The sequence below is a fragment of the Streptococcus cuniculi genome (assembly GCF_004570575.1).
Classification (GTDB): Bacteria; Bacillota; Bacilli; order Lactobacillales; family Streptococcaceae; genus Streptococcus; species Streptococcus cuniculi_A.
The window spans coordinates 1-115343 of the sequence record NZ_SPPD01000003.1 but is presented as its reverse complement, the minus strand read 5'-3'; the positions used below and the strand labels follow the sequence as shown (position 1 = coordinate 115343).

110 protein-coding genes, 17 pseudogenes and 1 other annotated feature (1 of these 128 running past the window's edge) are annotated in these 115343 nt (G+C 40.0%); of the genes and pseudogenes, 109 read left to right on the top strand and 18 right to left on the bottom strand.

What is annotated here, in order from left to right; all coding sequences use genetic code 11:
* From rpsP to E4T82_RS03265, 28 genes and pseudogenes are all read left to right on the top strand, one after another.
* On the top strand, window positions 1-104 hold the 3' end of the coding sequence (rpsP, locus tag E4T82_RS03395; protein ID WP_075104699.1) for a 30S ribosomal protein S16. Its footprint begins 169 nt before the window's first position; 104 of the gene's 273 nt are visible here — the last part of the coding sequence; the start codon falls outside the window, past its left edge; its stop codon occupies window positions 102-104.
* Between the two features lie 22 nt (window positions 105-126).
* On the top strand, window positions 127-366 hold the full coding sequence (locus E4T82_RS03390; RefSeq protein WP_067089824.1) for a KH domain-containing protein: 240 nt from the start codon (window positions 127-129) through the stop codon (window positions 364-366).
* Window positions 367-455: 89 nt separating this feature from the next.
* Window positions 456-974: a ribosome maturation factor RimM gene (gene rimM / locus E4T82_RS03385; RefSeq protein WP_135181472.1), complete on the top strand. Its 519-nt coding sequence runs from the start codon at window positions 456-458 to the stop codon at window positions 972-974.
* On the top strand, window positions 964-1686 hold the full coding sequence (trmD, locus tag E4T82_RS03380) for a tRNA (guanosine(37)-N1)-methyltransferase TrmD (RefSeq protein WP_135181471.1): 723 nt from the start codon (window positions 964-966) through the stop codon (window positions 1684-1686). The genes rimM and trmD overlap by 11 nt, the downstream gene beginning before the upstream one ends.
* A gap of 498 nt (window positions 1687-2184) precedes the next feature.
* Window positions 2185-3255: a pyridoxal phosphate-dependent aminotransferase gene (locus tag E4T82_RS03375; protein ID WP_135181470.1), complete on the top strand. Its 1071-nt coding sequence runs from the start codon at window positions 2185-2187 to the stop codon at window positions 3253-3255.
* A gap of 129 nt (window positions 3256-3384) precedes the next feature.
* Window positions 3385-4170 (top strand): DeoR/GlpR family DNA-binding transcription regulator, encoded by a 786-nt coding sequence (locus E4T82_RS03370; protein WP_135181469.1) that lies wholly within the window; start codon window positions 3385-3387, stop codon window positions 4168-4170.
* On the top strand, window positions 4167-5078 hold the full coding sequence (gene pfkB / locus E4T82_RS03365; RefSeq protein ID WP_135181468.1) for a 1-phosphofructokinase: 912 nt from the start codon (window positions 4167-4169) through the stop codon (window positions 5076-5078). The genes E4T82_RS03370 and pfkB overlap by 4 nt, the downstream gene beginning before the upstream one ends.
* The gene (locus tag E4T82_RS03360; RefSeq protein WP_135181467.1) at window positions 5075-7033 is read left to right on the top strand and encodes a PTS fructose transporter subunit IIABC; all 1959 of its coding nucleotides are present in this window, start codon (window positions 5075-5077) and stop codon (window positions 7031-7033) included. The genes pfkB and E4T82_RS03360 overlap by 4 nt, the downstream gene beginning before the upstream one ends.
* Window positions 7034-7133: 100 nt before the next feature.
* Window positions 7134-7508: a DUF1149 family protein gene (locus tag E4T82_RS03355; RefSeq protein WP_135181466.1), complete on the top strand. Its 375-nt coding sequence runs from the start codon at window positions 7134-7136 to the stop codon at window positions 7506-7508.
* Window position 7509: 1 nt separating this feature from the next.
* Window positions 7510-8358, top strand: a complete 849-nt coding sequence (locus E4T82_RS03350; RefSeq protein ID WP_135181465.1) for a DegV family protein — start codon at window positions 7510-7512, stop codon at window positions 8356-8358.
* A gap of 9 nt (window positions 8359-8367) precedes the next feature.
* Window positions 8368-9135: a 4-hydroxy-tetrahydrodipicolinate reductase gene (gene dapB, locus E4T82_RS03345; protein WP_135181464.1), complete on the top strand. Its 768-nt coding sequence runs from the start codon at window positions 8368-8370 to the stop codon at window positions 9133-9135.
* Window positions 9132-10343 (top strand): CCA tRNA nucleotidyltransferase, encoded by a 1212-nt coding sequence (locus tag E4T82_RS03340; protein ID WP_135181463.1) that lies wholly within the window; start codon window positions 9132-9134, stop codon window positions 10341-10343. The genes dapB and E4T82_RS03340 overlap by 4 nt, the downstream gene beginning before the upstream one ends.
* Window positions 10336-12207: an ABC-F family ATP-binding cassette domain-containing protein gene (locus E4T82_RS03335; protein ID WP_135181462.1), complete on the top strand. Its 1872-nt coding sequence runs from the start codon at window positions 10336-10338 to the stop codon at window positions 12205-12207. Before E4T82_RS03340 ends, E4T82_RS03335 begins: the two co-directional genes overlap by 8 nt.
* A gap of 21 nt (window positions 12208-12228) precedes the next feature.
* A complete protein-coding gene (locus E4T82_RS03330; RefSeq protein ID WP_135181461.1) occupies window positions 12229-12564 on the top strand; it encodes a hypothetical protein in 336 nt (111 codons plus the stop codon).
* Between the two features lie 65 nt (window positions 12565-12629).
* Window positions 12630-13589, top strand: a complete 960-nt coding sequence (locus E4T82_RS03325) for an ROK family glucokinase (protein WP_135181460.1) — start codon at window positions 12630-12632, stop codon at window positions 13587-13589.
* A 105-nt stretch (window positions 13590-13694) separates the two neighbouring features.
* Window positions 13695-14534, top strand: a complete 840-nt coding sequence (locus tag E4T82_RS03320) for a thymidylate synthase (protein WP_135181459.1) — start codon at window positions 13695-13697, stop codon at window positions 14532-14534.
* A 117-nt stretch (window positions 14535-14651) separates the two neighbouring features.
* Window positions 14652-15164 carry a dihydrofolate reductase gene (locus E4T82_RS03315; protein ID WP_135181458.1) on the top strand — a complete coding sequence of 171 codons (513 nt, stop codon included), beginning with the start codon at window positions 14652-14654 and terminating at the stop codon, window positions 15162-15164.
* A gap of 2 nt (window positions 15165-15166) precedes the next feature.
* Window positions 15167-15337: a hypothetical protein gene (locus E4T82_RS03310; RefSeq protein ID WP_089503441.1), complete on the top strand. Its 171-nt coding sequence runs from the start codon at window positions 15167-15169 to the stop codon at window positions 15335-15337.
* A 22-nt stretch (window positions 15338-15359) separates the two neighbouring features.
* Window positions 15360-16589 (top strand): ATP-dependent Clp protease ATP-binding subunit ClpX, encoded by a 1230-nt coding sequence (gene clpX / locus E4T82_RS03305; protein WP_135181457.1) that lies wholly within the window; start codon window positions 15360-15362, stop codon window positions 16587-16589.
* Window positions 16590-16598: 9 nt separating this feature from the next.
* On the top strand, window positions 16599-17186 hold the full coding sequence (gene yihA / locus E4T82_RS03300; protein ID WP_135181456.1) for a ribosome biogenesis GTP-binding protein YihA/YsxC: 588 nt from the start codon (window positions 16599-16601) through the stop codon (window positions 17184-17186).
* 91 nt (window positions 17187-17277) lie between these two features.
* Window positions 17278-17405, top strand: a sequence feature (ribosomal protein L10 leader region).
* Between the two features lie 37 nt (window positions 17406-17442).
* On the top strand, window positions 17443-17943 hold the full coding sequence (gene rplJ, locus E4T82_RS03295; protein WP_135181455.1) for a 50S ribosomal protein L10: 501 nt from the start codon (window positions 17443-17445) through the stop codon (window positions 17941-17943).
* Between the two features lie 74 nt (window positions 17944-18017).
* Window positions 18018-18386, top strand: a complete 369-nt coding sequence (gene rplL, locus E4T82_RS03290; RefSeq protein WP_061564003.1) for a 50S ribosomal protein L7/L12 — start codon at window positions 18018-18020, stop codon at window positions 18384-18386.
* Window positions 18387-18585: 199 nt separating this feature from the next.
* Complete coding sequence (locus E4T82_RS03285) at window positions 18586-18759, top strand: hypothetical protein (RefSeq protein ID WP_135181454.1); 174 nt, start codon at window positions 18586-18588, stop codon at window positions 18757-18759.
* Window positions 18756-19301, top strand: a pseudogene (locus E4T82_RS12440) (replication initiator protein A); the annotation flags it as partial. The gene E4T82_RS03285 and the pseudogene E4T82_RS12440, both read left to right, overlap by 4 nt.
* Window positions 19299-20180, top strand: a pseudogene (locus E4T82_RS03280) (phage tail tip lysozyme); the annotation flags it as partial. The pseudogenes E4T82_RS12440 and E4T82_RS03280, both read left to right, overlap by 3 nt.
* Window positions 20173-21633, top strand: a pseudogene (locus E4T82_RS03275) (SspB-related isopeptide-forming adhesin); the annotation flags it as partial. The pseudogenes E4T82_RS03280 and E4T82_RS03275, both read left to right, overlap by 8 nt.
* Window positions 21634-21825 carry a calcium-binding protein gene (locus E4T82_RS03270; protein WP_024376811.1) on the top strand — a complete coding sequence of 64 codons (192 nt, stop codon included), beginning with the start codon at window positions 21634-21636 and terminating at the stop codon, window positions 21823-21825. It abuts the pseudogene before it with no gap.
* Window positions 21809-22246: pseudogene (locus E4T82_RS03265) on the top strand (hypothetical protein); the annotation flags it as partial. The gene E4T82_RS03270 and the pseudogene E4T82_RS03265, both read left to right, overlap by 17 nt.
* Here E4T82_RS03265 and E4T82_RS03260 read toward each other — a convergent pair.
* The 6 genes and pseudogenes from E4T82_RS03260 to E4T82_RS03235 all read right to left on the bottom strand — a co-directional run.
* A pseudogene (locus tag E4T82_RS03260) lies at window positions 22221-22352 on the bottom strand (YebC/PmpR family DNA-binding transcriptional regulator); the annotation flags it as partial. The pseudogenes E4T82_RS03265 and E4T82_RS03260 overlap by 26 nt on opposite strands.
* Window positions 22353-22793: 441 nt before the next feature.
* On the bottom strand, window positions 22794-24170 hold the full coding sequence (locus E4T82_RS03255; RefSeq protein WP_135181453.1) for a PTS transporter subunit EIIC: 1377 nt from the start codon (window positions 24168-24170) through the stop codon (window positions 22794-22796).
* 15 nt (window positions 24171-24185) lie between these two features.
* Window positions 24186-25595, bottom strand: a complete 1410-nt coding sequence (locus E4T82_RS03250; protein WP_135181452.1) for a 6-phospho-beta-glucosidase — start codon at window positions 25593-25595, stop codon at window positions 24186-24188.
* A 183-nt stretch (window positions 25596-25778) separates the two neighbouring features.
* On the bottom strand, window positions 25779-26654 hold the full coding sequence (locus E4T82_RS03245) for a MurR/RpiR family transcriptional regulator (RefSeq protein WP_135181451.1): 876 nt from the start codon (window positions 26652-26654) through the stop codon (window positions 25779-25781).
* A 73-nt stretch (window positions 26655-26727) separates the two neighbouring features.
* Complete coding sequence (locus E4T82_RS03240) at window positions 26728-27558, bottom strand: SDR family oxidoreductase (protein ID WP_135181450.1); 831 nt, start codon at window positions 27556-27558, stop codon at window positions 26728-26730.
* A 153-nt stretch (window positions 27559-27711) separates the two neighbouring features.
* The gene (locus E4T82_RS03235; protein ID WP_135181449.1) at window positions 27712-27918 is read right to left on the bottom strand and encodes a hypothetical protein; all 207 of its coding nucleotides are present in this window, start codon (window positions 27916-27918) and stop codon (window positions 27712-27714) included.
* Between the two features lie 127 nt (window positions 27919-28045).
* On the opposite strand from E4T82_RS03235, the pseudogene E4T82_RS03230 reads away from it, so the two are divergent.
* A pseudogene (locus tag E4T82_RS03230) lies at window positions 28046-28315 on the top strand (transposase); the annotation flags it as partial.
* Here E4T82_RS03230 and E4T82_RS12765 read toward each other — a convergent pair.
* Window positions 28308-29107 (bottom strand): annotated as a pseudogene (locus E4T82_RS12765) (IS630 family transposase); the annotation flags it as partial. The pseudogenes E4T82_RS03230 and E4T82_RS12765 sit on opposite strands and share 8 nt — an antisense overlap.
* Window positions 29108-29121: 14 nt before the next feature.
* On the opposite strand from E4T82_RS12765, the pseudogene E4T82_RS03220 reads away from it, so the two are divergent.
* From E4T82_RS03220 to E4T82_RS03210, 3 genes and pseudogenes are all read left to right on the top strand, one after another.
* Window positions 29122-30282: pseudogene (locus tag E4T82_RS03220) on the top strand (helicase-related protein); the annotation flags it as partial.
* Window positions 30283-30352: 70 nt separating this feature from the next.
* Window positions 30353-30652 (top strand): DUF5962 family protein, encoded by a 300-nt coding sequence (locus E4T82_RS03215; RefSeq protein WP_135181447.1) that lies wholly within the window; start codon window positions 30353-30355, stop codon window positions 30650-30652.
* 13 nt (window positions 30653-30665) lie between these two features.
* Window positions 30666-30965, top strand: coding sequence for a DUF5966 family protein (locus tag E4T82_RS03210; RefSeq protein ID WP_135181446.1), 300 nt, complete (start codon window positions 30666-30668; stop codon window positions 30963-30965).
* A 44-nt stretch (window positions 30966-31009) separates the two neighbouring features.
* Here E4T82_RS03210 and E4T82_RS03205 read toward each other — a convergent pair.
* Window positions 31010-31898, bottom strand: a pseudogene (locus E4T82_RS03205) (tyrosine-type recombinase/integrase).
* Window positions 31899-31988: 90 nt separating this feature from the next.
* Between E4T82_RS03205 and E4T82_RS03200 the strand changes: the two are divergent.
* The gene (locus tag E4T82_RS03200) at window positions 31989-32951 is read left to right on the top strand and encodes a polyprenyl synthetase family protein (protein ID WP_024411764.1); all 963 of its coding nucleotides are present in this window, start codon (window positions 31989-31991) and stop codon (window positions 32949-32951) included.
* A gap of 345 nt (window positions 32952-33296) precedes the next feature.
* Here E4T82_RS03200 and E4T82_RS03195 read toward each other — a convergent pair whose 3' ends face one another.
* The gene (locus E4T82_RS03195; RefSeq protein WP_228065044.1) at window positions 33297-34085 is read right to left on the bottom strand and encodes a hypothetical protein; all 789 of its coding nucleotides are present in this window, start codon (window positions 34083-34085) and stop codon (window positions 33297-33299) included.
* A gap of 130 nt (window positions 34086-34215) precedes the next feature.
* Between E4T82_RS03195 and E4T82_RS03190 the strand changes: the two genes are divergently transcribed.
* The 9 genes from E4T82_RS03190 to E4T82_RS03150 all read left to right on the top strand — a co-directional run bounded on the left by E4T82_RS03190 (window position 34216) and on the right by E4T82_RS03150 (window position 42184).
* Window positions 34216-34854, top strand: coding sequence for a peptidylprolyl isomerase (locus E4T82_RS03190; RefSeq protein ID WP_135181445.1), 639 nt, complete (start codon window positions 34216-34218; stop codon window positions 34852-34854).
* 39 nt (window positions 34855-34893) lie between these two features.
* A complete protein-coding gene (locus E4T82_RS03185; protein WP_135181444.1) occupies window positions 34894-35970 on the top strand; it encodes a DUF3991 domain-containing protein in 1077 nt (358 codons plus the stop codon).
* 53 nt (window positions 35971-36023) lie between these two features.
* Complete coding sequence (locus E4T82_RS03180; protein WP_135181443.1) at window positions 36024-36194, top strand: DUF5965 family protein; 171 nt, start codon at window positions 36024-36026, stop codon at window positions 36192-36194.
* Between the two features lie 53 nt (window positions 36195-36247).
* Window positions 36248-36637: a DUF5945 family protein gene (locus E4T82_RS03175; protein ID WP_135181442.1), complete on the top strand. Its 390-nt coding sequence runs from the start codon at window positions 36248-36250 to the stop codon at window positions 36635-36637.
* 49 nt (window positions 36638-36686) lie between these two features.
* A complete protein-coding gene (locus E4T82_RS03170) occupies window positions 36687-36977 on the top strand; it encodes a hypothetical protein (protein ID WP_167753550.1) in 291 nt (96 codons plus the stop codon).
* A 69-nt stretch (window positions 36978-37046) separates the two neighbouring features.
* On the top strand, window positions 37047-37523 hold the full coding sequence (pezA, locus tag E4T82_RS03165; RefSeq protein ID WP_135181440.1) for a type II toxin-antitoxin system antitoxin PezA: 477 nt from the start codon (window positions 37047-37049) through the stop codon (window positions 37521-37523).
* A complete protein-coding gene (gene pezT / locus E4T82_RS03160; protein WP_135181439.1) occupies window positions 37523-38299 on the top strand; it encodes a type II toxin-antitoxin system toxin PezT in 777 nt (258 codons plus the stop codon). Before pezA ends, pezT begins: the two co-directional genes overlap by 1 nt.
* A complete protein-coding gene (locus tag E4T82_RS03155) occupies window positions 38296-40365 on the top strand; it encodes an ATP-dependent nuclease (RefSeq protein ID WP_135181438.1) in 2070 nt (689 codons plus the stop codon). The genes pezT and E4T82_RS03155 overlap by 4 nt, the downstream gene beginning before the upstream one ends.
* Window positions 40352-42184 carry a UvrD-helicase domain-containing protein gene (locus tag E4T82_RS03150; protein WP_135181437.1) on the top strand — a complete coding sequence of 611 codons (1833 nt, stop codon included), beginning with the start codon at window positions 40352-40354 and terminating at the stop codon, window positions 42182-42184. The genes E4T82_RS03155 and E4T82_RS03150 overlap by 14 nt, the downstream gene beginning before the upstream one ends.
* 94 nt (window positions 42185-42278) lie before the next feature.
* Here the strand turns inward: E4T82_RS03150 and E4T82_RS03145 are convergent, their stop codons facing one another.
* Window positions 42279-43442, bottom strand: a complete 1164-nt coding sequence (locus E4T82_RS03145) for an ATP-binding protein (RefSeq protein ID WP_024405538.1) — start codon at window positions 43440-43442, stop codon at window positions 42279-42281.
* A gap of 351 nt (window positions 43443-43793) precedes the next feature.
* Between E4T82_RS03145 and E4T82_RS03140 the strand changes: the two are divergent.
* The 3 genes and pseudogenes from E4T82_RS03140 to E4T82_RS03130 form a co-directional block, all read left to right on the top strand.
* Window positions 43794-44155: pseudogene (locus E4T82_RS03140) on the top strand (SAG1252 family conjugative relaxosome accessory protein).
* 6 nt (window positions 44156-44161) lie between these two features.
* Entirely contained in the window at window positions 44162-44527 is a 366-nt protein-coding gene (mobC, locus tag E4T82_RS03135) for a plasmid mobilization relaxosome protein MobC (RefSeq protein WP_135181436.1), read from the top strand.
* Window positions 44514-46330, top strand: a pseudogene (locus tag E4T82_RS03130) (SAG1250 family conjugative relaxase); the annotation flags it as partial. The gene mobC and the pseudogene E4T82_RS03130, both read left to right, overlap by 14 nt.
* A 123-nt stretch (window positions 46331-46453) precedes the next feature.
* Here E4T82_RS03130 and E4T82_RS03125 read toward each other — a convergent pair.
* The 4 genes from E4T82_RS03125 to E4T82_RS03110 are packed head-to-tail and all read right to left on the bottom strand — an operon-like array spanning window position 46454 to window position 48436.
* Complete coding sequence (locus E4T82_RS03125; protein ID WP_135181435.1) at window positions 46454-47806, bottom strand: IS66-like element short variant transposase; 1353 nt, start codon at window positions 47804-47806, stop codon at window positions 46454-46456.
* The gene (locus E4T82_RS03120; protein WP_135181434.1) at window positions 47760-47948 is read right to left on the bottom strand and encodes a hypothetical protein; all 189 of its coding nucleotides are present in this window, start codon (window positions 47946-47948) and stop codon (window positions 47760-47762) included. The genes E4T82_RS03125 and E4T82_RS03120 overlap by 47 nt, the downstream gene beginning before the upstream one ends.
* Entirely contained in the window at window positions 47920-48270 is a 351-nt protein-coding gene (gene tnpB, locus E4T82_RS03115) for an IS66 family insertion sequence element accessory protein TnpB (RefSeq protein WP_135181433.1), read from the bottom strand. Before tnpB ends, E4T82_RS03120 begins: the two co-directional genes overlap by 29 nt.
* Entirely contained in the window at window positions 48251-48436 is a 186-nt protein-coding gene (locus E4T82_RS03110) for a hypothetical protein (RefSeq protein WP_135181432.1), read from the bottom strand. The genes tnpB and E4T82_RS03110 overlap by 20 nt, the downstream gene beginning before the upstream one ends.
* Window positions 48437-48671: 235 nt before the next feature.
* Here E4T82_RS03110 and E4T82_RS12760 point away from each other — a divergent pair, with 235 nt between their 5' ends.
* The 15 genes and pseudogenes from E4T82_RS12760 (at window position 48672) to E4T82_RS03035 (ending at window position 60119) form a co-directional block, all read left to right on the top strand.
* Window positions 48672-49775 carry an alpha/beta hydrolase gene (locus E4T82_RS12760; protein ID WP_135181431.1) on the top strand — a complete coding sequence of 368 codons (1104 nt, stop codon included), beginning with the start codon at window positions 48672-48674 and terminating at the stop codon, window positions 49773-49775.
* Window positions 49776-49881: 106 nt separating this feature from the next.
* On the top strand, window positions 49882-50331 hold the full coding sequence (locus E4T82_RS03100; RefSeq protein ID WP_228065043.1) for a TMEM175 family protein: 450 nt from the start codon (window positions 49882-49884) through the stop codon (window positions 50329-50331).
* 153 nt (window positions 50332-50484) lie between these two features.
* Window positions 50485-51348: an aldo/keto reductase gene (locus E4T82_RS03095; protein WP_167753549.1), complete on the top strand. Its 864-nt coding sequence runs from the start codon at window positions 50485-50487 to the stop codon at window positions 51346-51348.
* 2 nt (window positions 51349-51350) lie between these two features.
* A pseudogene (locus E4T82_RS03090) lies at window positions 51351-52199 on the top strand (aldo/keto reductase).
* An 80-nt stretch (window positions 52200-52279) separates the two neighbouring features.
* Window positions 52280-52609 (top strand): carboxymuconolactone decarboxylase family protein, encoded by a 330-nt coding sequence (locus tag E4T82_RS03085; RefSeq protein WP_135181430.1) that lies wholly within the window; start codon window positions 52280-52282, stop codon window positions 52607-52609.
* A gap of 3 nt (window positions 52610-52612) precedes the next feature.
* Window positions 52613-53041: pseudogene (locus E4T82_RS03080) on the top strand (cupin domain-containing protein).
* A gap of 165 nt (window positions 53042-53206) precedes the next feature.
* Window positions 53207-53894: pseudogene (locus tag E4T82_RS03075) on the top strand (SDR family NAD(P)-dependent oxidoreductase).
* Window positions 53895-53910: 16 nt separating this feature from the next.
* Window positions 53911-54906, top strand: coding sequence for an alpha/beta hydrolase (locus E4T82_RS03070; protein WP_135181429.1), 996 nt, complete (start codon window positions 53911-53913; stop codon window positions 54904-54906).
* A gap of 127 nt (window positions 54907-55033) precedes the next feature.
* Window positions 55034-55894 carry an aldo/keto reductase gene (locus E4T82_RS03065; protein WP_135181428.1) on the top strand — a complete coding sequence of 287 codons (861 nt, stop codon included), beginning with the start codon at window positions 55034-55036 and terminating at the stop codon, window positions 55892-55894.
* A 33-nt stretch (window positions 55895-55927) separates the two neighbouring features.
* Window positions 55928-56554 carry an NAD(P)H-binding protein gene (locus E4T82_RS03060; RefSeq protein WP_228065042.1) on the top strand — a complete coding sequence of 209 codons (627 nt, stop codon included), beginning with the start codon at window positions 55928-55930 and terminating at the stop codon, window positions 56552-56554.
* A 34-nt stretch (window positions 56555-56588) separates the two neighbouring features.
* Entirely contained in the window at window positions 56589-57461 is an 873-nt protein-coding gene (locus E4T82_RS03055) for an alpha/beta hydrolase (protein WP_135181426.1), read from the top strand.
* Window positions 57462-57510: 49 nt separating this feature from the next.
* Window positions 57511-58365: an aldo/keto reductase gene (locus E4T82_RS03050; RefSeq protein ID WP_135181425.1), complete on the top strand. Its 855-nt coding sequence runs from the start codon at window positions 57511-57513 to the stop codon at window positions 58363-58365.
* Window positions 58366-58400: 35 nt separating this feature from the next.
* Window positions 58401-58814, top strand: coding sequence for a flavodoxin family protein (locus E4T82_RS03045; RefSeq protein ID WP_135181424.1), 414 nt, complete (start codon window positions 58401-58403; stop codon window positions 58812-58814).
* A gap of 15 nt (window positions 58815-58829) precedes the next feature.
* Window positions 58830-59462, top strand: a complete 633-nt coding sequence (locus E4T82_RS03040) for a flavodoxin (RefSeq protein ID WP_228065041.1) — start codon at window positions 58830-58832, stop codon at window positions 59460-59462.
* A 93-nt stretch (window positions 59463-59555) separates the two neighbouring features.
* A complete protein-coding gene (locus E4T82_RS03035; RefSeq protein ID WP_135181547.1) occupies window positions 59556-60119 on the top strand; it encodes a TMEM175 family protein in 564 nt (187 codons plus the stop codon).
* A 60-nt stretch (window positions 60120-60179) separates the two neighbouring features.
* Here E4T82_RS03035 and E4T82_RS03030 read toward each other — a convergent pair whose 3' ends face one another.
* Entirely contained in the window at window positions 60180-61007 is an 828-nt protein-coding gene (locus E4T82_RS03030) for a LysR family transcriptional regulator (protein WP_135181423.1), read from the bottom strand.
* Between the two features lie 108 nt (window positions 61008-61115).
* Here E4T82_RS03030 and E4T82_RS03025 point away from each other — a divergent pair, with 108 nt between their 5' ends.
* The 32 genes and pseudogenes from E4T82_RS03025 (at window position 61116) to E4T82_RS02880 (ending at window position 90736) form a co-directional block, all read left to right on the top strand.
* A complete protein-coding gene (locus tag E4T82_RS03025; protein ID WP_135181422.1) occupies window positions 61116-61976 on the top strand; it encodes an aldo/keto reductase in 861 nt (286 codons plus the stop codon).
* A gap of 130 nt (window positions 61977-62106) precedes the next feature.
* Window positions 62107-62868: an alpha/beta hydrolase gene (locus tag E4T82_RS03020; protein WP_245167473.1), complete on the top strand. Its 762-nt coding sequence runs from the start codon at window positions 62107-62109 to the stop codon at window positions 62866-62868.
* 16 nt (window positions 62869-62884) lie between these two features.
* A complete protein-coding gene (locus tag E4T82_RS03015) occupies window positions 62885-63523 on the top strand; it encodes an NAD(P)H-binding protein (RefSeq protein WP_135181420.1) in 639 nt (212 codons plus the stop codon).
* Between the two features lie 14 nt (window positions 63524-63537).
* On the top strand, window positions 63538-64851 hold the full coding sequence (locus E4T82_RS03010) for an MFS transporter (RefSeq protein WP_135181419.1): 1314 nt from the start codon (window positions 63538-63540) through the stop codon (window positions 64849-64851).
* Between the two features lie 9 nt (window positions 64852-64860).
* The gene (locus E4T82_RS03005) at window positions 64861-65607 is read left to right on the top strand and encodes a flavodoxin family protein (RefSeq protein WP_135181418.1); all 747 of its coding nucleotides are present in this window, start codon (window positions 64861-64863) and stop codon (window positions 65605-65607) included.
* Window positions 65608-65622: 15 nt separating this feature from the next.
* Window positions 65623-66324 (top strand): flavodoxin, encoded by a 702-nt coding sequence (locus E4T82_RS03000; protein ID WP_135181417.1) that lies wholly within the window; start codon window positions 65623-65625, stop codon window positions 66322-66324.
* 231 nt (window positions 66325-66555) lie between these two features.
* The gene (locus E4T82_RS02995; RefSeq protein WP_245167471.1) at window positions 66556-67620 is read left to right on the top strand and encodes an FAD-binding oxidoreductase; all 1065 of its coding nucleotides are present in this window, start codon (window positions 66556-66558) and stop codon (window positions 67618-67620) included.
* A gap of 17 nt (window positions 67621-67637) precedes the next feature.
* Window positions 67638-68405, top strand: a complete 768-nt coding sequence (locus tag E4T82_RS02990) for an alpha/beta hydrolase (protein ID WP_135181416.1) — start codon at window positions 67638-67640, stop codon at window positions 68403-68405.
* Between the two features lie 5 nt (window positions 68406-68410).
* A complete protein-coding gene (locus E4T82_RS12435; protein WP_167753548.1) occupies window positions 68411-68596 on the top strand; it encodes a hypothetical protein in 186 nt (61 codons plus the stop codon).
* A gap of 17 nt (window positions 68597-68613) precedes the next feature.
* On the top strand, window positions 68614-69462 hold the full coding sequence (locus tag E4T82_RS02985) for an alpha/beta hydrolase (RefSeq protein WP_135181415.1): 849 nt from the start codon (window positions 68614-68616) through the stop codon (window positions 69460-69462).
* A 134-nt stretch (window positions 69463-69596) separates the two neighbouring features.
* A complete protein-coding gene (locus tag E4T82_RS02980; protein WP_042751162.1) occupies window positions 69597-69821 on the top strand; it encodes a helix-turn-helix domain-containing protein in 225 nt (74 codons plus the stop codon).
* A gap of 265 nt (window positions 69822-70086) precedes the next feature.
* Window positions 70087-70336: pseudogene (locus E4T82_RS02975) on the top strand (DUF3173 family protein).
* Between the two features lie 2 nt (window positions 70337-70338).
* A complete protein-coding gene (locus E4T82_RS02970; protein ID WP_135181414.1) occupies window positions 70339-71538 on the top strand; it encodes a tyrosine-type recombinase/integrase in 1200 nt (399 codons plus the stop codon).
* 485 nt (window positions 71539-72023) lie between these two features.
* Window positions 72024-73034, top strand: coding sequence for a LacI family DNA-binding transcriptional regulator (locus E4T82_RS02965; protein WP_135181413.1), 1011 nt, complete (start codon window positions 72024-72026; stop codon window positions 73032-73034).
* 119 nt (window positions 73035-73153) lie between these two features.
* Window positions 73154-73924 (top strand): extracellular solute-binding protein, encoded by a 771-nt coding sequence (locus E4T82_RS12755; protein WP_228065039.1) that lies wholly within the window; start codon window positions 73154-73156, stop codon window positions 73922-73924.
* 140 nt (window positions 73925-74064) lie between these two features.
* A complete protein-coding gene (locus E4T82_RS12750) occupies window positions 74065-74772 on the top strand; it encodes a hypothetical protein (protein WP_228065038.1) in 708 nt (235 codons plus the stop codon).
* 213 nt (window positions 74773-74985) lie between these two features.
* On the top strand, window positions 74986-75894 hold the full coding sequence (locus tag E4T82_RS02955; protein ID WP_228065037.1) for an ABC transporter permease: 909 nt from the start codon (window positions 74986-74988) through the stop codon (window positions 75892-75894).
* Between the two features lie 13 nt (window positions 75895-75907).
* Window positions 75908-76801 (top strand): annotated as a pseudogene (locus E4T82_RS02950) (carbohydrate ABC transporter permease).
* A 3-nt stretch (window positions 76802-76804) separates the two neighbouring features.
* The gene (locus E4T82_RS02945) at window positions 76805-77437 is read left to right on the top strand and encodes a DUF624 domain-containing protein (protein ID WP_135181412.1); all 633 of its coding nucleotides are present in this window, start codon (window positions 76805-76807) and stop codon (window positions 77435-77437) included.
* Window positions 77434-79659 carry a glycoside hydrolase family 31 protein gene (locus tag E4T82_RS02940; protein WP_135181411.1) on the top strand — a complete coding sequence of 742 codons (2226 nt, stop codon included), beginning with the start codon at window positions 77434-77436 and terminating at the stop codon, window positions 79657-79659. The genes E4T82_RS02945 and E4T82_RS02940 overlap by 4 nt, the downstream gene beginning before the upstream one ends.
* A 150-nt stretch (window positions 79660-79809) precedes the next feature.
* Complete coding sequence (locus E4T82_RS02935) at window positions 79810-81438, top strand: glycoside hydrolase family 13 protein (RefSeq protein ID WP_135181410.1); 1629 nt, start codon at window positions 79810-79812, stop codon at window positions 81436-81438.
* Window positions 81439-81698: 260 nt separating this feature from the next.
* Window positions 81699-81902 (top strand): hypothetical protein, encoded by a 204-nt coding sequence (locus E4T82_RS02930; protein ID WP_135181409.1) that lies wholly within the window; start codon window positions 81699-81701, stop codon window positions 81900-81902.
* A gap of 100 nt (window positions 81903-82002) precedes the next feature.
* Window positions 82003-82266 (top strand): HAD hydrolase family protein, encoded by a 264-nt coding sequence (locus E4T82_RS02925; RefSeq protein ID WP_416222653.1) that lies wholly within the window; start codon window positions 82003-82005, stop codon window positions 82264-82266.
* Window positions 82267-82552: 286 nt separating this feature from the next.
* On the top strand, window positions 82553-83314 hold the full coding sequence (locus E4T82_RS02920; protein WP_135181408.1) for a DeoR/GlpR family DNA-binding transcription regulator: 762 nt from the start codon (window positions 82553-82555) through the stop codon (window positions 83312-83314).
* Between the two features lie 186 nt (window positions 83315-83500).
* Window positions 83501-83923 (top strand): galactose-6-phosphate isomerase subunit LacA, encoded by a 423-nt coding sequence (gene lacA / locus E4T82_RS02915; RefSeq protein WP_135181407.1) that lies wholly within the window; start codon window positions 83501-83503, stop codon window positions 83921-83923.
* Window positions 83924-83938: 15 nt separating this feature from the next.
* The gene (gene lacB, locus E4T82_RS02910) at window positions 83939-84454 is read left to right on the top strand and encodes a galactose-6-phosphate isomerase subunit LacB (RefSeq protein ID WP_135181406.1); all 516 of its coding nucleotides are present in this window, start codon (window positions 83939-83941) and stop codon (window positions 84452-84454) included.
* A gap of 28 nt (window positions 84455-84482) precedes the next feature.
* Complete coding sequence (gene lacD / locus E4T82_RS02905) at window positions 84483-85478, top strand: tagatose-bisphosphate aldolase (protein ID WP_135181405.1); 996 nt, start codon at window positions 84483-84485, stop codon at window positions 85476-85478.
* 177 nt (window positions 85479-85655) lie between these two features.
* Window positions 85656-86489 carry a PRD domain-containing protein gene (locus E4T82_RS02900; RefSeq protein ID WP_135181404.1) on the top strand — a complete coding sequence of 278 codons (834 nt, stop codon included), beginning with the start codon at window positions 85656-85658 and terminating at the stop codon, window positions 86487-86489.
* 40 nt (window positions 86490-86529) lie between these two features.
* Entirely contained in the window at window positions 86530-86850 is a 321-nt protein-coding gene (locus E4T82_RS02895; protein WP_135181403.1) for a PTS lactose/cellobiose transporter subunit IIA, read from the top strand.
* A complete protein-coding gene (locus E4T82_RS02890; protein ID WP_135181402.1) occupies window positions 86847-88541 on the top strand; it encodes a lactose-specific PTS transporter subunit EIIC in 1695 nt (564 codons plus the stop codon). Before E4T82_RS02895 ends, E4T82_RS02890 begins: the two co-directional genes overlap by 4 nt.
* Before the next feature lie 9 nt (window positions 88542-88550).
* Entirely contained in the window at window positions 88551-89960 is a 1410-nt protein-coding gene (lacG, locus tag E4T82_RS02885) for a 6-phospho-beta-galactosidase (protein ID WP_135181401.1), read from the top strand.
* A 194-nt stretch (window positions 89961-90154) separates the two neighbouring features.
* Window positions 90155-90736 carry a xanthine phosphoribosyltransferase gene (locus E4T82_RS02880; RefSeq protein WP_135181400.1) on the top strand — a complete coding sequence of 194 codons (582 nt, stop codon included), beginning with the start codon at window positions 90155-90157 and terminating at the stop codon, window positions 90734-90736.
* A gap of 852 nt (window positions 90737-91588) precedes the next feature.
* Here E4T82_RS02880 and E4T82_RS02875 read toward each other — a convergent pair.
* Window positions 91589-92542 carry a polysaccharide deacetylase family protein gene (locus E4T82_RS02875; protein ID WP_135181399.1) on the bottom strand — a complete coding sequence of 318 codons (954 nt, stop codon included), beginning with the start codon at window positions 92540-92542 and terminating at the stop codon, window positions 91589-91591.
* Between the two features lie 99 nt (window positions 92543-92641).
* Here E4T82_RS02875 and E4T82_RS02870 point away from each other — a divergent pair, with 99 nt between their 5' ends.
* Together E4T82_RS02870 and thrB are read left to right on the top strand one after the other, a co-directional pair.
* Window positions 92642-93928, top strand: coding sequence for a homoserine dehydrogenase (locus E4T82_RS02870; protein ID WP_135181398.1), 1287 nt, complete (start codon window positions 92642-92644; stop codon window positions 93926-93928).
* A gap of 1 nt (window position 93929) precedes the next feature.
* On the top strand, window positions 93930-94793 hold the full coding sequence (gene thrB, locus E4T82_RS02865; RefSeq protein WP_135181397.1) for a homoserine kinase: 864 nt from the start codon (window positions 93930-93932) through the stop codon (window positions 94791-94793).
* A 233-nt stretch (window positions 94794-95026) separates the two neighbouring features.
* On the opposite strand, the gene E4T82_RS02860 is transcribed toward thrB, so the two are convergent.
* Together E4T82_RS02860 and E4T82_RS02855 are read right to left on the bottom strand one after the other, a co-directional pair.
* Complete coding sequence (locus tag E4T82_RS02860) at window positions 95027-95665, bottom strand: NAD(P)H-binding protein (RefSeq protein ID WP_135181396.1); 639 nt, start codon at window positions 95663-95665, stop codon at window positions 95027-95029.
* Window positions 95666-96102: 437 nt separating this feature from the next.
* Window positions 96103-96453 carry a MarR family winged helix-turn-helix transcriptional regulator gene (locus E4T82_RS02855; protein WP_135181395.1) on the bottom strand — a complete coding sequence of 117 codons (351 nt, stop codon included), beginning with the start codon at window positions 96451-96453 and terminating at the stop codon, window positions 96103-96105.
* A 525-nt stretch (window positions 96454-96978) separates the two neighbouring features.
* On the opposite strand from E4T82_RS02855, the gene murB reads away from it, so the two are divergent.
* The 15 genes and pseudogenes from murB to E4T82_RS02780 all read left to right on the top strand — a co-directional run.
* Window positions 96979-97881 (top strand): UDP-N-acetylmuramate dehydrogenase, encoded by a 903-nt coding sequence (gene murB / locus E4T82_RS02850; protein ID WP_135181394.1) that lies wholly within the window; start codon window positions 96979-96981, stop codon window positions 97879-97881.
* A gap of 400 nt (window positions 97882-98281) precedes the next feature.
* Window positions 98282-99436 (top strand): ABC transporter ATP-binding protein, encoded by a 1155-nt coding sequence (locus tag E4T82_RS02845; RefSeq protein WP_075098232.1) that lies wholly within the window; start codon window positions 98282-98284, stop codon window positions 99434-99436.
* The gene (locus E4T82_RS02840; protein WP_135181393.1) at window positions 99420-100220 is read left to right on the top strand and encodes an ABC transporter permease; all 801 of its coding nucleotides are present in this window, start codon (window positions 99420-99422) and stop codon (window positions 100218-100220) included. The genes E4T82_RS02845 and E4T82_RS02840 overlap by 17 nt, the downstream gene beginning before the upstream one ends.
* Window positions 100220-100993, top strand: coding sequence for an ABC transporter permease (locus tag E4T82_RS02835; protein WP_135181392.1), 774 nt, complete (start codon window positions 100220-100222; stop codon window positions 100991-100993). Before E4T82_RS02840 ends, E4T82_RS02835 begins: the two co-directional genes overlap by 1 nt.
* Entirely contained in the window at window positions 100990-102060 is a 1071-nt protein-coding gene (locus tag E4T82_RS02830) for an ABC transporter substrate-binding protein (RefSeq protein WP_135181391.1), read from the top strand. Before E4T82_RS02835 ends, E4T82_RS02830 begins: the two co-directional genes overlap by 4 nt.
* Before the next feature lie 868 nt (window positions 102061-102928).
* Entirely contained in the window at window positions 102929-103804 is an 876-nt protein-coding gene (locus E4T82_RS02825) for a substrate-binding domain-containing protein (RefSeq protein WP_135181390.1), read from the top strand.
* A 10-nt stretch (window positions 103805-103814) separates the two neighbouring features.
* Window positions 103815-104660: a phosphate ABC transporter permease subunit PstC gene (pstC, locus tag E4T82_RS02820; RefSeq protein WP_135181389.1), complete on the top strand. Its 846-nt coding sequence runs from the start codon at window positions 103815-103817 to the stop codon at window positions 104658-104660.
* Window positions 104661-104665: 5 nt separating this feature from the next.
* Window positions 104666-105508 carry a phosphate ABC transporter permease PstA gene (gene pstA, locus E4T82_RS02815; protein ID WP_135181388.1) on the top strand — a complete coding sequence of 281 codons (843 nt, stop codon included), beginning with the start codon at window positions 104666-104668 and terminating at the stop codon, window positions 105506-105508.
* Window position 105509: 1 nt separating this feature from the next.
* Window positions 105510-106259 carry a phosphate ABC transporter ATP-binding protein PstB gene (gene pstB / locus E4T82_RS02810; RefSeq protein ID WP_135181387.1) on the top strand — a complete coding sequence of 250 codons (750 nt, stop codon included), beginning with the start codon at window positions 105510-105512 and terminating at the stop codon, window positions 106257-106259.
* Window positions 106259-106900 (top strand): phosphate signaling complex protein PhoU, encoded by a 642-nt coding sequence (phoU, locus tag E4T82_RS02805; RefSeq protein ID WP_135181386.1) that lies wholly within the window; start codon window positions 106259-106261, stop codon window positions 106898-106900. Before pstB ends, phoU begins: the two co-directional genes overlap by 1 nt.
* A gap of 5 nt (window positions 106901-106905) precedes the next feature.
* Window positions 106906-107583, top strand: a complete 678-nt coding sequence (locus E4T82_RS02800) for a winged helix-turn-helix domain-containing protein (protein WP_135181385.1) — start codon at window positions 106906-106908, stop codon at window positions 107581-107583.
* Window positions 107576-109228 (top strand): sensor histidine kinase, encoded by a 1653-nt coding sequence (locus tag E4T82_RS02795; RefSeq protein ID WP_135181384.1) that lies wholly within the window; start codon window positions 107576-107578, stop codon window positions 109226-109228. Before E4T82_RS02800 ends, E4T82_RS02795 begins: the two co-directional genes overlap by 8 nt.
* A 246-nt stretch (window positions 109229-109474) precedes the next feature.
* Window positions 109475-110633: pseudogene (locus tag E4T82_RS02790) on the top strand (ISAs1 family transposase).
* 209 nt (window positions 110634-110842) lie between these two features.
* Window positions 110843-112618 (top strand): LPXTG cell wall anchor domain-containing protein, encoded by a 1776-nt coding sequence (locus tag E4T82_RS02785; protein ID WP_167753547.1) that lies wholly within the window; start codon window positions 110843-110845, stop codon window positions 112616-112618.
* Window positions 112619-112628: 10 nt separating this feature from the next.
* On the top strand, window positions 112629-115343 hold a 2715-nt coding region (locus E4T82_RS02780), incomplete at its 3' end, for a Cna B-type domain-containing protein (protein WP_135181382.1).

The window sequence follows — 115343 nt, the reverse complement described above, 5'->3', positions numbered from 1 at the left end:
TTGCATGGTTGGCAAACGGTGCGCAACCATCTGATACAGTTCGCAACATCCTTTCAAAAGCTGGAGTAATGCAAAAATTCCACGATTCAAAATTCTCAAAGTAAAACGAATTAAGAGAGAACACTTATGGACATGATAGAAAATCTGATTATTGCAATTGTGAAACCCTTGATTTCACAGCCAGATAGCTTGACGATAAAAATCGTTGATACACCTGAATTTTTAGAATATCACTTGGACTTAGAGCAGTCTGATATTGGTCGCGTTATCGGCAGAAAAGGACGCACAATTTCTGCGATTCGAACGATTGTTTATTCTGTTCCGACAAGTGATAAAAAAGTTCGTCTTGTCATTGATGAAAAGTAAAAGGAGCGGATTTTCCGCTCTTTTTCTTGTCTTGAGAAAATAAGGCAAACATGGTAAAATGAAACATACTATACAGTTTTGGAGAGCACATGAATTATTTTAAAGTTGGAACAATTGTTAATACCCAAGGTCTGCAGGGAGAAATGCGGGTCTTGTCTGTGACGGATTTTGCAGAAGAACGCTTCAAAAAGGGGAATCAGCTAGCCTTATTTGATCCTAAAAACCAATTTGTCATGAACGTGGAAATTGCCAGTCACCGCAAGGTGAAAAACTTTGATATTATCAAGTTCAAGGGAATGTACCATATCAACGATATTGAGAAATACCGCGATTATACTCTCAAGGTAGCCGAAGAAGATTTGGCAGATTTGGACGAGGGAGAGTTCTACTACCATGAAATCATCGGCCTTGAAGTATATGAAGGTGAGGCGTTGCTTGGAACCATCAAGGAGATTTTGCAGCCAGGGGCCAATGATGTCTGGGTGATCAAACGCAAAGGCAAGCGGGATTTGCTCTTACCTTACATTCCTCCTGTGGTCCTTGAGGTTGATGTAGCAGCTGGTCGGGTCCAAGTAGAGATTCCAGAAGGATTAGACGATGAAGATTGATATTTTGACCCTCTTTCCAGAAATGTTTGCCCCCCTTGAGCATTCGATTGTGGGGAAAGCGCGAGAGAAGGGCTTGTTAGAGATTCAGTACCATAATTTTCGTGAAAATGCAGAGAAATCCCGCCATGTTGATGATGAGCCATACGGAGGCGGTCAAGGGATGCTCTTGCGGGCGCAGCCGATTTTTGATGCCTATGATCAGATTGAAAAGGAGGCACCTCGTGTCATCTTGCTAGATCCTGCTGGTAAGCGGTTTGACCAAGCCTATGCGGAGGAGCTGGCGCAGGAAGACCACTTGATTTTCATCTGTGGTCATTATGAAGGCTATGATGAGCGGATCAAGACCTTGGTGACAGATGAGATTTCGCTCGGTGATTATGTCCTGACAGGTGGGGAGCTGGCTGCCATGACCATGGTAGATGCGACTGTGCGTTTGATTCCAGAGGTGATCGGCAAGGAAGCGAGCCACACGGATGACAGTTTTTCATCTGGCTTGTTGGAATATCCCCAATATACGCGTCCCTATGACTTTCGTGGCATGGTCGTGCCGGATGTCCTCATGAGTGGCCACCATGAAAATATCCGCAAATGGCGCTTGTATGAGAGCTTGAAAAAGACGTTTGAGCGCAGACCAGACTTGCTCGAACACTACGAATTTTCAGCAGAAGAAGCAGAAATGTTGGAAGATATAGCAGGACAGTCCCCTTCGTAATGCTTGTTCAGCTTGAGTGTATGGAATCTGGTGAAATGATGGAGAGAATAAACTAAAAGGCTGGAAAGATGTTTCCAGCTTTTTTGTCTTCTGAAAACGTTAGTGTAGTCTTTTTTAGTTTATCTTTTAGTACTCGCTCCAATAGTCTGGAAGACTGTTGGAGGTTGGAAATAAAACGAGTGTAAGTCGTGTCAACGAGCTTTTGTATCATGCGGAATTGTGTTCGAGCTAAAAGTCACTATGAAAAAGATAGGCAGATGTTTCGGCTTTAGCCGATTACAGCTGAGAATCCCTTTAGTGGATAGGCAGATGTTTCGGCTTTAGCCGATTACAGCTGTGGCTACCTTTAGGTAGAAACGAAATGACGATATTGAGCAAATGATGCTAAAGTTTTTTGCTAGGGGATTGATTTTCTGTAAATTTATGCTACAATAATGGATAATTATTCATTTTATATCAAAATAAAGTGAATTTATACAAAGTGAAGGAACAGGGAGAATGGTAGAGTTTAGACAAGAATTAAAGAGCTGGGAACCGTATAAGCTAGAGCGTATTGCAGACCATGATTTGGCCAATAATGAGAATCGTTTTATTGATTGGCGTCCTTTGTTGAACCAGTTACCACAGACTATTGGGCTAGATGATTTACTCTATTACGGTGACAATTGTTATCATGAAGTGATTGAAAAGTACGCTGCCTACGCAGGTGTGGACGCGAAACAGGTCACGGCAGGAGTGGGGTCAGATTTTCTCATCCACATGATTGTGACCACCTTTTTGAAAAAAGGGGAGGTTTTTTTGACCGTAGACCCTGACTTTTTCATGTACCAAGTCTACAATCAACTCCATGATTCCCAGTTTGAAGCCAGTCCTTTGGAGTGGAGAGATGGAAGTTTGCACTTATCAGCAGACAGGCTCCTCGCCTATGCAGAACAGGTAAATGCCAAGGTCATCATGCTGTCCAATCCCAACAATCCCTCATCTGTAGCTTTTGATGAGCAAGAAATCGAGAAGGTCTTACAAGGCTTTGACGGTTTGGTGGTTCTTGACGAGGCCTATATTGAGTTTTCAGACAGTCAAAGTCTTGTCTATTTGGTTGGACAATACGATCATCTCGTAGTCTTGCGGACTCTCTCAAAAGCCTTTGGCTTAGCAGGGTTGCGCTTGGGCTTTGCGATTGCCTGTGAACGCTTGATTTATGAGTTGGATAAGGCTATTCCTCCTTTCAGTGTCTCAAATGTAGTGGCAAAAATCGGATCAGCAAGCCTTGATTATCAAGAAGAAGTGACGACAGTCATTGAGCAAATCAAGGCAACAAGACAAGATTTTTATCGCTTTTTGACAGAGCTAGAGGGCTGTCATGTTCTTCCTAGTCAGACCAACTTTGTCACCTTTACTTTTCAGCAGGCAGAGCGATTTTACCATGAGGCGTTTGCCAATCAGTTTGATTTTAAGTACTATTCTGACGGCGTCTTAGCAGGCTATATCCGCATGACAATTGGTCGACCTGAGGAAATGGAAGTGCTCAAAGTGTTAATCATCAACAGCATCAATACCGATGAAGGATAAGAGGGTGCTTTCCAAATGAGTCATAAAAGAGTGAAATTCGTCGGAACGGTGGTTTTCTGACGGACTTTTACTCCCTTTTTATTTTTTTGAAAGATTTTGGCTGAAAATGATTGACATTGGAAGAAAAACGTGTATAATGATTCTTGTAAACGATTGCAGGAGGTAGAAATCATTCTCAAATCAGAACGTAAACAAGTCATTTTAGACACGATAAAAGAACAGCAATTTGTCCGCTTAGAAGACCTGGTCGACTTGCTCCATTCTTCTGAATCAACGGTCAGACGTGATTTGGATGAATTGGAACTAGCAGGGAAACTCCGTCGTGTGCATGGTGGGGCTGAAAGTCTTCCAAATTTACAGGAAGAAGAGTCAATAGTTCAAAAATCTGTCAAAAACGTTCAAGAAAAACGGCAGATCGCTCAAAAAGCTGCCAGTTTTGTAGAGGACGGCGATGTGATCTTTCTCGATGCGGGAACGACGACGGAACTACTGATTGATTATTTATCAGCAAAGGGCTTGACGATTGTCACCAATTCGGTTCACCATGCTGTTAAGCTGGTAGATAAAGGGTTTTATACCATTATCGTAGGTGGTAAGGTCAAGGGCTCAACGGATGCTTCTATTGGGGCAGTTGCCTTGGAGCAGATTCGTCAGTTGCATTTCACGAAAGCCTTTCTTGGCATGAATGGGGTCGATACCAATGACTATACGACGCCAGATGTGGAAGAGGCAGCCATTAAGCGGACGGTGTTGCACAATGCGAGTCAGGTGTATGTACTGGTTGATCCGTCCAAACTGGGTCACATTTCTTTTACAAAAGTAGCAGAAATTAGGCAGGCAGATTTGATTTGTCTCGCTACCGATAGCAATCTAATGACAACTATAAAGAAAAAAACGAGGGTAATTGAAGTATGATTTATACAGTCACCTTAAACCCTGCGATTGACTATATTGTACGTCTCACGCATATTGAGTCATCCGCGGTCAATCGTATGGACAGTAGCGATACTTTTGCTGGTGGTAAGGGAATTAATGTCAGCCGGATTTTACAACGGCTTGGTTATGCCAGTACAGCGACTGGCTTTGTCGGTGGATTTACGGGAGAATTTATCAAAAATGGTCTAGTAGCAGAAGCGATTGGGACAAAGTTTGTCCAAGTGGACCAAGATACCCGTATCAATGTCAAAATCAAGGCGGACCAAGAAACGGAAATCAACGGTCTAGGTCCAGTCGTGACCGACGAGCAGTTGGCAGAGTTAGAAGATATTTTGTCACATGTGACAGCAGACGATACTGTAGTCTTTGCGGGTTCAGCCCCTGCTAGCCTGGGCAATCAAGTTTACAATCGCTTGATTCCGCAAGCGAAAAAAGCAGGTGCAGAAGTGATCTGCGATTTTGAGGGTCAAACCTTGCTCGATTCCTTGACACACGAGCCTCTCTTGGTCAAACCTAACAATCATGAACTCGAAGCGATTTTCGGTGTAACGTTTGATTCGCGAGAGGACATCGTGCGCTACGCCAAAGAAATTCTTGCCAAGGGAGCTAAAAATGTCATCGTATCCATGGCAGGTGACGGAGCACTCCTTGTGACAGGAGATGCGACCTATTTTGCTAAACCGATTAAGGGAACGGTAAAAAATTCAGTTGGAGCAGGGGATTCGATGGTTGCGGGCTTTGCAGGCGAATACACCAAGTCGCACAATCCGATTGGAGCACTGAAATGGGGAGTGGCTTGCGGGACCGCAACAGCTTTCTCAGATGATTTAGCAAGTATTGATTTTATTCGGGAAATGTATGAAAAAGTGGAGGTAGAAACCCTATGAAAATTCAAGATGTCTTGAAACAGGACGCGATGTTGCTGGATTTACAAGCAACAACAAAAGAAGCTGTCATTGATGAAATGATTACTAGCCTTGCTGAGCACGGCGTAGTCAGTGATGCTGCAGCTTTTAAGACAGGTATTATGAACCGTGAGGCTCAGACCACAACAGGGCTCGGTGACGGGATTGCCATGCCTCATAGTAAAAATGCAGCGGTTAAGGAAGCAACCGTTCTCTTTGCCAAATCAAACAAAGGTGTGGACTACGAGAGTTTGGACGGTCAGCCAACGGACTTGTTCTTTATGATTGCAGCGCCAGAAGGGGCTAACGATACTCACTTGGCTGCTCTGGCAGAATTGTCTAAATACTTGATGAAGCCAGGATTTGCAGATAAACTCCGTCAGGTTTCATCTCCAGCGGATGTGGTTGCCGTCTTTGATGAGGCTGAAGCAGCTGATAAAGCAGAAAGTGAAGTGGTGGCAGAGCAAACCAGTACAGTAGCTGAAAAAGCCTTCATCGTAGCCGTGACAGCTTGTACGACAGGGATTGCCCATACCTACATGGCAGAAGAAGCTCTCAAAAAACAAGCTGCTGAAATGGGCGTAGACATCAAGGTGGAAACCAATGGTGCATCTGGTATTGGTAATAAATTGACAACAGACGATATCAAGCGTGCTAAGGGTGTTATCATTGCAGCAGATAAGGCGGTTGAAATGGCACGTTTCAATGGTAAACCACTCGTATCTCGTCCAGTAGCAGACGGTATCAAAAAGACAGAAGAATTGCTTAACATCGTCCTAAAAGGCGAAGCAAACACCTATCAAGCCAAAGAAGAGGCTAGTGTAGAAGAGGCTGCTGAGAAATTGAGTCTTGGAAAAGCCTTTTACAAGCACTTGATGAGTGGTGTGTCACAAATGTTACCATTCGTTATCGGTGGCGGTATCTTGATTGCACTTGCCTTTCTCATCGATAATGTCATGGGTGTGCCCCAAGACAGTCTTTCTAGCCTTGGTTCTTACAATGAATTAGCATCGATGTTCATGCAGATTGGTAGTGCGGCCTTTGGTTTCATGTTGCCACTTCTTGCAGGTTACATTGCTTACTCAATTGCTGAAAAACCAGGTCTGATTGCAGGTTTCGTAGCTGGTGCTATTGCGAAAGATGGTCTTGCCTATGGAAAAATTCCATTTGGTGCAGCGACAGGTGACATTCCAGCAGCTGTATCATCTGGTTTCCTAGGTGCGCTTGTCGGTGGTTTTTTGGCTGGTGCCGTCATTCTTGGCTTGCGAAAAGCCTTGGAACATTTACCAAAATCTCTCGAAGGAATCAAATCAATCCTCCTCTTGCCACTTCTTGGTGCGATGATTACGGGATTTGTGATGTTCTTTGTCAATATCCCAATGGCCACTATCAATACAGGCATGAATGATTTCCTAAGCGGACTAGAAGGAAGCTCCGCAATTATCCTCGGGCTTGTCCTTGGGGGCATGATGGCCGTAGATATGGGTGGTCCGGTTAATAAAGCAGCCTACGTTTTTGGTACAGGAACTCTTGCAGCAACCGTTGCAAATGGTGGCTCTGTTGCTATGGCAGCGGTTATGGCAGGTGGTATGGTACCTCCTCTTGCGGTCTTTGTTGCGACCCTCTTGTTCAAGGATAAATTCACCAAAGAAGAACGAAACTCAGGCTTGACCAACATTGTCATGGGCTTGTCATTCATTACCGAAGGTGCGATTCCGTTTGGTGCAGCTGACCCAGCACGTGCCATCCCAAGTTTTGTCGCAGGTTCAGCCCTTACAGGAGCTTTAGTCGGCTTGTCTGGTATCAAGTTAATGGCACCACACGGTGGAATCTTCGTCATTGCGCTCACTAGCAATCCGCTTCTTTACCTTGTCTTTGTCCTTATCGGAGCAATTGTATCAGGTGTCCTATTTGGTGCTTTGCGTAAGGCGAAATAGATAAACAATAGTAAACCTTATCGTTGAATCGATAAGGTTTTTTCTCAGTTTCACAAAAAATATGGTATAATATTCGTATTACCATTTTGAGGAGAATACTATGAACGTAATTCGTGAAAAGGCACTAGTCAATCAGTATCATTTTGATGCCCGTAATCTAGAATGGGAAGAAAAAAATGGCGTTCCAACGACTCGATTAACAGTCGATTTTCAATTGGTTGAACACAATGCCCAAGAGAATAAAACCTCAATCGTGGTCATCTTGCGGTTTATGATCGTCTTGGATCACTTTGTGATTTCAGGAGCTATGAGCCAAGGTGTGTATATTTTGGAACAGTTGGTTCGAGAAGTGGATGAATTTAGTGAAGAGGACAAACGATTCTTAGTCAATCCGCTCTTGGATATCTTGCAACGTTTAACCTATGAAGTAACAGAAATCGCCCTGGATGCCCCGGGTGTGAATTTGGAGATTTAGAATGAAATTAGCAGTCATTACAGACTCATCAGCTGTGCTACAGGATGCCGCACAAAATGAGCATTTGTTTGTATTAACGATTCCTGTCACAATTGGCAATAAGACCTATATCGAGGGAAAAGATTTAAGTGTTGAAGAATTTTACCAGAAAATGGCAGCAGAAGCAGAGTTGCCAAAGACCAGTCAGCCAAGCCTCTCAGAGCTAGAAGAAACCCTAGATCGTTTACAAAAAGAAGGCTATACGCATGTGATTGGACTTTTCTTGTCATCTGGTATTTCTGGCTTTTATCAAAATATCCAGTATCTCAAGGATGAATTTGACGGGATGACCATTGCCTTTCCGGACAGCAAGATTACCTCAGCGCCGCTTGGTATGATGGTGGAGACAATCTTTAAACGTTGTGAAGCTGGTGTGCCGTTTGAGGAAATCTTGGATAAGCTAGAGCAAGAGATTGCAGGGACTAAAGCCTTTATCATGGTTGATGATCTGGATCATTTGGTCAAGGGTGGGCGTCTTTCAAATGGAGCTGCGCTATTAGGGAACTTGCTCAGTATCAAGCCGATTTTGTACTTTACAGATGAAGGTAAGATTGAGGTCTATGAGAAGGTTCGTACCGAGAAAAAAGCAGTCAAACGTTTATTAGAAATCTTGCAAGAAGAGACCAAGAATGGCTCTTATCAGATTGCTGTGATTCATGCCAATGCACCGCAAAAAGCAGAAGAATTTAAAGAATTATTACAAGAAAATGGTATCGAATGGCATTTGCCGATTGTATCTTTTGGCTCGGTCATTGGTACGCACTTGGGTGAAGGGGCGATTGCCTTTGGTATTTCACCGATTATTGACTAGGAGTAGTGGATGACAATTCAAGTAATTATCGCAGGTTTTAAGGGGAGAATGGGCTCGACTGCCCTCAACATGATTAACGAGGATAAGGACTTGGCACTTGCTGCCTTGGTTGATCCGTGTGCGACAGAAACAGAGATTGACGGTGTACCTGTTTTTACCTCAAAAGAAGCTTTGATTGGTTTTTCAGCGGATGTTTGGGTCGATTTTACATCGCCAGCCTTCGCTTATGAAAATAGCAAGTTCGCTTTGGAAAATGGCTTTGCACCTGTTGTGGGAACAACGGGCTTTACCCCAGAAGAAATCGAAGAGTTGATTGCCTTGTCTGCTGAGAAGAAGATTGGAGGTTTGATTGCCCCAAACTTTGCCATTGGAGCCATTTTACTCATGCAATTTGCAGCACAGGCAGCTAAGTATTTCCCAAATCTAGAAATTATTGAGCTTCATCATGACAAGAAAAAAGATGCGCCGAGCGGAACAGCGATTAAGACAGCAGAGTTGATTTCACAGGTTCGAGCGCGTCAGCAGCAGGGTCTAGCAGATGAAGAAGAACTTATGGCAGGCGCACGAGGTGCAGCGTTTGACGGCATGAGGATTCACTCGGTTCGTTTGCCGGGCTTAGTTGCGCATCAAGAAGTCATTTTCGGGGCGCAGGGTGAGGGTTTGACCATTCGCCATGATTCGTATGATCGTAGCTCCTTTATGAGCGGTGTGAATTTAGGAATAAAAGAAGTAGTCAGACGAGAACAACTCGTTTATGGTTTGGAACAGTTATTATGAGATTACACAATCTGCCTTCTGAATTTCAGGAGGCTTTGCCGATTTTAGAGAAAATAAAACAAGCGGGCTTTGAGGCGTATTTTGTCGGAGGTTCGGTGCGAGATGCGATTTTAGGACGGCCCATTCACGATGTAGACATTGCCTCATCGAGCTATCCAGAAGAGACAAAGGCTATTTTTCCACGCACGATTGACGTGGGAATTGAGCATGGGACAGTATTGGTTTTAGAAGACCATGGTGAGTATGAAATCACGACTTTTCGGACAGAGGATGTCTATGTTGACTACCGTCGTCCAAGTCAGGTGGCTTTTGTGCGCTCTTTGGAAGAGGATCTGAAACGCCGTGATTTTACGGTCAATGCCTTTGCCTTGGATGAAGAAGCGAGAATTATTGATAAGTTTGATGGCTTACAGGATTTAGAACAGAAGACCTTGCGGGCAGTCGGCACTGCGACCGAGCGTTTTAACGAAGATGCTTTGCGGATTATGCGTGGTTTCCGATTTGCGGCAAGCCTTGAGTTTAGCATCGAAGAAGCGACTTTTGAGGCCATGAAAGAAACAGCGCCTCTCTTAGAGAAGATATCGGTTGAACGCATTTTCGTCGAATTTGATAAACTTTTACTAGCAAAAGGCTGGCGCAGGGGAATGGAAGCTTTGGTTGCTTCAAAAGCTTATGATTACCTGCCTGATATGAAAGGGAAGGAGAAGCACTTAACAGCCTTTCTTGCCTCCTTTGCAGAAGACTTTATCTTTCAGACATCAGAACAGGCTTGGGCAGTGTTGATCGTTTATCTGGAAATTAAAGATGCCAAATCCTTCCTCAAGCACTGGAAAACCAGCAATGATTTTCAGCGGACAGTGATAAAGCTAGTAGAGATTTACCACTTGCGCAAGCAAGATTCTGTGACCAAGCAGACCTGCTATCGGTACGGGAAGGAGTTGCTCTATCTGGTAGAAGAGGTTAGACAGGCCCAAGAGCTGGCTGTTGATTACAAACTAATTGATACGATGGATGAGTCTTTGACTATTCATGATAAGCATGAGATTGTGGTCAAGGGTGGCGATGTGATGACGACCTTACAGATTAAACAGGGACCGCTTCTTGGTCGCTTACTAAATGAGGTAGAGCATGCGATTGTCGAGGGAGACTTGGCCAATGAGGTTGCGCCAATCATGGCCTTTCTAAAGGAGAAGATAGAGAATGAGTGATTTTATCGTTGAAAAATTATCCAAGTCGATGGGAGACAAGACCGTTTTTTCAGATATCTCCTTTATCATTCATTCCTACGACCGTATCGGAATTATCGGGGTCAATGGAACAGGGAAAACAACGCTACTGGATGTCTTGTTTGGTAAGCTGGGCTTTGATGGCGATGTCTCTCCTTTTCGGACAAAAAATGACTATACGATTGCCTATTTGACCCAAGAGCCTGAGTTTGAGGATGACAAGACGATTTTAGATACAGTTTTGTCATCAGATTTACGGGAAATCCAGCTCATTCGTCAGTATGAGCACCTCGTTACAGATTATAGCGAGGAAAACCAAGCAAGATTAGAGAAGACCATGGCAGAAATGGATGCGCTGAATGCTTGGGACATTGAGCATCAGATTAAGACTGTTTTGTCAAAACTTGGCTTGAACGATACCAACCAACGTGTGGGAGACTTGTCAGGTGGTCTGCGCCGCCGGGTGCAGTTGGCACAAGTCCTATTAGGAGATGATGATTTGTTGCTTCTTGATGAGCCGACCAATCATCTCGATATTGAGACGATCGAGTGGCTGACGACTTTCTTGAAACAGGCTAAAAAGACAGTCCTTTTCATTACCCATGACCGTTATTTTTTGGATAATGTGGCAACCCGAATTTTTGAACTAGACCGTGCTAGTCTAACCGAGTATCAAGGGAATTATCAAGATTATGTCCGCTTGAAAGCAGAGCAGGACGAGCGTGATGCAGCGCTGCGCCATAAAAAAGAACAGCTGTACAAGCAGGAATTGGACTGGATGCGCAGACAGCCTCAGGCACGAGCAACCAAGCAACAAGCGCGGATCAATCGCTTTCATGATTTGAAATCGGACTTGGCTTACAAGAATGAAGACAGCAATCTGGAAATCAATTTTGAAACCAGCCGTATCGGAAAAAAAGTCATCGAGTTCAAGCAGGTGGATTTTGCCTATCCGGCTAAGACGATTTTAAGCCACTTTGATTTGCTGGTTCAAAACAAAGATCGAATTGGAATTGTCGGTGATAACGGAAGAGGCAAGTCTACGCTACTCAATCTGATTGCAGGTCAAATACAGCCTACAGGCGGTCAATTGATTGTAGGAGAGACCATCCGTGTCGGCTATTTCTCCCAGCAGATTCAGGGATTGGATGAAAATAAGCGGGTCATCAATTTTCTTCAAGAGGTGGCAGAAGAAGCCGAAACCACCTCAGGTATGGTCTCGATTGCAGAACTTTTGGAGCAATTTCTCTTTCCACGCAACACCCACGGAACACTGATTCAAAAGCTGTCGGGCGGTGAGAAAAAAAGGCTCTATCTCTTGAAAATCTTGTTAGAACGCCCGAATGTCTTACTACTTGATGAGCCGACCAATGACCTTGACATTGAGACCTTGACTGTATTGGAGCATTTTCTCTTAGGCTTTGCAGGTCCCGTCATTACGGTCAGCCACGATCGTTATTTCCTAGATAAGGTCGCAACTAAAATCTTAGCCTTTGAAGAGGTGGGTGTTCGGACCTTCTTTGGAAATTATACGGATTATCTGGATGAAAAGGCCTTTCTAGCATCTGTAGCAGCAACTGCAGCGACTCCTGTCAAAGAAAAGCAGGAAAAGGTATGTGGCAAACAAAAACGTATGTCCTACTTTGAAAAGCAGGAATGGGCGACCATTGAAGAGGATATTGCAACTTTAGAAGAAAGCATAGCAGAAATCGAAGCTGCCATGCAGACCTGTGGTAGTGATTTTACACGGCTATCAGACTTGCAAAAGGAATTAGAGGCGCAAAATGAAGTTCTGCTTGAAAAATACGAACGCTATGAGTACCTCAGCGAATTGAGTGAAGGCTAGTGTGACAGGAGAGAAGTTGATATGAAAATCATCATGATAGCCTATATGGGGATTTATCTGATTGTGACTTTACTAGCTGCCACATACAGCTATTTCAAGACCAAGCGGATGAACCGCCTCTGCCTTTTTCTGACTCTAGGAGCTTGTTTGCTTTTGCTTGTGATTCTGATTTCCTACTGTCAAGGCTACGATCCCTTGCAAATGGTAGGCTTTGCTCTAGGATTTACCCTGATTTCCAGCCTCTTTCTTTATAATGGGACGAGAGAAGGGGCTCAGTTTGTCTACACCTTCTTGTTTAGCGCAGGTCGTTTCCTACTTCACTTACAATTTTTGATTTTACTATATATTTTTCGGTAAAATGTAGTGCAAACCTTTGCAATGTGATATAATGAGGCGAAGAATTATTTTATAAGGAGTATCTTATGGCAAAGAAAATTATTGGTATTGACCTTGGTGGCACCTCTGTGAAATTTGCGATTTTGACAGTTCAAGGCGACATTCAAGAAAAATGGTCGATTAAGACCAATATTTTAGACGAAGGTAGCCATATCGTGCCAGATATCATCGACAGTATTAAGTATCATTTTGAAACACACCAGTTGACAAAAGATGATTTCCTAGGGATCGGTATGGGTTCCCCAGGTGTAGTCGATAGCAATGCAGGAACGGTTATCGGAGCTTACAACCTCAACTGGAAAACCTTACAGCCAATTAAAGAACAGATTGAAACAGCAATTGGCTTACCATTTTTCATCGATAATGATGCCAACGTAGCTGCTCTAGGTGAGCAGTGGGTTGGTGCAGGAAGCAATAATCCTGACGTTGTCTTTATGACCCTTGGAACAGGTGTCGGTGGCGGTGTCATCGCAGACGGCAACCTCATTCACGGATTTGGTGGTGCTGGAGGTGAACTTGGTCACATCACCGTTGATTTTGAAGCCCCAATTGCCTGTACCTGTGGTAAAAAAGGATGTTTGGAAACTGTTGCCTCAGCAACTGGTATCGTGAACCTAACTCGCCGTTATGCAGATACTTACGCAGGCGATGCAGAATTGAAAAAACGCATTGACGATGGTCAAGAGGTGACTGCAAAAGATGTCTTTGACCTTGCTAAAGAAGGAGATGACCTTGCTCTTATCGTCTACCGCAATTTCTGCCGTTACTTGGGGACAGCGTGTGCCAATATCGCAGCAGTCTTGAATCCAGCCTACATCGTCCTTGGTGGTGGTGTTTCAGCAGCAGGTGACTTCTTGCTAGAAGGGGTGAACGAAGTCTACCTTCAAAATTCCTTCCCTCAGATTGCTCAAACGACCAAACTTGCCCTAGCAAATTTAGGAAATGATGCAGGTGTTCTTGGTGCCGCATCGCTTGTCTTGAAATAGGGATTAAAAAACGAACAGGAGGTTGGGATTTGTCCCTGCTTCTTTTTCTATCCACCGAGACATTAGAAAAAGGACAAAATACTAGAGAAGTGATATACTAGATTCATGACAAAAGCAGATATCATTTTTAAAGAAAATATCCAAAAAATCATGAACGAAGGTGTCTTTTCAGAAAATGCTCGCCCTCGTTATAAGGATGGCAATGTCGCCAATTCCAAGTACATTACAGGCTCTTTTGCTGAGTATGACTTATCAAAGGGAGAGTTTCCCATTACCACCCTGCGTCCGATTCCCATCAAGTCAGCTATTAAGGAAGTCTGCTGGATTTACCAAGACCAGACCAATAGTCTTTCTGTTCTAAATGACAAGTATGGCGTGACCTACTGGAATGACTGGGAAGTGGGAGAAACAGGCACTATCGGTGAGCGCTACGGGGCTGTTGTCAAGAAGCATCAGATTATGGATAAGATTCTCAAACAGCTGGCAGACAATCCTTGGAACCGTCGCAATATCATTTCTCTCTGGGATTATGAGGCTTTTGAGGAGACAGAGGGGCTATTGCCTTGTGCCTTTCAGACCATGTTTGATGTCAGACGCGTGGACGGTGAGATGTATCTGGATGCGACCCTTACCCAGCGCAGTAATGATATGCTGGTTGCTCACCATATCAATGCCATGCAGTACGTGGCTCTTCAGATGATGATTGCCAAACACTTCGGTTGGAAGGTTGGGAAATTCTTCTATTTTATTAACAACCTGCACATCTATGACAACCAATTTGAACAGGCAAACGAATTACTCAACCGCACTCCGAGTGATTGCCGGCCACGTTTGATTTTGAATGTACCATACGGGACTAATTTCTATGACATCAAGCCAGAAGATTTTGAGCTGGTCGATTATAATCCAGTGAAACCACAACTGAAGTTTGATTTAGCGATTTAATGGGTGAATACCAACAATAGAATAGTAAATCAGGGTGCTAGGCCATGCCTAGTCTCTGCATTTTTTGTCGAATTTTGATAGAATATAGTCAAGTTAAACTAAAAAAAGGAAGAGACAATGACAAAGAAGATTTCAGCCATTTGGGCACAGGATGAACAAGGTTTGATTGGTAAAGAAGGAAGTCTCCCTTGGTCATTGAAAGCTGATTTAGAGCATTTCAAGCAGACAACGACCGGTCACGCAATGGTTATGGGACGGGTCACCTTTGACGGTATGGGCAAGCGTGTGCTTCCCAATCGTATCTCGATTATCCTGACGCACGATACGGATTACCAAGTGGAGCATGAACGTGTCCTCGTGATGCATAGTGTTGAAGAGGTGTTGGACTGGTATGAGAAGCAGGATAAAAATCTTTACGTGATTGGCGGAGGACAGATATTCACAGCTTTTGAAGCCTATACAGATGAGCTTGTAAAGACGGATATTCATGCTAGCTTTGAAGGAGACACTTATTTTCCAACGACCTTTGATTGGTCTGTATTTGAGGAAGTCGGCGTGACACGATACGAGCGAGATGCAGAAAATCCAGTTGACTTCACCGTGAGAATATTTGAAAGAAAAGAGAACTAATCATGCAGAAAAGTTTATTTGGTTTATTTACTGCGATTTTATGCGGTATCTGTGTGCTTTGCTCCATTCAGGCTTTCCAAAAAAAGCGGTACGGGCTAGCCACCCTCTTTCTCTTAAATGCAGTGACCAATTTAGTGAACAGTATTCATGCCTTTTATGGCGTATTATTTTAGATAGGGATAGGATAGAAAAAGAATGCCAAAACATCATCACCAAGTAGAGCTTATTCATTGCTCATTTTGTGGAAAAAATCAAGAAGAAGTAAAGAAAATCATCGCAGGAAATAATGTCTTTATCTGCAATGAATGTGTGGAGTTAGCCCAAGAGATTATTCGTGAAGAATTAGCAGAAGAAGTCTTGACAGACCTGGCTGACACACCAAAACCGCAAGAGTTGCTTACGATTTTAAACCACTATGTCATCGGACAAGACCGTGCCAAACGTGCCTTGGCAGTAGCGGTTTACAACCATTACAAACGGATTAATTTCCAAGATAGCCGCGAAGAAAATGATGTGGATTTACAAAAATCAAACATCCTCATGATTGGCCCGACTGGTTCTGGTAAGACCTTTCTGGCTCAGACCTTGGCCAAGAGTTTAAATGTTCCCTTTGCCATTGCGGACGCGACAGCTTTGACGGAAGCAGGTTATGTGGGAGAAGATGTTGAAAATATCCTCCTAAAACTACTCCAGGCAGCTGATTTTAATATTGACCGTGCAGAGCGCGGCATCATCTACGTCGATGAAATTGATAAAATCGCAAAAAAAGGCGAAAATGTCTCCATTACGCGTGATGTTTCGGGAGAAGGGGTGCAGCAGGCTCTACTGAAAATCATTGAGGGAACGGTAGCTAGTGTACCACCACAGGGAGGTCGCAAGCATCCGCAACAGGAAATGATTCAACTCGATACGAAAAATATCCTCTTTATCGTAGGAGGAGCCTTTGACGGGATTGAAGAAATTGTCAAACAGCGGATGGGAGAAAAAATCATCGGTTTTGGTCACAATAACCGTTCCATTGATGAGAAAGAATCTTATATGCAGCACATCATTGCAGACGATATCCAAAAATTTGGCATTATTCCTGAGTTAATCGGTCGCCTGCCTGTCTTTGCAGCCCTTGACCAGTTGACAACAGAAGATTTGATTCGCATTTTGACAGAACCGAAAAATGCCCTTGTCAAGCAGTATCAAACCCTGCTTTCTTATGACGGCGTAGAATTGGATTTTGATCAGGAAGCGCTTGAAGAAATCGCCAAACGGGCAATTGAACGTAAGACAGGGGCACGCGGATTGCGCTCCATCATTGAAGAAACCATGCTCGATGTCATGTTTGAAGTACCGAGCCAAGACGAAGTGAAGCGCGTGCGGATTACCAAAGAAGCAGTAGGTGGTAAGGCACAACCAATCTTAGAGACGGCATAAGGAGAGCAGATGGAAATCAATACAAACAATGCAGCAATCCTTTTAAGTGCAGTTTCAAAGGCTCAGTATCCTCAAGATGATATGCCAGAAATTGCTCTGGCTGGACGCTCCAATGTTGGAAAATCTTCTTTTATCAACACTCTACTTGGACGGAAAAACCTTGCGCGGACTTCTAGCAAGCCCGGTAAGACCCAGCAATTAAATTTCTATAATATTGACGATAAGATTCGCTTTGTCGATGTGCCTGGGTATGGCTATGCCAAGGTCTCAAAGACGGAGCGGGCCAAATGGGGCAAGATGATTGAAGAATACCTAACCAGCCGTGACAATCTTCGGGTGGTTGTGAGTTTGGTCGATATGCGCCATGAACCGTCTGCTGATGATGTTCAAATGTACGAGTTCTTGAAATACTATGAGATTCCCGTTATCGTTGTGGCGACAAAGGCAGACAAGATTCCACGAGGCAAGTGGAACAAGCATGAATCCATGATTAAGAAAAAACTCGATTTTGATGCGAACGACCAATTTATCGTCTTTTCATCGGAGACCAAATATGGATTTGATCAGGCTTGGGACAGTATTTTGAGTGAAATTTAGCAAAATGTAGCGAAATACTACATTTGCTAAATTTTTTATTATTTTTGAGTAAAAACTCTTGCAAATCAACAGAAAGTATGATAGTATAGATGAGGTTTGGAAAAACTGACCTAAGACAGTAGGGGAGTTCAACTCATAAACATCCTACCGAGGCACAAAACGGATAGAAACGTATTTGTACTTTCGTGTCTAGGTTTGGCGCGTTTTTTTATTGAAACAAGCTCGAACCCAAAATAATAACGGAGGTAAAACACTAATGAGTGAAGCTATTATTGCTAAAAAAGCAGAATTGGTTGATCAAGTTGCTGAGAAGATGAAAGCTGCTGCATCTATCGTAGTGGTGGACGCACGCGGTTTGACTGTTGAGCAAGATACTGTTCTTCGTCGTAATCTTCGTGGAAGCGAGGTTGAGTACAAAGTGATTAAAAACTCAATCTTGCGTCGTGCAGCTGAAAAAGCTGGTTTGGAAGAACTGGCATCCATTTTTGTCGGTCCATCTGCGATTGCATTTTCAAACGAAGATGTTATTGCACCAGCAAAAATCATGAACGACTTTGCTAAAACTGCTGAAGCACTTGAAATCAAGGGTGGTGCAATTGAAGGTAAAGTTTCTTCAAAAGAAGAAATTCAAGCTCTTGCGGCATTGCCAAACAGAGAAGGCATGCTTTCTATGCTCTTATCTGTACTTCAAGCGCCAGTTCGCAACGTTGCATACGCAGTCAAAGCTGTTGCAGAAAGCAAAGAAGAAGCTGCTTAAGGCAACAACAAGTAGCCTAGTGCTACAACCATCTATTATTTATTAAAAAACAAAATTATTTGGAGGAAATTACAATGGCATTGAACATTGAAAACATTATTGCTGAAATTAAAGAAGCTTCAATCCTTGAGCTTAACGATCTTGTAAAAGCGATCGAAGAAGAATTTGGTGTAACTGCGGCTGCTCCTGTAGCGGTTGCTGCAGCTGGTGCTGCTGACGCTGGTGCTGCTAAAGATTCATTCGATGTTGAATTGACATCTGCTGGCGACAAAAAAGTTGGCGTTATCAAAGTTGTACGTGAAATCACAGGTCTTGGTCTTAAAGAAGCGAAAGAACTTGTTGACGGTGCACCTGCAGTCGTTAAAGAAGGCGTTGCAACTGCAGAAGCTGAAGAAATCAAAGCGAAATTGGAAGAAGCTGGAGCTTCAGTTACTCTTAAATAAGAGTCACATCATAATTAGATTGCGGAATCCCTATTTACCAGTCTTTGAGAGCGATAAGCGATTGATAGAAACTGATAAATTGATTTGGTTTCCTGCCAAAAATCCTGCCAAAAATTCTTTGGCAGGATTTTTGTTTTAATAAATTTTCGGGGGTAGACATTAAATTATCTACCCCTTTTTTTGCGTTTTGGAGGAAATTATGCAAAAGGAAGAACAGTCATCACGTCAATTCGTGAAGTGCCATCTCATGACTATCATGGGAGTTGATAGTGAGAAAGCAACTCTGCTAGTTGATGAAATGGAACAAATAGGTCTAATCCAATTTGATGATTTTGGAAATGTTGGACTTTTAGTCTTGGAGGGACAATCATGAAACGTATTACCGCTAGTCAGTATCAGACATCTGAGCGTTATTATAAGCTCCCCAAACTCTTGTTTGAGAGTGAACGGTATAAGAATATGAAACTGGAGGTTAAGGTAGCCTGCGTGGTTTTAAAAGACCGCTTGGAATTATCTCTGAGTAGGGGATGGATTGATGAGGATGGGGCGATTTATCTAATCTATTCCAATTCAAATCTGATGGCTCTTTTAGGCTGTTCAAAGTCAAAATTACTCTCTATCAAGAAAAGCTTACGTGGATATGGCTTAATTGATGAAGTCCAACAGTCCTCTAGCGAAAAAGGCTAAATGGCAAATAAAATTTACTTGGGGGAATTAGAACATGAACCTAACCCAGTCTTACATTCAGACGGGGCTAGTGTTAAAAAACACTAGGGAGTCTCAAAGAAAGACGGGGCCGGTCTTAAATTCAGTCCCTAGTGAGACTGAAGGAAGTGAGACTAAATATAGTGTGAAGGGAGTGATTCCCTTATTGAGGACGAGGAGGAGAGGCAGTTAGTAGATGAAAAACAAGAAGGAACGGGTCTAAAAGTCACCTATCAAAAGGTTGATGACACGGACAAGCTAGTCTATGTCAATCCTGCCTTTTACTTTCCAAAGGTAATCCAAGTACAGACCACCATTCTTCCAACTATCGGTCAGGTTGGGGGCGATGAGTTTGAGAGAGCCAAGGCTATATATGACTACCTCAAAAGTAAAGGTGCGACCAATCAAGCCATCGCAGCTATTCTAGGTAACTGGTCGGTAGAATCCTCCATCAACTCGAAACGGGCTGAAGGCGACTATCTATCTCCACCTGTTGGTGCGTCAGATGGCTCTTGGGATGATGAGGGCTGGCTCTCGCTCAATGGTCCAACTATTTACAATGGACGTTACCCCAATATTCTAAAACGTGGCTTGGGCTTGGGACAGTGGACGGATACAGCAGATGGGTCACGCAGACATACCTTGTTGCTGGAATATGCCAAAGGAAAACATCAAAAATGGTATGACTTGGGTTTGCAACTGAATTTCATGTTGCATGGGGACAGTCCTTATTACACCAATTGGTTAAAAGAATTTTTCAAAAATTCAGGCAGTCCAGCTAGTCTTGCCCAACTCTTTCTCATTTATTGGGAGGGGAATTCAGGAGATAAACTACTTGAACGTCAGACACGAGCAAGTGAGTGGTATTACCAAATTGAAAAAGGTTTTAGCCAGCCAAATGGAGGAACGGCACAAAGCGATCCAAAAACTCTTGAAGCAGTCAGAGGGGATCTCTTTGAAAACTCAATTCCAGGAGGTGGTGACGGTATGGGATATGCTTACGGCCAGTGTACGTGGGGAGTCGCATCCCGTATCAACCAGCTGGGTCTAAAACTCAAAGGTAAAAATGGTGAGAAAATTTCAATTATCAGAAGCTCCTAAAACGCTACAAGCAGCCCTTTCCAAACAAAAAATTCAGCCTAAAGGAGCTTTTCAAGTTTTCATGCCTGAAGACCCACAAGCCTTTTATGAATCTTATGTGACCAAGGGGGAGAATATTACCATTGTCACTCCGATGACGGTTTTGGAAACCATGCTTAATTCAGGGAACTCTTATGAAAACGTGGCTTATCAGGTGGACTTTGGTCAGGCTTATGAAACCAACACGGTGACCAATTTTGTCCCTAAAGTAACTCCACATAAGTCTAATACCAATCAAGAAGGTATTTCAATTGATGGAAAGACTGTTCTTCCGAATACGGTCAATTATTACAAAATTGTCTTGGATTACAGTCAATACAAGGACATGGTCGTGACGGATGATGTTCTTGCCAAGGGATTTTACCTGGTAGACGATTACCCAGAAGAAGCCCTTACCCTAAATCCTGATGGCATTCAAGTTTTGGATAAGGATGGCAATCGTGTATCTGGTATCTCTGTCAGCACCTACGCTAGTTTGTCAGAAGCTCCGAAAGTCGTCCAAGATGCCATGGCTAAACGTCAGTTTACACCTAAAGGAGCCATTCAGGTCCTTAGTAGCGATGATCCCAAAAACTTTTATGAGACCTATGTGAAGACTGGTCAAACCTTAGTTGTCACGCTTCCGATGACGGTTAAAAATGAGTTGACCAAAACAGGTGGTCAGTATGAAAATACAGCCTATCAGATTGATTTTGGCTTGGCCTATGTCACGGAAACAGTGGTCAATAATGTTCCCAAACTAGACCCACAAAAAGATGTGGTGATTGACTTGTCTCATAAGGATGACAGCCTTGATGGTAAAGAAGTGGCCTTGCATCAACCCTTTAACTATCGTTTGGTTGGAGCTTTGATTCCAAGCAATCGTGCGACTGATTTATTTGAATATGGTTTTGAAGATAACTATGATGAAAAACATGATGAGTATAATGGTGTTTATCGCAGCTATCTGATGACGGATGTCATCCTTAAAGACGGTTCTGTCTTAAAAGAAGGAACGGAAGTTACGAAATATACCTTGCAACAAGTGGATACAGAAAATGGCCTAGTGTCAATTTCATTTGATAAATCCTTCTTAGAGACTATCTCTGATGATTCAGCGTTTCAGGCAGATGTTTACCTGCAGATGAAACGGATTGCGACTGGTCAGGTGGAGAATACCTATCTCCATACAGTGAATGGCTATGTCATCAGCTCAAATACAGTTGTAACACATACACCTCGACCTGAAGAACCAAGTCCAAATCAACCCACACCACCTCAACCACCAATTGAGACTATAGAACCGCCTGTTCCAGCAAGCATTTTGCCAAATACAGGGGAACAGGAATCCCTTTTGGGCTTGATTGGAGCTGGTATTCTACTTGGTACGGCTTATGGACTGAAGAAAAAGGAGGAGAAGTAGATGAATCCAAAAACTATTTATGAAAAGGATTCAGACCAAGATGGTTTGACAGATGCTCAGGAACTGGCTTTCGGAACCAATCCGCAGTCTGTTGACACAGATGGTGATGGTCAAGCTGATTTAGAAGAGCTACAATCTGGACATTCACCACTAGTCCCACAAAAGGAGTTGTGTGATGGCTTGGAACTTTGACACCATGAAAGAGGCTTTGTCTGAAATGGAGAAGGTCGATTACCAAGAGTTTATCAAAGCCTTTCTCTCTTTGGAATTAAGTATTTCTGATAGAACAATCCTCAATCAGGTTTATCAAGATTATATGGATGAGGATGACCTATCCTTGATTAGTGATGAGCTACGAGTTAAAGTTGATAGTTATCAGGATGAAGTACAGGCAGATATGACTGACATTTTGGAAAAGTTGTACCGAACAGGTGAAGGCTCTAGTTTTATTATGGATTTAATGTCCTCAAATAGTCTCTCAGACACCTTGGAACAGTATGAGGTTTTGGATAGTGACGATTATTCACCACTTAGCCTTGAAACCTTACAGGCCATGATTCAACAGGACTTGGCTATTTCCAGTCGGGATTATTTTGGAGATCTGGTTCACCTTTTTTAGCAGCAACATAGATTTCAACACCAAATTTCGCATAAACTTTAGAGTTAGCACCATCTTTGGCAGTTTTTTTTGGCAACAATATTGGCCACTTACGTCCCATGGGTAGTCTCCTTTGTAAAGATTATTTTTATTTTAGCATGATTAATTGATTTGGACACCCTAAAGCCTCAAATCATTGAACTACTGAACTAGCAAAGCTAAATTCGTAATCCTTAATATTATAGCACTTTGACGGTACTGTGTAAAATGGGGACTTTAACATTGCACGCCGTACGCATGAAGAAAATGCATGCAACTATTTTCTAGTTACATGCATTTTTTCAAAATATTTCCATAAAACTTACACTTTAACAGGGGTAATCCCTCATTTTCACAGCTATTATATCACTTTTTCAATAAAAAACTGATGTTAATATTGAAAATATGATTTCCGAAAACAAAATTTTCTTCATGCGTTTGGCGTGTTAACATTGAGATAAACTGCTTATATCAATTTTTCAAATTTAATATTCCAAAGGTGGTAAAAATGATAATATAGGTTTTAATTCTCATTAGGTACTTCTATTGAATCTTCAAAACCAATTTTCCATAAGATTACAAAAGTAACCACAAAGGCAATAGCAGCTGAAATAATAGCATTAATTAAGTTCATCGGATCATCTCCAACATAAAGCCCCAACGCGGCCAAACCTGCACCACCCCCGCCAAAACGCATGATGCCGGTTAGTCCAGCATAAAGTCCTCCCAAACCACCACCGATTGTTGTAGCAATCAGAGGTTTTCTCAGTTTTAGATTTACTCCAAAAAGAGCTGGTTCTGTTACACCAAGTAAAGCAGTAATACCACTAGACACCGCAAGTTGTTTAAATTTTTTATTTTTCGTTTTTAATGCTACACATAAGGCGGCTGCCCCCTGTGCAATATTAGAGGGAAGATTGCCTGGACCGATAATCGTTTCGTAACCAAGACTTGATAAAGAGCTGACATAAGCAGGAAGCAGACTGTAATGCATCCCAGTCATTACAAGAAATGGCATAAAAGCACCAATAACAGTTGACATAATCCAAGGCGCAATCTTTTCAATAGCCAGCAATCCATTTACAAGCCCATCACCAACCAAACTGCCCAGTGGTCCAAGAGCAACAAAGGCCAAGGGGGTCATAATAAGGATTGTTAATATTGGACGGGCAATAAATTTAATAGTAGCCGGAGTAATTTTATCAACCCATTTTTCAACATAAGATAGAACAAAAACGATCAGAATAATCGGGATGACTGATGAGGAATACGTAACAATTTTTACAGGTAATCCCAAAACACTAACATAGTTCCCTGTTTCTGACAAAGCCGAAAAATTTGGATGTAGCAAAATGGCCCCCACCAGCATTGCCATATAATTGTTTGTATGAAACTTTTTAGCGGCAGAGTTAGCCAAAAAAATGGGAAGAAAATAATAAGAGGCATCTGCAATAAACTTCAAAAAATAATAAGTATTGCCTTCAATATCGATCCAGTTAAAGAGGGTTAAGATAGACAAAAGTGCTTTAAGCATACCAGCACCGGCAATAATTGGCATGATTGGGGTAAAGATACCAGCCAATATATCCAAAAGTCTACTCCACCATGTTTCTTTCTTTTCGTCTGCTTTAGGAGTTGATTCCGACTTTTTGAACTCCCCTGTCAGTTTTATAAAGGCATTATAGACATTATTAACTTCCTGCCCAATAATCACTTGATATTGAGCATCTCCGTCAACCACTCCCAAGACACCTTCAATGCCTTTGATTTTATTTGTATCAGCCTTTGTGCGATCTTTCAATGTTAGACGCAGGCGAGTGACACAATGTGTTGCAAAAATGACATTCTCTTTGCCTCCAACATATTGTAAAATACCTTTTGCTACTTTTCCATAGTCCATTAGAAATCCTCCAATCTATTCATTGATGCTGGTGTCATTCCCATTGCTGGCAATAACTTTCTTATACCAATTAAATGATGCTTTTTTTATCCGTCTTAAGCTTCCTTTTCCAGTGTCATCTTTATCTACATATATAAAGCCATAACGTTTACGCATCTCCCCAGTTCCGACAGATATAATATCAATTGGTCCCCAACAAGTATAGCCGATAACATCCACAAAATCTTCTGAGATAGCTTTTTTTAACTCATTAATGTGGTTACCAAGATAAGTCATACGGTAAGTATCAATAATCTCACCATCAGCATTGAATTGGTCAATAGCACCAAGACCATTTTCAACAACAAAGAGTGGTTTTTGGTAACGGTCGTACAACTCATTTAAAGCAATTCGAAGCCCAATTGGATCAATAGGCCAATCCCAGTCATTGCGCTCAAGATAAGGATTCGATCGTTCTACTAATAACTGCCCGTTTTCATCCAAGGATGCAACTGACGAAAAATAATAGCTAAGTGCAATGTAATCAACCTTACCGGCTTTGAGTAGCTTCCTATCACTTTCTGAAATATTAAAAGAAACCCCGAGACGTTTCAGCTGTGCCTGACAAAGATTAGTATATTCTCCTTTTGACATCACATCGCTATAATAAAAATTTGGCATCATATGATAACGCTGAGCCAAAACATCTTCAGGTTTGCAATGTTTTGGATAGGTTGTTGGGTACTGAATCATACAGCCAATTTTAAAGTTAGGATTAATTTCGTGGCCAACCAAGACTGCCCGTGCACTGGCTAGAAACATGTGATGGCTGGCTAGGACTTTTGTCAAATTCCTATTTTCCCCTTCTTCAAAAAGAATACCTGCTTGATGATAAGGCTCGTCTTGATTCATAATTTCATTGATTTCATTAAAGGTCATCCAATAGGTTACTTTATCTTTATAACGCTCAAAAACAACTCGGCAAAAGCGTTCAAAAAAGGTAATTAACTCACGATTTCGCCATGAACCATAGGTCTTAACAAGATGCAGAGGAGTCTCATAATGAGATAACGTTACAATTGGCTGGATACCGTAAGATAATAGCTCATCAAAAACTTTATCATAAAAGGCTAAACCTGCCTCATTCGGCTCTAACTCATCACCCTGTGGGAAAATACGAGTCCAGTTGATTGACATTCTAAAACAAGTGAAGCCCATTTCAGCAAAAAGAGCAATATCCTCTTTGTAACGATGATAAAAATCAATAGCTTCGTGGCTGGGATAATAAAAACCTTCCTTAATATCGGAATGAACTTCTCGAGGAACCCCATGTTTTGAACCCATTTCGATATCAGCGATGCTTAGTCCCTTTCCGTCAAGATTAAAAGCACCCTCATACTGGTTAGCAGCAGTTGCACCACCCCATAATATTCTTTTGTCCATCATAAAAGACCTCCTTCTCTATCCTTATTATAGATAGAACAAGGAGGCTTCACAATATAATAACAAAAGCTTGTTACAGCGTTTCAGAAAACGCTTTCTATGCAATAACAAATTTGAAACACTGTTTCCTTAATCACAACATCCTACCTAGATAGAAGCTTAACTAAAGAACATCAGAACACTTTATTACTGAATCATCCGGTTGCTACTTGAGCGGATATGCTCTAATTTTTTTGCCTTTTTAATTTTTGTATCGTAATGCTGGTCAAAATCTTTGAGAAAATAAGCAGAATATAAGGCGTCAAGCAGAAACATCACGGATAAGTGAGTACTAAAATCTCCAATATTCTGAACTAAACTTTCTTTAGAGGAAATTGTTAGCTTACAATTACTGTAAGATGATAAAGAATTTTCTCCTAAAGAACTCAACAGAATCATCGGAACATTAGCCTGTTGACACAGTTCTGCAATTTGCAGCATTTTTTCAGTTTCTCCTGAATAAGAAATTAAAATAGCCACATCCCCTTTTTCTAAGCAACTAGCCTCATAAATCTGATAATTGAGATTATTGGTAATCTGGACATTTCTACCTATTTTTAACATTTTTTCTCTAAAAGATTCAGCAATGTTTAAACTTGTACCGTACGAAAATACATGAATCGTTTTTGACATGCGCAATATGGTCACCGCGCGGTTCAACATTCGCTGAACCAAAATAAATAAGGTATCATTCACCGTATCTTCATAAAGCTTTACAAGCTTATTACTAATTTGACTCAGATTCTCACCCTTCTGAAAAGGAAAATTAATATCAAGCTTCCCAGTTTGGGTATTAAGATAGTTGATCTCCTGACAATATTTTTCTTTAAATTCTTCAAAACCCGAGAACCCTAACTTCTTACAAAGACGAACAACTGTTGCTGCAGAAGTATAAGTTGCCTCGGCAATCGTTCTGGTAGACATCTCTTGACTATCCAGTCCAATACTGTACAAATATTGGGCTACGCCCTTTTCACTACTCGTGAATTCCGACTGATTAATTAAACGTTCAATAATAAGCATTGTTTTCCCTCCATAATATGCTATTCCAATCAACTGTTTCTGGATATGCTCCATTTACATTTATCTCTGACATTTAAGCAAGGTATTCTTTCAACCCTTTGGGTCTTCTCCCTAGCACACACTCAATATCATCTGATAAGCCTGCTTGTTCCCCTTTAGCGATTGCGGTATAAGTTGACACCCAAGAATCGTATTCCCATTGCTCGGCTTGCCAAATTTTGCGAGAGTCGTAAGCTTCCTCAACAGTTTCTTCAACGTACGTCACCGTTTTTCCAAGAGAATGACTGATTTGCTCTGCCATTTCCGATAATGTCAATTCTTCTGGCCCTGTAATATTTAAGGTTTGATTTACCCACTTTTCAGGATTTTTAAGAATTTCTACCGCTACATCGGCAACATCTGAACGCACAACAGCAGAAACTTTTCCATTACCTGCAGGACCTTTGATTTCACCATATTGGCATGCCATATCAACAAAAAAATCAATATAAAAATTATCACGTAAAAAAGTGTAACTTAATCCCTTTTCCTTAATATATTGCTCCGTTGCCGCATGATCACGCGCCAAAGTAAATGTTGAATTTGGACTAGCATTGTAAAATGAAGTGTAAACAATATGCTTAACACCAGCCGCTTTAGCTGCATCAATAAAAGCCAGATGCTGTTGCAAACGTTCTGGATTCTCCTTGGCTGAAATCATAAAAAGTACATCAATTCCCGATAGAGCAGCGATAGCTTCATCAGAATACTCATAACTGCACTTTTTCACAGTTACGCCTGCCAGTATAGGAGCACGTTCTGGCGAGCGTGCCAAGTGACATGCCGCAACACCCGCTTCTGATAATTCCTTAGCAACAAAACCACCCAAATGCCCTGTAACTCCTGTGATTGCTATTTTTGTCATGTTGTTTCTCCTTTTTGAGTATTATCTTTTGAAAGCATCAGAACAGACAAAGCCACTCTATCAACTGTCTCCATTATAACACGATAATAAATTTGGTATCAGCCAGCTCGTATCTAATAATTTAGTTAGAGTTATCGAGGAAAGCGAAGGAGATTAGTAAGCAATGCTGATAAATTTAAATATCTCAACTAATCCATTTTTCTCAGTTCTTTTTATTTTCTCTGCAATAACTTCAAGTCGCTTACAGGTATTTCCTTTATCACCACGAACCAATTTGTTACCTGATTTGTCATATTTTATTCCTCTATTTATTGATTGAAATCCAAGATGCATTACCTGTATAGTTTGCTTAGGTTTCAATTTTCCCTTAATCTTATTAATTACTTTATTGTAAGTCTAACTTAATTTTACAAATTGGGGTCTAAAAATAAAATCTTTGTACAAGGAAAAATCAAGTAAGTGATTTCTTGAACAAAATTCCTATAACCAAACCCGTCTTATGTATCAAGATGAGGCAGGGTTTGGTCGGATTAGTAAACTGGGGGCTTGTTGGAGTCCTAAAAACTACCGCCCGAATATCTCAAGCCATCACATTCGCGAATTTCGTTACTGCTATGGTGTGGTAGATGCCCATACGGGGGAATCTTTCTTCATAATAGCTGGTGGTTGTAATACCGCTTGGATGAATGAATTTTTACGACAATTATCAGCAGCTTATCCCAATGACTACATCATATTAGTCATGGACAATGCCATACTGTATTATCCATAACCAATAAAAGGTAATTGTTGGTATAAGCTAAGGATAGCTGGCGAAGAAACTCATTCATCCACTCAGTATTACAGCCCTGCTATCAGAAAGAATGATTCTCCTGTACGAGCATCTACTGCGCCATAACAATATCGGAATTCACGGATATGATGACTCGGAACAGACGGTCTAGTCCCCTTTGGTGTCTAACACTTCCCTTGCTTGCTAATTCTGCCGAAACTAGCTTCATCTTGGAACATCAATCGTACGTTATTAAAGCGACGACTGTGTTTAAAGCGCTTTCTTATCTTCTTGAATATAGATTTTATTTTTAGACGCTAAAATCGTATTTACGTCTGCTTTCTTAGGATGTTCAGGGCGAGGAGTAACCTTGCGCCAGCCATGGCGAGCCAAAAGAGAGTAAAACCCTACGCGAGTAGTAGTTTGTCCAACCAGTTTCTGATAAGCCTGATAGAGAGTTGCGATCGTGACATATTCACCAGTCAGCGCTCTTTCTAGTTGATTTTTCAGGAATGCAGCTTCCTCTTCAAATGACAGATAAGCATGATGTCTGCTACTTCGTTTTTCTTGGAGGAGTACATCGAGACCATGTTCTTTAAACTTCGCTAGAGTTCGTTGAATCGTACTGATGTTACAGTCTAGCAATTCAGAAATCTCTTTATAGGTCATTCCTTTTGAACGGAATAAGATAATTTGAAGCCGTTTATGGAATTTAGAAACCGAAGAATCTTTTAAAAATTTTTTGAGTTGTTGTTCGTCTTTATTGGATAATTTCATAATACTAGTATGCTATGCTTTTTGATCGAGGGATTCCAAAAGAAGAAATTGCCTTTGTGCATGATACCAATACCGATGAGAAGAAAAACTCTCTCTCACGAAAGGTCAATAGTGGGGAAGTACGGATTCTCATGACTTCTACGAAAAAAGGTGGAACGGGTCTAAACGTACAATCACGCATGAAAGCTGTTCACCACTTAGATGTTCCTTGGAGGCCCTCAGACATTGTTCAGCGAAATGGTAGGCTCATCCGACAAGGTAATATGCACCAGGAGGTGGATATTTATCACTATATCACCAAAGGGAGCTTTGACAATTACCTCTGGCAGACGCAGGAGAATAAGCTCAAGTATATCACCCAGATAATGACCTCAAAAGATCCTGTGAGATCAGCTGAAGACATTGATGAACAAACCATGACCGCCTCAGACTTTAAGGCCTTGGCAACTGGAAACCCTTATCTCAAACTCAAAATGGAGTTGGAAAATGAACTGACAGTTTTAGAGAATCAAAAACGAGCCTTTAATCGCTCCAAAGACGAGTATCGCCATACCATTTCCTATAGCGAGAAGCACCTCCCTATCATGGAAAAACGGTTGAGTCAATATGATAAGGATATTGCCCAATCTTTGACAACAAAGTCGCAAGATTTTGTCATGCGATTTGACAATCAATCAATGGATAGTCGTGCTGAAGCTGGGGACTATCTGCGAAAACTCATTACCTATAACCGCTCAGAAACTAAGGAAGTTCGGACTCTGGCCAACTTTAGAGGATTTGATTTGAAAATGACAACACGAGCTCCTAGTGAGCCCATGCCAGAGACTGTCTCTTTAATGATTGTAGGAGATAATCAGTATACTGTCGCCCTTGATTTGAAATCAGACGTGGGAACCATTCAACGGATTAGTAATGCCATTGACCATATTATAGATGACCAAGAAAAGACGCAAGAGCTGGTAAAGGATTTAAAAGATAAGCTACGAGTAGCCAAAGTAGAAGTTGAAAAAGTCTTTCCAAAGGAAGAGGACTATCAGCTTGTAAAGGCTAAGTATGATGTTTTGGCTCCCTTGGTTGAAAAAGAAGCAGAGATTGAAGAGATAGATGCAGCTTTGGCCAAGTTTAGTGAAGATACAACACCCCAAAAGAAGCAACAAATAGCACTCGAGATATAAGAAAAAAGGCTGACAAATATTTTTGAACGCGGTAAAATGAAGTCAAGAAATCACATAAGGAGAATAGAACATGGCCCAAACACTAGAAGAAATGCGTTATCAACTCGAAGAATGGTTGGCACAAGGTTTCACAAGTCCAGAGGATAGAGCCAACTACCTAGCTTTAAAGGCACAGTATGAAGATGAAACTCTTGATTATAGCTTTTCAAAGCGTGAAATCACTGGACAGCTAGAACTCATCATCACAATTCGTGAGAATGATTTTCCAAACTTAGATGAGGTGACGAAGGCAGAATACCTTGATTTGGTTGCCCAACTAGATGAATTTGACCAGGAACAAGCCAATTATTACCGTAAGTACTTGTCCTAGAAAGAGGTGTAAGATGTTGGAGCAAATTCTACAAAGTCTTTTGATTATCGCAGCAATAGGACTAATGTTACTTGTACTTTATCAGATTGTGAAAGTTTCAGGTGCTTTGTTTTTTATCGGACTCATCAGTGGATTAGTCTTTATTGAAATCTATGGAATTTACCTCTTCTTTACTGAGAGATATCTCTATTCAGAAGATTTAGCAATTAATGGAGTTTGGAGTTTTACAGGATTTTTTATTTTTTTTAATATTCTGCTAGTGCTAGGACTTATGACCAACCTCGTGAAAAGTAGAATTACGGAATACAAATAGGGCTACCTGATTTTAGGTAGTCTTTTATTTTTGTATACTTTTAATCAAGTGTAGATAGATGAAATTGGATTACAGGAACTTAGTATCTCTTTTTGTCTTGATTGTGATACGTGGGTATATATCTGAGTAATCGAAATAGAACTGTGTCCAAGTATCTGTTGGATGTACCGAATATCGACATCATTATCTAATAACATCGTAGCAAAGCTGTGGCGAAACATATGAGGTGTAATAGTTGTAGTGAGTCTGGTTTGTATTTTGGCTGTTTTTAGAAGCAAACGAACACTTTGTTCTGTCAGTGGTTTTTTTTAGGGATTTTCCGGGAAATAAATAATCGTCTGTATGATTGCAATAACAAGTGATATAAGCTTTTAATAACTGAAAAGTTCGTTCATCCCCAATAAAAATCATACGCTCTTTTTTACCTTTTCCTAGAATTTGGAGTGTTTGTTCCGTTAGATTAATATCTTTGATTTGAATATGACACAGTTCAGAAATCCGAATGCCAGTAGAAAGTAATAGGGAGACAATTAACAAATTTCTTTCAGCTTTCTGTTTTTGATAAATAGTTTTGGCTGAGATCATCTTCTTTTGTAGATAGGTATATAGGATTTTTAAACTATCGTGAGGGATTGTCTTCGGCAATGTTTTTTCTGCTCGAAATTGAAACCGTAATTGATTAAAGGGATTGTCGGTAATAACATTTTTCAATTGAAGATAGCCATAGAACACTTTTAAACTTGCGATTTTTCGCCGTAAAGTACTAGTTTTTAAGTTTGAATGTGTCAAACCTTCAATATAACTTATCACACATTCGTAATTGGAATTGTAAAATTGCATTAAATCGTTTTTATAAGCCCGCAAGGTGTGTGTACTCAAGCGTTTATGAGCTTTACAATAATCCAAGTAGTTAGAAATAATAGTATAATCCATGATAGTCTCCTTTAACGATAATGACGCTATTATAGACTGATTTTGGTGCTTTGTATAGTGATAATAAATAGTTATCGGTAGAGGAGAACTATGAAAAATTTGCCGGAAATTGAATTAAATAATGATGAAAAACTCTTTTTATTTGAAATTGATTCTAGGATAAAAGCATTATTACTAGAGTTGCCTGAATCATATCATAACAGCCTACAAATTGTAAGAGGAAGTCGTTTTCGCCCCCTATTAACATATTATGGGTATACGCTATATTCTGATGAGTTAAATGAAACTATTTATCAATCAGCCACAGCAATCGAATTAATTCATAAGGCTTCTATTATTATTGACGATATTATTGATCAAGATAAAAAAAGGCATGGTATGCCAACTGTTCATCAACAATATTCTCTAAATGAAGCTTTGATAATATCAGTATTTTTACTAGGAAAGTGTATAGAAATGCTGTCAGATATTGATGATTCTACTGTTAGATTATTTAGTCAGATGATTATTAAGATGTGCCAAGGAACATTGAGTGAATTAAATATTAACAATGAGACAGCTATTGCAGATATTAGAAAAATTTTGGACAATCAAACTTCTCAAGTAATACAGAATAGTTTATTGATTGGCATGAAATCCTATAATGAATCTATCAATAATCAATATTTGGAAATAGTAGGTTATAAATTAGGGTATTTGTTTCAATTGTTGAATGATTGTGAAGTATATTTTAATCCCGAATTTTCGATAAAATATAAAGGAAATATGAATTTTGATATTAACAAGCAGCGAAAAAATTTATGTTATTCATATTTAGAACAGTCTCTTAACTATAAAGAAAAATCCGAACTTGATCGCGGAAAGTACTCTATTCTGGATAATTTGTTGAATAAATATAACATATTGGATTTAATAAAAAAAGAAATTTATTGTATTGAATTAGATATACAGAATAATTTAAATATTTTAGGAGAAACTATGAATGTGCAACGCTTATCATTCTTTATTGATTATGCTATAAATTTAGCTAAAACAAGGGCAAGTATCAAATAAAAAGAGGCTGGGCAAAAAGTCTTAAAAATAGAAAACAGCTTAGAATCACATTGCCAGAAACGGTGATTCTAAGCTGTTTTTGATTGATAAAATTTTTATAGGAGGGGGAATTTTTTAGTTTTGCCCAGTCTCTTTTGTTCAGTTATTATTGTGATAGAAAAGGGATTATTACGTTATACAGGTTGATTATCACTGGAATATAACCAAGAGGATTTACGTATTGCCCGTTGAATAATTCAGGGAAATTAGGTGTGTCTCTATATAAATTAAAGAGATCGATAAAGTCTTTATTTAATTGTGATTGTTGATTCGAGATATTGTCATATTCTAAAAGTCTATTTCTCTTTATTTTTTTATAATTATCTTGATATAATTTTTCCATAGATAATCAAACAATATATAACCCAAACCAATTAATATAGCGATAATTCCCCATGTTATTATGAATACAATATCATTAGACGTATTTATATTTAGTTTATTATTTGAAAATGATATAGCAGATAAAGGAGTTGTTAAATAAAATAATAAAGTATAAGCAATCCCAAGGACACCAAAGTAATTACCAAAAGTGCTCATTGTGTCTGTGAATTTAACAATCCAAGTAGCCTCAGATGGATTATGAAGAGAAATTGGAGTAAATGTAGTAAATTCTAGATTTGCAATTTTTCTTAAAGTAAGAATGTAAAATATGTACTTTAAGTATAGTTGTATTGCAATAAAAACTGTAAAGATTAAAGTAATACTACCGTATACTGTAATAACTTGGTTCCACATTAATACTTTTAGCAAAATCAATGAAATGATATAGATAATTCCAATTGCTATAGAAATAATGATACTGTACCATTTTTGTAGATAAGTTCCAAATCTGTTACATATCGAAAATAGCGAATATCCATCAATAGTAATGCCTGAAATAGACAATGAAAGTAGATCCTCTTTCCTCATTAGGCAATGATACGTTACAATCTGTGCAAATAGCAAAAGATTTACACCGAGTACGTATATATAGTTATTCTTCAGCGAAGAGTCAAAAATTGATAGAATTATTCCAAAAAAAATCCAGCATGTAAAAATAACACCCCATAGATATTTTTTTGAAAGAATTTTATCAACAATCCATATATTCATAGCATTCTCCTACCGATAACTATTTATTATCACTAGTATACCATATTTTGTAGTTAATCATATTTTCTTGTGATAAAATCTCAAAGCTAATCTTGATATGATGAAGCTATCACTAATAAAGGAGTAAGCCATGTTAAATAAAGTGAAAGCTCGATTTCTGATTGGAGTAGGAGGTTTAATCGCAGTCAGTTTTATGGTCATGATTGGCTACACGATTGGCTCACAAACCATTTCAAAGCAAAGAGAGAACCAAATACGAGCAGAAGCCAATAAACTTGTATCAAAGAAAAAGCAGGAGGAAAGAGCGACAGTCCTATCAGATGAGCTTGTCAAAGAATTTCTCACTCAATATTTCACCAAGGTTCAGATGGGCGAAAATAACACTCGTATCAAACCCTATATGACGGACTCAGCATTTTCAGAAGAGGAAGCAAGTCAGAATAAAGCGATCAATCAAGTTTATAAAGACTATATGCTTGACTACCGATTTGAATCAGCCAGTATCTATGTCAATACAGAAAGCCATGTTGCACTTGCGGAAGTTTCCTATCAAGTGACTTATGTTTCTGATTTGAGTGAGCAACAACAGCGAACAACTCAGACAGAAACCAAGACGATTATGTTATCCTACTCCAAAGTTTCCGATAAGCTCCTAGTTAATCAGTTGACCATTTGGAATGGGAAACTGGAGGACATGAAAGAAGCAACAGATGGAGCCAATTCCAGCATACCAACGATCCAAGGAACTACAACAAGTGAGAACAACTAGCAGGAGACATTCTTCTGCTTTTTTTGATAGGGAGATAAGATGACACGAATTAAAGCAGTAAAACAAAAGGCCATTTTAGATGTGGCTGAAAGTCTGGGTTATTCCTTCAGACGTTTATCAGGACAAATTTATGAACACCCAGACCATGATTCCTTTCGGATTTTTGCGGATACTAATACTTTCAAATGGTTTTCAAGAGATATACAAGGGGATGTGATAGACTTTGTTCAATTAGTAGCAGGCGTTACTTTCAAAGAGGCTGTATCCTATCTTGAAACTGGAGATTTTGAACAGACCAAAGTAATAGAAGAGGTTTATCAACCGTTTCACTATTATTTGCATGAAGAACCTTTTCAGCAAGCACGTATTTACTTAAAAGACATCCGTGGCCTAAGTGATCAGACTATCAATTCCTTTGGCAGACAAGGATTGCTTGCTCAAGCTACTTATCATTCGGAGTCGGTTTTAGTGTTTAAAAGTTATGACCATAATGGTGTCTTACAGGCTGCAAGCCTTCAAGGTCTCGTCAAAAATGAAGAAAAACACGATCGCGGTTATCTCAAAAAAATCATGAAAGGATCTCATGGCCATGTCGGTATTAGTTTTGATATTGGAAATCCCAAGCGACTCATTTTTTGTGAATCCGCTATCGATATGATGAGCTATTATCAACTTCATCAAAAGCAGTTATCCGATGTTCGCCTGATTTCAATGGAAGGCTTAAAACTTTCTGTGATTGCTTATCAGACTTTGCGTCTAGCAGCAGAGGAACAGGGGAAATTGGCATTTCTAGATACAGTAAAACCAAGCAGACTTAGCCATTATCTTCAGGCAATACAAGAGACGACAATCTTTTTTCAAACTCATTCAAACGTCATAACAATGGCAGTTGATAACGATGAAGCAGGAAGAGAATTTTGTCAGAAACTGTCAGATAAAGGACTTCCGATTTCCCATGATTTACCACCATTACAAGGACTTGAAACAAAGTCAGATTGGAATGATATTGTGAAACAACAGAAGGAAATATCCTTAAGTGATATTATCCAAACAGCCCAAGAACAAGTCAATAAGAATCATCCTCCACCTAAATGGGAACATGCATTGGAATTGTGATAACAAAATCAAGTCCGCTATCATAATCTAGAAAGTGACAAGGAGGACACCCTATGAGTGTGATTGAACGTCTGGCTGAAAAAGTAGCTAGGCAAGAAGAAAAGGTCTCACGTGAGACGGAGAAATTGGAAAACTATCGTGACCAACTACAAACAGCTATGTACAGTACATTTATCAAACGGCAACAATCTAGTCAGTTGTCATTTCATGAAGCACTAGAGTAAGCCTTTGGTGAATAAACCACACTACACCCGGATTACAGAAATGAGGATACAGAATGAGTAAAACATGGAATTTTGATCAGCCACTAGACGATGTGAAACCAACATCGTCCCATGAAGAACGAGCTAAAATCGCAGCACTTTTTCATAAACAGGATGAAAAACCAATTGAAGAAGTAGATTATGTGGCTGCTTTTGAACAGCAACAAAAGGAGTCAGAATCTAAATATGTACAAACGCTCGCATCAACTGTTAAACAAAGTCAACCTAAGAAAGTAAATATCACAAGTGACTACAAACAGCACTTGGCAGATACCATTGCACAAAACAACAAGGATATTTCCGCCTGTCAGAAGCAAATTGAAGAACTTTATCAATTGATTGATGAAAAGAAAATCCAAAATAAAAAGTTACAGGCTATTTCAGTAGCCATTGATGATTTATAAGTCAGGTAGTCCTATGTGGGCTACCTTTTTACAATTTAAGGAGAAGATAATGAAATTTTTTCAAAAGAAAAAACAGAACCAGGATCAATTTAAACGACTGATTCATCGACTATCAGAGATGTCAGATAGTGAACTAACCAAAGTAGAACAACTCCTAGATGTGGTTTTTGATACAAGTTTTAAGCCTGATAGGAGCGTTGAATTATCTCAAAGCGTTATAACCGATGAGGGACAAAGTCTTGATAAGTCGATACAGGAAGCGAAAAATAAACTGAATACTGAGCAGTTGGAGAAGCGAATAGAGCAGTTTAAACAATCGAAGAAACCTAAAAACGGGTAACGCACCATATTTGGTGCATTATCCGTTTTTTATGGTATAATGAAAACAAATACGAGGAGGTCTATATCTATGATTGGAGACAATATCAAATTACTACGCCGAACACACGATTTAACACAGCCAGAATTTGCGAAAATGGTTGGGATTTCACGCAATAGCCTAAGTCGTTATGAAAATGGAACTAGTACAGTTTCAACAGAACTCATCGACCGTATTTGTCAAAAATTTAATGTTTCTTATGTCGATATTGTAGGGGAGGACAAGATGTTAACACCTGTCGAAGATTACCATCTGACTTTAAAAGTAGAAGTGATAAAAGAACGTGGAGCAGCCATTTTATCAAAGCTTTATAGATACCAGTATAGTCAAGATATTGCTTTTGATGATGAATCTAATCCTTGGATTTTGATGAGTGATGACTTGGCCGAATTGATCAATACGAAAATTTACCTTGTCGATACTTTCGATGAAATAGAGCGTTACAATGGCTATTTAGATGGTATTGAGCGGATGTTAGACATGGTGCATCATCGGGTGGTGGCTTAATGAGGTTGGAAGAATTTAGTGAAACTGAGTTTCAGATGGCTTTACAGCGAACCATTCGTGCTTTAACCCGAGGAAAGACGATTCCAGATCGACCGAAAGCTATCTTGCTTGGAGGACAAAGCGGGGCAGGTAAGACGACTATTCATCGTATCAAGCAAAAGGAATTTCAAGGCAATATCATTATCATTGATGGTGATAGCTATCGTTCCCAACATCCAAATTTCCTAGCCCTGCAAGAAAAGTTTGGCAAGGACAGCGTGGACTATACCAAGGGATTTGCAGGAAAAATGGTAGAGCATCTGGTTGACGAACTCAGCACGCAGGGTTATCACTTGCTGATTGAGGGAACCTTGCGTACCACTCAAGTTCCTCGTCAGACTGCTCAATTATTAGCTTCTAAAGGTTACCAAGTTTCTTTAGCTGTAATTGGTACCAAACCAGAGCTTTCTTATCTCAGCACCTTGATTCGTTACGAAGAACTTTATGCCATCGATCCCAATCAGGCCAGAGCAACACCAAAAGAACACCACGATGGGATTGTAGAGAACTTGGTTGATAACTTGAGGGAGTTAGAAAGCGAAAATCTCTTTGACCTGATTCAAATTTATCAAAGAGATAGAACTTGTACCTATGATTCTGAAACTGCTGAAGGTTCCACAGCAGAAGTGTTACAAGAATGCCTCTTTGGAAAATGGAGTAAAGTCGAGGAGGAGATGATGAAGGCAGGACAGGAACGGTTGTGTGAATTAGTTTCAGGTAATGGAGATAAGAAATGAAGTTAACAAAAGTAATTATTAATAATTTTAGATCATTCGGTGAAATTCAAATTATTGAATTAAACAATCAAACGGTACTGATTGGGAATAATAGTTCGGGAAAAACAACTGTATTACAAGCATTGAGTAAGCTGTTTTCGGACAAACAAAATGATAGAATAATTAAAAAAAGTGATTTTCACCTTCCAAAAGGTTCAAGGCCCGGAGAAAATACTAGAAACCTCTTTATAGAAACTATTTTTGAGTTTGATGAATTGGATGGAACTGCTTACAGTCCAGCCATTCCATCATTTTTCGAACACTTTACAGTTTCTCAAGGTGATGCAAAACCTTTTCTACGAATCAGATTAGAATCTTCCTGGGAAGATGATGGAACAGTTGAAGGAAGTATTGATACTCAAATCTATTATATTTCATCTGCCGAAGATATTATTAAAGATGAAGATAAGCACCGTGCTCCTAGAAAGGATTTGGATAAAATTAGGGTACTTTATGTACCCGCTTCAAGAACGCCTGAGAAGGAGTTGGGAAATGCTTCAGGTAGTATGTTAAGTAGGCTAGTAAATAGTATAAATTGGACCGAAGATGAGATAAAACAAATTACAAACAAAATTGATGAGTTGAATAATACCTTTTTATCTGAAAGTGGTGCATTAACCCAAATCAACCAAGAAATCCAGAAATCGTGGAAACTATATCATGAAGACAACCGTTTTTCTCAGGCAGAGTTGACTATTAATTCTTCTGAGATGGCGGGAGCCCTTAGACAAATTGCTTTAAAATTTTCACCGACAACCACAGAAGGAGCGTTTACAGTTTCAGATTTAGGAGATGGGCTGAGATCTATTTTTTATTTTTCACTTGTTGATTCGATACTCGATATTGAGTTAAAAATTATTAAAGACCGTGAAGAAAATCCTGATAATCCAAGATTTAAATTGATACCACCAATACTAACCATCTTAGCAATAGAAGAGCCGGAAAATCATATTGCACCACATCACATTGGTAAACTGGTGAAACGGTTTAAACAGTTGAGTAATAATGACAACTCTCAAGTAGTTTTAACTTCACACTCTCCAGCTATTGTAAAAAGAATTGAACCAGAAGATTTGAGATATTTAAGAATTGAAAATAATGACAGAGTGCTTCAAACTATTGTTTCTGGTATACAGCTACCTCAAGCCATTGATGAATCTTATAAATACATTAAGGGAGCAATTCAAGCTTATCCGGAACTTTATTTTGCGAAGTTAGTAGTTCTAGGTGAGGGTGATAGTGAGGAATTGTTACTACCAAAGTTTTTTGATTTACTTGGACGGGAAATTGATAGTTCTCAGATTTCAGTAGTTCCTTTAGGAGGTAGGCATGTTAATTATTTTTGGAAATTATTGAACGCTCTTAGGATTCCTCATGTTACCTTATTAGATTTCGATAATGATAGATATGGAGGTGGCTGGGGAAGAATAAAATATATTTCTCAACATCTGTATGAGCTGAACACAGAGTTTCAAGAATGGTTCAATACTCAGGGACTTGATTTTAATGAAATTGGGGCACGAGAGTGTGAATCGATGGAAGATAAACGTCTGATTAATTGGTTTAATAAGCTCGAAGAATTTAATGTCTATTTTTCGTCGCCTCTTGATATTGATTTCTTGATGCTACAACATTATAAGGAACATTATCTGGATATGTTATCTTCGAAAGAAGGACCAGTCGTTTCATATGCTGATTCAGGTGGGAATAGTAAAAAAGTAAAATTAACTGATTTGGATTGTATTGATAAATTGCAGTTAGAAGGTCTCGAAAAACGTATAGAAGAAGCAAAGATAGCTACTTTAAAGGATAAGAGTGGACCGGGGGATAGTTTTACTAGTGAAGAGAAAGAATTACTGATTTGGTATCAATATTTCTTTTTAGGTAGAGGAAAGCCAACAACTCATATGCAATTTTTATCATCTATTAGTGATGATGAATTAACAAGAAATCTACCCCCTGTATTTGAAAAAATAGTTAACCGTGCTGAAGAATTACTTGGAGATATTGAACATGGTAAAGAGTGAGGAGTGGGTTTCTAAAGGAGATATCATTTTAGAAGAGATTGCATTAGGAGCCGTCAAAGATGTGACTAACTGTTTAGTCATTGCTGGACCAGGTGCGGGGAAAACTGAATTACTAGCTCAAAAGTTAGACTATCTATTCTCTACAAATAAATGCGTTTCTCCGAAAAAAATTCTAGCATTAAGTTTCAAAACGGATGCTGCGGCAAATTTGAAAGATAGAGTTAAAAAACGTTACGGTGATGAATATGCTTCTCGCTTTACCTCTTTAACCTATTCAGCATTTGAAAAGAGGATTTTAGACCAATTTAGAAATGTTCTTCCTGAGGAGATAAGACCATCGAAGGACTATTTGATTGAAGAAATGGAAGTCATAAAAGAGGTTCTTGATAGAAACGGATTAAATACTACTGGAATGAGGATGAATAGAATTAAGGAAATTGCAGAAAGTATTACCTTGAAAGAAAGTATTGCCTTGAATGAGAGAGATTCAACTATAAAAAATGATCTGTTAAAGGGTACTCAGAGTAATAAACCAGTTCTTTTTTACAGACAAATAACAAAGTTGGCTACTCAAATAATAGCTACCAACGAATACGTCTGTAAAGCACTTCAAATGACATACGAATTTGTATTTTTAGATGAATTTCAGGATACGACATCTGCCCAGTATAGTTTATTAAAAACGTGTTTTTTAGATTCTTCTTGTAAATTGACTGCAGTAGGTGATAATAAGCAAGCCATTATGAGGTGGGCAGGTGCAAATCCTAATATTTTTCCAGACTATATTCGAGACTTTAATTCAAATGAATATCAATTGTCGATGAATTACCGCTCTGTACCTAAACTTGTAAAATTTCAAAAAGAGGTTGATTCAATCTTAAATAATGGTATGAACATTGTTTATACAAATGATTATCCAGAATCTCAAGAGGGTGAAATAACATTATTTGAATTTGAAAATGAAAGTCTAGAAGCTGAGTCAATTGCAGATGATATTAAATCAAAAATTCAAGGAGGTATACGACCATCAGAAATTTGTATCCTAGCAAAACAGAAGATTGATGATTATAGTTCAAAATTGATATCTATATTAAGTAGCAAAGGAATTAAAGCAAGAATTGAAAATGAATATCAAGAGCTTTTAAAAGACCCTACTTGTAACCTATTGTTAGATTTAATATCATGTAGTCAAGGAAAACGGGATCCTTTAATTTGGGAAAATATTAGTCATTTCTATGGAAATATCAATGGAATCGATGAGTTTACTGATGAATTATCTTTGGCAAAATCATATAAGGAGATTGATAATGTGATTAGTGATATCGCTTCCCTAATTTCAAATTTTATTCCCGATAAAGACAGCATGCTAAACTTAATTGAGTATATTATTGAAAAAATAGGTGATGAAAGAATTATTTCAAACTTTTCAATATACAATGGGAAAAGTGACCTAACTACCATTGTCAAGAACTTTTCAAAATTATTATATATAGAGTACTCCCAGTCACTTGGTTTATGGATACAAATAGTATCTAATTTCAAGGGGGAGAACTCAATTCCAATCATGACTATTCATAAGAGTAAAGGATTAGAATATGAGGCAGTTTACTTTCTAGGCTTGGAGGATTCTGCGTTCTGGAATTTCAATAATCAACCAGAAGAAGATAAAAGTGCGTTCTTCGTTGCACTTTCACGAGCAAAAAGTCACCTAATCTTCACATACTGTAAATTGAGAAATAATAGGGCACAAAACAATAGAAATATTAATGAGATATATTCATTGCTAACCCAGTCTAACCTAGTAAAGGTTGTTAATTAATAATGATTAAGGTATAGGAATTTGTTTTTTAAATAATCTAATTCCTATGCCTTATATTGCATGTTTGAGTAGTTGAAAATGTGATAGCAGATTATCAAGATATACTTTTTTGAAAACTTTTTAATAACTTAATTAAGTTTAGTTCAGTTAAGTTTTTTTCATTTTCTTGACTATTATAGTTAGGATTTTTTTGTTTCGCCTTTTTAAAGTACAAATTCAAATCTTTTTTTGAAACTGCTAGTTGCTTCATTATCTCTTCTGTTGAAAATTTACTTTTTATTAAGTTGTGAGTCTTTTCCAATTCCATTTTATCATCATAAATTACTATATTATTTTTAAATCTTTCTAAAGGATATTTTTCGAGACCAGATATTGAAGAAAAAACTTTCAGCAATTGGTATTTTAAAGTATTTTTGTATAAGCAGTGGTAATAAATAGTGTCAGAATAACCACATTCAAAACTTTCTAAATCAGGGGAGGGCACTAGACAATTTCCCTGATCTAAATATAAAGCCATAAAGTCGATAATTGTAAGGTGTCGATAACGGAGTTGTACTAATTGCCAATCAACATTGGTTTGGTATTGATTTAAACTATAAGGCATAGTTTCGAAACGATTTGCATCATCGTCGGTAAGATTAATATAAAAATCGGGATTAGGATTATAAATAAAAAATCTTCCGTCTTCATTTTCAATGAAGAACCAATTTTTATAGTCTTTTAAAACATGAAAATACTGCTCTTTGATATTTAAGTCGGTATGATTAAACTTTTGAAACAACTTATTTATTAACTCAAAAGGAGCAGAGGAGTCTTTAGGAGTATTTATAGAGCCATTTCTAGCATATATTAATCCTTTTGGTAATGCAGTATCTTTCTTAGGCTTATAATCTTTTGTTAAAAATACAGGAACTCTATCTGTATCATGAATAATTAAGATGTCAATTTCTTTGTTGTCTATAGTTTCAGTTTGTATGCTAATTTTAATTTGATTATTTGTTGATATAAAGAGTTTATGTAGTAAATCTGTCAGATCTTCTTCATTTCTTCTATTATCATCATTGTTTACACCGATTATATCTAAAGTGATATTATCAATTCCAAAAATGATATAACAATCTTCGTGATGTGATGTATTAACAAAATTCAAGATGTCACGAACTAATTCAGACTTTGAATGATGCCATTTTTGTTTGAAATCATGAAACTCATCTTCAGGAGTATTAAGTAGTAAATCTATTTGTTCTATATTCAGCATGCCTATTTCTCCAAATATTCAGTTTACAGGAATTGTATCATAGAATTTAAGAAAGTCAATTATAACTGTATTAGTTGTGATACCTTTTCCAAATCACCTCTATTATCATAATATCATTCCTAAGAAAATCAACCCTTGATTTTTTCTTGGGGGTTTGGGGGCGGAGCCACCAAGTTATCTTATCGTTGGCTGTCAAAACTGGAAGGTTTTGGTCGGCTGGCGATATGATTTTTGGGATATTGTGGACACAATATCTGAGCTCGCAAAGACCTGAAAGGAAGATATTATGCAGTGCCGTGTCTAATACGAGTGCGGGGATATACCGATATTAAAGAATGAGGAGGATACAGGATGGGAAATTTAGTTAGAGAGATACGTAAGGAAGTCAATTTCTCAATAGAGAGTATCAACAGATACAAAATTTGATGGAACAGGAGGGATATGAACAATTTCCCCCTTTTGCTAGAGGTAAATTATTGAAAATAAACCACCAATCATCTCAGCAGCTTGAAGAATGGATAAAATATTTACAGCACCAAAAAGTAGAACAGATTTATCGAGATGTATATGAAATACTTATTTTGGCAAAGTTGTCTCAATCCGTTACAATGGAACATCTTGAAATCATTTTGACTTGTGTCAAAGACTTGATGAGGGAAATTGAGAAAAGTATTCCATTAAGCCATTCATTCAAAGACAAGTACATGGGGTAAGTTATTATGGAAAATCGCTATCGGACCGATTTAAAAAAGGTGTATTTGAGTGATCAAGAATTAATTATCCTCAACAAAAATCTTGCTCAGAGTCAGTGTCCAAACTTTTCTCATTATGCCAGAAAAACCTTACTCGATCCTAGTATGAATTTTATCACTATCGATACAAGGGGATTTCAAGACCTGATTTTTGAAATTCGTAGGATTGGAAATAATATAAACCAGATTGCACGTGCGGTAAATCAAAGCCACCTTATAAGTCTTCAACAAGTAAAAGAATTGCAGCTCGGTATAGCAGAGTTAGAAAAACAGTTGCAACAAGATTTTGACATAAAGTGTCAGCGATTGAGAGAATTTTATGGTCATCACTAAGGACTATGCTATTCATGGGAAAAAATACCGACGTCAATTAATCAAGTATATTCTTGAGCCTAAGAAAACTAGGGATTTATCTTTGGTTTCAGATTTTGGGATGAGTAATTATCTTGACTTTCCTGACTATATGGAACTGGTAAAGATGTATCAAAATAATTTCCTATCAAATGACCAACTATACGATTCACGGTTTGATAGACAAGAGAAAAAGCAACAGAAAATACATGCTCATCATATCATTCAGTCTTTCTCACCTGAGGATAAATTAAGTCCAGAGGAAATCAATCGCATTGGCTATGAAACGATAAAAGAGTTAACAGGTGGTCAATATAAATTCATTGTTGCCACTCATGTTGATCAGGACCATTGTCACAATCACATTATTATTAACTCAATCGACTGCCAATCTCAAAAAAAGTTGAAGTGGGACTACGCTCTTGAAAGAAATTTGCAAATGATTTCGGATAGGATTTTTAAAGTAGCTGGGGCCAAAATCATTCCACCCAAAAGATATTCTCATAGGGATTATGAAGTTTACCGCCGTTCTAATCATAAATACGAACTGAAGCAACGATTATTCTTTTTAATGGAACATTCAATTGATTTCAATGATTTTATGCGAAAAGCAGAGCAACTGAATGTCAAAATAGATTTCTCAAGGAAACATAGTCGATTTTTTGTGACAGACAGAGATATGAAGCAAGTCATCCGAGGAGATAAGCTGAATAAGCGTGAACTTTATACATATGATTTTTTTCAAGAATATTTTGCCAAGAAAAAGATTGAACAGATTTTAGAATTTTTGTTACCAAGATCTAACTCATTTGATGATTTAGTTGAACAAGCTCGTTTACTAGGATTGGAACTGAAGAGTAAAATAAAAACGATAGATTTTGTTCTTTCTGATGGAGAGAGCTGCATTTCCATACCAAATAAGTCATTGAGTAAGAAAAATCTTTATGACATTGGCTATTTTGATGATTTCTTCAAGGAGCATAATGTAGATGCAACACTTCGTATCAGTGAAGTAAAATTAGAATTTGATGAGTTTATGAAAAAGCAGCATACGGATGTACTGACGGCAGAAAAAATACCCGAAGCTTTTGATACCTACAAAACTAAGAGAAATGCCGTGCATGAATTTGAAATTGAGATTACGGAGGAGCAAATTGAAAAAATTGTGCCAGATGGTCTATTTGTTAAAGTTTGGATGGGTATTGGACAAGAAGGACTAATCTTTATTCCGAATCATCAGTTAAATATCTTAGAGAAGGAAAATAAGAAACAGTATCAATTGTTTATTCGAGAAACAGCTTCTTATTTCATTTATCATAAGGAACATTCAGAAAAAAATCGATTTATGAAAGGAAGGGACTTGATTCGTCAACTGACATTTGACAATAAGTCTCTGCCTTATATGAGACGAACAAGTCTGTCTAGTCTTCAACAAAAAATAGAAGAAATCAATTTATTGATGATCTTGCACACTCAAAATAAATCCTTTCTTGAATTAAAAGATGAATTGGTTGAAGAAATTGCACAGCTAGACATTGATTTAACAAACTTACAAGAAAAAAATGCCCCCTAAACAAGATGGCCGAAGTCGTTGTTAACTTACAAAGTGAGAATCAAGACACTAAGCGACTAGCTAAGTATGAGCGCTCAAAACTAAACTTATCGCAGGAGCTAACGATTGAGCAGGTAGAATCTGAGATTGAAGGTATTCAAAATCAGTTAAATAGTAAAATCAATGAATATGAAAATGCGGTGAGGAGGCTTGAAAATATTTTTAACATTCTCAGGAACAGAATAAATAGTAAGCGCCCAATAACGAGGTATATTGAAAACAGGCTTGGCTGTAATCGCCCAATAATCGAGTATATAGAAAAAGTTTCCAGAGTCAATTTGACTTTGGAAACTTTTCTATTTGCAGTTGTTCTGAATTGGTTCAGCCCATGGTAAATAAGCCTCTAGCACCTCTTTTTTTGCGAGCGTCTCCTCGTTAGGTAAGTGTTCTAGAAGATAGGTCATATATTTTTCTGAATCAAGACCGTGTCGTTTAGCAGTTTCCAAAAGGCTCAGAATGACAGCTGTCGACTTAGCTCCCTCAAAGCTTTGAGAGAACAACCAATTTTTACGGCCCATAACCAAGGTCTTCATTGCCCTTTCAGCCATGTTGTTAGACAAGACTAAGTTACCGTCCGAGAGAACGGTTCGGAAAGTGGCTTCGTAGTTGAGGCTATACTCCAAAGCAGTGCTCAATTTGGAACCTGGCAAGACGGCCTGATTGCGACACCAGTCAAAGAATTCGTCCATCAAGGGAGCCAACTCTGTCTCACGTTTATGCAGTCGTTCCTCGCTAGACAAATCTGCCCAGTCATTCTCTAAGGCAAATAGGCGGTCGCAATAGGCTAATCCCTTAGCTCCTAAAGAAGTCTTGTCGGTCTTCTTAGGAGTCGCCTCAAAAAACTTTCGTCTGACGTGAGCCCAACAACCAACCAGCTGAGCCTTGTTTAATTGACGATAAGCACTCCACATGTCACAATGTACGTAGCCTGCATAATCCCCAAGAAATTTCTCCACAACTAAGCCACTCCGACGTTTGTCATGATGATAGAGGGTGATTCCCTTTTTCTCATGCTTCCCAGACAAGAAAGTCCAGTAGAAGGTCAACTGGCTATCATTTTCCAAGACCTTGTAGGAGGTTTCATCCGCATGAAGAATAGGCTGCTCTAACAATTTCTCGTGCAACAGGTCATAAATCGGTTCGAAATAATACTGACTAGACTTGATGTCCCAGTTGGCTATTTCCTTCCGACTGATGGGCAGACCGAGCTTATGCCAGTCCTCTTCCTGACGGTAATTCGGTACCTTAAGATTGAACTTCTGGTGAATAGTGTGGGCTATGATAGATGCCGAACCCAAGCTGTGTGCCAAAGGTGCCTTAGGAACGGGAGCCTTGATAATCTTATCGCTTAGATTCTTCTGACTACATGCCTGACACTTGTAGGCATGTTGAACATGGTCAATCCGCTTTAATTGTGCAGGAATAAAGACCAACTCTTGTCGTTGAACAGCTGAGCCAATCTCCTTCAACTGACCATGACAGTCTGGACAAGTGCAGTCTTCGCCCTGCAATTCGTGATGAACTATCTCTGGAGTGAACTGACTAAAAATAGCCTGACGAACTCCTTTAGTTTTCTTGCGTTTATAAGTAATCGTTTCTGTTTCAACTGGGTAAGTCAGCTTCTTCTTCAGGGAGGCTTTCCTCCCCAAACAAGCTCAGCTGACCGGGTTGATGCACAACTTTCTCTGATGATTTTCCGTAGAGTTTCTGTCTCAGATACTCAACCTGTTCACGAAGGAGGGTCAACTCGTTGGCCATGATTTCAATAGAAATCACGACTTTTTGAAACATTTATTTTTGGACTGATAGAAAATCCTTTCATGAGCCAGTCCACCTGCTCGGAATTGAGGGATTTAACTTCCTCTTCATTGTTTGGCCAAGTAAGTTTCCCATTCTCGAAACGCTTGTAGAGCAACCAGAAACATTGACCATCCCAGTAGAGTGCCTTAAAGCGATCTTTACGCCCTCCACAAAAGAGAAAGACTTGACCTGAGAAGGGGTCTAGTTCAAATTGGCTTTTAACTAAATAGGCTAGCGAATCAATCCCCTGACGCATGTCTGTTTTTCCGCAGACCAGATAGACCTGACCTAAATCATTGAGTTGAAGGGGCATAGAGCAATACCTTATCTAAAATAGTTTCTAGTCTTTCTTGATGAAGAGATGGGAACAAGCTTAGTTCAAGTTTCCCAATCCGCATTTTCAACACCTTCTCGTTTTTGTTTTTCTTATCAAAACGATGAGATGGGGGAACTTTCAAAGGAACGATAGGTTGTGTCATCAAAATAACCTCCTGTTTTATTTTCTAATAACAGTATACTGGAGGAATGAGTGATTGGATAGATACCTTATTATGGGGCGGTTACAATAAATATAGTTGACGGAGAAGAGTTAAATCCATTCTAGTATTCACATTCTGAATACTATTATCAAAAATCGCTATTTTACCCATGAGTTTTTATCGTTTATACTAAATCATGTCCAAAGGACAAGAAAAAAGATTTAGAGGTATAGAAATGAACTCAAGAAAAATAAAATTGTTTACAACAACAGCGATTGCAACCATTTTGCTAGCTGCTTGCTCAGCAAATTCGACTAGCAATTCGACTGCAAGCTCAGCGAATACTGATAGTACTGTACTTCGTATTGCGGATCAAGGAATTTTCTCAGCTGGTGGGACAGTGACAACTTCTGAAGGAACATTTGATCCAGCTAATCAATGGGAGGAAACCGGTGCCGGTCAGACTTCTCACGTTGACCATGCCAACGTTCTCTATCAAGTTCCAGAGGATGAAACAGAGGCACCAATGATTTTCCTACACGGGTATGGTCAATCTCGTATGGGTTGGCAAACAACTCCAGATGGTCGTGACGGTTGGTCAGATTATTTCTTAAAAGAAGGACACAGTGTTTATCTCGTTGACCAACCACGTCGTGGTGAAGCAGGTCAAACCTCTGTTGCAGGAAATATCTCCACAAAAACGCTTGATCAACGTTGGTATACCCAATTCCGTATTGGTCGTTGGGAAAACGACCAGTCTGAAGTATATGATAACTCACAATTTCCAAATGATGAGGAATCATTGAATCAATTCTTCCGCCAAATGACACCAGATACAGGTATGAAGTCAGATATGGGAGCAGATTATGATAATGAAGTAGTCTCTCGTGCTTTGGCAGAAACCATTGATGAAGTCTATGAAAGAACAGGTAAAAAAGCGATTGTTGTGACTCACTCACAAGGTGGTGCAGCAGGATGGACAGCCGCTCGTTATACAGGTAATATTGGTGCTATTGTAGCCATTGAACCAGGTGGAGCACCAAGTACCGATAGCGAAGAGTTAAAAGCCATTGTCGAGAAAAATATTCCAGTAACCTTCTATTATGGTGACTACATTGATAATGGTGATGCGGACATTCAAGCAACAGGTATGTGGCAAGCAATGCGTCAAACAGCCTATGACTTTGCGGATGCTATTGAGAAAGAAGGTGGCAATGCAAGTGTCGTTGACTTACCAAAAGAAGGTATTGAAGGAAATACTCACTTCATGTTCCAAGATAAGAATAGCGATGAGATTGCAGCTCATATTGAAGATTGGTTGAAAGAAAACGTAGAGTAATCGATGATCGGAGAAGTGATTGGTGCTATCGCTTCACCTTTTTTATAGAAAGGGGAGAAGATATAGCAATGAATAAGGAAGAATATCTGCATTTGTAGATGTCGTATTGGCTATTATCATGACGATTTTAGTCTTGGAGTTGGAACGACCTGACTCATTAACCGTAGAGGGATTTTGGGCATTACGGAACAACTTTTTTGCCTACACTATTTCATTTTTCTGGCTCTATGTTCAAAAAATTTCCAGTAAAACAGTCTGGTGGGTGATGATTCTTCTCTTTGCCTCCTCACTATTTTCCTATGTAACGGCTATTGTTTCGACTCATTTTACCGATTCGTTAGCACAAGTTGTCTATGGCTTGGTTGTCTTATTCATTACCGTTTCAAACAGAGGACTTTATCGTTCGCTTTATCAAGATGATCCAAACAATCTTCCTTTAAAAGAACGAATTGAAGACATGAAGAAATGGATTTTCTTTGATACGGTTGGAAAGGTTGTCGGTCTCATCTTGTCAGCCGCCATTTTCCGCCAGCCATGCTTCTTTCCGTTCTTTTGACTCTGGTAGTTCTTGTGATTCCAAGGCAATTGAAGGAGGATTAGTTTTAGTATAGATAGCAGTATTAAAAAAATGAATACTGCAATTTTTCTTTGCTATTGTACAGGTAAACAAAATAGGACTATAATAAGGTTAGAAAGTGAGATGAATCCTATGAAACACGTTAGTTTGAACAATGGAGTGAAGATGCCAATTCTTGGCTTTGGTGTTTTCCAAATTCCTGCCAGTGAAACCAAGCAGGCCGTACTTGATGCTATTAAGGTTGGTTATCGCCATTTTGATACGGCTCAGTCTTATGCCAATGAAAAAGAAGTTGGTGAAGCTATCGCAGAATCAGGTTTGCCAAGGGAAGAATTTTTTATTACTAGCAAAGTCTGGCTAGAGCATTACGGTTATGAGAAAACGAGAAAAGCTGTTCTACATTCATTGGAGGTCATGCGCTTAGATTATCTAGACTTGATGCTCCTTCATCAGCCCTTTTCAGATTACTATGGTTCTTATCATGCCTTGGAGGACTTGTATAAGGAAGGGAAACTGCGTGCCATTGGTGTCAGCAATTTCTATCCCGATCGTCTGAGTGATCTGGTGGCTTTTAATGAAATCACACCACAGGTCAATCAAGTTGAAACCCATCCGTTTAATCAACAGATTTTCGCACAAGAGAATATGATCAAAAACAATGTTCAGATGGAGTCATGGGCTACTTTTGCAGAAGGTAGAAATGGCATCTTTTCTCATCCGACACTAGTGGCGATTGCGGAAAAATATGGTAAGTCCACAGCTCAAATTATGGTTCGTTGGCAGGTGGAGCGTGGTATCGTCTGCTTGACAAAATCAGTAAAACCAGAGCGTATAGCTGAGAATATTGATGTTTTTGATTTTAACTTAACGGATGAAGATATGACAGCCATTGCAGAACTTGATACAAAAGAAAGTCTGTTTTTCAATCACCAAGATGCTTCAACAGTTGACATGTTCTTGCGTTTGATTGAACAGAGAAAAAATGGAGGAAACTAAAGATGAAAACAATTGCATTAAATGATGGCCACAGTATCCCAGCTGTTGGATTTGGTGTCTTTCAAGTTCCAAATGATGGTCCGACTTACCAGGCGGTTGCTGAGGCTTTAAAGGCTGGCTACCGTCATATTGACACAGCAGCATACATGAATGAGTAAGATGTGGGCAAGGCTGTGCGAGATAGTGGCACTGCGCGCGAGGAAATCTTTGTGACCAGTAAGCTTTGGTTGCAAGACTACGGCTACGAGGCAGCCAAAAAAGCGATTCAAACCTCTTTAGATTATCTAGGTTTGGACTACATTGATTTGTACCTCTTGCACCAACCTTATGGGGATGTCCTTGGTGCCTGGCAAGCGCTTGAAGAAGCTAAGGAAAATGGCCTGATCAAATCCATCGGTGTCAGCAATATGACGCCAAAATACTACACAGAATTTGTCTCTCAATTTAAAACCAAACCAGCTGTGAATCAGGTGGAAGCTAATCCCTTCTTCCAGCAAAAAGAACTCCGTCAAGTCATGGCAAAAGATGGTGTTGTTCTGGAAGCTTATTTCCCACTTGGTCATGGAAATCCAACCCTTTTGACCAACCCAACGATTCTTGCCTTGGCTGAAAAGTATGGAAAAAATGCAGGTCAGATTATTCTACGATTTGAGAATCAAGAAGGTTTTGTCGTTTTGCCAAAATCGACCAATCCTGAACGCATTGCAGGCAATATTGACATTTTTGATTTTAAATTAACAGAAAATGAAATGGCAGTGTTACGGACACTTGATACAGGAAAAGGAAGTCATGACCCTGAAACACCTGGATTGGGTGAACGTCTTTTGACAGCCTACAAAATCCATGATTAGATACTACTGAAAAGATGGGGAAGATGGCGTGACCTCTCCATACTTTTGAGTGGTACTTTTTGGAAGAAAGGAAGAGACAAATGACCATAAAACAAACTGCTGGGCGTGATATTCTAGGGGACTTTGCGCCAGAATTTGCTCATTTTAATGATGATATTCTGTTTGGAGAAAACTGGAACAACCCAGCTATTGATTTAAAGACACGTAGTATGATTACAGTTGTGGCCTTGATGGCTCAGGGAATTACAGACAGTTCACTAGAGCATCATCTTCAAATGCCCAAAAATAATGGTGTTACAAAAGAAGAGATTGTGGCTGTCGTTACTCATGTCGCATTTTATGTGGGTTGGCCTAAGGCTTGGGCAGTCTTTCGTCTGGCAAAAGACATTTGGACAGAAGAGGAGAAATAAAATATGTCAGATAAAGTAAGCTTTGATGAAGAAAATATCTTTGGACAAGGGCAAGCAAACGTAGCTTATGCACAGTATTTTGATGGGCAGTCTTTCCTCAATCCGCTTGTTGATGAACAGTCACCGCTCTTTCTTGCCAATGTTACCTTTGAGCTAGGCTGTCACAATCATTGGCATATTCACCGAGCAGATAAGGGTGGTGGGCAAATCTTGATTTGTACTGCTGGCCAAGGTTGGTATCAGGAAGAGGGAAAGGAAGCAGTCAGTCTTGAACATGGAAAGGTTGTTGTTATTCCAGCCAATGTCAAACATTGGCATGGTGCTAAAAGTGACTCATAGTTTTCACATATTGCGGTCGAAGTACCAGATGACAATACCAAAACAGAGTGGTTGGAGCCTGTGTCAGAAGAGGATTACTTAGCACTAAGTTAATAACTTTATATTCTCAGAGTCAGTTAGACAAGGGTCAACTGACTTTTTTGATGACTTAATTTGAAATTTGACTATTCATTTTTGAATACTGGCATAGAATTTTGGTATTTTCCAAATCGTAATATTAGGAATATACTTACCATCAAAAAGAAAGAGAGAACAAATATGACTCAATTATTTAAAAACAAAGTTGCCTTGGTTACAGGAGGTGGATCAGGAATCGGTCGTGCGATTGCTGAAAGCTACGCTAAAGAAGGAGCTAAAGTGATTATCGCTGGACGTCGTGAAGAAGTTCTGAGAGAAGTTTCTGAGGCCAATGAAACAATTAGTTATGTAGTAGCAGATATTACGAATTCAGCAGATGTGACAAAAATCGCTGAAGCGATTCAATCAGACTTTAATGGTCATTTGGATATTTTAGTTAATAATGCTGGTTGGGCACCTGTTACACCACTTAAAGAATTGACAATTGCAGATTACGATCGTGCCTTTGCTCTTGATGTGCGTGCTTTATTGGATGTCACTATTCAAACCTTGCCATTTATTCTTCAATCAAAAGCGAATATCATCAACCTATCAACGGTTGGCGCTCAGCACCGTGGTCCAAATATGTCTATGTATCTTGGTGCCAAGGCAGCTGTCGAAAACTTTACACGTGTCTGGGCCATGGAGTTGGCAAATGATGGTGTCCGCGTCAATGCTATTGCACCAGGCGATTTCTCAATTGATCCCTATGCACCGATTTGGTCGTTCTGAAGAGGTTGCAAATTTGGCAGTCTTTCTAGGTTCTGAACAAGCCTCATTTGTGACAGGTGCTATTTACGGTGTAGATGGTGGACAGGGGGCAAGCTAAGAAATGTAGAAATGGAATGAAACATAAAAAAATTATAGTGCTTCTTAGTCTATTATTCCTTCTATTAGCGGGAGCTAGTTGGATTTATTTACAAGCGAGACAAGATACAATGCAGACACCTGCCAATAATTCAAGTAATCGAATGCAAGAAACGCAAGATGTGCCTCCGTCCTATTTGGAGGAGATGGAAAATGGCGGAACAATTGAAGAGGTTACTTATAATAGCAAAGATTATGCAGATGCTAACCAAGATATTGAAAAAGTAGCCTATGTTTATCTTCCTCCAGGGTATGATGTGGACGATGAATCGGCTTCCTACAATATTCTGTATCTGATGCATGGTTGGAGGATGACTGCTGGAGATTTTTTCCAATATTCTGATTTGAAAAATATTTTAGACCATATGATTGAAAATGGTGATATAGAGCCTTTGATTGTGGTGACACCGACCTTTGATGCAGAAAATGTCCCTCAAGATTTCAGTCGTTCGGAAGCAGAAATTCGGAATTTCTATCATGATTTTCGGAATGATTTAGCCCCTTATATTGAAGAGCGTTACCATACCTATGCAAGGAGTGGTGATTTATCTGACTTACAAGCTAGTCGTAATCATCGAGCTTTTGCAGGGTTTTCGGGAGGCTCTGTGACGACCTGGTCACAATTCCTGCACAATTTGGACTTAATAAAATACTTTGGACCAATGAGTGGTGATAGTTGGGAAGTTGAGGTTTATGGTGGACGAGATAATAGTCAAGCTACGGTCGATTTATTTGAACAAGTAGTGACAGAAGGTGGCTACGATATATCTGATTATCAGATTTACGCAGCAACTGGTACAGAAGACTTCGCTCAGGATTTAATCGTGACACAGGTGGAAGAAATGTGGACTCGACAGTCATTTTCTCAAGATAATCTGTCACTTCATATTAGTACAGGTTCAAGTCATGACCTTCTTGCTGTCCAAGAATATCTGTACAATATGCTCCCAACGTTTTTTGACAAAACGAACTAAAAAAGCTGACACAGATGAATAGTCTATCAGTATTTGTAAAATGAATACTGCAATAAACAATAAGTATTGTACTATTCACTCTTTTAAAAATATAATAGATTCATAAATAAGAAAGAGGAAAAAACATATGACACAACAAATCACATTAAACGATGGAAACAAGATTCCTGCAATTGGCTTTGGAGTATTCCAAATTCCAGCGGATGGTTCAACTTATACAGCAGTGAAAGAAGCTTTGGAAGTTGGCTACCGTCATATCGATACGGCTCAAGCCTATTTCAATGAGAAAGAAGTTGGGCAGGCTATCAAGGATTCAGGTATTCCACGTGAAGAAATCTTTGTAACCAGTAAACTCTGGATTCAGGATTTTGCCTATGAGACTGCTAAGTCAACGATTGATGCGACTCTAGAGAAAATGGGACTTGACTATCTTGACCTCTATCTACTTCATCAACCTTACGGGGAAGTGGAGCAGGCTTGGAAAGCTCTTGAAGAAGCCAAAGCTGCTGGTAAAATTAAATCCATCGGTGTTTCAAACTTCACACCAAACTTTTGGAAACAATTTATTCCAAATTTTGCAACTATCCCAGCTGTCAACCAAGTTGAGTTCAACCCATACTTCCAACAAAAAGAATTACGGAACCTACTTGCTAAAGATAATGTTACTATTGAAGCATGGGCACCACTTGGTCAAGGTAATAAAGATTTATTTGAAGAGCCAGCTATCACAAAACTTGCAAGTAAGTATGGCAAAGACGTAGGTCAAATCATTTTACGCTTTGCAAACCAAGAGGGCATCGTTGTCTTGCCAAAGTCAACCAAAAAAATCCGTATGAATTCTAATAAAGATATTTTTGATTTTGAATTTACCGATGAGGAATTGGTTGCTCTTCGCGCACTTGATAAGGGGAAAGGATCTCATGATCCAGATGCACCAGGTGTAGGAGAATACCTTTTGACTGCTTATGATATTCATGCAAATGACTAAGTGAAAAAGTGAGGTAGCCGGAATGAAAAAGTATTGATCTTAGGGGCTGCTGGCCAAATTGGACGAATGGTTACAGATTACTTGCTAGAACAAACAGATTTTCAGTTGGTTCTATATGCGAGAAATGCTCATACTAAGCTTTCTGATTTAGCATCTGATCAAGTTCAGCTGATAGATGGTGAGTTTAGTGATAAGCACCAATTAGTGCAGTCACTAGATGGTATTGACGCCGTCTATCTTAATTATGTTTCAGGGTTAGATATTTTACAGACTGCCCTAGACACGATCATAGAATCCGGTGCCAATCGTTTGATTGCTGTAAGTGTTCCTGATATTTATCAAGAGATTACTGGTCCTTTTCAAAAATGGTATCGGCAAAACACTGGTATCATGTGGACCTCACCTGTCCGAGACTTTGCTGATAGGATAGAAGCAAGTAGCTTGGATTATGTTATTCTTCGTATTACTTGGCTTTATAATAAAGGGTTAGTTCCTTTAGAAATAACTCGAAAAGGTGAACCCTTTACTTCCGCTCAAGTATCAAGACAATCGGTAGCGCAATTTGTGGTTGATTTGCTAACAGGTAAAGAAGATTACCATCGTGAAAGTTTGGGATTAGGTGAAGTAGGAACTGCCTTTACTAAGCCTAGCTTTTACTAAGCAACTACCCCATTAAAGAAAGAGAGAACTGATAATGCAAACACAAAATGTTGTTTTTTTGAACAAGGAATTAAACCTCCGCCTCGCAGGTATCCTTCGCTTGCCTGCAAACTTCGATTTGAATACCAATTACCCAGCAATTGTTGTAACAGGTCCAATGCTTTCCGTAAAAGAACAAGCTCAAGCCGTTTATGCCGATGCACTTACAGAAGCGGGTTACGTTACCTTGGTATTTGATGGCGCTTATTTTGGCGAAAGTCAAGGTTTTCCACGCCAGCAAGAGCTTCCTGATGTCAAACAATCAGATATCGAAGGGGCTATTGACTTCCTTGAGAGCCTTCCTTACGTTGATAATAGCCGTATTGGTGGTTTAGGCATGTGTGGGTCAGGTTCTTATATGTCTGTTGCTGGTGTCAAAGATAGCCGTTTAAAAGCTATTACCGCAGTCGTGCCAGCTATTTCTGATATTTCAACTTCGCCAATGACATCATTCTTCTTGCCAGAAGAGGAAGTAAGGATAGCTAAAGAAGCTTATGAAAACGGAACAGGTGACCTAATTACACTTAATTTCCAACCTCGTGCCTTTGAAGAGGGGGCACAATATTACTATTCTGCTCGTGGAAACCGTTCTCGATGGAGCAATCAAGTTGTGGCTTGGAGTCAATTAGAGCTGATCAATTACAATGTGACCAATATCATGAAAGATATGACCAAACCGTACTTGGTTGTTACTGCTGAAAATGCCTGGAGCCAACCAGCATCTCATGAAATCTTTGATGCAGCTAAGAGTGATGTAAAAGAATGGGTAGTTGTCCCTGAAGCAAGCCACTTTGACATGTACGACCTCCATCCTTTTATAGATGTCGCCTTTGAGGCAATCATACCTTTTTTTGAAAAAAATATTTAATCCTAACTATCCATTTGAATAATGAAAATAGATAAAAACGAGGTAAACAATGCAATACACAATACTTAATAACGGAATCAAAATGCCTATGGTTGGATTTGGAGTTTTCCAAATCCATGATGCCAAAACAACGCAGACAGTTGTAGAAGAAGCGATTAAAACGGGCTATCGTTTGATTGACACCGCCCAAGCTTATGGTAATGAAGAAGCGGTCGGAAAAGCTATCAAGGCCTCAGGTGTTCCCCGTGAGGAGCTCTTTATCACAACCAAACTTTGGATTTCTGACTTTAGCTATGAAGCTGCTAAAGACGCTTTTAATGAATCCTTACGTAAATTAGATTTGGACTACGTTGATCTCTATCTCTTACATCAACCATTTGGGGATATTTTCGGAGCTTGGCGTGCCTTAGAAGAACTTTATAAAGAAGGAAAAATCAAAGCGATTGGAGTTTCAAACTTTAAACCAGATCAATTAGCTAACCTTGCTGCCTTTAATGAAGTTACTCCAGCTGTCAATCAGATTGAACTCCACGTTTTCAACCAAAAAGAAGATGAGCAAGCCTATATGCTCTCAAAAGGGGTGCAAACAGAGAGTTGGGGCGCTTTTGCTGAAGGGCAATTTGATGTTTTTAATAATCCAGTTTTAAAAGAAATTGCAGAAAAATACAGTAAAACAACAGCACAAGTTATGCTTCGTTGGCAGTTGCAACGTGGCATTGTCTCCCTTTCAAAATCAGCCAATCCAGAACGTGTCCGTCAAAACTTTGACATCTTTGATTTTGAATTATCAGCAGAAGATATGGACAAAATTGCGACTCTTAACACGAACACAACTGTCTTCTCGGATCATTACGAAGCTAAAATAGTTGAACTTTTGGCAAGCTTTGTTGGAAAATCATTTTAATAGGTATAAAGTGCGGTAGATAAGGAGAAAGTGGGATGACAACATTATTTATAAACGGTAGTCCCAATAAAAATGGCAATACCGTCGCTTTAGCCAAAAAATTATTAGGAGATCAATCTTTTGAAACGCTTCATCTAGCAGATTATAAAATTTATGATTACGGACAAGATTTCTCAGATGATCAATTTGAAGAGGTGCTAGCAAAGCTATTTGAAGCAGATACAATTGTGATTGGCTCACCAGTCTATTGGCATAGCATCAATGGTTTGGTACGGAATTTCCTGGATCGACAGTATAATCGTGTCGAAGATCAGCTCATCGGAAAAGTGTTGTATTTCATCTTTCAAGGCTCAGCTCCGACGCAGGAAGTTCTTGATATGAGAAACTACACCATGAGCCGTTATGCCGGCTTGTATGGAATGAACTACAAGTGTATGATAACTAGGTAAGGAAGGGAGAGGTTCATGAAGAAACTAAGTTTATTTTTTCTAGGATTTTTGACAGTTTTTGTCCTTGTTGCATGTAGCAGTGGTAAGCAGAGTACGCAAACAAGTGAGACAGCTAGCAGTCAAACGGCAGAATCCAGTCAAGAAGCCAGTTCGGCAGATGATAGTCAAAAAATTCTTGTTGCTTATTTTTCCGCCTCTGGAAATACAGCCACGATTGCCCAAGATATCGCTTTTGAAACAGGTGGAAATCTATTTGAAATCAAACCACAGAATCCATATAGCGAGGCTGATTTGAATTGGACAGAAGAAAGTAGTCGTGTCGTCCAAGAGTATCTCAATGAGTCCCAACGGGAAACGCCTTTGGAAGTAGTGACTCCTGAAAACTGGGCAGATTATGATGTTATTTTTATTGGCTATCCTATTTGGTGGCAAGAAGCTGCCTGGGCTATCAATGATTTCGTTGAAGAAAATGACTTTTCAGGAAAAACAGTCATTCCATTTGCGACATCTACTAGCTCTGATTTAGGGGAAAGTGGAAATTTACTAGCAGAGATGGCAGGAACAGGCAACTGGGAAGAAGGGCAACGGTTTAGTTCATCAGCTACAAGCTCAGAAGTAGCTGAATGGCTTACTGAGATAGGATATTAAGATTTCTATGGAAAGAGAGAACAACTCTTTATTCTCACAAGAAATAAATTTTGGTATAATACTCTTTATTAAGGAGGAGTGAACATGTATTTAATGTCAAAAGAGCGTTTAATCGCTTTTACAGATGCCGTCTTGGCGATTATCATGACGATTTTAGTTTTGGAATTAGAACGGCCGGATCAGATTAGCTGGCAGGCTCTATGGGATTTGCGGACCAATTTTTTCGCCTACACCATTTCTTTCTTCTGGTTGGGAACCATGTGGGTTAATCTGCATCGTAGTTGGGATGTGGTTGATAAAATCAACACCAATTTGGTTTGGAGTTCGATTGTCTTACTCTTCTTTTCATCCTTTTTCCCCTACACCACAGCCTTGGTTTCGGCTGATTTTAACAATTCAGTTGCTCAAACCTTCTATGGGGTCATTGTTCTTCTGGTAACAGCTTGTAACGTCTGGATGTATCACGAATTGCATAAACTAAATCCTGATGCTGTTGGAGCAAGCCGTTTTAACATTTTAGATAAGGCAGGTCTAGTTGATATTGCACTAAAGCTAATAGGTTTAGTCTTGACCTTGACGGTCTTCCCTTCTGCCATGATGTGGGCGGTGCTGTTTACGGCCTTGGTCATCGTTTTACCTAGAGCAATTAGGCAGTAATCCTTATCAAATAAAGAAAAGTATGGTTCTTTCGAGGGAACCATACTTTTTTCTGTACTATCAAGTGAATTGCATTAATACACTTTTATTCTTTTTCAAAGTTGAGATGTAAAAGGTTTTTGTGGCTTCCTTATCTACGATTGGGACATGCACACGTTGGGTTGGATTGTCTGAGGCGGCCTGAGTGATATTGGTTGAAAAGCTTGGCAAAGCAGAAGCAGAGATCAGTTCGTCAAAGGCTTCCCAATCTGTCTGGACAATAAATTTGGTTTGTGTTAGCTGATCCACAAGTGATTGCCAAATCCCCAAATCGGACCGCAAGAGCATGGTTAGGTTTGCCAAATCTTCCAATGCAATTTCCTCACGCATGGCATAGGGATGGGCAGGTGGAACGGAAATATAAAGTTGTTCTTTGAAGAATCCAGTTGTCAGCACATCGTCATGCTCAATTGGAAAGTCTGTCACGATAAACTGGAATTTCTGACTAAGTAGGGCTTCTAGTAGGGAGTCATTATCGTGTAACTCGACATGGACTTCTTGTTCTACGTCCTGCTCTGCCAAACGATTCCTCACTTCCCATTCTACACCAGGAGCTGAGATGCCGCCAAATAAAGTCGTGGCTTGGAGAGAAAAACGTTGGATATTTTTCAAAAATTGCTGCTCATGGTTGAGCAAAGCTTCTGCTTGTTGAACAGTATATTTACCAGTTTCCGTTAAGGAAAGTTTGTTTTTGCTTCGTTGGAAAAGCTGGACGCCTAAGTCGTCTTCTAACTGACGCATATTACGGGTCAAAGACGGCTGTGAAATCAACAAAACTTCAGCTGCGCGTGATAGTGTCCCTTCTTTAGCGACCGTAATCAATTGTTCTAGGTGCTGTAAATTAATCATATCTTCTCCTTTGTGACTATTCACTTTATGAATAGCAGTCTAACTAATTGCTATTGTACTATTTTTTAAAGCACTTGTAAAATAGAGACATCAAGTGGAGGTGGCTGTATGAATAAGATTAGATTAAATAATGGAATAGAAATGCCACAGGTTGGGATGGGGCTGTTTCAGCTGAAAGGTGATGAGACTCAAACCTACATCAAACAGGCGATTGAGGCTGGGTATCGCTTATTTGATACGGCTAGTATCTATGGTAATGAAGCAGATTTAGGGCAGGCCATTAAGGATTCAGGAATTGCTCGAGAGAATTTTTTTATTTCCAGCAAGGTCTGGATTCATTCTGATGGCTATGAGGCAACGATGAAGGAGTTTGAAACAAGCCTAAATCGCTTGGGAACAGATTACATTGACCTGTATTTGATTCATCAACCGATGGGGGATGTTTATGGATCTTGGCGTGCCTTAGAGGAGCTTTATACTCAAGGGAAAATTAAGGCTATTGGCGTATCGAATTTCTCTGAAGATCGCTTGCTTGATTTTATTTTAAATACAAAAATTGTTCCAGCAGTAAATCAAATCGAGCTTCATCCTTTCTTTCATCAAGCATCCCTAAGGAAACTGATGAAGGATTACGGGATTCAGGTTCAGGCTTGGGGCCCGCTTTGTGAAGGGATGAAAAATATCTTTCAGCATCCAGTATTAGAAAATATCGCGAAAAAACATCAGAAATCCATTGCTCAAATCGCTTTAAAGTGGAGTGTGCAGATGGGCAATAGCGTCATCCCCAAATCAACAAATCCCGTACATTTGGAAGAAAATGTAGCCCTTTGGGATTTTGAATTGGACCAAGAAGACTTAGACCAAATCAAACAGCTGGACATTGGTTACAGTGAGATTATTGACCATAAAAATTTAGCCGTTGTAAAAGGGTTGAACCTGTGTTTGGGGAGTAAGAAGACCCCTGTCTAAAGGAGGAATTACGGTATTTACAAAAGATACAAAAATTAGAGAAATTACCCAACATCCTAGTTTTAGAGGATTTGGACACTTATTATTCCCGCTTCAGCTGGTCTTTCATCCTGAGGAGACTGTCCAAGATGTGACTGATTCAAATCATTTTATCTGGTACTCAAACCTGAAAACCGAGACTAGTTTAGAGGTTTTGAATAACTTACTCGAGCATGCTCAGAAAAATGATCAAGCCTTTTTCCACATTTATGATGAGGACGAAATGGTGAAGGATCCAAGTAAGAGAGAGACAGGGCTATTCTTCTTCAAAGGAAATGAGAATGAGAAATTTGCTCTTGTCAATGCTGGTGGAGGCTTTCATTATGTTGCGGCCTTGCATGATAGCTTCCCCCAAGCTTTAGCTCTAAGTCAAAGAGGTTACAATGCCTTTGCTCTGATCTATCGGTCTAAGAAAGCCTATGAAGATATAGCACAAGCTTTGGATTACCTATATAGTCATGCCGGTGAGTTAAAGATTGCACCAAACCAGTATTCACTCTGGGGTGGTTCTGCTGGAGCTAGGATGGCCATTCGTTTAGGTAACAAAAGAGAATTACAACGTTTAACAAGGACATCCATAGAGCCAGCCAGCATGGTTGTTAGTCAATATACAGGTTACTCATCTGTTTCTAGAGATGATGCACCGACTTATGCCAATTGTGGTACTAATGACTGGATTGCCAATTGGCAGGTGATGGAAAATCGACTGAAGAACTTGAAAAGAATCGGAATTGACAGCCGGTTTCAAGTCTATAAAGGTTTGAGGCATGGCTTTGGTATTGGAAAAGAAACGGTAGCAGAGGGGTGGATTGATGACGCCATTTCCTTCTGGGAAAAACAAATCAACAAATAGAAATTGGAGAAAAAATATGAGATTAACAATTATTGGTGCAGCAGGACAAATTCCGGGATTTCTTATCCCACGGGTATTAGAAGAAACCGATTTTAAATTGACACTAGCGGGACGAAAGGTCAGTCAACGTTTGTCTTATCAGGATGACCGAATTCGCTATGTGGATGGGGATATGTCCCGTCTTGATAATGTCCGACAGGCTTTAGAGGATGCAGATGTTGTCTTTGTCAATGAAGCATCGCCAGCCTTGTTAGAGCCAACCATTGCCGTCATGAAGGAAAAGGGTATCAGACGCCTCATTGTAGCTGGAGTTCTCGGTGTCTATGATGAGGTCGTCGGAGACTTTGGTCGATGGAATGAAGCCATGATTGGTGCTTATTCTCTAACAAATAATCGGGTCATCGGTGCTAAGTTAGTGGATGAGTCAGATTTGGATTATACCTACCTTCGTATGACTTGGCTCTATAATCAGGAAGGCAATCGCTCCTACAAGTTGATTCCGCAAGGAGAACCCTATAAAGGTGCTCAAGTCACCCGCCAAGCAGTTGCCCAATATGTCATGGACTTATTGCAAGCTCCAAGTCGTGACTTGGGTGTGAGCGTTGGAATCGTGGAGCCAGGAAGTGAAGCTCTAGCGAAACCAGTTTTTTACTAAGAAAGTGTGAATCTATGAAAAAAGAATCATTTGGGATCATCTTACCCATTACCCTATTAGCTTATTTTTTGATCTTAATGGATAATTCCATTATCTTTACCAGCTCTGTTCAGATTGGTGAGAGTCTAAATCTAACAGATACGAGCCTGGCTTGGGTATCGAATGCCTATACGATTACCTTCGGTGGCTTTTTGCTCCTATCTGGTCGCTTGTCTGATTTGTTGGGTCGTAAGCGAATTTTTCAAATTGGTCTAGCTATATTTGGACTGAGTTCCTTGGTGATTGGCCTTGCCCAAAATGCATCTATGATGATTTTGGCACGTGCTATTCAAGGAATTGGAAGTTCTATTATCGCGCCAACAACCCTTGCCTTAATGATGGATACTTATACGGGTGAGATGCGAACAAAAGCTATTTCCTACTATGGTGCGACGGCTGGAATTGGATCAAGTGTTGGTCTCTTGATTGGTGGTGGCCTAACCAGTTTTGTATCCTGGCGAGCAGGCTTTCTAATCAATGTCCCTTTGACCTTGCTCTTGATGTATCTGACTCATCGCCATGTAGTTGCTAAGGCTGGACACCAAGAGAAAATAGATTACTTGGGGAGTTTATTGTCAGTTGCAGGTTTAGCGAGTCTGATCTATGGTTTGGACGGTGAGATTTACCCCCTTGCCTTTGTTATCGCTGGTTTTCTTATTTTGATTGGCTTTTATTTCTATGAAAAAGGACAAAAACTACCTATTATGCCACTAGACTTATTCAAAAATAAAGTTCGTTTTGGTGCCTATCTTGTCAGAGCTCTATTCATGATGGCTATGTTGCCCTATTGGTTCCTATTGCCACAGGTATTACAGGCTGAGTACGGTTTTTCTGCCTTGGGGTCTGGTTTTGCCTTTCTGCCCTTGACCATCACAACCTTCCTTACTGCTCTTCAGCTCCCCAAACTGACTAAGCGATTTGGTAATAATCGTATTTTACTCATTGGAGAGATCGCTTTGTCACTTGGTCTTCTCTGGGCTAGTTTCTCACCTTTATCCTTTGGTTATGTGCAGACAGTTGCCTTGCCAATGCTGGTGATTGGTGTTGGGCAAGCAATGGTCGTTGCACCTGTAACGGCAGCGGGCATCTATCAAGCACCTGATGACTTGGCAGGTTCAGCTAGTGGTTTGACAAATGCTATGCACCAAATTGGAGGACCGATTGGCTTATCTGTTATTATGGCTATGACATCGAATTTCTATGTCAGTCTTGGTTGGATGGCAGGTTTTAGCCTAGTCGCTTTGCTTTTTGTCCTTATCTTTATTTATCAATTTGGAAAAAATCCCTAGGAGGTGTCTATGAGAAAAAGCTTTATTTTATTGGTAAGTGTCCTAGTCTTAGCTGCTTGCTCCGTTCAAAATAACAATACTACAAGTAGTAGTGTATCAACCTCATCTTCATCTGTTCTTCCAAGCGGGAAAATGGACCAAAGTCAGATTGCAACACCGCAAGTTGGTCTCTCAGATGAAGAGTGGAATAATAGTCGTGGGACAGTCTCGGATGGAGAAGATACCAATTCTGACCAAGAACCAACTCGAATTTTGTCAGATGAGGCCGATAGTCTGATTGTCTATTTTTCACGGTCAGGCTCTACTGAGTTACTGGCTAGCAAGATTCAGGCACTTTCTGGTGCAGATGTGATTGAATTGATTGCCAAAGAAACGTATAGTTCTGATTATGGTGAAACGGTACAACGGGCCAATCAGGAACGAAATGTCGAAAACACTCCTGAATTGGAAGTAGAGATGCCAGATTTATCTCAATATCAATCCATCTATATCGGATATCCCATTTGGGGCATGACCATGGCAGAGCCCGTTGCAACCTTTATCGAAACCTACGCCAAAGAACTTGATGGAAAAACGATTATTCCATTTTCGACAAATGGAGGCTATGGACTAGGATCAAGTATCGATTATATCGAAACTATTTTGGATGAAAACCAGGTTACCGCTCGTATTGAGCCTGCTTTTGCAGTCGAAGGAAATAAGGTCAATCAGGCTGATTCAGACTTGATGACGTGGTATAACAATTTAAACAAATAGAAAGAGGAAACTGTTATGAAAAGACGACAGATGATTTTTGGAATTGGTGTGGTAGCAATACTTGTCGCCCTATTTACATGGAACTTCTCAAGAGGACGACAATCAACATCGACAAGTCAGAGTCAATCAACGACAAGTTCTCAAACGACAACAGCATCAACCAGCCTACAAACCGACAGCGATTTATCAGGTGATAATGATGTGCTGGTTGTTTATTTCTCAAGAACGGAAGGTGTTTGGAATGGACCACTGGAAATCGGTCATACAAAAGTCATTGCGGATTACATTACCAATGCAACTAATGCAGACCAGTACGAAATTATCCCAGCAGTTGCTTATCCTGAGGAGTATGAGGCACCCGCTGATCAGGCGCGTGAAGAACAAGAGGCAGATGCACGACCAGCCATTGCCAATGAGCTTCCAGACATTTCAGGTTACGAAACCATTTTTATTGGAGCGCCAGTTTGGTGGAGCGAGTACCCAATGATTGTACGGACCTTCTTGGATGCTGAAGCAGAGAGACTAGCAGATAAAACTCTTGTCCCATTCACGACCCATCTTGGTTCTGGTTTGGGCAATACCCAACGTCAATTGGAGAGTCAGTTCCCAAATGCAACCGTTCTAGACGGCTTTACAGTTCGCGGAGAAGATAAAACTGTGCAGAATGCAGAAGGTGACATTACCGCTTGGTTGAATGAAATTGGAGTCACAAAATAATGCTAAAACAACAACCAAAAGCACTCTATTTGACTTGGACGGCAATATTGGTCGCCCTACCTCTGCCACTGATCATTTTGCTCAATACTAGTTTGCTTGACACAAATTTAAATCTCTTTTTATATGATTTAGGCTTGATCGCTTATGTCTGGTGGCTGGCCATTGTTTATCTGTCAACTCGACCGCAGTGGTTGGATCGCTTGATTGGACTTCCAGCTATGTACTTTGTTCATGGGATGCTGGGGTGTCTTAGCTCTTCTAGCAATCTTTTTTCACCAACAATTTTTATTTTCCATGCATACAGAAATTCGTCTGACAGGCGAATGGGCTTGGTATTTAGCTGTTTTTGGAATTGCCTATGCCAGCTTTTTCATGTCAGGTTGGTTGGTTGATCGGATGCCTGTGGCGAAACGCTTGAAAGATCGTTTGCAAATCTTTTTCAAACACGAGCTTTCAGTTTGGATTCACCGCTTGCATTTTGTCATGATTGGCTTAGTCTGGCTACATGTTCACTTCATCAATCGTATTGCCATTTTGACGCCATTTATGATCCTGTTTGATCTTTACACGGTTTACTTTTTGGCTTGCTATGTTTGGCAAAAGTATATTGTGGATTTTGGTAGTCTAGTCCAAGGTGAACTCATTGCAAGCACCAGCTTGTCACCAACGGTACAAGAATTACAAATCAAAGTTCCCAAAGACCATCATTATCAAGCAGGGGATTTTTACTTTATGCGCTTTAAAGATATAAGAATCAGCAATGAGAAACACCCTTTTTCCGTTGCCTCTGCTCCTAGTAAAGACGGTAATATCTTAACATTTATCATTCAAGGACTGGGAGAGTTTACGAAGAAAGTGACGAATTTACCAATTGGCACACAGGTTGAGCTGGAAGGTCCCTTTGGTCGATTCGGTTCCATTGTCGAAGAAAGCTCTGTGAAACGGCCTATTATTCTTTACGGACTAGGCACAGGTATTGCCCCTTTAAAAAGTATAGCCGACGAATACAGTGGTAAACGCTCGGTCCATATCATTTGGAGCGGGAAAAATGAGCAAGAGATGTATTATCAAGAATACTTCGAAACCTTAACCCAAGAAAATCAGTTGACCAGTTATCACGGAAAAGCTCATCGCTTTACCAAGGAAGAATTAGGAGAAATTCTATCTGCCAAGGAAATGAGACAGGGATTATTCTTTATTGTTGGTGGTGCACAAACACTCTTAAAAGTTGAAAAAACGCTCATTACCTTAGGTATTTCTAAAAATAGAATTCATGATGAGCGCTTAACTATGTAGGATGTAAAGGAGGAACGATGAAAAGAACTCTTATTGTTTCATTAACAGGCTTGCTATTAGTCGTTCTAGGGACGATTCTTTATCTAAACTTTGAAAGCAATGAAGCCAACAATTCAACAGAGTTGATAAGCCAAAATGTGTCAAGTTCTTCTCGCACTAACTCGCTTTCTAAGGAACAGGGAAGTAGAATTGACGGTATGACCTATACAACGACTTATGATGGCAAAGAGTATAACAAGGAAGCACTTGTCTATGTGCCTAATTCGTATGAGACAGGCAAACCAATGAATATCCTTTATCTCATGTACGGATCAGGCATGTCTGCTGAGCAAGTAGCGGCAGACGTCAAACCACTGCTAGATAACTGGATTGCAAATGGAGATATTGAGCCACTGCTGGTTGTATTTCCGACTTATTATCCAGATCGAAGTTTTGTTGTGTCGAATTATTCAGCCGATTATCCTTTAAATCATTACTTTGCAGAGACTGAAGTTTTAGAGGTTTTGAAGACGGTTGAAAGTCAATACACGACCTTTGCTGAGACAGCCGATGAAACTGGTTTTACAGCAAGTCGTTCTCGTAGAGCTTTCGGTGGCTATTCTATGGGCGGTATCACGACATGGGATGTACTGGTTGAACAGAGTGATAAATTTTTCTACTACATGCCGATGGCAGGCGATAGCTGGATTGGACAAGTTACTGGTAGAAACAGCGATGAAGCTATTGCTGAAACCTTGGTCGGTGGTCTACAAGAAAATAACTACGGCAGAATGATTTCCAAATAATAGCGATGGTAGGTGGAAGTGATGGAACAAAATACAACATGATTCCACAGATTGAAGCCCTCCGTAGCAATCATAGCGATCTGATAACAGACGATAACCTCATTTATTGGGAAAATAGCGGTGGCGGACATAATCAGGGATCATTTGAATTAGAAATTCAACATGGGCTGACTTACCTTTTTCAAGAATAAGAGAAAGTGAGGAACAAATGACATTTCCAGATTTGAAAACCATTCCTAAACACTATTTCAAACCTAGCGATAGACCAGGTACCTTAGAAATCCTTAAATATCCAACTTTTGAATCTTTTTCTTACACGACAAACGCCCCAATTCCAATTGAAAAAGAAGCCGTCATTTATCTTCCTTATGGCTATTCAGTCCTGCAAAAATATCCAGTGGTTTATCTTAGTCATGGTGGTTGGTCCAATGAACGCACAACCATGGGAAGCCCACATTCTCCCAATGCCTTCAAACACATTGTGGATCACGCGATTGCAAATGGAGAAATTGCTCCAGTCATCATTGTTAATCTCACATACAACAATACCAGTCCACAAGATTCTAGCGATTTTGATTTAGCCATTCAGCTAACAAGTCGCTATTATCGAGAACTGACCAATGATTTGATACCCACTGTTGAGAGTAAGTACAGTACCTACGCAGCATCAACCAGCCCAGCAGATTTGATAGCCTCGCGTCAATTTCGTGCCTTCAGCGGTTTTTCAATGGGTTCTGTCAATACCTGGCGAACCTTTGAAAATGCCTTAGATTACTTTTATTATTTCAATCCTATGAGTGGAAATGTTGGAACACCAGCTAAAGAATTCGCAAATATAGTTAAAGAGAAACAAAAAGACTTCTTCATTTATGCTGCTAGTGGCACAGATGATTTTGCCTACACCGCCTTTAAAGAGCAAGTCCTCTCTCTTGCCAGGAAAGTCCCATCTATCTTTAAGATGGAAGAAAATGTCATTTTCCGTGAAAGACAGGGAGGGAGGCATGATTACCAAGCGGTCTGTGATTATACCTACAATGCATTAGTTAATATTTTTTAGGAAAGATAGAAATTAGTATTTGAAGTTATATAATTAGATTAGAATGTAATCGTTATATCTATTGATATTGTCACATTATGACAATATATAAAAATCCTAAAGAAAGTACACTATCCTTTTCATAGGAGTAGGTAATGTACAGACGATTGAGAAATTTAAGAGAGGATCATGATTACACTCAAAGATATGTTGCAGAAATTCTTTCGTTCTCTCATACAAACTATGCAAAAATAGAGCGTGGTGAAGTAACATTGACAGCAGAAATACTTATTGAGCTCTCAAATTTATACAACGTCAGTACAGATTACTTGCTAGGGCTTACAGACTTTCCTCAGCGAATAAAACATAATATAAAATAGTCCCTCCTGATTTGTTCATTGACAATTGAATAATACAAGGTGGGACTTTATTTATTTGTTGAGCAATAGAATAAAATGCGCCAAGATATGAGCGAAAATCATTTATTCAAAAATAGGACGGTAACCTATCTGCTAAGACGCAAATAAGGACAATGATACTTCTGAACGTTCAGGCTGCCAGCGAAAAAGGACAGCGGGTGAAATGCCCATGAATGATCTAACCAATCATACCCACGGAGGAAAAATTAATGACAGGAGTTGAGGTATGGAGACAGTAACATACAAAAATTTAATGAAAATTGGCTTTCCTGAACATACAGCAAGAAACATCATCAGGGAAGCGAAAAAAAATAGCAGTAAAAAAGTTTGAAGAAGCTCGCAAAGTTGACCATAATGCGGTACAATTAAGTAAATCGCCCTTTGACAATAGAAGACTTGGTATTGCTCCTAAAGATATTGTAGAAGAGTTAATCGGAATTTCACTCTCTGAAGAAAGTTTAGAAAGTGAGAATTAAAGATGGCTACAAAAAATCAAAAAAAGTACAAAGGTGTTTATTGTGATAAGAATGGTAAGATATTTTATCAAGCTGATCTTGGTGCTGATCCAGTAACGGGCAAACGAGTTCAAAAGAAAGCTAGAAAGAATCAGCATGGTAAGCCATTTAGTACAATGAAAGAAGCATACGATGAATTGGTACGAATTAGGTATGAGTTTAATAATAACCTTAGTGTTGAAAATTACAATATAACATTTGAAAGTTACATGAATACCATTTATCTAAAAGCTTATAAGCAAAAGGTTCAGTCTGTAACTTATAAAACCGCTTTACCACTTCATAAGTTATTTATCCAGTATTTTGGTTCTAAACCATTAAAAGGGATAACAGCAAGAGATTGTGAATCTTTTAGATTACATATCATTGAACATTACTCTGAAAATTATGCGAAGAATTTATGGTCACGATTTAAGGCTTGTATGGGTTATGCTGAGAGATTAGGATATATTTCATCAATGCCATGCAAGGCGTTAGATAATCCTAGAGGCAAGCACCCTGATACACCATTTTGGACTTATATTGAGTTTCAAAACTTTATTAAATCATTTGATTTGCAAGATTACGAAGAGTTACAAGGATTCACAACTATTTGGTTATATTATATAACAGGTGTTCGTGTGAGTGAAGGTTTGTCGTTATGTTGGGAAGATGTCGATTTTGAATATAAATTCTTGAAAGTTCATACAACCTTGGAAAAGGATGAAAATGGAAATTGGTATCGAAAAGACCAAACCAAAACACCTGCTGGAGAACGCCTCATTGAATTAGATGATGTGACAATATCAGTATTGGAAAATTGGCGAAAAAATCAGGTTGCCAATCAAGATACAGATTTCATCATTTCACGATTTGGTGAACCGTTTTGTAAATCAACTATCTGTCGAATTATCAAGAGAAAAGCTCAAGAAGTTGGAGTACCAGTGATAACAGGAAAAGGTTTACGACACAGTCATGCTTCCTATCTCATAAATGTTTTGCAGAAAGATATTTTATATGTAGCAAGACGAATGGGACATGCTGATAAATCTATAACCTTGAATACATATAGTCACTGGTTTAATGCATTAGATAAAACAGTATCAGATGAAATCACCCAAAATATGATTAGTGCAGGACTAGATTCAATTTTATGCCAAAATTCCTGCCAAAATCAGAATTAAGGCTAAAAAGCCTATTATACTGCCCACAGAGCAACGCATGCTATTGTTACTCTTAAATAATCGAGTATCCAATTTACTGGCGGAAGCCCAGTTGCCCAGCCTTCTCGTACCCAAAATATTTTGAAGGAATAGAGAAACAGGTTGGTTTCCAGCACATCCTGTGGCGGGATTTTTGCAGCATACCTATCAAAGGTAGACCTTCCGCGTCTACCTTTTTTGCGTGTGGTAGCTGATGAGTTGGGAGGGAGAATATGAGTATGCTCTTTTTAAGAGAAAAGATATAGTGAATGGAATAGAGGTTAGGATCTCGTTCAGTCGCTTTGATGAACGCCAGTTCTATCTGCAACTCCTTTCCTTCTCCTATTCCTTTCTCAATCCACTATATTATACAAGATATGAAAACGATTACAAAAAAGTTGAAAGGATTCTGAAATGTGATAGAGTAATTACGTAAACGTTTAACTAATAGAATCGAAAGGAGAAAAATGAGTGTTACAATAAAGGATATTGCCAAGCAAGCAGGTGTATCAATCGCTACTGTATCAAGGGTTTTGAATCACTTAGGAGGCTATAGTAGTGAAGTTGAACAAAAAATTTTAGAGATAGCAAATGAGCTAGGGTATCGCCGAAACGCAAATGCCATGAGTTTAGTGAGTAAGTCTACTAGAACAATTGGTATCATTATGCCGACTGTTGCAACTTCATATTATGGAAATATTGTAAGTGGTATTGAGGATGTCGCTCATCAAAATGGATATAGCGTAATTCTAAGTCATGCAGGTGTCTCGGGGAATCGATTGCACAATAGTCTCAATGTATTGTCAGAACGAAGGGTTGACGGAGTTCTGATATTTTCCCTCCCTTTTGATCAAGAGGATATCGATCGCATAAAAGCATTGGGGATACCTGTCATGTTGATATCAACAGAAGTTGAAGAAGGACAAATGCCCTATATAAAGGTTGATGATTACAAGGCTTCATACACGGCAGTTGAGTATTTCATTGGTTTAGGACATCGGAATATTGCAATTGTTGGTGCAAGTTCGACAGATCCAATTGCGGGTTTGCCTCGCATTAGAGGCTATCTTGATGCAATGAAAAATCATTCTTTGGAAGTACAGGATGACTGGATTTGTTACGGTGATTTTACATTTGAGGCTGGGCAAATGGGAATGAGGCAGTTGCTTCAAGCGCAAGAACAGGTTACTGCGATTTTTTGTGTGAGTGATGAAGTAGCACTAGGTGTTAATTCTATTTGTTATGAACATCATCTAGCGATTCCGGACGATGTGTCGATTATTGGTTATGATAATACTGTAGCTAGAATGGGAATCCCACCAATTACGACGATTGCCCAGCCATTTTATGAGATGGGGCAGCTGGGATGTAAAAGTTTAATACAATCTATTCAAACAAGCAGTAATATGGAATCGCAACTTATCCCTTTTAAATTGATTGAAAGGGCATCTGTTAAGGACAATCATCTGGGGAGGTAGTCCAAAACTCCCCAGAGATCTTACTTATATTTTTTTACGTATTTACGTAAACGTCTAACCAAGGAGGAACTTATCATGAAAATTGGTATAAAAAAGTAGCTGTTAGTTTACTAACCTTTATGACACCCTGTATTCTAGTCGGTTGTGGTAGTGCAAATGAAGCCCTAGCGACCAATGATAATGGAGATACGATCATTACGGTCGGTCAACAAACGCAACCAAATTCGAAATTACCTAAAGGAGATACTTATGAAAATAATGCGTATCGGAGATTGGTAAATGAAAAGTTAGGTGTAGAACTACAAAGTGCATTTGAGGCCACCGGCGATGACTATTCTCGACAAGTATCACTTGCCATTGCTTCAGGAGATATTCCAGATGTGATGACAGTCAGCCGGGATGAATTGGAAGAATTAGCAGAAAATGATTTGATAGCTGATTTATCTGAAGTCTATGAGAAATACGCTAGTAAAAATATAAAGTCGATCTATTCGTCATTTGATAATATTCAACTGGAAGCTGCTACGATTGATGGAAAACTAATGGCCTTGCCGGGAACAGCGAATGATTTTGGTCCCAATCTTGTTTGGATTCGTCAAGATTGGCTCGATAGACTTGGAATTGTTCTAGATAAAGACGGAAATCAAGCTATCACTCTAGAGGAACTAAAGTCAACGGCTAAAGCATTTAAAGAAAAAGATGCTGGCGGAACTGGTAAAACACAAGGTCTAGCCTTTGCTAGCTGGCTTTCATCGGATAGTCATGGAGGTTCTGCCTATACTGCATCTCCAATTTTTAATGCGTTTGACTCCTATCCGAAAATGTATTTTAAAAATGCATCTGGAACGATTGAGTATGGATCTACACAAATCAGACAAAAGATTCTTTAGCTTACCTTCAAAAATGTTTTAGTGAGGGCATACTCGACCCACAGTTTGGTACACGGACGTATGATGATATAAATGCCCTTACTTTAAATGGAGAGCTTGGGATTGTAACTGGTCCGTGGCATTTTCCAGATTGGAGTCTCGTGCAAGTCAGAACGGCCAATCCCAAAGCGATGTTTACTCCTTTTGCCATAGAAGATAGCAAGGGGAAAGTCAATAGCGTACAAAAAGCAGGAGTAGGAGGTTTTGTAGTCGTCCGAAAAGGTTTCCAAAAGCCAGAACTTATCGTGAAGATGTTAAACTTGATTTTTGATGAAGTGCCAAATTCATCCAATATGGAAGAAGAGTATCCTGAAATTTATGAATACGCAAAAGCAGCAGTTGATGGTTCAGTCCGCCCAATCAATATTGAAATGTTTCAGAATCTGAGCGAGATAGATGATGCAATGATTGCGTCAGATGCTGCGCAAGGTAATAGTGATATTTCTTCCGTTAGCAATTTTACGATTAAAAATAATGCAATGAAAATGAAGAACTTTATTGACAATGCATCAGCTTCTGATCCAACAGACTGGGCGGTTTATTCATCGCGCTTACTCGCAATCAATCATGTGATGAATGGCGTTCGGAACAATGGAAGTTATCGTGAAGTAAATCCTATCGCAATTTTTCAAAAAATAGATGCAACGGAGAGGAACGGTCCTCAAGTGACTAAACTGGAAGAAGAAACATTTATTAAATTTGTGACTGGTGAAAAATCCTTATATGAATTTGATACCTATGTAAAAGAATGGAATGAGCAAGGTGGACATGCAATTGTGAAAGAGATGGCAAGACTAGTGGGGAATTAGTGATAACCTCCAATACTCTTCAAAATCAACTTATGATGTCATGACCTGATTGTAGGTTAATGGAAACTTATTGGTGTGGTAGCTAGATTATTCACGGGACTAATCTAGCTATCCTAGTGAAAGGCTGGCAATAAAGCAGAGCGCTTCTGTTCGTTACTTATTTTGTTTAGGAGGTTTTGAAATCTTATATCTTGAATGATGAGGAGGAAATGTATGAAAAAAGCTCTATTTAATAGGTTCTCCAAGAACCAAATGTTTTATCTTGCTATGGTTATTCCGGGAATTGTATTCATTTTGATATTCTCCTATTTACCGATGTTTGGAATCGTAATGGCTTTTCAAGATTTTGTACCTGCCAAAGGATTTTTGAAATCAGAATTTGTGGGATTCGAGAATTTTACCTACCTATTTTCCTTACCAGACATTTGGAAAGTTACTGCTAATACTGTCTACATTGCAGTTGGGAAGATTCTTTTGAATACGATTATACCGATTGTTTTTGCCATATTGTTAAACGAAGTTAGATTGAAGTGGATGAAAAAAACGATGCAAACAATAATGTATCTTCCCTACTTTTTATCTTGGGTTATTTTGGCCTCAGTAGTTGTGAATCTGTTTAGCTTGGACGGAACTGTAAATCAGTTGCTACAGGCGATTGGTCTACAACCAGTTAATTTTTTAGGAAGTAACACAGTATTTCCTCAGTTACTCATTTGGACTGATGTTTGGAAGGGGTTTGGCTACAACTCAATCATCTTTTTAGCTTCGATTACTTCAATTGATCCCGGTCTATATGAATCGGCCACGATAGGTGGTGCTAGTTGGTTTCAAAAAGTTTGGCATGTTACCCTACCAGGAATGCTACCCTTTATCATTCTGATGACGATTTTAGCATTACCAAGTATCCTAAGTGCAGGCTTCGATCAAGTATATAATTTATACTCTCCTTCGGTTTATGAGAGTAGTGATGTCTTAGATACCTATATTTATCGAATTGGATTAGTTGGACGAGATTACAGCCTCGGTGCAGCTGTGGGATTGATTCGCTCAATTGTCGGCTTGTTTTTGATTGTGACGTCAAATAAGGTTGCTGAAAAAATGACCAATAGAGTTATGTTTTAGAAGGGAAATTGTTATGCGAGAAAGATGTAGTGCTCGTCAGTTCATCATTTATACCGTTTTGAGTTTTGATTATACTGACCTTATCCTGTTTGATTCCATTACTGAATGTCATCTCCTTATCCTTTAGTAGCTCCCAAGCAACAACTGCAAATCAAGTAGGTATTTTGCCAGTTGATGTCACGTTTGCTGCTTATGAAAAAATCATGAGTGATAGTCAGTTCTGGCGTTCTTTTGCAATATCTGTTTTTAGGGTAGTGGTGGCCCTTTTACTGAATTTATTCATGATTGTGACCCTTGCTTACCCCTTATCAAAGTCAACGAAAGTTTTTCATTCACGCAAATTTTTTATGAATATTCTTGTTTTTGCAATGCTATTTAGTGGAGGTATGATCCCAACTTATCTTGTTGTTAAGAGTTTGGGACTAGTAAATAGTATTTGGGCACTTATATTGCCGGGTGCCGTCCCAATAGGAAGTGTTATTTTAGTGATGAATTTCTTTAGAGGTGTTCCAAAATCGTTGGAGGAGTCGGCACTTTTGGATGGTGCCAATCCATTGCAGATTCTGGTTAAAATCTACATTCCTATTTCCCTGCCTTCGTTAGCAACGGTATCGTTGTTTAGTATCGTTGGTAGCTGGAATGATTTTTTCGGTGGATTAGTGTATATGACTAAAGTTGAGAAATATCCCTTAATGACCTATATTCAATCCCTAACGATTAACCTTTCGGAAACCTTACAAAATGCGAGTGGTCTATCTACAGAACAATTACAAGCATTGCTATCTGTATCAATCGAAATTTAAATGCAGCGAAGATTGTTGTGGCGATTATCCCACTGTTGTTTATTTATCCATTTTTACAAAGATACTTTGTTCAAGGTATCATAGTTGGTGCGGTTAAGGAGTAGAGAATGGAAGAGTTATTTCGTCTTGAAGGAACAGTGTATCAGATATTATCCAAAGTTCAAGCGTTGCTAGTGCTCAATTTTTGGTTAGTAGTGACGAGCATTCCCATTATTACACTTGGTGCTTCACAGGCTGCTGGTTTTTACGTATTGACCAAGATAATGGAGAGGAATGACTATCGGGTAAGCTCCAATTTTTGGCGAGCATTTGTCAAAAACGGACGACAATGTACGTACATTAGCTTTTTATTGCTTATTCTAGCAGGGTGTCTATTTGTAAATACTTATTACTTAACTTTTGTGAATCCGTCCATTATTATTTTAGCGAGTAGTTTTGTGCTACTGTTTTGCTGGCTTCACCTCTTTCAATTCGTTTTTTATTTTGTGCAAAGATATGAAGGAAGCGTAATAGAGCATATAAGGAATTCATTTAAAGTATATCTACAATTTCCGAAAGATGTTCTTTTCATCCATTTGAGTTATCTCATCATTTTATGTTTGTGGTTTGTTTCCCCCTACTGGAGTTTGTTTATCACGTTCTTTGGGTTATTTATTGGAAGCAGTGTTCATAGTTTTATTAGGTATTTAGTGATGAGGAAAATTAGTTCTAAAATTGAAGTAAGGAAGGAATGGTTATGACGACAGTTATTGTAGGTGAAAAGTATCGTATTTCTGTTTTAACTCCTAAGTTACTACGGTTAGAATACTCGGAAGATGCAACATTTGAGGATAGACGAACCCAGCTTGTTCAAAATAGACAGTTTGAAGACGTAGACTGTCATATTATTGACGAAGATAATCGATTGGAAATCCTTACTCCGTATGTACATTTGCGCTATAATAAGCAACGATTTGCTCCTGAAAACCTAACAATTGATGTCAAAAATCACTATACAGCATATGGTAACCGTTGGTGTTTTGGTGATAGAGTTGAGAATCTTAAGGGAACGTGTCGAACCTTGGATAATATTGATGGCTCTACCCAGCTTGACGACGGTATCCTTAGTAAAAATGGTTATGCAGTATTAGATGATTCAACTTCTTTTCTTTTTGATGAAAATGGAGAGATTGTTCCACGGTCAGGACAGAACCTTGATTACTATTTTTTTGGATACGGGAGAGACTACTATGAAGCATTGCATGATTATTATGTACTGACTGGTTTCACACCAAAACTCCCCCGCTATGCTCTAGGGAATTGGTGGAGTCGTTACTGGCCTTACTCGGAGGAGTCTTATCTGAATTTAATGGATCGATTTGCTGCGGAGAGAGTTCCTCTTTCTGTTAGCGTTCTTGATATGGACTGGCATATAGTTGATATACCAAAGCGTTTTGGAAGTGGTTGGACGGGATATTCTTGGAATCGCGAGTTGTTCCCTAACCCTAAGCGGTTCCTGACTAATTTACATAGTAGAGGGCTTGTAACTACCTTAAATGTGCATCAAGCAGATGGCATTCGAGCATATGAAGATTGTTATCCTAAAGTAGCCCAAAGACTGGGTCTGGATCAATTAGTGGAAGAGCCAGCGGTCTTTGACTTAACGGATTCCAAATTTAGAAACAGTTATTTTGAAGATGTTCATCACCCACTGGAAGAGGACGGTGTCAACTTTTGGTGGATTGATTGGCAGCAAGGAAGCCATGGATTCGTTGATCCATTGTGGTTATTGAATTATTACCATTTTTTAGATAGTAACAATGGTGCTTCCCCCTCCATTATTCTTTCAAGATATGCTGGACCTGGAAGTCATAGATACCCAGTCGGATTTTCAGGAGACACGATTATATCATGGGATTCTCTGAAGTTTCAACCGTACTTTACTAGCACATCTAGTAACATTGGTTATACTTGGTGGAGTCATGATATTGGCGGACATATGGCGGGGGTACATGATGAAGAGCTTGCACTTAGGTGGCTGCAATTTGGGATTTTTAGCCCTATCAACCGACTTCATAGCTCGAATAGTCTTTTTAATAGTAAAGAGCCTTGGGGGTATTCAGAAACTATAAAAAATTGTATGGTTAAATTTCTTCAATTACGCCATGCGCTTATTCCTTACCTAGATACAATGAATAGCAGGACCCATGAAAAAGGAATCCCCCTCATCTGTCCCCTGTATTACGAATATCCTAATATTGAAGAAAGCTATCACGCGCCAAATCAGTATTTTTTTGGGAGTCAGCTAATGATCTCTCCTATTACTGAGAAAGTAAGTCCCGTCTATAAAACCGCTGGAGTGAGTGTATGGTTTCCCGAGGGAGAATGGCATGATTGGTTTACTGGGAAACGATACGAGGGGAATCAAACCATTACTATTTTTAGGAAGGTAGAAGAAATTCCAGTCTTTGTCAGAGAAGGAGGAATTATTCCTCTGGATCATGAGAAAACAAGATTCGGTGTTTCTTATCCCAAACAGGTTGACTGGCACCTATTTCCTGGAGGACAAAACTCTTTTGTTTTAATAGAAGATGAAGAAGAGTATGGAAGGTTAGAAACAAAATTAACAGTTGATTGGGAAAAGCAAACCTATACTCTAACAATGACAGGAGACTGCGCACTGGTGCCTAGAGATAGGCAACATTGCCTCATTTTCTATCCTAGCAAACATAGTATAATGCTAGAGAATCAATCACAATCAGGCTTATTTAGTCAGCAAGAGGGATTGAAACCAAGCAGAGAAGAAGGCCAGCAGGAGTTATTTCAATTATTAAAAAGAGCAGAAATCAGCTATGATAAAAAAACGGAATTGTATCATAAGCTGTTGCACTGTTCCGATGTAAGAAGAGCGATGTTAGTCATTCAAGATGAAGAGAGGGCTCTACGATTGAGATTGGTAGAATGGATTGTAGTTTATTTGTAATGATGATAGGCGATAGATCGTATTTTCTTCAAAGGTATGATATGATTACTTTTGAAAACAAAATGAAACTGAGGAGATAGTGGAGAACGATAGAAGCGTTGAGCTGTGGAGGCAGTTTCTTAAAGAAAGGATACATAATTGGTGAATCGAATGAACAAACATTGGTGGCAAGAGGTGGTAGTGTATCAAATCTATCCGAGAAGTTTCAACGATAGCAATGGTGATGGCATTGGAGATTTGCGAGGAATCATTGAAAAGTTAGATTATTTAAAATTGCTAGGTATTGGTGCAATTTGGCTATCACCTGTATACAAATCTCCTAATGATGATAATGGCTATGATATTTCGGATTACGAGAATATCATGGAAGAATTTGGAACAATGGAAGATATGGAGTTTTTGTTGGCTGAGGCGAATAAAAGAGAGATAAAAATTGTAATGGATTTAGTGGTGAATCATACCTCAGACGAACATCCATGGTTTATAGAAGGGAAAGATGATCCCAATAGTCCATATCGAGATTACTATATTTGGGCGAATCCTAAGCCTGATGGGTCAGCACCAAATGAACTAACATCAGCATTTTCAGGCTCTGCTTGGGAATTTGATGCGACTACCAATCAATATTACTTGCATCAATTCAGTAAAAAACAACCAGATTTGAATTGGGAAAATGAAGAAGTACGGAAAAGTATCTATTCCATGATGAATTTCTGGATCGATAAAGGCATCGGTGGTTTTAGAATGGACGTGATTGATCTAATCGGTAAACGACCGTTAGAGGGGATATTGGGAAATGGTCCACAACTTCACGAATATTTGCAGGAAATGAATCGGGAGACATTTGGTCAACATGATCTATTAACTGTTGGTGAGACCTGGGGAGCAACTCCTGCTATTGCAAAGCTCTATTCTAATCCAGAGCGCAAAGAATTGAGTATGGTTTTCCAATTTGAGCACATCGGACTCGATCAGCAAGAAGGCAAGGAAAAATGGGATCTTAAGCCTCTATCTATTAAAGATTTGAAAACTGCACTGGTCAAATGGCAAATTGAACTGGGGAATGAAGGTTGGAACTCGCTTTTTTGGAACAATCACGATTTACCAAGGATCGTTTCAAGGTGGGGGAATGATACCGACTATCATTATGAGAGTGCCACTTTATTGGCTATATTGCTTCATATGATGAAAGGGACACCTTATATTTATCAAGGTGAAGAGATTGGCATGACGAATACCCCTATCCAATCAATTGATGAGGCTCAGGATATTGAAACCCTCAATATGTATCAGGAAAGAATAGGGGCGGGCTATCAAGTGAGTGAAGTGCTGGAATCGATCAATGCCAAAGGAAGAGACAATGCTAGACGTCCAATGGCTTGGTCAGCACAGAAGCATGGTGGCTTTACAACAGGAGAACCGTGGCTTGCTTTGAATCCTAATTATTCCACCATAAATGTTGAGGCAGCATTAGAAAATCCACAATCCATTTTCTATACTTATCAGCAACTTATTCAGTTACGTAAGGATCATCCGATTATAATTTGGGGGAGTTTTGAACTCATCCCAACCGTAGAGCATATTTTTGCTTATTATCGTCGATATGAAGGAAAAACGTGGTTAATTGTGACAAACTTCTCTGACGAAGAACAGGTGTTTCACTGTCAGGATAAGGTTCAAAAAATCATTATTCAAAATACTACCTCAACCATTGCTGATTTACAAGATGTCACCTTGACACCTTGGCAAGCCTTTGTGGTAGAAGTAGAGGAGCAGTAGCGGTATCTATCCCTCAAGAATCACATTTAACTGAACAATCAGACAGAAAAAATCGCTTAAATCAACGGATTGAAAACCGAGATTTAAGCGATTTTGTATTGTAAAGGGTGTTTAACGAACATCTTTAGATGCCACTGTAGATAACAGATTACAGCCACTGTGTACTCCCTCATTTTTAAAAGACAATAATATGGTCAATTAAAAACTTAAAACACGTGACATATTATTGTGATTTGACATACTTATAGCGAGGTAATTAAATGAAACAAGTAGATAACATAACAACAGTGATTTCTAATATACCAGAGAAAACATTGATATGTGCAAATGAAATCTTTCAAGAACTTCTGTTAGATAATCAATTATCAGAGGGAAATTTTTATAAGGTATTAGAGCGCTTAGTAGCTAAAAAACAGCTGTTTAGAATGTCAAAAGGGATTTATACACGTCCCCAAAAAATCTAGATTTGGTTTTTAAGTACTACTGGAGCGTGATATAGACAATATATAAAGCCCCATTTGTCACACCGCGGATTTACCTGTATGCTAGAGATAAGAAAAAACAATCCATTTCACACAAGGATTACCACACACAAATGGAGGCTTCTATGACATATTATACCACTTTTTACATCGGAATGGACGCTCTCAAGCAGATACCATTGCCTTTGGAGATGCTAAAATTGATATTCCAATGTTGGAGTATTGTGCCATCGGTGTAGCAATGGGAAATGGAGGTCCTGAAATTTTAGCCGTGGCTGATATGGTGACTGACGATGTCGAACATGACGGGCTCTATCATGCTTTTGAAAGATTGGGTTTGATTTAAGAAGCTGTATTCACAGATCGGCAACTCTATTCAGTGCTTATGTTCGCTCCTCATCGTTGTGTATTTTCGAAATACAGTCAGTATTCCTTCAAAAAACGCCTTGCTTATCATCATAAAATAAGCTCCCGATTAGGATTGCTTCACTTATGAATACAGGTTCTAAGTTATAACCATCCGTTTTCCAGATCTTGTTGTTTTTCCAAATCAAACACTCCATGTTGTTTTTTTCAACATTTTCATCAAAATTTGGTATAATATAGTTAGAAAAATGAAAGAGGGGTAAGAGATGAACAAACAGGAACGGTTGGAAGAAATTACACGAATGGTTCATAAAAGAGGAACCATCCGCATTTCAGAGATTGTGGATATGCTGCATGTGACAGATATGACGGTAAGGCGCGATCTGATTGAATTAGAGGAGCAGGGAGTGTTAACCAAGATTCATGGTGGTGCGAGAAGCAACAAAGCTTTTCAGTTGAGGGAGTTTTCTCATTCAGAAAAGCATGTTCAAAATATTGAAACCAAGCGAGCTATTGCTGCAATAGCAGCCAGTCTGATCGAAGATGGTGATACGATTTTCTTGGGACCAGGTACAACTGTTGCTTGTCTTGCTGAGGCAATTAGCAATTCAAAACTAACAGTGATTACCAATTGTCTCCCTATTTTTACCATCTTATCTCAGAAGAAATCAGAGGATTTTCAAGTTTTTCTTCTCGGTGGTGAATGGCGCCAAGTAACCGAATCCTTTGTTGGAGAGATGACCAATACAATCCTAGAAAAGATGCACTTTAGCAAGATGTTTTTTAGTAGCAATGCTGTTAAAGGAAATGATGTCATGACCTCTACTCTGACAGAAGCTTACACTCAGCAGCTCGCTTTAAAGCATTCCTTGGAAAAATATTTGCTGATTGATGCTAGTAAAATCGGTAAAGAAGATTTTACTACGTTTTGCCAGTTGAAAGATGTCACTGCAGTGATTAGTGATCACTTGACAGATGAAGAGCAGTACCGCTATTTGGCAGCCTATACAGAAGTGATTAGTGAATAATGTTTGAAAAGCAGCAGATTTTAAAAAAACTGCTGTTTTTGTCGCGTTTTTCAACAAAAATCAAACAAAAATGTTGACTTTGTGTTAAGTTTTGTGTATAATACAAACATAAAAGCGAACCGCTTTTAACTGTTTTGCAAAACATTTTTTTCCGGAAAACGAAACAAGACACATAAGGAGAAAACAATGACAATTATTATCGGTGCTGATCCAGCAGGAGAAAAATTCAAAAACATTCTTCATCATTTTCTTGTTGAACTGGGCTATTCAGTGATTGATGTGAGTAGTGGAAAGGACTTTGTCGATACCACTTTAGCGATTGCACAAGAAGTGAATAGCCAAGAGGGCAATCTCGGTATTGCAATTGATGCCTATGGTGTTGGTTCGTTTATGACAGCAACAAAAATCAAAGGCATGATTGCAGCAGAAGTCTCAGATGAGCGCTCTGCCTATATGACACGTGGTCACAATAATTCTCGTATCATTACCCTCGGTAGCGAGATTGTTGGAGAAGGTTTAGCAAAAAATATCGTGAAAGGATTTGTAGAAGGCGTCTATGACGGTGGTCGCCACCAAATCCGTGTCGATATGCTGAATAAAATGTGTTAGAAAGAGGAGAAAAAGATGAAAATTGCAGTTGGATGCGATCATATTGTAACCTACGAAAAAATCGCAGTGGTCAATTATTTAAAAAATCAAGGTTATGAAGTCCTAGATTGTGGGACTTATGACACTGTCAGAACCCACTACCCTATCTTTGGTAAAAAGGTTGGAGAAGCTGTAGTTAGCGGTGAAGCGGATTTGGGAATCTGTATCTGTGGAACAGGTGTTGGTATCAACAACGCTGTAAACAAGGTACTAGGTGTCCGTTCTGCACTTGTCAGAGATATGACATCAGCGCTCTACGCTAAAACAGAGTTAAATGCCAATGTCATTGGTTTTGGTGCTAAAGTGACAGGTGAGTTGTTGATGTGCGACATCATTGATGCCTTTATCCAAGCAGAGTATCAACCAACGGCTGAAAATCAACGCTTGATTGAGAAATTAGCTAAAATTGAAACGATCAATCAAGAGCAAACAGATAGCACCTTCTTTGACGAATTCATTGAAAAATGGAATCGTGGTGAGTACCACGATTAGTCTTAGAAGTAGATAGGTGGAATATACGATGACAGTAGAAAATCAAAAACATACACTAATGGAAAAGGTCAGTAACCAAGAGGGAATTATCTCTGCTCTTGCCTTTGACCAGCGCGGTGCTCTGAAAAAAATGATGGCCAAGTATCAGGATACAGAGCCTACAGCTGAAGAGATTGAACTATTAAAAAGTATTGTCTCTGAAGAATTAACCCCCTATTCTTCGTCTATCTTGCTCGATCCAGAATACGGTCTTCCAGCTTCTCATATTCGTGATAGCCAGTCAGGGCTACTTTTGGCTTATGAAAAGACTGGCTACGATGTGACTAGTACGAGTCGCTTACCAGACTGCCTAGTTGAATGGTCAGTAAAACGTCTCAAAAAAGAGGGAGCAGATGCAATCAAATTCCTCTTGTACTATGATGTGGATGGCGATCCTTACGTCAACTTGCAAAAACATGCCTATATTGAACGCTTGGGTTCAGAATGTGCCGCAGAAGGCTTGCCTTTCTTTCTAGAGATTTTGAGCTACGATGAGCAGATTCAAGACACGACCAGTCCAGAATTTGCCAAAATAAAACCAAGAAAAGTTATCGAAGCCATGAAAGTGTTCTCAGATAAGGCCTTCGGAGTCGATGTTTTAAAAGTAGAAGTACCGGTCAATATGGCCTATGTGGAGGGATTTGCGCAAGGAAATGACGTGGTGTATACAAAAGAAGAAGCAGCGGCTTATTTCAAGCAACAAGATGCTGCAAGTCCTCTACCTTATATCTATTTGAGTGCGGGTGTATCTGCCAGTCTTTTCCAAGAAACCTTGAAATTCGCACATGAATCTGGTGCAGCCTTCAATGGTGTCTTATGTGGTCGTGCTACTTGGGCTGATTCCGTTCAAATTTATATGGAAGAAGGGGAAGAAGTAGCTAGAGAGTGGTTGAGAACTACAGGACGCCAGAATATTGAATCCTTGAATGAGGTATTAGCTACTACTGCTACCTCTTGGAAGAAACGGGTCGGTTTGCATTCGTAACTGCGTCATGTAAAGGTTTACAAGAATAGGATTTCGTGATATAATTGTTTCAGTAGTTTGTATAGAGTGGATTGTAACTAAGAACATTAGGCAAGACCGCAGATGAATAAGGAGGGAAACATCCTTAGGTCATTTGTGGTCTTTTGTATTTTTAGGATAAAGGAGATTATTTTGTAGATGTATCGTATTGTGCAATCTTTAAATAATAATGCAGCTTTAGTTAAAAATGAACAGGGAGAGCAGTCGGTGGTCATGGGAATGGGGGTTGCTTTTCAGAAGAAAAAAGGAGATATCGTTACTGCCCACAAAATCGAAAAGGTTTTCTCGATCAAAACGTCTGAATCGAAAGACCATTTCTTGATGCTACTGAAAGATGTTCCCTTGGACTTTATTACAGTGACCTATCAGGTGATTGATCAGCTGTCACAGCAATATGATTATCCTGTCCAAGATTATATCTATGTGACCTTAACAACTCATATTTATTGTGCCTATAAGGCTGTTTTGGACCAAACCTATCAAGAAAGCAAGCTCCCCAGTATGCTACAAGACTATCCGATTGAACATCAGATGGCGACAGATGCCTTAGCTATTTTTCGCCCAAAACTGCTACAGGACTTCCCAGATGATGAAGTCGGACGAATTGCTCTACATTTTATCAATGCTAAGGGGGAAAAAGTAGAAGAACAGGGCTTGAAAGTTGAGACGCTTCAGCTGGTTCTATCCTTGGTTGAAAAAGAATTAGCGGCAAATGGGATTTTGAGGACGAAGGAGAATAGCAAGTTCTACGATCGTTTGATGGTTCATTTGACCTACTTTATCCGCTATTCAGACAAGGAGCATAGTGGAACTTCATCTTTAGATCAGATGGCCGCAACCTTGAAACTTGCCTATCCCAAAGCCTATGAATTGGGATTGCGTATCCATGATACAATCGCCACTGAATTAGGGAACAGTCCAAACGAGGGCGAAAAAATGTATATCGTCCTTCATGTTCAGCGTTTAGTATAGCACACTCTCTCATCAAATATAGCAAAAAGGAGAAAACAAAATGAATAGAGAAGAAATTACCTTACTTGGTTTTGAAATCGTTGCATTCGCAGGGGATGCGCGTTCCAAACTATTGGAGGCCTTGACTGCTGCTCAACAAGGGGATTTTGAGCGTGCCGAACAGTTGATTGCGGCAGCCAATGAATGTATTGTCGAAGCTCATCATACGCAAACTTCCCTTCTCCAAAAAGAAGCGGCAGGAGATGATTTGGCCTTTAGTGTGACCTTGATGCATGGTCAGGATCATTTGATGACGACCTTGCTGCTCAAAGACATGATGTCGCACATGATTGAATTGTATAAAAGGGGGAATAACTCATGAACAAATTGATTGAACAGATTGAGCGTGGGAAACCTCTCTTTGAGAAGATTTCACGCAATATTTACTTGCGTGCCATTCGCGATGGCTTTATCGCTGGGATGCCAGTGATTCTTTTCTCAAGTATCTTTATTCTGATTGCCTATGTTCCAAATGCCTGGGGATTCAAATGGAGTGCAGATATTGAGACTTTTCTGATGACGCCTTATCATTACTCAATGGGTATTTTGGGGCTATTTGTAGCTGGGACAACTGCAAAAGCCTTGACCGACTCTATGAACCGCTCACTACCTAGCACCAATCAAATAAACTTTATTTCGACAATGCTTGCAGCAATTGTTGGTTTCCTGCTAATGGCTGCTAATCCAGCAGAAGGTGGTGGTTTCTTAACAGGCTTTATGGGGACTAAGGGCCTGCTAACAGCTTTCATTGCAGCCTTTATTACGGTGAATGTTTACAAGGTTTGCGTGAAAAACAATGTGACCAGTCGGATGCCGGAAGAAGTTCCCCCGAATATTTCACAAGTATTTAAAGACTTGATTCCTTTCACCGTTTCAGTGATATTGCTGTACGCGATCGAACTTCTTGTCCATAATGCTCTAGGTGTAAATGTTGCTGAATCTATTGGTAAACTATTAGCTCCATTGTTCCAAGCTGCAGATGGTTATGTTGGAATTACTATTATCTTTGGTGCCTTTGCCTTCTTCTGGTTTGTTGGAATCCATGGTCCTTCTATTGTAGAACCAGCTATTGCTGCTATTACGTATGCGAATGCAGAGGCGAACTTACAATTGCTTCAGGCAGGAGAACACGCGGATAAGATTTTAACATCAGGTACTCAAATGTTTATCGTTACGATGGGTGGTACTGGCGCGACACTGGTGGTTCCGTTTATGTTTATGTGGTTGACCAAATCAAAACGTAATAAAGCCATTGGACGTGCCTCAGTTGTTCCTACCTTCTTTGGTGTGAATGAACCTATCTTGTTTGGTGCACCACTTGTCTTGAACCCCATCTTCTTCATTCCGTTTATTTTAACGCCAATTGTCAATGTTTGGATTTTCAAATTCTTTATTGAGACATTGGGAATGAATAGTTTTACTGCAAATCTTCCTTGGGTAACCCCCGCTCCCCTAGGTCTTATTCTAGGAACTAACTTCCAAGTATTATCATTTATCTTGGCTGTAGTTTTGATTGCTGTTGATGTTGTCATTTACTATCCATTCTTAAAAGTGTATGATGAACAAATGCTAGAAGAAGAGCGTACTGGCAAATCTTCAGATGAATTGAAAGAAAAAGTGGCAGTAAACTTCAATACCGCAAAAGCAGATGCTATTCTTGAAAAAGCAGGTGCTACTGAAGCGAAAGAAATCACAGAACAAACCAATGTTTTGGTTCTCTGTGCAGGCGGGGGAACGAGTGGTTTATTGGCCAACGCCCTTACAAAAGCTGCAAAAGAATATGGGGCTCCCGTCACTGCTGCAGCAGGAAGTTATGGTGGACATCGTGAAATCTTACCTCAGTATCAATTGGTTATTCTAGCTCCTCAAGTAGCTTCAAATTATGAAGACTTGAAAGTTGAAACGGATAAACTGGGCATCAAGCTAGCTAAAACTGAAGGTGCACAGTACATCAAGTTGACACGAGATGGCCAAGGAGCCTTGGCATTTGTCAAACAACAATTAGAAGACTAGAGGTGAAAAATGGTCAAACAATTACCGAAAGATTTTATTTTTGGTGGGGCAACCGCAGCTTATCAAGCAGAAGGAGCAACTCAAATAGATGGCAAGGGAGCCGTTGCTTGGGACAAGTACCTAGAAGACAACTATTGGTACAGAGCAGATCCTGCTAGTGATTTTTATCATCGCTACCCCGTTGACTTGGAGTTGGCAGAGAGATTTGGGGTCAATGGCATTCGGATTTCCATTGCCTGGTCCCGCATCTTTCCCACAGGATATGGTGAGGTCAATCCCAAAGGTGTTGCTTTTTATCATCGCTTGTTTGCAGAATGTCACAAGCGACATGTAGAGCCCTTTGTGACCCTGCATCATTTTGATACACCAGAAGTCTTGCATTCTCAGGGAGATTTTCTCAACCGTGATACGATTGACCATTTTGTGGACTATGCTGCCTTTTGCTTTGAAGAATTTTCTGAAGTGAATTTCTGGACAACCTTTAATGAAATTGGTCCGATTGGTGACGGTCAGTATTTGGTTGGAAAATTTCCACCGGGTATCCAATACAATCTGGAAAAGGTCTTTCAGTCTCATCACAATATGATGGTGGCGCATGCGCGAGCAGTCAAGCACTTCAAAGACAAGGGCTATACAGGTGAGATTGGAGTTGTCCACGCCTTGCCGACCAAGTATCCCTATAATCCCGAAAATCCCGCAGATGTTCGGGCAGCAGAGTTAGAAGATATTATCCATAATCGTTTTATTTTGGATGCGACCTATCTTGGCGAATACTCCGATGAAACCATGCAAGGAGTTCATCATATCTTGGCGGTAAATGGTGGAGAGCTTGACTTGCGCAAGGAAGACTTTGAGCATTTACAGGCAGCCAAAGACTTGAATGATTTCCTAGGCATCAATTACTACATGAGTGATTGGATGCGGGGAGACGCTGTAGAAGCGACAGAAATTACCCATAACGGAAAAGGAGAAAAAGGCGGGTCTAAGTATCAGATTAAAGGTGTTGGTCGCAGAGAATTTGATGTGGATGTACCACGGACAGATTGGGATTGGATGATTTATCCGCAGGGCTTGTACGACCAGATTATGCGGGTGAAGGCCGATTACCCAAATTATAAAAAAATCTACATTACCGAAAATGGCTTGGGATACAAGGACGAATTTGTGGACGGTACAGTCTATGACGACGCTCGGATTGACTATGTGAAACAGCACCTTAGTGTAGTTGCGGATGCGATTGCAGACGGAGCCAATGTCAAGGGCTATTTCCTATGGTCCTTAATGGACGTCTTTTCTTGGTCAAATGGCTATGAAAAACGCTACGGGCTGTTCTATGTTGATTTTGACACCCAAGAGCGCTATCCTAAGAAAAGTGCCTATTGGTACAAGCAGGTTGCAGAAAGCAAGATGATCGAATAGCCAGTGGCTCACTCTTGAGCTGTTGCCGAGCTTTTAGCTACCGAGGCAGTTGACACAATACGCTTTTAATGTTTGAAGAGTATCAGAACGAAAATAAGAGACTGACTTTATTATGACAGTCTCTTATTTTGCATTGAAAAAGATTATAAAAAAAGCTAGAATAGAAAGAAATAACTTGAAGAAAAGGAGAGGAAATGAAAAGTTTAGAAGCCAAGCTTCAGACTGCGGGGGAGGTTTTAGGGGAATCCATTTTAAAAGTAGATTCTTTTCTGACCCATCAGGTAGACATAGCATTGATGAAAGAGATTGCTCAGGTCTTAGCTGAACGATTTGCGCAGGAGGGCATTACCAAAGTAGTGACCATTGAAGCGTCTGGTATCGCCCCTGCCCTCTATACGGCAGACGCCTTGCAGGTGCCAATGATTTTTGCGAAAAAATCAAAGAATATTACAATGACCGAGGGGATTTTAACGACAGAAGTCTATTCGTTTACCAAGCAAGTAACAAGTACGGTCTCCATTGCCCAACGTTTTCTTAGCCCTAAGGATCGCGTGCTAATCGTTGATGACTTTCTAGCAAATGGCGAAGCTGCCAAGGGCTTGATTGACATCATAGAGCAGGCAGGTGCAGAGGTAGTAGCTGTTAGTATCGTCATTGAAAAATCTTTCCAACAAGGCCGTAAGAATTTAGAAGATGCAGGCTATCCCGTCGTTTCTCTTGCACGATTGGATCGCTTTGAAAACGGTCAAGTTGTATTTAAAGAAGCAGATGTTTAAATAAGATACGAGGACGTCAAAAAAGCGACTGAAAATTAGGAAACATGACGAAGAAGCATAGCTTCTAGGAATGTTTATCTATTTTCCGAGCTTTTAGTCCGAGTTCAGTTAATAAGATGCGAGGACGTCAAAAAGCGACTGAAAATTAGGAAGTCTATACCTAAAGGTAGCCACAGCTGTAACTAGCTAACGCTAGAACACATGTGTCTCTATTTTCCGAGCTTTTAGTCCGAGTTCAGTTAACAAGATACGAGGACGTCAAAAAAGCGACTGAAAATTAGGAAGTCTATACCTAAAGGTAGCCACAGTTGTAACTAGCTAAAGCTAGAACACATGTGTCTCTATTTTCCGAGCTTTTAGCTCGAGTTCAATTTCAAGATACAAAGCCCTATCAAAACTCAAAGCGCATTCATAAAGGACAGGTCAGATTATAGAAAAACGAACAAAAATTGGCAATAAACTCCAAACTTTTGTTCGTTTTTATAGTCTATGGCTAATATCCAAGAAAAATCAAAAGTAGACGAGAGAGTGAAAGAGACGGTAGAACTGGTGTTCATACTCATCAAAAATCAAACTCTGATGTCGTTAACTCACCTTGCTGAGTAAAAAGCTCCAGTGGAGGTTTTTAGCCTGTTCCCTTAAAACAAGAAAGAACAGAGTTCTACCTGCTTCAACAGTCTAGGAATAGAGTGTTGAAGGTTGGAAATAGAACGAGTGCAACTCGTGTCAAGTATGCCTCTCTTTGGGACATACCTGTTTCAGCTTTAGCCAGTTCCAGATTTTGATTTTTATAGAGTATCAGCGATTTCCTTGCCTTCTTGGGTTTTGATAGTAATAGCTTAGAGCTAGCTTTTACTCTTCGATCGTTTGTCGTAAGGCTTGTGCGGTAGTGACAGGAAGGATACGGACGCGGTTGAGGGTGAGCAGTCCATTAGCGGCAGAAGCAAGCCCCTCGTTAGTGGTTACTCCGAGTTTATAGTGGGCATCTTCGACTGTTTTTATAGTCTGTTCAGAATAGCGACCTGCAGGATAGGCAACAGCAATGGTATCTTGATGAAGATTGTGATCCAGATACTCCTTAGAGTTCTTTAGTTCAGACTGTTGTATTTCTGGTGTACTATATTCCAAATCGGGGTGGTTGACTGTATGGCTTTGGAAGGACATGCCATTTTCCTGCATTTCCTTGATTTGATCCAAAGTTAGGTGGTCTGGCTGCGTATCAGTAGCGCCTGTGATGACATTATTGGTTGCTTTCATCTTGTATTGTTTGAGTAGCGGATACGCGATACTGTAAAAATCCCAGAGGCTGTCATCAAAAGTGAGCCAGACGACTTTTTTGTCTTTCGGCAGGACATTTTCTGTTAGGATTTTGTAGGCTTCTTCAGGTGTAAGAGTATAGTAGCCTGCTTCTTGGAATGCCTTGAGATGACTTTCAAACGTAGTCGGATCAACGATCAGATTGGCATTGGCAGCTTCTTCAGGAGCCATTACGTGAATAGCATGATACATGAGAATCGGAATCTTGACAGGATCTGCTTGTTTTTCCCAGATGATGTCCTCGCTACTTGTCTGATCAACTTGGCTCATATCAGTGCTGACTTCTTGTGTGGTTGATGTCGAAGTGGTGGTGACTGTCTTGTCCTGTGGTGGGCTAGGATTTACAAGTTCTAGAATAGCATTACGATTGAGATAGATGATGGTAGCTACTAGGATGATCAGCAAGCTAGCCACCACGCTCCATAGGTGCTTGGTATGTTTTCGGTGTTTTCGATTGATTCGCTTAGAACGACTTCTTTGTCCGGGCATAAGAACCTCCTTTTTCTCTGTATCTATTATAGCAAAATTTTTGCCAACTGCTTCGATTATCTGCTATAATAATAAAAATAGTTTTTTTAAGGAGTAGGTATGACAGTGAAAATTGGTCTATTAGGATTTGGTACAGTAGCGAGCGGCATTCCGTTCTTATTGAAAGAAAATACAGAGAAGATTCAGCAAGCTGCTCAGGAAGAGATTGAAATCGCCAAGGTCTTGGTGCGTGATGATGCGGAAAAAGAGCGCCTAGAAGCAGCAGGACATGCTTATCATTTTGTGACAAATGTTGATGAGATTTTAGCAGATGATGAGATTCAGATTGTTGTCGAGCTAATGGGACGGATTGAGCCAGCAAAGACCTTCATTAGTCGTGCCCTGGAAGCTGGTAAACATGTTGTAACAGCCAACAAAGATTTATTGGCGGTGCATGGTAGTGAGTTGCGGGGACTTGCGACAAAGCATGGGGTAGCTCTTTATTATGAAGCAGCGGTTGCGGGTGGCATTCCCATCTTACGAACCCTGTCCAACTCATTTGTATCTGACAAGGTAACCCGTGTCCTTGGGGTCTTGAATGGGACTTCTAACTTCATGATGACCAAGATGGTAGATGAGGGCTGGACCTATGAAGAAGCCTTAAAAACAGCTCAAGAATTGGGCTATGCCGAATCTGATCCGACCAATGACGTAGAGGGGATTGATGCGGCTTATAAGGCTGTTATTCTTAGCCAATTTGCGTTCGGTATGACTATTGACTTTGACAATGTTGAACACAAGGGGATTTCCAAGATTTCACCAGACGATGTAGCGGTGGCGCAGGAATTGGGCTATGTGATTAAATTAGTCGGAGATATTCGTGAGACAGCTTCTGGCTTGTCAGCGGAAGTGTCACCAACCTTCTTGCCGAAAGCTCATCCCTTAGCCAGCGTCAATGGTGTGATGAACGCTGTCTTTATGGAGTCAATCGGTATTGGTCAATCAATGTATTATGGCCCAGGAGCTGGACAAAAACCGACCGCAGCTAGTGTGACGGCAGATATTATCCGCATTGTCCGCCGTTTGCAAGATCAGACTGTCGGCAAGGCCTTTAACGAATTTTCTCGTCCACTTCAATTGGCGGCGCCGGATGATGTGCGTAGTGAATATTATTTCTCTATCGTGGCACCTGATAAAACTGGAACCTTGTTGCAGTTGGCTGAAATGTTCAATGCTGAGGAAATTTCCTTTAAGCAAATCCTTCAGCAGGCTTCTGATGGCAAGCAAGCACGTCTAGTCATTGTGACGCATAGTATGAGCAAGACCCAGTTAGAAAATGTGACGGCTAAGTTAGCAGCAGCTGGAGATTTCACGCTTCAAAACACCTTCAAAGTATTGGGGGAGTAAGATGAAAATAATTGTCCCAGCAACGAGTGCTAATATTGGACCGGGATTTGATTCTCTTGGGGTCGCCCTGTCCAAATACTTAACCATTGAAGTCGTACAGGCGCAGGATAAGTGGTTTGTCGAACATGATTTAGAGTTTGTCCCATCAGACGAGTACAATCTTCTGATTAAGACGGCTCTAAAGGTCTGTCCAGATTTACAACCACATCATGTCCGCATGATCAGTGATATTCCCCTAGCGCGCGGTCTTGGCTCATCAAGTTCTGTTATTGTAGCAGGGATTGAACTGGCTAACCAATTGGCTGATTTACAGTTAAGTGCTGATGAAAAATTATGTTTGGCAACGGAAATCGAAGGACATCCTGACAATGTTGCACCAGCGATTTTTGGCAACTTGGTCATCTCAAGCTATATCAACAAAAAAGTAGCCAAGATTGTGACGGAGTTTCCAGAGGCTAGCTTTATCGCCTTTATTCCCAATTATCCTTTGCGGACCAGTGAGAGCCGCGGGGTATTACCGACGCAATTCTCATCCAAAAAGGCTGTTGCGGCAAGTGCCATTGCCAACGTAGCTATCGCAGCCTTGCTGACAGGAGATCTAGTGGAAGCTGGTAAAGCGATTGAAGCAGACTTGTTCCACGAGCCTTTCCGTCAAAAATTAGTACAGGAATTTTATCCGATTCGTCATTTAGGACAGGAGTTAGGAGCATACGCAACCTATCTATCAGGAGCAGGACCTACAGTCATGGTCTTGGTAGAGAAAGCTAAGGAAGCCATTGTAAAAGAAGCAATCGATGCTTTGCAATTCGAAGGGGAGAGCTGTGTCTTAACTGTAGACAGACAGGGAGTGCGCGTAGAAGTGTAGAACCTTATAGACAGTTGATAAATCTTGATGAATAAAACGAAGAAACTCTAGCTCAAATGTGAGTACTAGAGTTTCTTCGTTTTATGAGAAGCAACAATTTGAAGTCATTTTTATAGCCGTTTTGAAATGTTTTCCCTTACCTTCTGTTCTTTTATAAATGCAATTTGTGGTAGTCTATTTTTCTTTTGCGATTGAGGTATCCTGGCAATCTTAAAGTGGGCTTATAGTGTTTTTCAAATCGTTGCTATAGCTTGAGCAATAGGGGTATCACCGTCACTCATTTGAATAATTTGCCTATATGTATTTTCCTTATCCAAAATAGTTGAAAGAACTTCAGCAACGTTTGGAATAGTATTGGGTTGGGATTTTCTTACATTAAGCTCAATTTTACCACTTCCTGTTTCTGATGCAATAAGATTTCCTGGTTGAACAATGGTATAATCAAGATTTGTGTTTTGAATCAACCATTGGTCAGCAAAATATTTAGCGATATTGTAATCGGTAATGTGTCTTAGATTTGGGTCGGACCATTTTTCAGGTTCCGTTGCAAAAATTGATGATAAGAGTATGAAACGTTTAATTCCACTTGCTTCAGCTGCCTGCATTAATTTTGTTGCTCCAAAGGCATCTGTCTGTAGCAAGTCTTTTCCCCTTGAGCCTGCCAAAAAATAGATAGCATCATGATTTTTTACGATTTCCGACAATTCATTTATGCTGGCATGTAAGTCTAGTTTAACTGCTGTAACACGTTCTAAGGGATTGACCCGTTCTGGTTGACGTGCACCAGCAGTCACTTGGTGACCTAGTTGTATTAAATGTTTAATTGTTACCTCTGCTACACGGCCAGTGGCGCCGGCAATAAAAACTTTCATAGTGATTTCCTTTCTTAATTAGTTGTTCGCGCAACAATTTGTTGAAAAATGATAGGGAATGAAGTCCCTAGACAATTCCCCAAGATGCGATGGTGTGAAAAAAGCGAATGAAAAATAGAAATTTGACGCAGTATTTGATAAACAAAAAGCAATCTCTCCTCAAAGGATTCTCAGCTGTCGTCAGCTAAAGCCGAAGTAGCTATCTATCTTTTTTCTGAGTGTGTATCCCATGTTCAACTGTAAAGTGGAAAGCTTGTCAAAAACTCAAAGTGAAAATAGGTGGTTGAATAGAAATGTTAGCTTCGTCGTGCTTTCTTAAAAGGCAACTAGAGTGGTGCGCCATAGCTGTAATCAGATGCCTACTGTGCGTTGCTCAATCTTTTGGAATAAGTTTTGACAGCGAGTAGTAGATTGAGTTTCATTTATTTACCTGAATATTAGATGCATTGTTTAAGTAGGCTCTCAACGTCTTTTTGGATAGTACTGATAAGTTCACTTCCTTCGGTTGTCAAGACGGCATAGAGTCCCCGATCATCTTTTTCGCAGGTTTCTCTAACTAGATAGTTTGTCTGTTTTTCCATTTTAACCACTAGACGAGAAGTTGCACTTTTACTAAGTCCAAGCTTTTTACTTAGTTCAACAATTCTTAACTCATTTAATTCTTGTAAGCTTAATAAGTATAGGACAGTATATGAACTTAAAGTTAGCTGGTATTTCATTAGAAGTAACTCTAGTTTATTTTTTATTGTTTCATGCTTAGCATGAAAGATTAACCATTGATTAAACATTAGTTCCTCATTTTTAAAAATTAGTTGCGCGTGCAACTTCAATTATATCATGCCTGTTTTCTATGTCAACTGATTTATTTGGCTATCTATTGTTATAATGTATTTTAAAAGGAGCATCTTTTAGCAAGATATGGTGACTAGCGTGGTACCGTAGGAGAGGAGCAACTTGTTTATGAATCTGCCATACTCTTTTAAAGCAGCTTCCAACATCACTTAAGATGTGAGGAGATTAAGAAGTTGGAATCAACAATAGGGAAATTGGAGAAGATTGCTAAGCTAATCCATACAATTCATCTTTTTCTAACCTGTTTAGTCCGAGTTCAATTTGTTTGAGTGTTATTGAGTATTATTTTGAAAATCGTAGTTTGTACATGGAGAGTGAATGGGGAATGATTTACCACCCCAATTATAGGTGGATAGTCCCACCTTAATGCCTAGAGAACAATTCGGTTTGTTTCTTTTTTTATCGTTTTTTACTAAGATTTTTGGTATAATGAACTGAATGTATGTTGGGAGTAAGAAAATATGAAAGAGAAAATTAAACAAACCTTAGCAGAAGTTGATATTCGTTTTGATGAGCCTTTAAAAAATTATACCTATACAAAGGTTGGTGGTAGAGTAGATTATTTGGCCTTTCCGAGGAATCGCTACGAATTGGTACGGATTGTGGAATTTGCAAATCGGGAAAATGTTCCCTGGATGGTGCTTGGTAATTCTAGTAATATTATCGTGCGTGATGGTGGGATCCGCGGTTTTGTCATTCGTATGGATAAGCTAAATAGCATTACTGTATCAGGATATACGATTGAGGCAGAAGCAGGTGCTAATCTGATCCAAACCACTCAGGTTGCTGCCCATCACTCTCTGTCGGGCTTTGAATTTGCCTGCGGTATTCCCGGAAGTATCGGTGGTGCAGTCTTTATGAATGCGGGTGCCTACGGTGGTGAGATTTCCCATATTCTGGTTTCAGCCCAGATTTTAACACCAAAAGGCTATGTAGAAACGCTGGACGCTCGTGAGTTGACCTTTGGCTATCGTTCGTCTATCTTACAAGAGAATGGCGCTATTGTTTTATCAGCAAAGTTTGCTTTAAAACCCGGGAACCATACAATGATTAAGCAAGAAATGCAGCGCTTGACCCATCTGCGTGAACTGAAGCAGCCCTTGGAATATCCCTCTTGCGGATCAGTCTTTAAGCGTCCGCTAGGTCATTTTGCAGGACAATTGATCATGGAAGCAGGATTAAAAGGGCATCGTATCGGTGGTGTTGAAGTTTCTCAAAAACATGCAGGCTTCATGGTCAATGTTGCAGATGGAACTGCCCAAGATTACGAAGATTTAGTGGCATATGTCATTGAAGCTGTAAAAAAACATTCAGGAGTGACCCTAGAGCGTGAAGTACGGATTCTAGGAGATTCCTTAGACTAATATAGCAGAACAAGATACGAGGACGTTAAAAAAGCGACCGAAAATTAGGAAACATGACGAAGAAGCTAGAGAGAGTTTGCTTTGCAAACTTCTATTTCCCACCTTCAAAGGTATCTCATAGCTTTGGGGCATAGTTCGTACTCAATGACATCAAGGCAAGCTAACAATATGTTGTTTTGATTTTGAAAGAGTAGAAACTTATTTCCACTAAGATACAAGTTGACAAAGTCTCTTTTTGATTTAAAGAATAGGAAGAGAGTAACCAATAGAAAATCCATAGTAAGGGAGGTGAAGCCTATCGTAACCGGTAGTATAGAAGGTAGTGATCATACCTTAGAGTCAGAAAAGGCCTAACAGAGCCTTTAATCTGTAATCCATATAAAGAAGGAAATTATGAGAATTGAAGAAACCAATTATCGAATTTAAGAACGTTTCAAAAGTATTTGAAGATAGTGGGACAGTCGTTTTAAAGGATATCAATTTTGAGCTAGAAGAAGGGAAATTTTACACCCTCTTAGGTGCTTCTGGTTCAGGAAAATCCACCATTTTGAATATTATTGCAGGGCTGTTAGATGCTACTTCGGGTGATATTTATCTGGACGGTGAGCGCATCAATGATGTACCGACCAATCGGCGTGATGTCCACACGGTCTTCCAGTCTTATGCACTTTTTCCGCACATGACTGTTTTTGAAAACGTGGCCTTTCCCCTTAAATTACGAAAAATTCCCAAGGAAGAAGTTGAGCGGCGTGTGACAGAAGTTCTGAAAATGGTTCGACTAGCAGGCTATGAAAAACGTGCTATTCAAAAATTGTCAGGTGGTCAACGCCAGCGGGTAGCAATTGCACGTGCTATTATCAACGAGCCGCGAGTGGTCTTGCTTGATGAGCCTCTATCAGCCCTCGACTTGAAGCTACGGACTGATATGCAGTATGAACTGCGTGAATTGCAGCAGCGTTTAGGCATCACCTTCGTCTTTGTGACCCATGACCAAGAAGAGGCGCTTGCCATGAGTGACTGGATTTTTGTGATGAATGATGGTGAGATTGTTCAATCGGGGACACCGGTTGATATTTATGACGAGCCGATTAACCATTTTGTTGCCACCTTTATTGGCGAATCCAATATTATTTCTGGTCGAATGATTGAGGACTATCTGGTTGAGTTTAACGGTAAGCGTTTTGAAGCAGTTGACGGTGGGATGAAACCAAACGAACATGTTCAGGTTGTGATCCGTCCAGAAGATCTGCAAATTACCCTACCAGATGAGGGGAAACTAAGGGTGAAAGTCGATACCCAGCTCTTCCGTGGTGTCCACTATGAAATTATCGCCTATGATGACTTGGGCAATGAGTGGATGATTCACTCGACCCGTAAGGCGATTGAGGGCGAGGTGATCGGACTAGACTTTGAGCCTGAAGATATTCATATCATGCGTCTCAATGAAACAGAAGAAGAGTTTGATGCTCGTATCGAAGAATATGTGGAGGTTGAAGAAGTCGAAGATGGTTTGATCAATGCTATCGAGGAGGAACGAAATGAAGAAAACCTCTAGATTATTTGCTCTTCCTTACGCTTTATGGATTTTCCTCTTTGTCCTAGCGCCTGTTGCTATGATTGTCTACAAATCCTTTTTTGATATTGATGGCAATCTTACGCTAGCCAACTACCAGACCTATTTTAATTCTCCCAATATGACCTACCTGCGGATGAGTATGAATTCAATTCTCTATGCAGGTATCATTACCCTTGTGACCCTACTGATTAGCTATCCGACTGCCTTTTTTCTCACGCAGTTAAAACATAAGCAGCTCTGGTTGATGTTAATTATCTTACCGACCTGGGTCAATTTGCTCCTGAAAGCCTATGCCTTTATCGGTATCTTTGGTCAACACGGGTCTATCAATCAATTTTTGGAATTTCTAGGTTTGGGAACCCAACAGCTTCTCTTTACTGATTTTTCATTCATTACGGTCGCGAGCTATGTTGAAATTCCTTTTATGATTTTGCCGATCTTCAATGCCTTGGATGATTTGGATCAACATCTTATCCATGCTAGCCGTGACTTGGGAGCCAATTCTTGGCAAACCTTTACCAAGGTGATTTTTCCTCTTTCCATGAATGGGGTTAGAAGTGGTGTGCAGGCTGTCTTTATTCCAAGCTTGAGCTTGTTCATGCTGACGCGCCTCATTGGCGGTAACCGTGTGATTACGCTTGGTACAGCAATCGAGCAACACTTCCTTACCACGCAAAACTGGGGAATGGGCTCCACTATCGGTGTAGTCTTGATTCTAGCCATGCTCTTGACCATGTGGCTAACGAAAGAGAGGAAGAAATAATGAAAAAAATTGGCAAAGTTTATCTGACGATTACCTTCCTTGTCCTTTATCTTCCGATTTTTTACCTGATTGCCTATGCCTTTAATGAGGGCGGAGACATGAACGGCTTTACAGGCTTTACCACGGAATATTTTTCATCCATGCTGGGTGATAGTCGCTTGATGCTCATCTTGGCGCAAACCTTCCTTTTAGCCTTCCTTAGCTCCTTGATTGCCACGGTCATCGGAACCTTTGGAGCCATTTATATCTACCAAGGCAAGCAAAAATGGCAGAATATGCTACTTTCTATCAACAATATCCTCATGGTAGCGCCAGATGTTATGATTGGAGCGAGTTTCTTGATTCTCTTCACTGAGATTGGCTTCCAACTTGGTTTTGTTTCGGTTCTCTTGAGCCACGTAGCATTTTCAATCCCGATTGTGGTCTTGATGGTTCTGCCACGTCTCAAGGAAATGAATGCCGACATGGTGCTTGCAGCCTATGACTTGGGTGCTAGCCAATTCCAGATGCTCAAGGAAATCATGTTGCCCTACTTGACACCAGCCATCATTGCGGGCTACTTTATGGCCTTTACCTATTCCTTAGATGATTTTGCAGTGACTTTTTTCGTGACAGGAAATGGCTATTCCAATCTTTCAGTTGAGATTTATTCCCGCGCTCGTCAAGGAATTTCCCTTGAAATCAACGCCCTTTCAACCCTTGTCTTTCTCTTTAGTATTTTATTAGTGGTGGGTTATTATTTCATCTCTCGTGAAAAGGAGGTCAACGAATGAAACGTCTATATTCCTTTTTAATCGGGATTACTGTAATTGTCCTTGCCCTCTTTGCTATTAGCCACAAGCTAGAAAGCCAGTCCAATGAGGGAACAAAGGAAAAATTGGTCATCTATAACTGGGGAGACTACATTGACCCTGCTCTCTTAGAGAAGTTTACGGAAGAAACAGGGATCAAGGTAGACTACCAGACCTTTGATTCTAATGAAGCCATGTATACCAAGATCCAGCAGGGTGGAACGACCTATGATTTGACCATTCCGTCTGAATATATGATTTCCAAGATGATAGATGAAGCTCTTCTTGTGAAGCTAGATAAGAAAAAAATCAAGGGACTTGAACATATCAATCCTAAGTTTCTCGGTCTAAGTTTTGATGAGAACAATGATTACTCCATTCCTTATTTCTGGGGAACATTGGGAATTGTTTACAATGAAACGATGGTTGAAAATCCTCCTCGTGAATGGGAAGACTTATGGTCAGAGGAATATCGCGATAACATCATGCTGGTAGACGGTGCCCGTGAGGGGATGGGAATCGGTCTTCAAGCCCTCGGTTACAGCTTAAACTCTCGTGATAAGGCAGAACTAGAGGCAGCTGCGGATTATCTCTACGAATTGACGCCCAACATCAAGGCTATCGTCTCTGATGAAATTAAGGGCTACATGATTCAAGATGCCGCTGCGATTGCCGTGAGTTTCTCGGGTGAGGCGAGTGAAATGCTTGATGGGAATGAACAGTTGCGGTATGTCGTGCCTTCAAAAGGTTCAAATCTCTGGTTTGACAATATGGTCATTCCAAAGACTGCCAAAAACATTGACGGAGCCTATGCCTTTATCAACTTTATGCTACGTCCGGAAAATGCCTACCAAAATGCCTTATATATCGGCTATGCAACGCCCAATACCAAGGCCAAGGAAATGCTGCCAGATGATGTAAAAAATGATGAGGCTTTCTACCCTTCAGAAGAAACCTTGAAAAAACTAGAAGTATACGACAATCTTGGTCGCAAACTCCTAGGCGATTACAACGATTTCTACCTACAATTTAAGATGTATCGTAAATAAAGAAAAACACATTGAGCCTACCACTCGGAACTGCTCAATGTGTTTTTTGTATGGCGAGGCTATCCTGTTATAGCCGTTTAGTTTATTTTTAGTACTAGGCAACGAGTCGCAGGTAGTTGAAATAGTTGATAACTATTTCAAGTGATAGATAAGAAAAGTGTAACTTTTCTCAATAGTACAGCAAGACGAGTTAACGAAGTAATAAAAATATAAACTAAATGACTATATAGCTGGTGTAATGTCTCGAAATGATATAAATCTAAGGATATTTTGTTGACTTGTGTCTTAATGTTTCCTAAATTTCATTCGGTTTTTTAACGGTTTCATATCTTAGAATTGAACACGCCCTAAACTCTGTGCGAAAAAGAGACGTAGCTGTTCCAGTTTTAACTGGTTACAGATATGGCTCTCTTTAGGGATAGTTTTTCCTAGCTCTAAAGGTATGGGATACCTTTAGAGGCGGGAAATAGAAGTTTGCGAAGCAAACTCTCGTTTAAATGTTCTGCGCCAAAACTCCTATTTTTGCTTTGCTCGCTTCAACAGTCTAGAAAGACTGTTGAAGGTTGGAGATAAAACGAGTGAAACTCGTGTCAAACAGTCTGGGAATAGACTGTTGAAGGTTGGAAATAGAACGAGTAGCACTCGTGTCAGACAGTCTGGGAATAGACTGTTGAAGGTTGGAAATAGAACGAGTAGCACTCGTGTCAAACAGTCTAGAAAGACTGTTGAAGGTTGGAGATAAAACGAGTGAAACTCGTGTCAAACGCCTTCGTATCTTAATTTTACAAAAACTTTACAGAAAGGAGGGAAAAGATTTGATAGTTAACCTGTAAAATAGGGGTATAAATATTAAGGAGTTGATGATTATATGTCAAATCGTTTTACAAAAATTGCAGCTATTGGTTTTGCTTGTCTAGGTCTTTTAGCGGCCTGCGGTCAGAAAGAAGCGAATACAGCAGATCAGCCGATTACTGTTGTGTCTCGTGAGGAAGGTTCAGGAACTCGTGGAGCCTTTATCGAGCTATTTGGTATCGAAACCAAGGATGCAGAAGGCAAGAAAGTAGACAATACTACTACGCAGGCTATTGTGACCAACTCAACTGCGGTTATGTTGACGACAGTTGCTGATGATAGCAGTGCTATCGGTTATGCCTCTCTAGGTGCCTTGGACGGAACTACTAAAACAGTCGAAATCGACGGGGTAGCACCAAGTGTGGAAACCATTCGTTCCGGTCAGTATAAGATTGCCCGTCCCTTCAATATTGTGACCAAGGATTCAGTTAGTGAAGCGGCACAAGATTTCATTGATTTCATTCTCAGTACAGACGGACAGGCTATTGTTGAAAATACAGGCTATATTCCTGTGAAGGCAAGTGCAGCCTACCAGTCCAAGACGAATACTGGTAAGGTTGTGGTGGCGGGTTCAAGTTCTGTGAATCCTGTTATGGAGAAACTAAAAGAAGCCTATCAGACAGCCAATGCTGGGGTGACCGTAGAAATTCAGCAAAGCGATTCGTCAACAGGGGTGACGAGTGCGATTGAAGGCAGTGCTGATATTGGAATGGTTTCACGTGACTTGAAGGATTCAGAAACTTCAAAAGGAGTATCTGCAACAGCTATTGCAATGGATGGAATTGCCCTGATTGTCCATAAAGACAATCCCCTGTCTGGTCTAACCATTCAGGAAGTACAGGACATTTATACTGGTAAAGAGGGGCAGTGGTCAGCCTATATTTCAAACTAAGGGGAGTTTCATGCGCCAATTCAGAGAAGCCGGAATGCAAGCAGTCTTTTTGATGACTGCCTGCCTTTCCGTTTTATCCGTTGTTTTTATTTGTATCTTTCTCTTTTCAGCAGGGGTGCCTGCTATTCAGGAAATTGGTTGGAAAAACTTTCTGCTCGGCTTGGAGTGGAGACCTTCCAATCAGATATTTGGTATCTTACCAATGATTGTCGGTTCCATTTATGTGACCTTTGGCGCCTTGCTTATCGGTGTTCCAATAGGTATCTTAACCTCTCTCTACCTTGCCTTTTTCTGCAAGAAAAAATGGTATCCCTTCTTTAAAAAAGCTGTCAGCCTCATGGCAGGGATTCCGTCTGTCGTGTATGGTTTCTTTGGTCTGGTAGTTCTGGTACCTTTTGTCCGGAACTACATCGGCGGTCATGGAATGGGGGTTCTAACAGCCTCTATCTTGCTTGGTATTATGATTTTACCCACGATTATTAGTGTATCAGAAGCGGCCTTGCGGGCTGTTCCAGAAACCTATTATCAAGGGGGACTGGCCTTGGGAGCTTCTCATGAGCGTAGTATTTTCTTTGTCGTTTTGCCAGCAGCAAGACTGGGGATTTTGGCGAGTGTTATTTTAGGATTGGGACGAGCGATGGGGGAGACCATGGCGGTCATCATGGTAGCCGGTAATCAGCCTTTGATTCCCACTTCATTGACTTCTGGTGTGCGAACACTTACCACCAATATTGTCATGGAGATGGGCTACTCAACAGACCTGCACCGTGAGGCTCTAATCGGAACGGCCGTCGTTCTCTTTATCTTCATCCTACTCATCAATACGACCTTCTACATGATGTATAAAAAGGAGTAGCCGTTGTGTCAGTTATAAAAAAAGAATCCAATCGCGATCACCTATCATTCTTCTTGAGGTGGAGCGTCTATCTATCAGCAGGCTTGGCTGGACTAGCGACTAGTTTCATCGTCTTTTATATCCTATTGAAAGGGACCCCCTATCTAAATGCGGACTTATTTTCATGGACCTACTCCAGTACCAATGTTTCCATGTTACCTGCCTTGTTCAATACTGTCTTAATGGCGGTCTTGTCTTTAGTTATTGCCCTTCCGATTGGGATAGGTGCCTCTATTTACCTGACGGAATATGCCAGTCCAGACAATCCGTTGGTAACCGTTGTACGTCTGGCAACCGAAACCTTATCAGGGATTCCGTCTATTGTGTACGGCTTGTTTGGCGCCTTGTTCTTTGTCAAATTTCTTCATATGGGGCTATCGTTAATGGCAGGGGCGGCGACGCTTAGTATCATGATTTTACCCCTAATCATGCGGACGACAGAAGAGGCTCTCTTATCGGTTGAATCTGGCTATCGTGAGGGGAGTTTTGCCCTCGGTGCTGGAAAATTACGCACCATTTTTCGAGTGGTACTCCCGTCCGCCTTGCCTGGAATTTTTTCTGGCGTTGTCCTTGCCTTGGGGCGCGTGATTGGAGAATCCGCTGCTCTCATCTTCACAGCAGGGACTGTAGCAGAAGTGGCAAGTAGCTTGACAAGTTCTGGTAGAACCTTGGCGGTGCACATGTATTTGATTTCAGGAGAGGGGATTTATGTCAATCAGACCTATGCAACGGCGGTTATTCTCCTGCTTCTGGTTATTGTCATGAATCTTTTATCCGAATGGATTGCATTAAAATTAGGAAGAAATTAACATGAGTAAATTTAGCATTCAGAATTTGAATCTGCACTATGGAGATTTTCACGCCTTGAAACAGATCAATCTGGAAATTCCCAGCAATCAGATTACGGCCTTTATCGGTCCTTCTGGTTGTGGAAAGTCCACTCTTTTAAAAAGTTTGAATCGGATGAATGATCTGGTCAAGGATTGTCGGATAGACGGTAAGGTTCTTTTGGATCAGAAAGACATTTACAATGAGATAAAGACGACGGTTCTTCGGAAAAGGGTGGGAATGGTCTTTCAAAAGCCCAATCCCTTTCCGATGAGCATTTATGATAATGTTGCCTACGGACCGCGTACGCATGGGATTCACAAAAAGTTGGAGCTGGACAAAATAGTGGAGCGCTCTCTCAAGCAAGCGGCAATTTGGGATGAGGTCAAGGATCGTCTGAACAAGTCGGCGCTTGGCCTATCGGGAGGGCAGCAGCAACGCCTCTGCATTGCGAGAGCCTTGGCGATTGAGCCAGAAGTGTTGCTGATGGATGAGCCAACCTCTGCTTTGGATCCGATTTCGACCTCCAAGATTGAGGAATTGGTCTTGGAATTGAAAAAGAACTACACGATTATCATGGTGACCCACAATATGCAACAAGCCTTGCGGGTATCCGATCAGACTGCCTTTTTCTTACTGGGAGAAGTGGTGGAATATGATAAGACCAGTCAACTCTTTAGCATGCCTAAAGATTCGCGTACGGAAGACTACATTACAGGGAGGTTTGGTTAATGCGTACACGTTTTGAAAGTCAGTTAGAAGCCTTGCAGAAAGATATGATGTATATGGGAGGCTTGTGTGAGGAGATGATTGCCCGTTCTGCTGAGGGACTAACAGACCTAGGAAGTTTGGATGAGGAAGCAATCCAGCAAACCTACCAGCAGATAGAGGAGTTGGAGCGAGACATTGAGGCTCGCTGTCTCAAATTGCTCCTGCGTCAACAGCCAGTTGCCCGTGATTTACGAACCGTTTCCTCAGCTTTAAAAATGGTTTATGACATGAAGAGAATTGGCGCCCAGTCATCAGAAGTGGTAGACTTGATTAGTCACAATACGATTCATCTAGTAGATGAGATTCCCTTGGTGAAGAAAATGGCAGAGCAGGTCAGCCAGATGGTGGTTGGAAGTTTGGATGCTTTTGTCAAAGAAAGTGATACCCTAGCCCAGGAAATCATCGCAAAAGATGATACAGTTGACCAATATTTTGGTACAATAAAAGAGAAGCTGGCCACTTATTTAGGAAGTCCCTCCGCTAATGGAGATCAGGCCATTGACCTGCTGATGATTGCCAAGTATTTGGAGCGGATTGGAGATCATGCGGTGAATATCGCGAAATGGGTTCAGTTTTCAATCACAGGTCAATTAGAAGGGTGAAATGAATGATCTACTGTGTAGAAGATGATGATGCCATTCGAGAACTAATGCTTTATAGCCTTAAAACCGCTGGTTTTGAGGCTAAAGGTTTTTCAGAGGCAAGCAGTTTTTGGAAAGCCTTGAAAGAGACAGAACCGGAGCTGATTATCCTAGATGTGATGATGCCCGGTCAGGACGGTGTATCGATACTGGAAGAATTACAAAAACACGCTTCCACCCGTCAGATACCTGTCATGATGGCAACGGCTAAAGGAACAGAATTTGATAAGGTGCAGAGTCTGGATCTAGGAGCTGATGACTACTTGGTCAAGCCTTTTGGAATGATGGAAATGATTTCTCGAATCAAGGCGGTCCTCCGTCGTGTCAAAAAAACGGAACAGGAAGAACAGTTGCAATACGGGGTCATTGAGCTGGATTTGGCACGACATCGGGTAGTCGTGGAAGAAAAGAAATTAGAGTTGACCTTGAAAGAGTTTGAACTACTAAAACTACTTATTCGGGCACCCCAACGAGTGTTTACCAGACAGGAATTGCTGGACAAGGTTTGGGGACAGGATTTTCTCGGAGAAACTCGGACAGTCGATGTCCACATTGGCACTCTACGACAAAAACTAGGTTCAGTAGCCAGCTATATTAAAACGATCAGAGGGGTAGGCTATCTCTTGGAGGTCGATAATGACTAAGAAAATCTTTCGTGCTATTTTTCTCTCAACAATGGGGATTTTGCTTGGTTCTGTTCTTCTTATCTTGGGCTATCTCTTTCACTATTTTTCTGATTTGCAGCTAGAGCAATTGAGTATCCAGACAAGTTTGATGGCTCAGGCGGTAGAGCAGGAGGGCTTTCATTACTTGGAACAGGTTGATAGCAGGGGGCTTCGAATCACCTGGATTGCACCTGACGGGGAGGTTCTCTATGATTCGGAGAGTGCAGTAGGGCAGTTAGGCAACCATGCCGACCGTGAGGAAGTAAGGGAGGCGAAGAAAACAGGAAGTGGTCAAAGTATTCGACATTCGGATACGGTGACCCAACGCTTGCTCTACTCGGCTCAACGCTTGGCAGATGGCACAGTACTTCGCTTGTCCTTGTCCCAACAAACGATCTGGGTCCTATTAGGGCAGCTGACTCCTTGGATGGGCTTGCTTTTTATTTTATCCAGCTTGGGTTCCCTGTTTATTGCCAAGAGAATTTCGCGAAAGTTATTGGAGCCACTTGAAAAATTGGATCTGGAAAAACCGTTTGAAAATGATGTGTATGTCGAACTTTCCCCCTTGTTGAGACGCTTGGAGCTACACCAGACACAACTAGCTGAAAAAGAAAGCCTCCTCCAGCAAAAAAGGGAAGAATTTGACACCATTATTTCGAAAATGAAAGAGGGCATGGTGATTGTGGATAAAGGGGGCTACTTGGTTTCTTACAATAGCGCAGCGGGGCAACTCTTGGAGTTAGAGAAATCGAGCATCGGCCACCTCATTCCAGCTTTTTCCCGCCATATAGGACTAAAAGAAATCTTGGAAGCTGGCTTGGCCGATCAAAAAGCCGAGAGAATTTTTGAAGTTGGAGACAGACAAAGCAAGGTGCTCATTCGTCCTATTTGGGCAGAAGCAGGGCAGACAGGTGCCGTCATTCTCTTTTTTGACGTGACAGAGCAGCACTATTTAGACAAGATCCGCAGAGAATTTACAGCAACTGTCTCTCATGAATTGCGGACCCCTCTCCATATTTTGTTTGGCTATTCTGAAATGCTTCAATCGGGGCTAACCTCTCCAGACAGTGTGCAAATATTTTCTACGAAAATCTATCAAGAGAGCAAGCGGATGATTCAGTTAATAGAGGATATATTGCAATTAGCCCAGCTGGATGAGGGAGGAAGAATTCACAAAGAAGTAGTAAATATCACGAGTCTTGTCGAGCAAGTAGTGACGGGTTTAAATGAAAAGGTCAAGCAGAAAGGGATTTCTCTAACCTTGAAGGCAGACACAGTTTACTATAAAGGAAATCCAACCCTTCTCCAATCTATTGTTTATAATCTCTGTGATAATGCGATCAAATATAACAAAGAAAATGGTCTGGTCAGCGTCGAACTGTCGGACAATCAAGACACGGTGGTCTTTCGAGTAGTCGACACAGGTTTGGGAATTGCTGAAGCAGATAAGGAACGGATTTTTGAACGATTTTATCGAGCTGACAAGAGTCGCTCGAAGCAGGTGGGCGGAACAGGCCTAGGCCTATCTATTGTCAAGTATGCCTTACAGGTTCATGGCGCAAGCATAGAGGTAGATAGCCTATTAGATCAAGGCACGACCATGACGGTGACCTTTCCTGTTTAACCCCATTCATTTCGCAACGGTTTCATAATCAAAACACTACAGAAAAGATGTCACTCCTAAACAATGGGACGATCTGGAGTACGGTCAAAATGGTTAAGAATTGTTTAAATTTTTTTCTAATTTTTTGGGTTTTTATTGACACGTCAAACGCATGAATATGAAATAGTTTCAGAAATTATATGTAAGCGAACTAATCAAAGCCATTCTCTTTTCCATGTGGTATCCTATTGGTAGGAGGCAATCATTATGTATGAGTTTATTCTTTTAGTTGATGAGTATAGTTGTGAGTTAGATCACCGTCAACAGTCCAAGGTTCGTCATCCTTTATCACTTGTCTTGCTTCTTGTTTTTATCTGTGAGCTAGCAGGTATAGAGCATTGGAACGAAATGTCCGATTTTCTAGTTTACAATCAATCGCTTTTGGAAACCTATCACCCCTTAGAGCATGGGATTCCTTCTCATGATACATTAGAACGTGTGATAAGCATGGTGAGTGAAGGTGTCATTGAGGAATTACGGCTTTGCTTTACAGAGCACGTTCTTCTTAATTTTTCAGATAACTATCAACGAATCCTCTCTATTGACGGAAAAACAGTGAGGGGAAATACAAGTGCTAAGCAACAACCCTTCATATTGTGGCAGGTTTTGAAGGGCGTACAGGTATTAGTCTAGGGCAAGCACGTGTCTTGGAAAAGTCTAATGAGATCGTATAGCCATTCCCTGGTTACTTAGAAAACTAGATATCCGAAAAGCTATCGTCACTATTGATGCAATGGGAACCCAGAAGACTATTGCAGAGCAGATTATTACTAGCGGTGGTCATTACTGCTTATCAGTTAAGAGGAATCAGCCCACTTTGTATGAAGATATTACCGAGTATGTTCATGCTAAAGGGTTCTTGGAGAAGCTAGGTCAGAAGCAAGAGTATTATTATCAAACGCTCGAACAGACTCGAGGCCAGATAGAGACACGGGAATACTGGGAATGTCCTTCTGCCAAAACCAAGTGGCTCTCTGAACGCCATCCGGACTGGAAGCAGTTGCGTTCCATAGGGATTAGTCGTAATCGGATTGATCGAAATGGAGAGGTTCATGAGGAGATGCGGTACTATATTCTCAGTTTCCAGCCTAGTGGAGCAGAGTTGGCCTCTTTTGTTCGAGGGCATTGGTCTGTAGAAAGTATGCATTGGTTGTTAGATGTGGTTTATCGGGAAGATAGTAATACAACGTTGGATCAGCGGGCGGCTTCTCATTTAAATGCTTTGCGTAAAGTTAGTCTCTTAGCACTCAAACATCTGAAGTTTGGCAGAGGCAGCATGAGTTATCGTCGCAAATGTATGTATGTCAGTTATCATTTAGAAGAGATCCTTCAGCAATTAGGTTTTACAGACAGGAGACAAGAATAAGGAAAGATGGAAGATAGCAACTATTGCTTTAAAAAAATTGCTTGATAAACAAATACAGAGGAAGAAAATTTTCATGCGTACGACGTGTTTTTATTGTATTTTGAGATTGACAAGCACCACAGATATGCTATAATAAGATGGAATACTTAAATAATATAGATAGGAGATTTTTAAATATGAATCAACGTCAAATTTTTTCGATTCGAAAAATGAAAACAGCAATAGCTTCAGTTTTGTTAGGGATTAGCTTAGTTGGAGTTGGTTCCACTGTTGTATCACCTTTGGTCTTAGCAGAGGATTCCACAGCGACTACATCGGCCGAGATTACTCCAGAACCAGTAGTAGCTTCATCTGATGCCGGTGCATCAGCCACAGCGATTACACAGCCCGAAGTTACTCCAGAACCAGTAGTAGCTTCATCTGATGCCGGTGCATCAGCCACAGCGATTATACAGCCTGAAGTTACTCCAGAACCAGTAGTAGCTTCATCTGATGCCAGTACACCAGCCGCGACGATTACACGTAATCTTGCAAATGCCGCTAGAAGTGCTGTTGTGACAAAAAACTTTGCGAGCGAAGATGACAAACTAGGCCTACCAGATGGCTGGGGAAATAGTGATTGGCATATTCGTACCTATCGAAAGGTATTCTTGGGTTGGTCAGAAGATCCATCCGCAACTACGCAAACCTATGGAGAAGGCACGCCGGTAAAAGATACTTCTCCGGGTGTGACACTTTATCCTGTCTTTGTTCAACAGATGGACGTTATGGACTTGGCAGCTAACATCACTGAAGATAAAGCTCACCTCTATATCAATAAGTCTGAAAGCCCTGAGGATACTGTACCAAATGCTGAGCTCGTAGAGAGTGATAATTTTGGTGAGGCTGCAAGTGGTGACAAGGTAGCTGTTTACTACAATGGGGCTGAAGATAGATATGATGTTGTCCTTAATTCTACTTTTAGCTGGGATGATAAACGCATTCCTGTCATTGTGGCACGCAATCCGTTAGGCGTTTTAAAAGTAGCAAATCAAAATGCAGACTTTTCTGGAGATAGAAATAAAGTAGGGAATGCTTACACTTTCCAAGATTTACGTGTTGTGTTAGGGGATGGCTTAACTACTAACCCGATTATGAAAAACCTAACATTCACGAGTGCACTTTACGAAGTGGTAGGTGTCTTAGATGCTCAGTATAATCCATTAACAATGATTAGTTTGGACAAACCGAATGCAGATAGTTTAACAACGACATTCTCTTTTGAAAATCCTAACCAACTCAATACCTTTATCATTCGGACTGTCCTTCGAAACAAAGGGGCAGATACTGATCCATCTCGGAATTTTACCTATAATCAAATCGTCGGAGATATGACGCTAAATAGTAGTATTGGTAATGTTTGGATTGACAAAGACAATGCACAGAAAGTTACTGATGGGACTCGTGATACAAGTCTCCGAATCACGGGAGAAATTGGAGGGCAAATTGCGTTTAATACCTCTGCGCTTGGTCCACTTGGTTTTTTAGCAGAATTTATATATCCTGGTGGTGTTGCTAAAGTGAATACGATGAATAGTCGTAATAATCTTGTACTTGATTTTGTTGAGAAGCCGGCTCCAAATCCGGAGCCACAACCAAATCCGGAGCCACAACCAAATCCGGAGCCACAACCAAATCCAGAACCAAAACCAAATCCGGAACCCAAACCAGAACCAGAACCAAAACCAAATCCGGAGCCACAACCAAATCCAGAACCAAAACCAGATCCAGAGCCACAACCAAATCCAGAACCAAAACCAAATCCGGAACCCAAACCAGAACCGAAACCAAATCCAAATTCGGCTCCAACCCTAGAACAGAAAAAAGTACTGCCAAAAACAGGCGATACTTCAAATGGGGCAATCGCTCTTTTAGGTACTGGTATGCTTGCGATAGTGGCTACAGTGTTTTTCAAGAGAAAATCGTCAAAACATAAAGGGTTATAAGTGTGAATAGATGAAAATAGTGAAAAAATATCTTTCTCTTTTTGTTGCTATGTTATTCTTTTGGTTTGGCGGAAGTTCCGTAGCATATGCAGAAACAGTGGTTTCCACAGAGTCAGAACTACGTTTTGCCCTAGCAAATGGAGAATCTGTCATCAAACTATCTAATGATCTCACTCTTACAAATCAGATTGTAATTGAACAGAAAGAAGTAACATTTGGAAGTGCAGATGGAACACCTAAAAAGCTCACGAGTGGATCAGGAATCAGAAACCTCTTTTATATTAGTAAAAATGCCACTGTTTCTGTTAATAATCTTATTTTTGATGGAAATAATCAAGGGCGAATCTTTATGGCGGAAGATGGATCCGAGCTGATATTAGAAGATGTTATCATTAAAAATGGAACAACTCAGTTATTTGAACCTCAAATGGTAGGTGAGATTAATAGACAGCGTTACCAAGGTGGTGGAATCTATGCTACCAACTCCTCTGTTAAAGCAATAAACACCCAATTTATTAATAATACGACAAAAATAGATACCCCAATTGATAATCAGACAGGGTCACCTCACGGTGGCGCCATCTATATCACAGAGCATTCAGATTTGGTAATCAAAGGGGGAAGCTTTAAGCATAATCTGTCTGGAAAGAGAACGACAAATAGTGGTGCCCATGGTGAGGGTGGTGCAATCAAATCAGAGGACTCAACTGTAACGATTGAGCCTGCATCAGATGGAACTAGAACTCAGTTTTTAAATAATAATACGTACACTGTTAGCGCTGGAGGTGGTTTCCAAGGAGGGGCAATTGAAGTGACAAATTCAACCCTCACCATCAAACAAGCAGACTTTATCTTTGATGGAGCAGATACAGCCTTTCCTTACCGAGGTGGTTTCTCCACAGGTGGTTTCATCAAGTTTGAGGGTAGTACGGGAACTGTTGAGAACGCTACGTTTAAGTTTAATCAGTTAGTAGATGGATTTGGAATTTCGGGCGGTGCAATCGCCTCCGAGAATAGTCAACTGGTGATTCGTGACTCTCAATTTGATGCCTCGACTGGAGGTACTGCCAAGGTAATAGAAGCAGGTGGATTTATTGCCATTTATGGTAGTGGAAGTTTCAAACTCTTGGATTCTACGATGACGGGAACAGGCTCATCTTGGAACGGTCCACGTCTTGCTAGTTATGGTGGCGCGATTGCTTTTTATAATAATGCTCAGACTCCAGATGCTATTATTAGTAATACTGTCATTCGGAATGTTGCAGCGGACCATCTCGGTGGTGCGATCGCCATTTCTACTCCAACACTAGAAGGGATTCAAGCAGGGAATTATCATGCGAAGGACACTGCCCGAGTTCACTTAACAGTAAGTAATTCAACAATTGATAATACAAGATCTTATTGGTGGAATGGTCAAGGGAGAGGTGGTGCGATTTATGTCGGTCCAAGTTCGGATGAAACTGCTAAAAATGTCCTCCTTGTAAAAGGTACTAATTTGACCAATGGCTTTGCGAATTATGGAGGTTCCATCTACAATGATGGCGGAGCGGTTACTATCACGGATCAATCGACGATTAGCTCCGGTAACCTGGCTGCTTTTAATCTTGGAGGCTATGTCTATAATAATGGTTATCTAAAATTAGATAAGGTAGATATGAGCACACAAACAGCAGTTGGACCTGCTACGTGGGCAGGTAATCCCCATACGACGAAAAATGCAGAATTACCTGGTACAGGAGTCTATGCTAACAAGGATGTCATTGTTACGCCAGAAGCTAAGTTAGGTAATAATGATATTCGAGTGTTAGATAATCAGTCCGCCGTTCGTCTGACAGGTCCACTTTCTCGTCAACTAAATATTAGTATCAGCGAGAAGGCACAGCCAGATGCGAACTATGAAAATAGTGAAGAGCAAGAACGACATATTGGCTATGTCGTTGCTTCTGGGATTGATGGATATGCTCCAACAGTCGAAGATGCTAAGTGGACACACTATCGGACAAAGTACGATGCCAATGACCAGAATGGGATGTATTCACAGGCTGTATCAGAGTTTTCTGATCATGTCTTACCAGCCAAGTGGGACTATGTGTTAAATCCAGATACAAATACGATTGTCCTAGGGCAACGGGGGATTTTGGTATACCACACCAATCATAAAGATGCAACCATTTCATCAGGGCTTCCAGATGAAATGACTGAAGGTCAGCAAATTAAGCAACTTTATACTTTTTATGAATCAAATCCAGCTATCAAAGCAAGTCCTGAAGAGTTGACTTCTGTCAAAGAGAAACCAACGTTAACAAATTATGAGTTTAAAGATTGGTACTTGCCTCCTGCTAAGGAACTTCCGATTTATAGTGATAACCCAAGTGATCGCTATCAGAATTTTAGAGAGGTAACATTTACTACGAGAGCAGGCGTTACCAGAAATGTTACAACAATTCTTAATCCGGATATTGATAATACACTTCATGTATTTGCTGCTTATGAATCAAGTATTGATGTTGAAGGAGTTAAGACCTGGGTCGATAATGACAACCAAGACGGTAAGCGCCCGGAGAAACTAGTTGTGAAACTTCTTAAAACTGTGGGAGATCAAACGACGCAAGTTGCGACTAAAGAAGTCTCAGCGAAAGATGAGTGGAAGTACAGCTTCACCAATCTTCCACAATTTGAGAATGGTCAAGCTATTACCTATAGGGTTGATGAAGAGTTGCCAGCA

Coding starts and splice junctions, on each gene's coding strand:
- thrB (WP_135181397.1), top strand. CDS start 93,930: ATGAAAATAATTGTCCCAGCAACGAGTGCTAATATTGGACCGGGATTT.
- E4T82_RS03095 (WP_167753549.1), top strand. CDS start 50,485: ATGAAACACGTTAGTTTGAACAATGGAGTGAAGATGCCAATTCTTGGC.
- E4T82_RS03390 (WP_067089824.1), top strand. CDS start 127: ATGGACATGATAGAAAATCTGATTATTGCAATTGTGAAACCCTTGATT.
- E4T82_RS03085 (WP_135181430.1), top strand. CDS start 52,280: ATGACCATAAAACAAACTGCTGGGCGTGATATTCTAGGGGACTTTGCG.
- E4T82_RS03330 (WP_135181461.1), top strand. CDS start 12,229: ATGAAAATCATCATGATAGCCTATATGGGGATTTATCTGATTGTGACT.
- E4T82_RS02870 (WP_135181398.1), top strand. CDS start 92,642: ATGACAGTGAAAATTGGTCTATTAGGATTTGGTACAGTAGCGAGCGGC.
- E4T82_RS03150 (WP_135181437.1), top strand. CDS start 40,352: ATGGTAAAGAGTGAGGAGTGGGTTTCTAAAGGAGATATCATTTTAGAA.
- E4T82_RS12755 (WP_228065039.1), top strand. CDS start 73,154: ATGACACCCTGTATTCTAGTCGGTTGTGGTAGTGCAAATGAAGCCCTA.
- E4T82_RS02880 (WP_135181400.1), top strand. CDS start 90,155: ATGAAAAGTTTAGAAGCCAAGCTTCAGACTGCGGGGGAGGTTTTAGGG.
- pstC (WP_135181389.1), top strand. CDS start 103,815: ATGCGCCAATTCAGAGAAGCCGGAATGCAAGCAGTCTTTTTGATGACT.
- rimM (WP_135181472.1), top strand. CDS start 456: ATGAATTATTTTAAAGTTGGAACAATTGTTAATACCCAAGGTCTGCAG.
- E4T82_RS02890 (WP_135181402.1), top strand. CDS start 86,847: ATGAACAAATTGATTGAACAGATTGAGCGTGGGAAACCTCTCTTTGAG.
- E4T82_RS02930 (WP_135181409.1), top strand. CDS start 81,699: ATGAAACAAGTAGATAACATAACAACAGTGATTTCTAATATACCAGAG.
- E4T82_RS03180 (WP_135181443.1), top strand. CDS start 36,024: ATGAGTGTGATTGAACGTCTGGCTGAAAAAGTAGCTAGGCAAGAAGAA.
- E4T82_RS02940 (WP_135181411.1), top strand. CDS start 77,434: ATGACGACAGTTATTGTAGGTGAAAAGTATCGTATTTCTGTTTTAACT.
- E4T82_RS02900 (WP_135181404.1), top strand. CDS start 85,656: ATGTATCGTATTGTGCAATCTTTAAATAATAATGCAGCTTTAGTTAAA.
- E4T82_RS03255 (WP_135181453.1), bottom strand. CDS start 24,170: ATGGACTATGGAAAAGTAGCAAAAGGTATTTTACAATATGTTGGAGGC.
- E4T82_RS03320 (WP_135181459.1), top strand. CDS start 13,695: ATGACAAAAGCAGATATCATTTTTAAAGAAAATATCCAAAAAATCATG.
- E4T82_RS02895 (WP_135181403.1), top strand. CDS start 86,530: ATGAATAGAGAAGAAATTACCTTACTTGGTTTTGAAATCGTTGCATTC.
- tnpB (WP_135181433.1), bottom strand. CDS start 48,270: ATGCCCCTTCAACTCAATGATTTAGGTCAGGTCTATCTGGTCTGCGGA.
- E4T82_RS03055 (WP_135181426.1), top strand. CDS start 56,589: ATGCAAACACAAAATGTTGTTTTTTTGAACAAGGAATTAAACCTCCGC.
- pstB (WP_135181387.1), top strand. CDS start 105,510: ATGAGTAAATTTAGCATTCAGAATTTGAATCTGCACTATGGAGATTTT.
- yihA (WP_135181456.1), top strand. CDS start 16,599: ATGGAAATCAATACAAACAATGCAGCAATCCTTTTAAGTGCAGTTTCA.
- E4T82_RS02990 (WP_135181416.1), top strand. CDS start 67,638: ATGAAAAGAACTCTTATTGTTTCATTAACAGGCTTGCTATTAGTCGTT.
- E4T82_RS03245 (WP_135181451.1), bottom strand. CDS start 26,654: ATGCTTATTATTGAACGTTTAATTAATCAGTCGGAATTCACGAGTAGT.
- E4T82_RS02955 (WP_228065037.1), top strand. CDS start 74,986: ATGAAAAAAGCTCTATTTAATAGGTTCTCCAAGAACCAAATGTTTTAT.
- E4T82_RS03145 (WP_024405538.1), bottom strand. CDS start 43,442: ATGCTGAATATAGAACAAATAGATTTACTACTTAATACTCCTGAAGAT.
- E4T82_RS03155 (WP_135181438.1), top strand. CDS start 38,296: ATGAAGTTAACAAAAGTAATTATTAATAATTTTAGATCATTCGGTGAA.
- E4T82_RS03285 (WP_135181454.1), top strand. CDS start 18,586: ATGCAAAAGGAAGAACAGTCATCACGTCAATTCGTGAAGTGCCATCTC.
- E4T82_RS03325 (WP_135181460.1), top strand. CDS start 12,630: ATGGCAAAGAAAATTATTGGTATTGACCTTGGTGGCACCTCTGTGAAA.
- E4T82_RS03350 (WP_135181465.1), top strand. CDS start 7,510: ATGAAATTAGCAGTCATTACAGACTCATCAGCTGTGCTACAGGATGCC.
- E4T82_RS02830 (WP_135181391.1), top strand. CDS start 100,990: ATGAAACGTCTATATTCCTTTTTAATCGGGATTACTGTAATTGTCCTT.
- E4T82_RS02840 (WP_135181393.1), top strand. CDS start 99,420: ATGAAGAAAACCTCTAGATTATTTGCTCTTCCTTACGCTTTATGGATT.
- E4T82_RS03035 (WP_135181547.1), top strand. CDS start 59,556: ATGTCAAAAGAGCGTTTAATCGCTTTTACAGATGCCGTCTTGGCGATT.
- E4T82_RS02920 (WP_135181408.1), top strand. CDS start 82,553: ATGAACAAACAGGAACGGTTGGAAGAAATTACACGAATGGTTCATAAA.
- pezT (WP_135181439.1), top strand. CDS start 37,523: ATGAGGTTGGAAGAATTTAGTGAAACTGAGTTTCAGATGGCTTTACAG.
- E4T82_RS02800 (WP_135181385.1), top strand. CDS start 106,906: ATGATCTACTGTGTAGAAGATGATGATGCCATTCGAGAACTAATGCTT.
- E4T82_RS03065 (WP_135181428.1), top strand. CDS start 55,034: ATGACACAACAAATCACATTAAACGATGGAAACAAGATTCCTGCAATT.
- lacA (WP_135181407.1), top strand. CDS start 83,501: ATGACAATTATTATCGGTGCTGATCCAGCAGGAGAAAAATTCAAAAAC.
- E4T82_RS03110 (WP_135181432.1), bottom strand. CDS start 48,436: ATGACACAACCTATCGTTCCTTTGAAAGTTCCCCCATCTCATCGTTTT.
- E4T82_RS03170 (WP_167753550.1), top strand. CDS start 36,687: ATGAAATTTTTTCAAAAGAAAAAACAGAACCAGGATCAATTTAAACGA.
- E4T82_RS02965 (WP_135181413.1), top strand. CDS start 72,024: ATGAGTGTTACAATAAAGGATATTGCCAAGCAAGCAGGTGTATCAATC.
- E4T82_RS03360 (WP_135181467.1), top strand. CDS start 5,075: ATGAAAATTCAAGATGTCTTGAAACAGGACGCGATGTTGCTGGATTTA.
- E4T82_RS03200 (WP_024411764.1), top strand. CDS start 31,989: ATGAAAAATTTGCCGGAAATTGAATTAAATAATGATGAAAAACTCTTT.
- E4T82_RS03190 (WP_135181445.1), top strand. CDS start 34,216: ATGTTAAATAAAGTGAAAGCTCGATTTCTGATTGGAGTAGGAGGTTTA.
- E4T82_RS03185 (WP_135181444.1), top strand. CDS start 34,894: ATGACACGAATTAAAGCAGTAAAACAAAAGGCCATTTTAGATGTGGCT.
- E4T82_RS03120 (WP_135181434.1), bottom strand. CDS start 47,948: ATGTTTCAAAAAGTCGTGATTTCTATTGAAATCATGGCCAACGAGTTG.
- E4T82_RS12435 (WP_167753548.1), top strand. CDS start 68,411: ATGGTAGGTGGAAGTGATGGAACAAAATACAACATGATTCCACAGATT.
- lacD (WP_135181405.1), top strand. CDS start 84,483: ATGACAGTAGAAAATCAAAAACATACACTAATGGAAAAGGTCAGTAAC.
- E4T82_RS03195 (WP_228065044.1), bottom strand. CDS start 34,085: ATGAATATATGGATTGTTGATAAAATTCTTTCAAAAAAATATCTATGG.
- lacG (WP_135181401.1), top strand. CDS start 88,551: ATGGTCAAACAATTACCGAAAGATTTTATTTTTGGTGGGGCAACCGCA.
- E4T82_RS02980 (WP_042751162.1), top strand. CDS start 69,597: ATGTACAGACGATTGAGAAATTTAAGAGAGGATCATGATTACACTCAA.
- E4T82_RS12760 (WP_135181431.1), top strand. CDS start 48,672: ATGAACTCAAGAAAAATAAAATTGTTTACAACAACAGCGATTGCAACC.
- rplL (WP_061564003.1), top strand. CDS start 18,018: ATGGCATTGAACATTGAAAACATTATTGCTGAAATTAAAGAAGCTTCA.
- E4T82_RS02935 (WP_135181410.1), top strand. CDS start 79,810: ATGAACAAACATTGGTGGCAAGAGGTGGTAGTGTATCAAATCTATCCG.
- E4T82_RS02985 (WP_135181415.1), top strand. CDS start 68,614: ATGACATTTCCAGATTTGAAAACCATTCCTAAACACTATTTCAAACCT.
- E4T82_RS02945 (WP_135181412.1), top strand. CDS start 76,805: ATGGAAGAGTTATTTCGTCTTGAAGGAACAGTGTATCAGATATTATCC.
- E4T82_RS03000 (WP_135181417.1), top strand. CDS start 65,623: ATGAAAAGACGACAGATGATTTTTGGAATTGGTGTGGTAGCAATACTT.
- E4T82_RS03045 (WP_135181424.1), top strand. CDS start 58,401: ATGACAACATTATTTATAAACGGTAGTCCCAATAAAAATGGCAATACC.
- E4T82_RS02795 (WP_135181384.1), top strand. CDS start 107,576: ATGACTAAGAAAATCTTTCGTGCTATTTTTCTCTCAACAATGGGGATT.
- E4T82_RS03375 (WP_135181470.1), top strand. CDS start 2,185: ATGGTAGAGTTTAGACAAGAATTAAAGAGCTGGGAACCGTATAAGCTA.
- E4T82_RS02825 (WP_135181390.1), top strand. CDS start 102,929: ATGTCAAATCGTTTTACAAAAATTGCAGCTATTGGTTTTGCTTGTCTA.
- E4T82_RS03310 (WP_089503441.1), top strand. CDS start 15,167: ATGCAGAAAAGTTTATTTGGTTTATTTACTGCGATTTTATGCGGTATC.
- E4T82_RS03210 (WP_135181446.1), top strand. CDS start 30,666: ATGTTGGAGCAAATTCTACAAAGTCTTTTGATTATCGCAGCAATAGGA.
- E4T82_RS03250 (WP_135181452.1), bottom strand. CDS start 25,595: ATGATGGACAAAAGAATATTATGGGGTGGTGCAACTGCTGCTAACCAG.
- dapB (WP_135181464.1), top strand. CDS start 8,368: ATGACAATTCAAGTAATTATCGCAGGTTTTAAGGGGAGAATGGGCTCG.
- mobC (WP_135181436.1), top strand. CDS start 44,162: ATGGAAAATCGCTATCGGACCGATTTAAAAAAGGTGTATTTGAGTGAT.
- clpX (WP_135181457.1), top strand. CDS start 15,360: ATGCCAAAACATCATCACCAAGTAGAGCTTATTCATTGCTCATTTTGT.
- E4T82_RS03315 (WP_135181458.1), top strand. CDS start 14,652: ATGACAAAGAAGATTTCAGCCATTTGGGCACAGGATGAACAAGGTTTG.
- E4T82_RS03025 (WP_135181422.1), top strand. CDS start 61,116: ATGAATAAGATTAGATTAAATAATGGAATAGAAATGCCACAGGTTGGG.
- E4T82_RS03335 (WP_135181462.1), top strand. CDS start 10,336: ATGAGTGATTTTATCGTTGAAAAATTATCCAAGTCGATGGGAGACAAG.
- E4T82_RS03030 (WP_135181423.1), bottom strand. CDS start 61,007: ATGATTAATTTACAGCACCTAGAACAATTGATTACGGTCGCTAAAGAA.
- E4T82_RS02875 (WP_135181399.1), bottom strand. CDS start 92,542: ATGCCCGGACAAAGAAGTCGTTCTAAGCGAATCAATCGAAAACACCGA.
- E4T82_RS03175 (WP_135181442.1), top strand. CDS start 36,248: ATGAGTAAAACATGGAATTTTGATCAGCCACTAGACGATGTGAAACCA.
- E4T82_RS03215 (WP_135181447.1), top strand. CDS start 30,353: ATGGCCCAAACACTAGAAGAAATGCGTTATCAACTCGAAGAATGGTTG.
- lacB (WP_135181406.1), top strand. CDS start 83,939: ATGAAAATTGCAGTTGGATGCGATCATATTGTAACCTACGAAAAAATC.
- murB (WP_135181394.1), top strand. CDS start 96,979: ATGAAAGAGAAAATTAAACAAACCTTAGCAGAAGTTGATATTCGTTTT.
- E4T82_RS03005 (WP_135181418.1), top strand. CDS start 64,861: ATGAGAAAAAGCTTTATTTTATTGGTAAGTGTCCTAGTCTTAGCTGCT.
- E4T82_RS02970 (WP_135181414.1), top strand. CDS start 70,339: ATGGCTACAAAAAATCAAAAAAAGTACAAAGGTGTTTATTGTGATAAG.
- E4T82_RS03240 (WP_135181450.1), bottom strand. CDS start 27,558: ATGACAAAAATAGCAATCACAGGAGTTACAGGGCATTTGGGTGGTTTT.
- phoU (WP_135181386.1), top strand. CDS start 106,259: ATGCGTACACGTTTTGAAAGTCAGTTAGAAGCCTTGCAGAAAGATATG.
- E4T82_RS03040 (WP_228065041.1), top strand. CDS start 58,830: ATGAAGAAACTAAGTTTATTTTTTCTAGGATTTTTGACAGTTTTTGTC.
- E4T82_RS02995 (WP_245167471.1), top strand. CDS start 66,556: ATGGGATGCTGGGGTGTCTTAGCTCTTCTAGCAATCTTTTTTCACCAA.
- E4T82_RS03340 (WP_135181463.1), top strand. CDS start 9,132: ATGAGATTACACAATCTGCCTTCTGAATTTCAGGAGGCTTTGCCGATT.
- E4T82_RS02785 (WP_167753547.1), top strand. CDS start 110,843: ATGAAAACAGCAATAGCTTCAGTTTTGTTAGGGATTAGCTTAGTTGGA.
- E4T82_RS03050 (WP_135181425.1), top strand. CDS start 57,511: ATGCAATACACAATACTTAATAACGGAATCAAAATGCCTATGGTTGGA.
- E4T82_RS02835 (WP_135181392.1), top strand. CDS start 100,220: ATGAAAAAAATTGGCAAAGTTTATCTGACGATTACCTTCCTTGTCCTT.
- E4T82_RS03010 (WP_135181419.1), top strand. CDS start 63,538: ATGAAAAAAGAATCATTTGGGATCATCTTACCCATTACCCTATTAGCT.
- rplJ (WP_135181455.1), top strand. CDS start 17,443: ATGAGTGAAGCTATTATTGCTAAAAAAGCAGAATTGGTTGATCAAGTT.
- E4T82_RS03355 (WP_135181466.1), top strand. CDS start 7,134: ATGAACGTAATTCGTGAAAAGGCACTAGTCAATCAGTATCATTTTGAT.
- pfkB (WP_135181468.1), top strand. CDS start 4,167: ATGATTTATACAGTCACCTTAAACCCTGCGATTGACTATATTGTACGT.
- trmD (WP_135181471.1), top strand. CDS start 964: ATGAAGATTGATATTTTGACCCTCTTTCCAGAAATGTTTGCCCCCCTT.
- E4T82_RS03015 (WP_135181420.1), top strand. CDS start 62,885: ATGAGATTAACAATTATTGGTGCAGCAGGACAAATTCCGGGATTTCTT.
- E4T82_RS03270 (WP_024376811.1), top strand. CDS start 21,634: ATGAATCCAAAAACTATTTATGAAAAGGATTCAGACCAAGATGGTTTG.
- E4T82_RS03070 (WP_135181429.1), top strand. CDS start 53,911: ATGAAACATAAAAAAATTATAGTGCTTCTTAGTCTATTATTCCTTCTA.
- pezA (WP_135181440.1), top strand. CDS start 37,047: ATGATTGGAGACAATATCAAATTACTACGCCGAACACACGATTTAACA.
- E4T82_RS02855 (WP_135181395.1), bottom strand. CDS start 96,453: ATGTTTAATCAATGGTTAATCTTTCATGCTAAGCATGAAACAATAAAA.
- E4T82_RS02860 (WP_135181396.1), bottom strand. CDS start 95,665: ATGAAAGTTTTTATTGCCGGCGCCACTGGCCGTGTAGCAGAGGTAACA.